Genomic DNA, 114663 nt, shown 5'->3' with positions numbered 1-114663 from the left:
GTCCCGATCACGGCTCGCGGCGTCGCCTGCACGGAGGCGCCGACGCGATCGACCAGGAGTGCCATCTCGTAACCGACCTGGCCGATGTCGCATCCAGAGGAGGTGAGCGCCGCGAGGTGGGAGCCGTCACCGACGCTCATCAGCAGCAGGTACCCGTGCTGCATCTCGACGACGGACTGAAGGACGCCGCCGCCCTCGAACAGTCGGGAGACCCCGGCCGACAGGCTCGCCAGCCCGGAGGTGACCGCCGCCAGCTGCTCGGCACGGTCCACCGGCAGCTGCGCACTTCCGGCCATGAGCAGGCCGTCCGCCGACACCAGCACGGCGTGCGAGACGCCAGGCACCTCACGGGCGAAGTTCGAAACCAACCAGTCGAGCGAGTAGCCGCCCGCGGATCCCTGATCCATGTTCATCTGTCTCCTTAGATGCTGTTGCGTTCGGCATGGCCGGCGGCGCGGCCGTCGCGGATGCCCTTTTGGTGGCGGCTGAGCTTCTCGCGGATGGCGTCCGGGTCGCGCAGCTTTGCAGTGGTGATCTTGTCAGCCCCGTCGACGCCACCGGGCACCAACTGGTGTCCCGGCTGACGCTGCGGGAGCCCGGAGTCGGTGTGGGACTCCACACGTGGCGCGCTGGCACGCTTCGCCGCATCCCAGCCCTCGTCCGCGGCCGAGGTCCAGCTCCGGTTGCCCTCCCCCGCCGTCGGTGCCGTCAACCAGTCAGAGACGATGCCGGTCGAGACCATGCCGCTGAAGATCGGCGTGGTCTCCTGCGGGTGCATGATCGGGCGCAGCGGCTCGACGTTCGCCCGCGGCTGGAAGAACGACGCGGTCTTCTGCGAGTTCACCCGGTAGCGGTGCTGCGTCGTGCTGGTCGGCTCGGCGTCGCCCTCCGGCCCGACGGCCGTCGATTCGGAGACCGGAACGGGTGCTGCGGTCGGGGCGCTCACCGGCGCCACGGGTGCGGGACCGGTCATGTCCTGGCTGGGCAACGGCAGCCCGCTTGTCGCACCGGGCGTGCGCTGCGGCAGCCCGCTGGTCGCACCGGGCGTGCGCTGCGGCAGACCGTTCGGCGCGACCGGAGCCGGATGCGGCGACCCGTTCGGCGCGACCGGGCCGCGCTGGGGCAGACCGGACGGCGCGATCGGGTTGCGCTGGGGCAGACCGTTCGGCGCGACCGGAGCCGGATGCGGCGACCCGTTCGGCGCGACCGGGCCGCGCTGCGGCAGACCGGACGGCGCGATCGGGTTGCGCTGGGGCAGACCGTTCGGCGCGACCGGAGCCGGATGCGGCGACCCGTTCGGCGCGACCGGGCCACGCTGCGGCAGACCGATCGGGCCGGTGGTCAGCGGACCGGGACCCACGGTGACGGTGACCGGGACGGCAGGCTCCGCGACGGCGACCTGTTCCCCGGTGACCGCGTTGCCCTCGGAATCGACCCGGGCCTGCGGGCCCGTCATCTCCATCGTCATCGGCGAGACGAGAGCGGTGTGCGGAATGTGCACGCTCACGGTCACGCCCTGGTTGCGGGCGGTGTCGAAGGTCGGCCGCATCCGCACGGTCAGCCCGTGCTGGTCCGCGAGCCGGCTGATCACGAACAGGCCCATGTGGCGGGCGGTCTCCGGGCTCACCTCGCCGCCGGAGGCGAGGCGGTCGTTGATGACCACCATCTCCGCGGCCGGGATGCCGATGCCGCGGTCGGTGATCTCGAGCAGGAGCCCACCGTCGACGGCACGCGAGAAGTTGAAGGTCACCTTGCTCTCCGGCGGCGACGCCCGAAGCGAGTTGTCCAGCAGCTCGGCCAGCAGGTGCACGATGTCCGTGGCGACGGCGCCACTGATGGCGCCCTGCGGCGTGGCCTTGATCTCGACCCGCTGGTAGTCCTCGACCTCGGACATCGCGGCACGCACGACGTCGCCGACCTGAACCGGCGCGGTGTGACCGCGGCGCGTCCTGGTACCCGACAGGATCAGCAGGTTCTCGCCGTTACGGCGCATGCGCGCGGCGAGGTGGTCGAGACGGAACAGGCTCTCCAGCCGCTTCGGGTCCTTCTCCTCGAACTCCAGGTTCTCGATCAGGCCGAGCTGCTGGTCGACCAGCGACTTGCTTCGTCGGGCCAGCGTCTCGAACATGTCGCCGATCCGCAGGCGCAGGTGCGCCTGCTCACCGGCGAGCCGCAGCGCCTGACCGTGAATATCGTCGACGGCGCGCGCGAGCTGACCGATCTCCTCGGTGGTCTGCACGGGAATCGGGTCGAACTCCATCACCCCGGAGTCGTCGCCGTCCTTGATCCGGTCGATGGCGTCGGGCAGATCCTGGTTCGCCACCTGGAGGGCGCCGCGGCGCAGCCGGCGGATCGGCTGGATCAGCGAACGCGCCACCAGCAGACCGAGCAGCGTCGCCGCGATCAGGGTGCCGAGGACGATGAGCGAGTCACGGATCGCGGCGCTGGTGGTTTCCTGTTCACGCGCGGCCACGGTCGACGCGATGGTCTGTGATGCCTCGTCGAGCATCGTGCCGTAGATCTCGACGCTCTCGAGCATCGAGGCTCGCAGGTCGAGCAGCGGCAGCGCGCCGCCGACAGACTCGTCGATGAGGGCGACCCGCGCGGTGTTGCGGTCGGTCAGTTCCTGGATCTTCGCGTCGGCCTGCGGGAACGACCGGGCGAGCGTGTCGATCATCGCCCGCTCCGCACCCGCCGCCGAGTACAGGGCGTTGAGCGAGGCATTCGGGTTCTTGAGCACCTCGAGTGCCGCGGTGACCTGATCGGCGAGCCGGCGCTGCGACGCCCACACGCCCACGAGGCGCGCGTGCGCGTTGAGCGCCTCCGGATCGTCGATCGGGAGGACCACATCGTCGATGACGCTGGTCATGTCCGCTCGGATGACGGCGGTCTTCGCGGGGAGCTCGGGGTCCGCGATGCCGTTGTTGGCGTCGTCGCGGATCTTCTCGATCCCGATCAGCGAGGTCCGCAGCTTCTCGGCGACCGCATCGGGGAAGGCCGGGTTATAGGTGGTGGCCCGGACCGCCACGATCGCCTTCTCCATCGCAACGATGTCCTCGTTGGTGACGGTCTTCGTCACGTATCCGGCGGACACGGTGCCGAAGACGGTGCCGAGGTCCACGATCTCGGGCACGTCGGCGACCTGCTTCGCCTGGTTGCGGAACTCGATGGCCTGGCTGACCTCGTTCTGCACCCGGAGCCCGCCGAGCACGACGGCAACGGTCAGCGGGACCGCGAGGACCGCGGCCACCTTCCACCGCAGGCCCCAGCCCTCGATGTTCCACAGTCGGCTCGACGGCGGTGTCTCAGTCTTCATCTTCCAAGCTCACTTTCCTCCCAGGTCCGGCACGACGGCCTGCATTCGTGCCGTACTCCCGATCGCGGAAAGCGAGTTCGCAGGGGTACGAGTCGAGACAGACGCCTAGGCGGTTCTGAAGTGTAGATGCCCGGGCGTTACACGTCGACGTTTGAATGTTTCCAAGCCGTGATCAAGTCGTGACCTTTCTACCGACCCCGCCCCCGAATAGGTGGAGTAGGTGACATCACGCGCAACATGCGCACCAGCAGACCCCTGACTAACCGCAGGGATCACGCCGAGTCGACCTGGTCGTGATTTGTATCACATTCGGCCGACCCGGCGCTAAACCGGTCAGACGTCCAGGAACCGGACGTCCTTCGCGTTGCGGGTGATGAAGCTGCGGCGCGCCTCGACGTCCTCGCCCATCAGGACGCTGAACAACTCGTCAGCCGCGGCGGCGTCGTCGAGCGTCACCAGCCGGAGCACCCGCACGCTGGGATCCATCGTGGTTTCCCACAGTTCCTTGGCGTTCATCTCTCCGAGGCCCTTGTACCGCTGGATGCCGTCGTCCTTGTTGATCTTCTTGCCCGACTTGAGGCCTGCGTCGAGCAGGCCGTCGCGCTCGCGGTCGGAATAGGCGAACTCCGGCTCGGACCGCTGCCACTTGAGCTTGTACAGCGGCGGCTGCGCGAGGTAGACGTGCCCGTGCTCGACCAGCGGCCGCATGAACCGGAACAGCAGCGTGAGCAGCAGCGTCGCGATGTGCTGGCCGTCGACGTCGGCGTCGGCCATCAGAACGATCTTGTGGTAGCGCAGCTTGGCGAGATCGAACTCGTCGTGGATGCCGGTGCCGAACGCGGTGATGATCGACTGGACCTCATTGTTCTTGAGGACGCGGTCGATCCGGGCCTTCTCGACGTTGATGATCTTGCCGCGCAGCGGGAGGATCGCCTGATACATCGAGTCGCGACCGGACTTCGCCGAGCCGCCTGCCGAGTCGCCCTCCACGATGTAGATCTCGGACTTGCTCGGGTCGTTGGACCGGCAGTCGGCCAGCTTGCCCGGCAGTCCGCCGAGGTCGGTCGCGCTCTTGCGCCGGACGAGCTCGCGGGCCTTGCGGGCCGCGACCCGCGCCTGCGCCGAGGAGACCGCCTTGTTGACGATCGTCTTGGCGTCGGCCGGGTTGGACTCGAACCAGTGCGAGAGGTGTTCGTTGCAGGCCTTCTGCACGAAGGACTTGACCTCGGTGTTGCCGAGCTTGGTCTTGGTCTGGCCCTCGAACTGGGGCTCGCCGACCTTGACGCTGACGATCGCGGCCAGGCCCTCGCGGATGTCGTCGCCGGTGAGGTTGCCGTCCTTGTCCTTGAGCAGCTTCTTGTCCTTGGCGTACTTGTTCACCACCGTGGTCAGGGCCGCACGGAAGCCCTCCTCGTGGGTGCCGCCCTCGTGGGTGTTGATGGTGTTGGCGAAGGTGTGCACGGACTCCGAGTAGCCGGAGTTCCACTGCATCGCGACCTCGAGCTCGTGGCCGGTGCCCTTCGCGGTGAACCCGACGACCGAGTTGTGGATCGCCTGCTTGGTCCGGTTGATGTGCCGGACGTAGTCCTCGAGGCCACCCGGGTAGTGGTACGTCCGGGTCCGGACGGACTGGACCTCGGGTGCCTTCGCCGCATCGGCGTCGTACTCGGCCTCGGCCGCGACCTCCGCGTCGGTGATCCGCTCGTCGGTGAGGGTGATGGTCAGGCCCTTGTTGAGGAACGCCATCTCCTGCAGCCGCCGCGCGACGGTTTCCGCGCTGTAGGTGGTGGTCTCGAAGATGTCCGGGTCCGCCCAGAACCGGACGGTGGTGCCGGTGCGCTTGGTCGCCTCGCCCTCCACCAGGGGCCCGGGCACGGCGAGGGTGTACGTCTGCGCCCACTGCTGGCCGTCGCGCGCGATCTCCAGCTCGACCTTGCTGGAGAGGGCGTTGACCACAGAGATGCCGACGCCGTGCAGGCCGCCGGACACCGCGTAGGAGTCCGAGTCGAACTTGCCGCCCGCGTGCAGCTGGGTCATGACGACCTCGACGGTCGGTACACCCGAGGCGTGCATGGCGACCGGGATGCCGCGGCCGTCGTCGACGACCTGGATGCCGCCGTCCGCCATCAGGGTGACGCCGACCGTGGAGGCGTAGCCCGCCATCGCCTCGTCGACCGAGTTGTCGACGACCTCCCAGATCAGGTGGTGCAGGCCCCGCTCACCGGTGGACCCGATGTACATGCCCGGGCGCTTGCGGACCGCCTCGAGACCCTCGAGGACGGTGATGGAGGAGGCGCCGTAGTCCTTGTTGGGAGTGCTCTTGTCTGATTTTTGGGCAGCCACGGGCGGGTTGCACTCCTTCTCATCTCCAGGCGGTCGCGGCCTGTCAGCGTCGACCGCGCGATACCCGGCCATCTTACTGTTACCGGCGTGGCCGGGGCCTCCAATGACACCCCTGAGCGCCCCGTGAGCGCATTTTCGGCCTCCGCGGTAGGTCGAAAGCTGGGCGATGTCCGTCAGGAGACGGCGGCGGAACCGTCCCCGCTGTCCCGGTCGAGAACGCTGTCGACGAATTCGGTGGTCAGCCGGGCGATGTCGGCCGCGTGCGAGATCGGCGACCAGTGGCCGGCCGGGATCTCGCGGCGCCGCAGGTCCGGCACCCACTGCTCGGTGTCCTCGTAGCCGACCGGGCGCACTGCGTGGTCGTGCTTGCTCAGGATCAGCTGGACCGGCACCGCGGTGCGGCGCTCCGCCGGGTGGAACAGCTTGGGCCGGATGTTGGCCCGGTACCGCTTGAGCCCGTTGATCATGTCCGAACGCAGGGTCGGCGCGGGGTGCACGAGCGCCGGGTCCATGCGGTCGAAGAACCGCAGGAAGGTCGGCCAGATCCGCGACATCCCGAGCCGGAAGGGCAGCGGTCCGAGCAGCGGCGTCTGGAACAGCACCGTGTAGGCCGACGCGACGGCCTGGGTCAGGCGCTTGTAGACCTTGCCGGGGGTGGGGTTGGTGAACCCCGCGCGCACCCAGGTTCCGAGGTGGTCGAGGTTCGGCCCCGACACCGAGGTGTACGACGCGACGCGGTTCTCGGCGCCCGGCTCGCACACCGCCTGCCAGCTCTCGACCGAGCCCCAGTCGTGCGCCAGCAGGTGCACGGGCTGATCGGGGCTGACGGCATCGAGCACCGCGAACAGGTCCTGCGCCAACAATTCCAGCCGATAGTCCTCGACCGCGCTCGGCACCGTGGACTGTCCGGAGCCGCGGGTGTCGTAGCTGATCACCCGGAACCGGTCCGTCAGGTGCGGCAGCACGTGCTCCCAGAGCTGGTGGGTGTCCGGCCAGCCGTGCACCAGCACCAGCGTCGGCCCGCTCGGGTTGCCCTGCTCGAACACCGCCAGGTCGACCGAACCGTTACGGACGGTACGGGCAACCACCGGAAGGATGGAACGGGAGTTGTTGGCACTGTTGGTCATTCGTAAGTCCTCCATCGTCAGAGATCGAGGACCAGGCGCTCGCGCCCGGTCGATCGGGACACACAGATCAGCATCGAGTCCTCGCGTTCCTCGTCGGTCAGACGGGTCTCGCGATGATCCGGTTCGCCCGAGAGGACCCGGACCTTGCAGGTTCCGCAGAAGCCCTGTTGGCACGAGTACCCGACGCCGGGCAGGCGCTCCTTGATCACGGTCAGGGCGGACTCGTCGGCGGGCACGGTGAGCACCTCGCCGGTGCTCGCCAACTGCACCTCGAACTCGCTACCGTCGAGAACCGGTGGGGCACCAAATCTCTCGTAATGCAGCGCGGTCGCCGGACTGTCGGCGAAGGCACGCCGCACGGTCTCGAGCATCGGGGTCGGGCCGCAGCAGTACACCGCACCGCCAGCGGCCGCGCGTCCGATCAGGTCGTCCGCGGTCGGGAGTCCGAACTCGTCGTCGGGACGAATGAAAACCCTTGATGGATCCCAGGACTCGATCTCGTCCAGGAAGGGCATCGACTCGCGTGATCGGCCCGAATAGACGAACTGCCAGTCCATCCCGGCCGCGCGGGCGGCCCGCACCATCGCCAGGATCGGGGTGATCCCGATGCCGCCCGCGACGAACAGGGCGCTGCCGTGCCCCACGAACGGAAATCCGTTTCGCGGGCCGCGGACGGTGACCGTGGTGCCCGGGGCCAGTCCGTGCATCTCGACCGATCCACCGCCGCCGTCCGGAATGGAGCGCACCGCGATCCGGTAGTGGGTCCGGTCGGCCGGGTCCCCACACAGCGAGTACTGCCGCCTGCGTCCCGAGGGCAGGTGGAAGTCGAGGTGGCAGCCGGGCTGCCAGGAAGGCAACTCGCCGCCGTCCAGGGCACCGAAGGTGAGCGCCGCGACGTTCTCATCTTGGGCCACGATGGTGCGTTCGGTCACCACGAGGGTCATCGCGGAGTCCGGGTTGTGACCCGCGTGCCCCGGGTCGTAGTCATGGCGGGCGACCGCGCCGACGTACCGGTCCGCGAACGCCTCGAGCGCTGTCATCACCCGGTCGCGGCGAGGACGGCCGCGCAGATCAGCGGGGACCGCGGGTCGGGACTCTTGCGATCGACGAATCATGGTTGGCAGCATCGATTTTCGTGTCCTGATGTGGGGGGTCAGCGGAGAGCGGCCTGTGCGGCGGGCGACGACGCGAGGTACGCCGCGGCCTGCGCGGTGGACCCCTCGCGGGAGGGGTGGTAGTCCCGGCGGAAGTACCGGCTCATCCGCCTGACCAGGTCGGTCGACGTCGGCAGCACGCCCCTACGGCCGGCGGCCCGGAAGTCCGACAAGCGCGGCCTGCGCCGGGCAGGCGCCCAGTGCGCGAGTTCGGGATCGTTGGCCATGAGAAAGCGGGTGCCCCGGATCCACAGGTACACCAGGACGGGGGTCGCCACCAGCTGGGTGCGCAGCCGGCGACTTTCCCGCTTGTCGAAGTACCGCATGACGTCGTAGGCCACCGAGCGGTGTTCGACCTCCTCGGAACCGTGCCAGCGGAGCAGGTCCAGCATCGTCGGGTGCACTCCGGCGGTGTCGAGTTGCCGGGCGTTGAGTACCCAGTCCCCGAGGAACGCCGTGACATGCTCGATCGCTGCGATCAGCGCGAGGCGTTCGACAAGGTAGTTTTCCCTGCGGCCTGCGGTGAGGGGGCGGGGCCCGAGCAGCGTGGTGAACAGCCAGTTCATCTGATCGGTGTACGGGGTGGTGTCCAGCCCCTTCGCCGCGAGGTGCCCGAGTACGCCGGAGTGCGCGTGCGAGTGCATCGCCTCCTGGCCGATGAAGCCCGCAACGTCGTCGCGCAGCTTCTCGTCCTCGATGAGGGGAAGAGCCTCCTTGAAGGTCTCGACGAACCAGTCCTCCCCCGCCGGCAGCAGGATGTGCATCACGTTGAAGACGTGGGTGGTGAACGGATCGCCCTCGACCCAGTGCATCGGCAGGTCGGACCAGTCGAATTCCACGTCGCGGGCCTGCAGCAGGATGTGGTCCGGCTCGGCGACGGCGGTGACGTGCGCGCTCTCGATGGACATGGAATCTCCTCCGGCACCCGATACCCGGGATGCCTGTGACACGGCTCATTCACTGTATGGCGAAGTAACCGTAACACGGAGTTATACGTACATCCAGGGGTCGGCTCAGCCGTAGGTGTCCCGCGGGCCGCGCCCCTTGATGTGCCGCTCGCCCTTGCGCCAGCTCGGCGCGGTGGGTCCGGTGATCCGCAGGCTCGTCACGATTCCGTCACCGACGGCCGCAGCGATTTTTGCCAGGATCTGGGACTGCAGCATCCGCAGCTGGGTGGCCCACGCCGTCGACTCGGCCGAAATGCTCAGCACGCCCTCGCGCAGCGCGATCGGTTCCGCGTGCGCGGAGATGTCCTCCCCGACGACCTGCTGCCAGCGGCCGAGGACCGTGCCCTCGGCGACCCGCGGCGACCAGCCCCGGCTCTTGGCGACCGCACCGGTCAACGCTCCGAAGGGTTGCGGATCCCGCCCGTCCGGACCGGCCCCGGACCAGCCCCGCCTCCCCGTACCCGGACGGAGCCGGGCCTTGGGCGACGAGCGTCCCTGTCCGACGGACTTGCCACTGGCCTTCGCGGCGGCCCGTGCCTCCTCCAGGGCCCGCCGGGCGAGATCGATTCCGCGCAGCTCCGCGACGGGCTCGGCGCCCGCTGCCGGGGTATCCCCGGATTCCGCGTCGCCGCCTCGTGCGGGGATCGTCTCGTCTGCCATCCGCGCTCCCTTCCGTGTGTCGTCGATGATAGGGGCGGGGCTCAGACGAGCCGGGAGATCCGGCCTGCCGCGGTGGTGACGGCCTCGATGCCGAACCTCGTCGCGTCCAGTTCCGCCGGCACATCCTCCGCGACAGCCGCGGTGATGAGCACCTGCTCCGCATCCGCAGCCACGGCGGCCAACGCGCTCCGCCGGGTGCGATCGAGCTCGGCGAACACGTCGTCGAGCATCAGCACCGGATCGGTACCGTCGGCGCGCAACAGCGCGAAGGCGGCGAGCCGCAGCGAAAGGGCGAACGACCAGGACTCGCCATGGCTGGCGAAACCCTTTGCCGGCTGGTCGCCGAGGTGCAGTTCCAGATCGTCGCGGTGCGGCCCGACCAGGCAGACACCGCGATCGATCTCACGCTGCCGGGACACGGCGAGCTCATTGAGGAAGCTCGCCTCCAGCAACTCCACGTCATCCCGAGTCCAGTGGTGATCCGGCTCGAGTAGTTCCGGGGGCATCGAGGCGCCGAGGCTGCTCCGGTACCTGATCGAGGCGGGCCGGGACTCGGGGGCGATGCCACGGTACGAGGTAGCGACGTGCGGGCCGACCTCGGCGACCAGCCGCAACCGACCGGCCAGGAGTTCCGCTCCGTGCGCGGCGAGATGTCCGTCCCAAACATCAAGGGTGGCAAGGGCACTCGTGCCATCTGTCGATCGACTGCCCCGTCGCAACGCGCTGCCCGCGGTCTTGAGCAGGGCCGATCGTTGCCGGAGCACCTTCTCGTAGTCCGCCTTGACCGCGGCCATCCGCGGGAGTCGGGAGCAGAGCAGTTCGTCGAGGTAGCGACGCCGGTCCCCAGGGTCGCCGCGAACCAGGGACAAATCCTCGGGAGCGAACAGGACGCTGTGCAAGACGCCCAGGATTTCGCGTGGTCGCCGCACCGGGGATCCGTTCATCCTCGCGCGGTTCGCCCGGCCGTCGTTGATCTCGAGGTCGATCGCCAGTTCGCGGCCGTCGTTGACGACCACCGCGCCGATCTGGGCCTGGCCCGCACCGGCCCGGATCAGCGGTGCGTCGGTCGAAACACGATGCGACGACAGGGCGGACAGGTAGCCGAGCGCCTCGAGCAGGTTCGTCTTGCCGTGCCCGTTGGGCCCGACGAACAGGGTGACCCCCGGCCCGGGTTCGAGGGTGATGCCGTCCCAGGATCGGAAATCCCTGAGCGTGAATTTACGAACGAACACCTATCCGGATTCCGACACCCGCTGTACCGCGTGACCACCGAACTGGTTGCGCAGCGCCGAGACGGCCTTCATCGCAGGCGAGTCGGACTGCCTGGAGGCGAACCGTGCGAACAGCGCGGCGGAGATCACGGGAGCGGGGACCGCATGGTTGATCGCTTCTTCGACCGTCCACCGACCCTCGCCGGAATCCTCCGTATAGCCCGAGATCTCGGCAAAATCGGGATCCTCGTCCAGGGCCTTGACCAGGAGGTCTAGCAACCAGGACCGGACGACGGTGCCCTTGGTCCAGGCCCGCAGCACCCCGTGCACGTCGGTGACCAGGTCCTCGGCCTCGAGCAATTCGAAGCCCTCGGCGTAGGCGTGCATCAGGCCGTATTCGATGCCGTTGTGGATCATCTTCGAGTAGTGCCCCGCACCGACCGGGCCCGCATGGACGAAACCGTCGGCGCGCTCACCCTCGGGACGGAGCGCGTCGAAGACCGGCAGCACGCGGGCCACGTCGGCATCCGAGCCGCCGACCATCAGGCCGTATCCGTTCTCCAGGCCCCAAATGCCGCCTGACACACCGCAATCAAGGAATCCGATGCCGTGTTCGGCGAGCTGCTCGGCGTGGATCTTGTCTTCGGTGAAGCGGGAGTTGCCGCCGTCGACGACCAGGTCGCCCTCGTCGAGCACCGTGGCGAGCGCCGTGATGGTCTCCCTGGTCACCGTGCCCGACGGGACCATCACCCACACCACTCGCGGCGCCTGGAGTGCGCCGGCGAGCGCGGCCAGCGACTCGACATCCGTCACCTCTGGGCGAGGGTCGTAGCCGACCACCTCGTGACCGTGTGCGCGGAGCCGATCGCGCATGTTGAAACCCATCTTGCCCAGACCGACCAGTCCCAGCTGCATTGTTCGGCTTCCCTTCACTCGCGGGTGGCGCTGTTACGGGGGCTTTCTCGGGTTCAGCCCGGCAGGCGGACGGGCATCAGCAGGTAGGTGTAGTCGGTTTCCGGCGCCGCGAAGGTGCCGGATTCACCGGGTACCGGCTCCTCCTCGGGGGCCGGTCGCAGGACCGCGGGCCTGCTCGGAGTGGTGAACCCGAAGGAGACACGTTCGGTGTGCAGCGAGCCGAGGCCGTCGATCAGGTATCCGGGGTTGAAGGCGATGGTGAGGGGCTCGCCCTGGAATTGCGCTTCGAGTGCCTCCTCGGCGCGGCCGGCGTCGTCCCCACCCGCGGCCAGCAACAGTCCATCCGCGGAGAACTGCATCCGGACCTGGGCGCCGCGGTCGGCGACGAGGGAAACACGCTTGATCGCCTCGACCAGCGGAGTGACCTCGACGGTGGCGATCGCGGTGTGTTCCGTCGGCAGCAACTGGCGGAACTTCGGGAACTCCGCATCGAGCAGGCGGGTGGTGGTGCGCCTACCCTCGCCGACGATACCGAGGAGTCCCTCGGATCCAACCGAGGAACCGGCGCCGAATGCCAGCTCGACCGGCGAACTTGACACTCCACCAAGAGTTTTCGCTGATTCAGACAGCGTCTTTGCGGGAATCAGCACGGCCGCGCTTGTGTCGGGATTCGTGGGAGTCCACTCGATCTGGCGGACTGCGAGGCGGAACCTGTCGGTCGCGGCGAGCACGACATTGGTGCCCTCGATCTCGACCCGGATACCGGTGAGCATCGGCAGCGTGTCGTCCTTGCCCGCCGCGATCGCGACCTGGCCGATGGCCTCGGCGAAGACGTCAACAGGGAGGGAGCCGGTCTGCTGCGGGAGTTCGGGGAGCTGGGGATAGTCCTCGACCGGCATCGTCGGGAGCGAGAACTTGGCACTGCCGCACGTGATCAGGACGCGGGTGCCGTCGACGGTCACGTCGACCGGCTTCGCGGGCAGCGACCGGGTGATGTCGGCGAGGAGTTTGCCGGAGACCAGGGATTTGCCTGGAACGGAGACCTCGCCGGAGATCCGGACCTGCGCGGAAACCTCGTAGTCGAAGCCGGAAATGGTCAGTCCCTGCTCGTCTGCCGAGATGAGGACACCACCGAGGACCGGTACGGGAGGCCTGGAGGGAAGGCTGCGGGCGACCCACGCGACGGAATCCGCGAAATCCTCCCGAGCGACACGAAACTTCATACTTCCAAGCTCCATCGCTCGGCTGATCCTCTCCGTAGGCATGGATATCTGCGGATGCCAGCAGTGTGACACGGCAGAAGCACACCGTATGCCCTTCGCGGCGAAGTTGAAAGCCGAAACCCACGCCGGAACCGGGCTTTGCCGGCCGGTTCGGTCGGGTGTGAGCAGTCGCGGTCCACAGGACCTGTTTTCAAAGATGGAATTACAGGTAGAGATCAGCAGTAGTAATAGGCACTGTGGATTCTGTGGACGAAGGTTGTAATCCGCTGGTCCGCCGGTGTGGCGCCGTGGGGATGGCCCGAGGTAGGAAACGTGTACAGATCGGACCCCGCTGTGGATGGGATTTTGTTGTTCACGAGTCGGGCCCGGTTCATCCACAGGTTCGCGGGGTTGTCCACATGTTTGTCCACAGGTGTGAGTAGTTTCGCGAAAATCACATAAGGTCGGCGAGTCGCGGGCCACTGCGGGGCTTGGAACCGTCACTTCCGCCGTCCGGGACCCTTCCGGTGGGGTGGGCGCGGCGATTGCGGCGACGGCACGGGAATGACCGGATGACACGAATGGCCCCGCCGGTGGCGGGGCCAAGGTGCGAACGGGCGTCAGCGCTTGGAACGCTGCTTGATCCGGGCGGTCAGCTCCTGGACCTGGTCGTATACCTTCCGTCGTTCGGTCATCTCCTTGCGGATCTTCTTGTCCGCGTACATCACCGTGGTGTGGTCGCGGCCGAAGGTCTGACCGATCTTCGGCAGCGAGAGATCGGTCAGCTCGCGGCACAGGTACATCGCGATCTGCCTGGCCTGTGCGAGCGGGCGGGCCTTACCCGGACCACAGAGGTCCTCGATGCTGGTGCTGAAGTACTCGGCGGTCACGGCCATGATCGTGGCCGCGTTGATCTCGAGGCTCGACGAGTCCGGCATCAGGTCGCGCAGGACCACCTCGGCCAGGGTCAGGTCGAGCGGCTGCCGGTTCAGCGAGGCGAACGCGGTGACGCGGATCAGCGCGCCCTCGAGTTCCCGGATGTTGCGTTCGATGCGGCTGGCGATCAGCTCGAGAACGTCGTGTGGAACGTCGAGGCGATCCATCCGCGCCTTCTTGCTGAGAATCGCGATTCGCGTCTCGAGTTCGGGCGGCTGGACGTCGGTGATCAGGCCCCACTCGAATCGGGTCCGGAGCCGGTCCTCCAGGGTCGCCAGCTGCTTCGGCGGGCGATCCGACGAGACGACGATCTGCTTGTTCGCGTTGTGGAGGGTGTTGAAGGTGTGGAAGAACTCCTCCTGGATGCCCTCCTTGCCCTCGATGAACTGGATGTCGTCGACGAGCAGCACGTCTGTCTCGCGGTACCGCCGCTTGAACGCGACTTTGCGGTCGTCGCGGAGGCTGTTGATGAAGTCGTTGGTGAATTCCTCGGTGGAGACATATTTCACCCGCATCCCGGGAAACAGCCGCTGCGCGTAGTGACCGGCGGCGTGCAGCAGGTGGGTCTTGCCAAGACCCGACGCGCCCCAGACGAACAGCGGGTTATAGGCGCGCGCGGGCGCCTCCGCGATGGCGACGGCGGCGGCGTGGGCAAACCGGTTGGAGGCGCCGATGACGAACGTGTCGAAGGTGTACTTGGCGTTGAGGCTGTTGCCGCCGGAGGCCGCGGGCGCGTCGGCGGGCGGCTTGGTGAAGTACGACGGCCACGATTCGTTCACGCTCGCGATGGCCTCGCGGTCCTCGTCGACCTCCTCGTAGTCCAGCGTCTCGGAATCGGATGGTTCGGATTCGACGGCGCTCAGGCGACGGCGACGGAAGGTCGGCACGCTGGGGGCGGAGGGCTCGCTCGACGCGTCCTCGACGGCAGGCGAGGCGGGTGCGGCGGGTACCGATGCAACCGGCTCGGCCGACGGCGGCGCGATCCGGACACCGAGGCCCTCGACGCCCGCGGCGATGTGCCGGTTGAGCGCCTGCAGGATCGGTTCGCGAAGGTCCCGCTCGATCGCCTCCTGAACGAAGGACGAGGGCACCGACAGCAACGCGAATCCCTGCGCCAAGGTCAGCGGCCGCACCAATGCCAGCATGGCCTTTTGCGCCTTGGTCAGCTGCGGACCGCCCTCGGGTGGTTCATCCGACGTCAACTCGGTGAGCACATCCACCCAGACCTGTTCCAGGGTGATTGCTTCCTCGGTCAAGTCGTCCCTCCCCAAAATCGATGTGGGAGGGAGTCGCACAGGACTCATCACGATGTTGGCCGATCACGTGATGGCTGATCACGTGTTGCCTGATCGCTGAGCTCTCCCACCCTGGGGATAACTTCCCCGCGCAGAGATACGAATATGCCACCTGATCTGTAATTCCACACAATTATCCACAGATGTGGATAAAGCACAGGGCTGTGAGTACAGCGCCCTCCTCGGCGGGGTGATCTTGATTCGCACAGAGCTCACCTGCGACGATGACATCGAGTGGCCGATCGGGCCGCCTCGCCGCGGGCCGGTGAGGGCGGAAACCGGGTGTTAGCTGGCTTACAGGTGGCGGCGGACCCGGGCGGCATCCGGTCGCGTGGGGCGGCGGCACACTCGACCGGTGAACACCAGCATTCCGGGGGGCGTGGCGTGTCCCTGGGAGTCCGAGTTTGACCTTGCGTCCGGCGCTGCGTACCCTCGTACAGTCACCCGAAGTCGAGGTGACGGTTGCTTGCTGGCCATCTCGGTCAACGCTGGTGCCGTCGAGATTTCGTCGCCGGGGACCACCAATTTTCAGTTACAGATGGCGTCGGACGACGCCGATGATCTATGAGGAGTGTTCACCGTGGCCAAGGGCAAGCGGACGTTCCAGCCGAACAACCGACGCCGCGCGCGTGTTCACGGCTTCCGTCTCCGTATGCGTACCCGTGCCGGGCGCGCCATCGTTTCTGCGCGTCGCCAAAAGGGCCGCGCTTCCCTCACCGCCTGATCCAGACTTCGGGAGCTCGGGGTGCTACCTGAGCCGCATCGGTTGCGTCGGAAGGCGGACTTCGCGTCCACCGTTCGACGAGGTCAGCGAGCGGCCCGGCGGGATGTGGTTGTTCACGCTCTCGCCGGGGTTAACGTTGACGCACTGGTGAGTGACCCGGGTCCGCGATTTGGGCTGGTGGTAAGCAAGGCTGTCGGGCCGGCGGTGATTCGACATCGAGTCGCACGCCGGCTTCGTCATATCTGTGTGGGCCTGGTCCACGAGTTGCCCGAGGGCGTCAACGTGGTGATCCGTGCGCTTCCCGGCGCCGCGACCGCGTCCTCCCAGGATCTGGACCGGCAGCTGAGGTCCGGTCTTCGTAAGCTCAATCTTCTTGTCAGCGTGGGTAATTCGGCATGACCGAGATTTCCGGTGGCCCCCCGTCCTGGTGGACGGCGATGCGGCGTGCCCCCGCGCGAATACTCATCTTCGTCATCGAGCTGTATCGCAGCTACGTCTCACCCCTGCGCCTGCCGACCTGTCGATTCACGCCCACCTGCAGCGAGTACGCCGTGGATGCCCTGCGTGAGCGCGGCGCCGTGGTGGGGCTCGGGCTGACCGTGGTGCGCCTGCTCAAGTGCGCGCCCTGGCACCCTGGAGGCTGGGATCCGGTTCCGCCGCGCAGGCCCCGCCGTGAAGAAGCCCTCACGGCCGTAGGAGCCGCGCGATCCGGTAGAGATACTGGCAAGCAACCCCACTGTCTGCTCGAAGTGGACGAACAGAGGAGTACATAGAGCCGTGCTCGACTTCATCTACTATCCGGTGTCCGGGATCCTGTGGGTCTGGCACAAGGTGTTCGGCGCGATCCCGTTCCTGGGACCGAACAGCGGCTTCACCTGGGCGCTGTCCGTCATGTTCCTCGTGTTCACGCTGCGTGCCATCCTGTACAAGCCCTTCGTCAAGCAGGTGCGCACCACCCGCCAGATGCAGGAACTCCAGCCGCAGATCAAGGCGCTGCAGAAGAAGTACTCCAAGGACCGCCAGCGGATGGCGTTGGAGATGCAGAAGCTGCAGAAGGAACACGGCTTCAACCCGATCATGGGTTGCCTGCCGGTGTTGCTGCAGGCGCCGGTGTTCATCGGCCTGTTCCACGTGCTGCGCTCCTTCAACCGCACCGGCGAAGGCTTCGGCCAGCTGGGCATGACGGCCGAAGAGAACGCCAACACCGCGAACTACTTCTTCAGCGCGGCGGACGTCCAGTCGTTCCTGAGCGCCCGTCTGTTCGGCGCGCCGATCTCGGTCGCCATCACGACGCCGAAGGCGCAGCTCGAGACGTACGGCCTCTACGGCAGCATCCCGACGATCGTGAACATCGCCGCCGTCGCGATCCCGCTGATGGTGATCGCGTCGATCGCCACGCACTTCAACTCGCGCGCCTCGGTGGCCCGGCAGAGCGAGGCCGCCGCCGCCAACCCGCAGTCCGCGATCATGAACAAGCTTGCGCTGTGGGTCTTCCCGCTCGGCGTGCTCGTCGGTGGTCCGTTCCTGATGATCGCCATCCTGCTGTACTGGGTGGCGAACAACATCTGGACCTATGCGCAGCAGCACCTCGTCTTCCGTCGAATCGACGCGGAGGAAGAAGAGAAGAAGCAGGCCGCGCTCGAGCGCCGCGCCGACAACGCACCGAAGCCCGGCGCACGACCGGACCAGGCAAAGAAGCGAAAGTCCGCGACCGCGGCCGAGCCCTCCCCCGCTGCCGACACGGCAGGCGAGTCGGATGGCACCGATCAGGGAGCGGCCCCCGGCCAAGCCCCGAAGCCGGGCGCGCGTCCCGCCGGCAATCGAGGGAAGACCACCAAGCCCAAGCGCAAGCGCTGATTCAAGAAAAGAGACGACGATGGCGAATGATCCGGAAATCGGACAGGACGGAGTTGACGAGGTCGTGTCGGACGTGGTGGTCGAGACCGAGCCCGAGGTCGTGGAATCCGATTCGGAGACAGTGGATTCCGAGGACGAGCTGATCGAGGAGGGCGAGATCGCGGGCGACTACCTCGAGCAGTTGCTCGACGTCCTCGACTTCGACGGCGACATCGATCTCGACGTCGAGGGTGACCGCGCGATGGTCAGCATCGACGGCGGCGACGACCTGTCGAAGCTGGTGGGGCGCAAGGGTGAGGTCCTCGACGCCCTCCAGGAACTGACCCGACTGGCTGTGCAGCAGGTCACCGGCGAGCGCAGCCGGTTGATGCTCGACATCGCGGGCTGGCGCGCCGGCCGTCGGACCGAGCTCAGCGAGATCGGTGTCGCGGCCGCGAAGAGGGTGCTGGCGTCGGGAGAGCCGGAGTCGTTGACGCCGATGACCCCGTTCGAGCGCAAGATCGTGCACGACGCGATCGCCAAGATCGACGGCGTCTCCAGCGAGAGCGAGGGCGCGGAGCCCTCGCGCCGCGTGGTCGTGCTCAAGGATTGATCGGTGCCGCATCCGCCAGGATGCGTCCAACGATGGGCTCCCGCCATTTGGTGGGGGCCCATCGCCGCTTCTCGGGCCTTCCAGGGCCCGTCCCGTGGCGACTCCTTGCGCGGTCCGAACGCCGGATCGCCTACGGCGCCACCGGATCATCGTCTGGGACCGCGGGCGGCATCCCGGCACCGTAGGGGTCGAGAATGGCCGCGACCTGTCGGCCCCACCGCTCGTGTGCCGACTGGCGGGTCACGCCCGCCGCCCGACCGATGATGGCCCACGTTGCCCCGAAACGCCGCAGGCTCATCACGGTCTCCACGGAGTCGATCCCGGCGGCCAGTTGGATGCGCAGACAGGCGAGCTGCCAGGCCAGCTGGCGTTGCGCCGGGCGATCGGTCCCCTCCTCGGCCTGCCACTCCGCGGAACCCGGGACCGGCCCTGTCCCCAGGATGAGGTCTGCTTGGTGGCCGGCCTCGATCACGCCCGTGGCGACCACCGCCGCCGACGCGTCACCGACGTTCGCCGCGAGCGCCCTCTCGATGAGGTCTCCCATCATTCCCACCCTTCTCCCAATCGCCTGTCAGGTAAATCCTGACATCTGCGCCATCGGCATGTCAAGGCGGGCCTGACGGCGTCTGGCTCTGTGCCACCGTCGGAGGCCGTTGATGATCGACCCGGGGCGCGCGACGGCGTTTCCTGCCGGCTTTGCAGGCGATTTCCCTGCCTGCCGACTGTCGCGGCCCTTTCGTCACACTGACGAATCAGGTCGGGGGCTCATTCGGGTCGGCTGCCCCGTCGGGTCGGTCGCAACCCGGGTTTCTTAGAAGGTAGGTCCACCCCATGGACCAACTTGTGATCGGCGGGTGCGGCCGGAAGGGGTGGGCGTTCGGGTTTCGTCGCCCGTGCTGCCCGCCGGTTGAGTCGAGGGTGATCCGGGGGTTGGGGTGGCCGCGGATGATGGGCTCCGAAGTTATCCACACTCGGTGGATCAATCTGTTGACGGATTGCGTTCCCCGTGGTCCGGGGCCTGCCCCGGAGGGCCACGATGTGAACAGGCTCGGTGAGGCGGGGTCAGTTGTCTGCGCGGCGGCTGACATTGACCGTGGGTCGACTCGCGTCGGTTTCACGTGAAACGCGAGGAGTCCTCAGGCTCGGGGCTCGACCCCTCCCCTCCCCCACCGGGATGCGGGCGGCGGTTCACAAGGTTCGGGTGCCTCGTGATCGGTTCGATCGAGTGACTCGAAGCGGGTGGGCGGAGTGCGGAGGATGACGTGAACCGGTTCGCCTGCTTCGCCCGATCGGGAGGCGTGGAGGTGGATCGTCGGGCGGGCCGAGGCGGCCATTCCGGGATCGATACGCCGGCACGGGCGCCGGCCGTCTTCTACGACGCGGTCGCGGTCGGCTGCGCATCGCCGACCACACCGGGCCGAGCCGGGTCTGGGCGGCGGCACGTCGACCCACGGATCCCTGACGGTGCGGCGCGGAGCGATTGGTGTTCGCGGAGCGGTCGGTGGTGGAGTGATCACCCTGCTGAGAACCGGCGCAGGTCCGTCGTCGTCATCGTCGAAGATCACGACCTCGTGGTCGCAGATGACGACGAGATTCTCAAGGGTGGTGGCGTGGTTCGACAGGTCGCGGTGGAGCGCGGCGAGTGGGTCGGGTGGGTCTAGGGCATGTCTCCCAATCCCCATTTCGGCGCACCTGACGTCCAATCGCCGCCCTGCGGCGTTGTCGTCGTCGCCGATACAACAGCGGTATTGGCTCCTCCTCCGCGCACGAGCGGAGCCCGCGGAGCGACTCCTAGGCTTGCCGGACGACGATTGTCTCGTCAGGTGCATCCGAGAGGGATTAGGAGACACGCCCTAGTTCGCGCGTCTAGACCTCAGGGCGATCCGCGCCGATCAATCGGCCGATGCATCGTGGGCCCGCCACTTGGTTCGCGCGGCGGAACCGCGGGGCTTCGCGACAGCGGATTCGGATTCACGTGAAACATTGTCACCGTGACGATTCGGTGTGCGCACGGTCATGCGTTCGGACTCGTGCAGGGCGGATCCTCGCGGCCGGGGGTGGGCCGTGTTCGGCCGCAATCGCGGCGACTTCCGGTGCCCGGCCGTGCCGTCCGTCGATGCTGCCGTGGTTCTCCGGCGTGCAACCCGAGCCGGCCTGTTCGCGACGCGGCCTGCGGCGGCGGCCGCCGTGCGCGATTGCCATGTCGACCACGAGGGTTCGACCCGGACCCAGCCGTGTGCGCAACGAATCTCGTTGGCCCCGCAGTCGCCCCCCTCGGCTGTGCGGGTGATCGTGACAGCGGCGTCGAGCGAACGACATTCCGGATGTCCACGACGGGCGCCTGGTCCCGGCCCCAGATTCGCCCGATCGCCCGGGTCGTCGACACTTGCCCGCGACGGACCGCGGCCACCGACTACCGCCCGGCCCCGCTTCCCGTGGTCCGCGGGATCTCCCGGATAGTCATCCCTTGTCCGTGATGGAGCACCGTCTCCGACTGCCGCCTCGCACCGGTGCGTCCAGACCCGCGTGGTTGCGCTGATCCATCCGGAGCCGGACCGATCGCCCGGAGGGAGCGGCGCCTTCCTCGAGGCTTGGTCTCCGTGTGGTTCGAGGCCAGCGCGGGCACCCGGATCGGACGGATTCACGTGAAACATCCGGCTCCCGCCGGTGCCGAGGTCCTTGCCTGCACCCGGGTCGATCCTGCGCCCGCTATCTCGTCCCAGGCCTACCGGACGTCGTCCGCTCAGGACGCCTTGCGTCCGCTCCGCGCGGAGCCTGCCCCGTTTCGATATCCGCCTGGGCTCCGGGCGAAGCCGCACGCTTGGAACGGCAAGGAATAAGCCCCGTCCACGAAGACCGCTGTCGACGCCAGATACGGGCGCATCGTCGAGCAGCGGATGGCCCACTGCGCCGATGCCGGCAGTCGGGTCGGGACGATGTTCATGCGACGACGCCGTTCCTGGTGTCGAATGAGGCACAGCAGACTTCGTCTCTGCGCTGTCATCCCAGCTGCATAGCCGCGCAACGAACGGCCTCGCCATCGTCAGCCGGGGCGGCAGCACGGACAGGGCGACGATCCTGGTGATTCCGCGGATCTCGGGAACCGGAGCCAAGCGCGCCCTTCGGACGGTTGCGCCGTCGTCGACGCAGGTTTCGTCGGGCACTCAGCGATGAAGTGTGCTCGGACTGCAGTCGCGCGCGGTGAAGTTGGGTTCCGATCCTGTGCGGCGTCGACGCCGGATCCGGCCCGGGGTCGCTTCTTGGGCGCACCGGGTGGGCGAGTCCGCCTCGCCACCCGGTCTCGTGCTCCGGCGGCGACAAGGCCGGTGCGGAGCGCGGGCCGGATGTTTCACGTGAATCCATCGCGGGTTTCCCGGAGCGCGGTGCTCGACGGCGACGAATGATCCACGCCCCACGGATCTCGGCGGGAGACGGATCCACCGATCTGCCGATCCCTCGACGTCTCCCGGTGCCCGGGAAAGGGGCGATCCGCGCGGGCGACCGCGACGCGGTCGTGCCGGAGCCTCGTCCATCGACGTTCGATACCGGATCAGGGCCTCGGTCCCAGGATGCCGCGACAACCGGGGAACCGCCCTTGGCGAGCGAACAGAACACCTCCCAGCGACGGCGCACCGGGACACGACACCGAGAGCGCCGGAGCCCCTCCCCTCCCCCACCAACTGTGGGATATGGCTCGGACGTCGTCGCCACCAACGAACGTCCCGGAATTCCCGGACCGCAAGCGTCTCCCGCGATCGACTTCGGGGTGCTTCGATCGCGCGCGGCGCGTAACCCGGGCGGCGTCGCCCATTGCGGTGCAGAATCACACCGTCAGGGTTTGGGGAATGGCGCGCGTCACGGGAGGATGTTTCACGTGGAACACATCGAGTCCGAGGACATGCCCGACGCCGCCCGCACCCTCTTCGGAGACCGCCTCGAACTCGCCGAAAAGTACCACCTTTCGCTCGCGACCGACGGCGTCGAACGCGGACTGATCGGGCCACGGGAGGTCCCCCGGCTCTGGGAACGGCACCTGCTCAACTGTGCGGTGATCGGAGAGCTGATCGGCGAGGGCGAGTCGGTGGTGGACGTCGGCAGCGGCGCCGGCCTCCCCGGCATCCCCCTCGCGATCGCGCGGCCCGACCTCCGGGTCACCCTCGTGGAGCCGCTGTTGCGACGGTCGGTCTATCTCGCGGAGTTCGCGGAATCGGTGGGGCTCGACATCCTCGTTGTGCGCGGTCGCGCCGAACAGCCGGGTGTGATCAAGGAGGTCGGCGGAGCCGATGTCGTCACCTCGCGTGCGGTCGCGCCGCTGGAGAAGCTTGCGCGATGGTCCATTCCGTTGATTCACGAGGGCGGTCGGATGCTCGCGATGAAGGGTTCCAGTGCGGCCGAGGAGATTTCCCGGGATCGCGCTTCCCTTACCCGTATGGGTGCTGGCAAGCTAGAGATCGTCGAGTGCGGTGTCGACCTTCTTCCCACTCCGACCATTGTGGTTCGGGCGGAGCGAGTCTCCCGGCGATCTCATCGCCGATGACTACGTCATCGTGCGCTCGTGTGCGAATGCGACGATCAAGCAGGCAAGTCCAGTGAAGGAGCAATCTATGTCGGGTGGACCCGAATCCACTGTTTCACGTGAAACAGCGCACGATGCCTCGAGTTCCACCACCGACAACGACGAGAACCCGTATCCGGCGCCCGCTGCGTATGCCGGGATCTCCCCTGTGGACACCCCGATCGGCGCCGCGGCGCAGCGCGCGAGCCAGGTCCTGCATCCGCATACGGTGACCATCCCCCGGCCGAAGACCAGGCGGATGCTCACCATTGCGAATCAGAAGGGCGGGGTCGGCAAGACCACCTCGGCGGTGAACCTCGCGTCGGCGCTGGCGGTCCAGGGACTCCGGGTTCTCGTCGTCGACCTCGACCCGCAGGGCAATGCCAGCACCGCGCTCGGCGTGCCGCACCACTCGGGCACCCCGTCGAGCTACGAGCTGCTGATCGGTGAGGTGTCTGCGGCCGAGGCCATCCAGCAGAGCCCGCACCACGACCGGCTCTTCTGCATTCCCGCAACGATCGACCTGGCCGGCGCGGAGATCGAACTGGTCTCCATGGTCGCGCGGGAGGGACGACTGAAGAACGCCCTCTCCGAGAAGGCGCTCGCCGCGATCGACGCGGACTTCATCCTGATCGACTGCCCGCCCTCGCTCGGGCTCCTCACCGTCAATGCCCTCGTAGCGGCGAACGAGGTCCTCATTCCCATCCAGTGCGAGTACTACGCGCTCGAGGGGGTCGGCCAGCTGCTCCGCAATATCGAGTTGGTGCAGTCTCACCTGAACCCCGACCTGCACGTCTCCACCGTGTTGCTGACCATGTACGACGGTCGCACCAAGCTGGCTGACCAGGTCGCCGAGGAGGTGCGCAAACACTTCGGCGACCGCGTCCTGCGCGCGGTGATCCCGCGCAGCGTGAAGGTGTCGGAGGCACCCGGGTTCGGAATGACCGTCCTCGACTACGACCCGGGTTCGCGGGGCGCAATGAGCTATCTCGATGCCGGGCGGGAACTCGCGGCCCGGACCGCAACGATCAACTCGCAGGAGCAGCAGTGAGCCAGAGAAGCAAAGGTGGTCTCGGGCGAGGCCTCGCCGCGCTGATTCCCACCGGCCCGGAGGGGGGACCCCGCCTCGGAAGCGCCGCCGCCGATGTCATCATCGGCAACGCGACCGCGCCCGTTCAGGTGAAGCCGACCCCGGCCGCCCCGACCCCGAACGACCAAGAAACGGCCGCCGAGGTTCCGGTTGCGCCTGCTCCGGTGAACGGCGCGGTCGTGACGATTGACGGCGCGGAGGTGACCGACGGCGTAGGGGTGGACCTCTCCCCCGTCGGGGCCGTGTACCGGGAGATCGCCGCGGCGCAGATCGAGCCGAACCCCAAGCAGCCCCGCCACGTGTTCGACGAGGAAGCCCTCGGCGAACTCGTGCACTCGATTCGCGAGTTCGGGCTGATGCAGCCCATCGTGGTTCGCCGGGTCGCCCCCGACCGCTACCAGCTCGTGATGGGCGAACGCCGGTGGCGGGCCAGCCAGGAGGCGGGGCTCGAGCGGATCCCCGCGATCGTGCGGGAGACGAACGACGGGTCGATGCTTCGCGACGCGCTGCTGGAGAACATCCATCGGGTGCAGTTGAACCCGCTCGAAGAGGCCGCTGCCTACCAGCAGCTGCTCGAAGAGTTCAACGTCACTCACGACGAACTGGCAACTCGGATCGGTCGCTCCCGTCCGGTGGTGACGAACATGATCCGTCTGCTCAAGCTGCCGATCCCCGTGCAGCGGCGGGTTGCGGCCGGGGTGCTCTCGGCCGGCCATGCCCGGGCCTTGCTGTCGCTCGAGGCTGGGCCGGAGGCGCAGGAACTGCTGGCCGCTCGGATCGTGGCGGAGGGGCTGTCGGTGCGTGCCACCGAAGAGGCCGTCACGCTCGCGAACCGGGAGGGCGAGCCGATGCCGGCCCCCGCCGCCAAGCGCAAGCCGATCCAGATGCCGGGCCTCCAGGACGTCGCGGAGCGGCTCTCCTCCTCCTTCGACACCCGCGTCACGGTGAGCCTCGGCAAGCGGAAGGGCAAGATCGTCGTCGAGTTCGGCTCCGTGGAGGACCTCCAGCGGATTGTCGAGATGATGGAGTCTCAGTCGCCCGGATAGGCCGGTTCTTCCGGGTCCAGACACCCGCGGACGATACGTCACTGTGACAGTTCTTCCGTTCGGTCGCGGGTGTCTGCCCTCAGATTCTGTGGAATCGCTTGTGCGCAAGTCGATTTCGAATCCCGTCCGGTGGCGGGGGCCCGACGGACGCGGATCGCCTATCCTGGATAACAGAGAACGTGTCACGCGGCGGCTCAGGGCCCCCGCAGTAGGTGTTTTGGAGGCGGAGTCAGGGTGTCGATGCGCATCAACCCGCTCACCCTCGACGGTTTCGATCAGCTCCCCCGTCACTCCCGGCGTTGCGTCTTCTGGGAGATGGACCCGGCCGCGGTTCGGAGCTCCCGCGACTTCTCCGATCCCGAGTTCGAGAAGGAAGCCTGGCTGTCGATGGTCATGCTGGAGTGGGGATCCTGCGGTCAGGTCGCGACCGTCGACGGCAGTCCCGCCGGCTGCGCCCTCTACTCCCCGCCCGGCGCGGTGCCGCGTGCCAAGCTGTTCCCCACCTCCCCCGTCAGCCCTGACGCGGTCCTGTTGACCACGATGAGGCTCGAGCCGGCCGCGCAGCTGGACGGGGTGGGTCCGAGCCTCATACAGGCCGTGGTGGGCGATCTGGTGCGCCGCGGCGTGCGTGCGCTGGAGGCGTTCGGTATCCGTGGTGCGCAGGACGATCCGGTCGGCGCACGGCGCGGCCAGGAATGCACGCCCGCCGACTGCATGATCGACGCCGAGTTCCTCACCGACATGGGATTCGAAGTGGTCGCGCCGCATCATCGGTACCCGAGGATGCGGCTGGAACTGGACCGGGATCACGGATGGAAGGCCGACGTCGAGTCGGCGCTGGAACGGCTGCTCGCGGTCGCGTCGCTGAGCGTCACCGATATCGAACAGAAATCGACCGTCGGGGTCCTCTGACCTGATCGGCCTTGCGGTCCGGAAGGATGTGAGAGCCGCGCCCTAGGCCTGATCGGCCTTGGCGAGCTCCTCGGCGAGCAGTTCGGCGAAGGTGAACGTGCCGGTCGGCTGATCGTCCTGGCCGAGCAGGTAGAGGCGCTTGACCGCGATCAGGATGGACTCGGCGATGATGTCTCGGGTCCGCGGATTGGCGAGCACACTGACGTCGGATTCGTTTGTGAGATAACCGATATCGATCTGCACGGTCGGCATGTTGGTCAGCCGCAACAGGTCCCAGGTGCGTCCGTGGGTGCGGCAGTCCTGCAGCTGTGTGCGGGCCACGATCTCACGCTGGATGAAGCTGGAGAGAACCTGTCCGATCCGAGAGGTCGCCCCGTGCGAATTCCCAAAGTGGAAGCTGGCAACACCATTTGCGTGTGGGCTGGTACTCGCGGAGCAGCGGAGCGAGATCATCAGGTCGGCCTCGAACGAGTTGGACGTCTCGGCTCGCTGCGCGGGTGACGGGTTCTGATCGTGTGCGCGCGACAGGAAGGTCTCCATGCCGGTCGCCGCCATCCGGCCCTCGAGGCGGCTGGCCAGATCCCAGAGAATGTCGGACTCGGTGAGCGGACCGAAGGCCGTGTCGAGCACGATGCCGGTCTCGCCGCCGCCGAGATCGGGGTCGATCACGATGCGCTTGCCGCTGAGCTGCGGGCCGGAGCGGCGGACGAGTTCCTCTTCGGTGATGGCGTGCGGCGAGCCGCCCGTGACCCGGGTGCCGAGCAGGTCGAGTGACCGCAAGGTCTGCGGTCCGCAGATGCCGTCGGAGGCGATACCGATCTCGCGCTGGAACGACGACAGGCCCTCGTGGGTCTGCGGGCCGAAGTGGCCGTCGACGCGGCCGGGGTAGAAGCCGAGGTCCTGCAGCTTGGTCTGCAATGCCGCCACGTCGTCGCCGTACAGCGGCGCGGACAGCTGGTAGATCAGCGTGCGAGCGCCCAGCCGGTACGAGGCCTCCTTGAGCGATCGGTACGTCGCGGTGCCGACCACCCCGTCGACCAACAGGCCGCGCTGCTGCTGGAAGGCACGGACCGCGCTGTCGAGGTGATGGTCGAAAACCGCGTCCGGCGCGATCCACTGCGAGCCGTTGATCGCTTCACGCGGGGTCGTGGAGACCCCGTTGTGCAGGAATCCGAGCGTGGAAAGGGTGCCTCGAACCTCAGCGACGGCGGGACCGTGGTCGCCGTGACGGAGTCGATGCATACTTTCCGGCCCTTTCGTCGGTTCCTGGCGGCGCACCAAGGCACCGCGCCTCGCGCGTGTTGATCGATTGTCGCAGAAGCCCCCGAGAAACAGTCAATCTCGGGGGCAGCGATGTGACTTACAGGACGTCGGACAGGTCCTTGAGAAGTGCGGCCTTGCCCTTGGCCCCGACGATCTGCTTCACCGGCTTGCCGCCCTGGAACAGGATCATCGTGGGGATCGACATGACCTGGAAATCGCGCGCGGCGGCCGGGTTCGCATCGATGTCGATCTTGGCGACGGTGAGCTTGTCGCCGTGCTCGCCCGCGATCTCCTCGAGGACGGGCGCGACCATCTTGCACGGGCCGCACCAGGTCGCCCAGAAGTCGACGAGGACCGGCTTCTCGGAGTCGAGGACGTCCTGCTTGAACGAGTCGTCGGTGATGGTGATCGTGTTCGACATGGCTGTCTCCTCGGGTGACGGGTCGGGATGCGCGGGCCGATCAGGCCTCACGGGAAACTCGAGATCAGGCCTCGACTGCGACCGGCTCGCCGGCCGCCTCGAGCGTGTTCGCGGTGATGTCGCCGCGCTCGGCGAGCCAGCGCTCGGCGTCGATCGCCGCTGAACAGCCGGTACCTGCCGCGGTGATGGCCTGACGGTAGGTGTGGTCGACCAGGTCGCCTGCCGCGAAGACGCCCTCGAGGGAAGTCGCGGTGGTCGGCGACTGGACCCGCACGTAGCCCTCGTCGTCGATGTCGACCTGGCCCTTGACCAGCTCGCTGCGAGGGTCATGCCCGATCGCGACGAACATGCCGGTGATCGGCAGGGTGGAGTTCTCGCCGGTGACGGTGTCGCGGACCACGAGGCCGGTGACGCTGTTCTCGCCGAGCACCTCGACCGGCTCGGCGTTGGTGACGAAGCGGATCTTGTCGTTGGCCTTGGCCCGCTCGAGCATGATGCGGGAGGCGCGGAACTCGTCGCGGCGGTGCACCAGGGTCACCGAGCGGGCGAAGCGGGTGAGGAAGGTGGCCTCCTCCATCGCGGAGTCGCCGCCGCCGACCACGGCGATGTCCTGGTCCTTGAAGAAGAACCCGTCGCAGGTCGCGCAGGCGCTGACGCCCCGGCCGAGCAGTCGCTCCTCGCCCGGGATGCCGAGGTAGCGGGCCGCGGCGCCCATCGCGAGGATGACGGCGCGCGCGTAGTAGGTCTCGCCGTTCGCGACGACCTTCTTGATCGGGCCGGAGAGCTCGAGCTCGTCGACGTCCTCTGTGCGGATGTCGGCTCCGAAGCGCTTGGCCTGCTCGCGCATCTCGTCCATCAGGTCCGGGCCCATGATGCCCTCGCGGAAGCCGGGGAAGTTCTCCACCTCGGTGGTGGTCATCAGGGCGCCGCCGAACTGGGTGCCCTCGAAGAGCAGGGGCTCGAGCTCCGCGCGGGCGGCGTAGACGCCTGCCGTGTACCCGGCGGGTCCGGAGCCGATGATGATGAGGTCACGGACCGAGGTCGGAGTAGTCATGCGGGCCTTCCGAGGGTAGTGGACGTATGTGCGTCAACAACAGCCTAAGGGGTGTTGTTCCCGCTGTATCCGGGTACGCCGTGGGTGGTCGAGGCGGCGCGGGCGACGTACGGCGCGAGTAGTTCCTCCGTGCGCCGGTGGACGGCCGCGACATCGGCGCCCTGCTCGAGCTGACGGGTCGCGGCGTGCACCACCGCGTTGATCAGGTCCGCGGTGGCGGTCGGATCCTGGGCGCCGAGCTCGTCGAGTGCGGCGGCCAGCGGGGCGATCAGCCGCCGGTGCATCGCGGCGCTGGACTCCGCGATCGCCTCCCTGGGCGCAATCGATGCGATCGAGGCGGCGATGGCGTGTTCCCCCTCCGCGACCAGGTCGAGATTCGCGCGCACGTAGGCGAGCACCCGTTGGTCCGGCGCGCCCGCCTCGGCCATCGCCGCCTCGACCCGCTCCGACCAACGCGGGAAGGCATCCTCGATCAGGGCCGCGAGCAGGTGCTGACGGGACCGGTAGTACTGATACATGCTCGAGCGGGCCAGCCCGGCCCTGGCCGCGACCTCTGCGAACGCGGGGATCTCGGTGGCTCCCTCGGCGAGCACCGCTCGGGCGGCGTCGAGCAGGGCGCGCTCCTGGGCCTCGCGGTGCTCGGCGACGGTGGGCGCGGTGATCCGTGGCAACGGGTCTCCCTTCGCCCTGTGCGTCCGCCACTGCGGGCGGCACCTCAGCCGGTCACGATCTTCGCCGGTCATGGTAGCCGTGCCCGTCCGGCGGCCCCCGCCGACCAGGGATCGGCCCCGTCGCCGAGGTCCCGGGACCAGTCCGTCGGCCCGGCCAGCGGCGATTTCCACCCTGTGGTGTCTGTACAGAAGGCCCGGTTCGGGCGCATTCTGATCGAGAAGCCCCGCTCGGAGGGGCAGTGGAGGTCCGTCATAATTCCTTCCTACGCCGCAGGTCGTGCCGTGCTCGTCGCCGTGGCAGCCCTCGCGATCGTCTTCACCGCCGCCGGCAGCGCCGGGGCGGAATCGGTGGTGCGCGGGTCCGGTACCGGCCAGGTGACGTCGACGCAGGCCCCCACCAGTCCCCCGTCCGACCCCGGGGCCGCGACCCGCTACGTGAGCGAACCCGCGGACAACCCCGGCGACCAGGCGTACTGCAATTTGCAGGCCGAACGGGCGAACCTCATGGCGGGCGGCACAGACCCGAAGGGCGCGGTCTGGGTCGTCGAGTCGGCCAACGCCAACGGGTGCAGGATCGTCGAGGCCTGACGGATCAGGTGCGGATCAGTTGCTGTGCCTCGCGCACGACACAGCGAGTGCCGGTGTAGATGGTCGGCATGCACTTGTTGCAATGGATGCAGCGGCCCTCGGCGGCGGCCTCGTCGCGAAACCTGTTGACCAGATCGGGTTCTCGCAGCAGGGCCCTCGCCATCGCAACGAACTCGAAGCCCTCGTCGAGGGCATTGACGATGGTGTCGACCCGGTTGATGCCGCCGAGCAGGATCAAGGGCATCGACAGGATCTCGCGGAACTGTCGGGCGAACGGGAGGAAGAAGGCCTCCTCGAACGGGTAGGTCGGGAACAGGTGCGGCCCGTACACCTTGAGTCCGAGTCCGACCAGTTTCGGTTGTGAGGCAACGAATTCCGCCATCGGAACCTCGCCGCGGAAGAAGTACATGCCGTTGAGCAGGGAGCTGCCGCCGGTGAGCTGCAGGGCGTCGAGGTGCCCGTCGGACTGGAGCAACTTCGCGATCTGCATGCTCTGGTCGAGCCACAGGCCCTTGGGCACCCCGTCGGACATGTTGAACTTCGCGGTCACCGCGACCTTGTCGCCCGCGGCCGCGCGGACCCGTTCGATCACCTCGCGTGGGAACCGGGCGCGGTTCGCGACGCTGCCGCCGTAGCCATCCCTGCGCTTGTTCAGGTTGGGGCTCATGAAGGAGCTGAGCAGGTAGTTGTGACCGAGGTGCACCTCGATGGCGTCGAAACCGGCCTCGACCGCGATCCGCGCCGACCGCTCGAAGTCCGCGGTCACCGCAGCCAGTTGGTCCCGGGTCGCACCGCGCACGAGACCCATTGCGGGAGCGCTGATCCGGGTGGAGGGAGCGAGTGTTGGGCGCTTGTTCGACAGCGTGTTCGCGACCAGGCCGGCGTGACCGATCTGGGCCGCCGCGAGTGCCCCCTCGGCGTGCACGGCCTCGGTCAGCCGGGTCAGGCCCGGCAGGCTCGACTCGTCGAGCACCAGGGTGTCACGGTGCACCCGGCCTGCCTCGGACACCGCGCAGTAGGCGACGGTGGTGAGCGCGGCCCCGCCGGCCGCCACCGCGCGGTGGAACTCGATCAGCTCGTCGGTGACGGCGCCGCGCGGCATGACGCCCTCGAAGGTGGCGGCCTTGATGATCCGGTTGCGCAGGGTCAGCGGGCCGAGCTGGGCGGGCTCGAAGACGCGCGCAGCTCGGGGCGTCTGGGTCGGGGAGGTCATGTCGAATCCTTGCGTTCGCCGGAATTACGATGCCACCGGCCTCGTAATAGGACACGGTATAGCCCCGAGGCCGCTTATGGAAGAGAATTCTGGGCAATGACTACCACCGGATCGGGTCGCCCGCGGGATCCCCACATCGATGCCGAGGTGCTCGCTGCCGCCCGCGAGTTGCTGGTCGACGTCGGATTCGACCAGCTCAGCATGCGCTCGATCGCGGCGCGGGCGGGGGTGAGCAGGGCGGCGATCGACCGTCGTTGGGACTCGAAGGCGCAACTCGTGCTCGACGCCGTGCTGGGCGTGACCCCGGACCTTGCCCCGTTCGAGGGGGCCGACCGGGAGGGGTGGATCAGGTGGGTCGTCACCGGGAGCTCGGAACTGTTCCGCAGGCCGGAGGTGCGGGAGGCGGTGCCCGGCCTGCTGACGACGCTGCGCGATCAGGAGGATCTGCGCAACACGCTGTGGCGGGGCTTCAGTGGTCCCAGTAGCGCGCTGTTCGCGCAGTCGGAGTCGCCGCCGGACGACCTGCTGGACGCGCGCGCCCTGCTGGTCCTCGGGGCCGGGGCGGCGCTGTTCCTGTCGTTGATCGCGGTCGAGGAGGACACCCCCGAGATGCGGGACAGGGTGCTGGAGATCCTGCTGCCCGTCGCACGACGCCGGCGGACCGAACCGGAGTAGCCGTCAGCCGATGTCGGCGCGCGCCAGCGTCTCCGCACGCGAGTCGGTGCACCCCGTGCCCACCACCAGCGCGGCGATCTGCGGCGGCCGCGGGCCGGCGAACAACATCAGGATGCCGCGGATCCCGCGGATCTGGACCGGGCCGGACCCGAGCAGCGGGGTGGCCGGGTCGACGCCGTTGGCGCGCAGGCAGCCGGCGAGCACGTTGGGGGCGGACAGCGGGCCGAGCGACGACCGGCCCATCATCGTGAGGGCGGCGCCTGGCGTCAGATCCGCACCGAGATCGGGGCCGTCGTCGCGGGGAATCAGCGGCTGGGCCTGCATCGGTGCGGCCGGTTCGGGTTCGTCGCCGAGGCCGCTGGTCCCGAGGACGATTCCCCCGGCCAGCAGGGCGATCCCGGCCGCCGCGACGACGGGGATCCATGCCCGGCGGCGGCGGGGGTGGTCGGCGAGTGCCGTCGCGGGTGCCGCTTCGCTCGCGGACCCGGCACCCTCACCGGCCAACGCGGCATGAATGCGATCCAGGACCTCCGGCGGCGCCGGGGGTGCGGGCGTGTCGTCCGCGCCGAGATCCGCGAGCCGGGCACTGACCGAGTCGAGGGCGGCGAGGGTGTGCCGGGCCTGTGGGTCCTTCTCCACCGCGGCGCCGAGGCGGGCCGCGAACGGGGGGCTGAACAGCCCCGCGTGCAGGTCGGCGATCAGTTCGGGGTCGAACGGGGGGTGCAGAAGCGCTTCATCACCCTGAGCGACCATTTCACCTCCCTGCTCAGTCTGCGGGCCCTATGGGCGCGTCACTATGATTAGACCCCTCAGGGATGGATTTGGTTCCGCTCATTCTGCAAATATTTCAACTGGTGGGCCAGCTTCAGCCGTGCCCGCGCGCACCGGCTCTTGACGGTGCCCTCCGGAATCCCGAGGAGCGCCGCCGCCTCCGAGACCGAGTACCCCTCCAGGTCGATCGCCACGACGGCGGCTCGCTGCTCGGGTGACAACGTGAACAGGGCGTCGTCGATGGCCATCGCGGTCTCGCAGTCGTCCATCGGATCGCGTGGCCGCGCCGGTTCCTGGTGGTCGTCCTCCAGCGGCACGGTCGGTCGTGCTCGGTTGCGGCGGATCCGATCAAGACACGCGTTCACCACGATTCGGTGCAGCCAACTGCGTACCGCGGCGTCCGCGCGGAACGTCGCGGCCGTCCGATGGGCGGACAGCAACGCCTCCTGGAGCGCGTCGGCCGCGTCCTCCTGCGTGTAGCTGGTCCGCTTCGCCGTCTGCCATAAATGATCTTGATGCCTGCTCAACAACTCCGCAAACGCGCGAGCGTCCCCCGACGCGTGCGCTGCCAGGAGCTCGGCATCAGACATGCCAGCCCCGGCGACCCCCCTGTAGATTCGCACGAGAAATGCTAACCGACCGGGAGGTCTTGAGTCACTCCGAGGGCTGAACCGGGGACTCAGGGAGCCTTGTTGAAGCCGATCTCAGCGAGCGCGGACTGGTTCTTGCCGCCTTCGCTCGCGAGCTTGGTGATCCACACCAGGACCTTGCCCGTGTTGCCGTCGGTGGTCACCGGAATCGTGGTGACGCCCTTCCCCAGGACCGCCGAACCGATCACCTGGGTCTGATCCAGGGTCGGGTTGGCCGTTGCGGCGGTACGGATCTCGACGGCTGTTCCCGCGCTCGGCGAGTTGATCGTGACCTCGCGCAGCGCGCTCGGTTCGGTCAGGTCGACCATCAGGCCGACACCGTTCTTGAAGGTGGGGAACTGGTCGAAGTAGCCGTCGGTGGTCCATGCGGTGGCCGGGTTGCCGTCGATCGCCTGGCGGGCGGTGGCCGGGTTGTCCGGGGAACCCTGCGGCGAATACACCGCGGCGCCTGCGGGCACCACCGGGGTCGCCGCGGCGGCGGGAGCGGGCTCGGCGGGCGAGGACGCCTCGGACGGGGCGGTGGTGAGGCCGAAGTTCTGGTCGGTGAGCGGTTCGCTGGTGCCGCCGCCCGCCAGCAAGTTGGCCAGCCACCAGCCGACGAGGGCCAACACGACGACGGTGAGGACGCCGAGCGCGGACAGCGCGATGATCATCTTGTTGTCCTTCGCCCGCTTCGCCTCGACCTCCTCGGGGTCGAGGAGGGCCCGGCTGGTCGAGCCGGCGGCCCGCTGGCCCAGTCGCAGCGCGGGCATGAGATCGGTCTTCTGGTCCACCACGGACGCCTGGTCCAGCACGTGCTGGACGGTCGCCGCCGTGCGGATGCCGCCACCCTGCTCGAGGGCGCGGACGGCGACGGCGGAGATCTCGAACGGGACCTCGGGACGGATCCGCCGCGGCTCCACCGGCTGACCGTCGTCGCCGCGATCCGCCAGCCTCATCCCGCCGACGGTGCCAGCCGCGTGCGGCGTCCGCGGATCCGTGCCCGCCGTCGGGGCTGGGGCGGGCGCACCGGATTCCGGCGCGGGGGCCGGCTCGCCGAGCGGCCACCGTGCGGTGATCAACGCGTACAGCATGGCCCCGAGGCCGCGCACGTCCGAGCTGGAATCGGCGTCGGAGAGGGTGGCCGGGAAGGCCAGCACCGCGTCGCCGCCTGCCGAGATCCGGATCCGGTCCGGGTGATCGATCGACAGTGACCCGCCGCCGCGGTGGGCGGCCTCCGCGGCGGATGCGAGTGCGCGAATGGCCCTGGCCGCGCCGATCGGAGAGGGTTCGGTCTCGGCCATTTCCCGCAGCGACCGGCCCGGCGTCCACTCGGCGACGACGATGCCGCCCGAGCTGCCGCGGACCACGTCGAGGACCCGGGCGAGACCGGGCGAGTTGATCCGGCCGAGCCGCAGGGTGCGGGACAGGACCGCCTGCGGACCCTCCGACTCGGGCGTTCCTGACCCCGCGCGCTGGTCGGCGTCGACGAACGTCAGCGCGACCTCGCGATCGAGCTTGATGTCATGGGCCTGCCAGAACTTGAGGCCGCGGGCGCCGCCGTGCGGGGCGAGAAGGCGGTAGCGCCCGCCCGCCACCGAGGCACCCGGGATCAGCTTGGGCCCGCGGGCGGGCTTCGCGGCCGCAGCGGAGTCGCCGACCCGCAGCGGGGGGAGCGTGGGCGAACCGATCGGGATCACACCGGTGTCGACGGTCAGGTCGCGCTCGGCGCGGTCCGGCACGGGCCTGTCGACCTTGGCGGGGGCCTTGGCTCCATCGCCGTCGGGGGTCGCCGCGGCGGGCCCGTTCTCCGTTGCCTCGATTTTCTGCGGGGCCGATTCGGGCACGGACGCCTTCACAGCGGACACGCCGGACTGGCCGTCGGCAACGTTCTCGTCGCTCACCCTCACTCCTTCGCCCATAAGTCCCGAAATCTCTCCTGTTGAGAACTGGTCCCCAGACCGCCGGGGACCAGCGTACGGGAGTGGAATCCCGCCGCTGAGGGGTATCTGAGCACCATCGATGACGGGGATCAACTCCGTATCCGCCTCATAGAGTGACACGACCGGCTTGGCGACCGTGGCGGACTCAGGCCGGGACCGACCGAGGAGTCTGTTCACCACGCGTCCGACGGCCACCGTGCCCGCCACCACCTCGGGCACCCGAGCGAGACGCAGCAGCAGGAAGGTGAGCCCGAGCATGATGACCGCGCCGATGCCGACCTGGACGAAGGCGCCCGGCCCGCCGAACCGCTCGGAGAGACGATCGAGGCGCAGCAGCTCCTCCGCCGTCAGCATCGTGATCGCGCCCGCAACCGAGGCGACGACGACCAGGAAGGCGGTCTTGCCGACGTTCGCCATCCGCAGGTTCCCGAGGCTCCGCCTGAGCAGGTAGGCGCCGATCAGCGCGCCCACCGTGAAACCGAGACCGTTCGCGACGCCGAGCAGGCTGACCACCTGATCGTCGCTCGAGGCCACCATCGGTGCGAGCACCGAGAGCGCGACCTTCACCCCGGTGATGCCGAGGATGATCCAGGTCGGCGTCCAGGCCTGCTCGCGTGCGTAGAACACGCGTAGGTGGATGAGCACGAGCGCGTACGGGATCAGGGTGAATGCGGACCAGCTCACGGCGTGCCCGAGGCGTTCCGCGTCGGCCTCGCCGAAGTTGCCGTAGCCGAACAGGGCCTGGCCGACCTGCGGACCGGCGAAGGTCAGGAACACCACGACCGGCACCAGCGACACCATGGTCAATCGGGTCGAGACGGACAGGTCGTCGACGACCGCAGGCGTGTCCTCGGCGGCCGCGTTGCGACTGAGCCGCGGCATGATCGCGGTGAGCACCGTGACGCCGAGGATGCCGTACGGCAACTGCAGCAGCAGCCAGGCCTGCTGGTAGATCACCGGGCCCGCGGCGTCCGCGGTGGCGGCGATCCGGGTGCCGATGCTGAACCCGACCTGACTGATCAGGACGTACAGCACGATCGCGACGCCCATCCCGGCGAACATCTTCAGCCGGGCGTCGATCCCCCACAGCGGCTTGAGGCTGATGCCCTCGCGCCGGATCGCGGGCAGGAGCGTGGCGGCCTGCGTCACCACGCCGAGCGTCACGCCCAGGCCGAGCAGCAGCACGCGACCGGTGGTCATCTCGTCCGAACCGCGCGTGATCAACCAGAAGAGTGCGAGCACCCCCAGCACCACGAGGTTGTTGAGCACCGGCGCCCACGCGCCGGGCTTGAAGACGCCCCTCGTGTTGAGCAACGCGGTCAGCAGGGCGGAGAGACCGTAGAAGAGGATCGCGGGCAGCAGCAGGTAGGCGAACGAGGTGGACAGTTCGGCGTCGACCTTGCCGTCCTCCGGGAGGAAGAGCCGGGTCAACAGCGGGGCGGCGGCGATCGCGACCGCCGCGGCGACCCCGAGGATCAGGCATGTGATCGTGAACAACCTGCGCACGAAGGCCGCACCGCCGTCGTCGTCTTCCTGCTCCGCGCGCACCAGCACCGGCACCACGATCGCGGTCAGCACCGCGCCGAGAACGAGCTCGGAGATCATGGTCGGCAGCTGGCTGGCGACGGTGAACGAGCTGGCGGTGGCCGCGCCGAGCACGGTCAGCAGCAGCACCTGCTTGAGGAAGCCGGTGATCCGGCTGACCAGGGTGGCAAAGGCGATCGAGCCGGTCGACGCGAGGAGGCGGGAGTTCGAGGACCGCTCCTGCGGCTCCTGCTCGGGCGCAGGCTCCGGATCCGGGGTGGGAGCGGCGGCCTGCCGGTGGGCCGGGACCGGGGTGGGCTGCGGTGGCTGCCCGGCGCGTTGATTCGGCGGCGGCAGGTAGCGCTGCGGGGCGGCCCGCTGCGGCGAGGGCTGCGGGCGGTACGTCTGGGGCTGGTCGGGGCGGAACGGGCGCGGTTGGTCCGGCGGGAACGGCGGCTGCGATCGGGGCTGTCCGGGTTGCGGCGGCGTCGGCCTCGCCTGGTTCGGCGGGGGCACGGGTTGCGGGCCGGCCGGTCCGTGCGGCGTCGGGTGGCCCCGTTCCCACGGGGCGGGCGGCACCGGACCGGGTTCGCGGGGTCCCGAATTCTGGGGTCGTCCGCCTGGCTCGGCTCCCGTGCCCGGCGGGCGACGCGTGCTCCCGGTCATCGAGCTTCGTACCCTTCATCCGCTGGGTCTGGCTGACCCCGGAATCGGTGCCATAGGCGCCGTCCCGCAAGCAACAACAGTAGTGCGCCCGCGCAGGCGGTGATGATCGCCAGCGCCTTGCCGTACGCGTTCGTCCGGATCGAGACCGAGGTCGGCTCGCCCAGCTCGCGGCCGTTGGTGGTGGTCAGCGCGACGTCCACCACCAGCTTGCCCGCGTTCTCGACCGTGGCGGGCACCTGCAGCGTCCGGCTGCCGCGCGGGGGCAGCTGTTGATCGCCGATGTCGGTGATCGTCATCTCGGGCGGAGCCGAGATCTGCAGTCGCACGTTGATGCCGACCGGCAGGTCGTTGCGGGCGACCAACAGCAGAGGACTCTGCTCCGAGGCCAACGTGTAGGCCCCGCCCGGCGGGACCACCGTCACCGAGTCGTAGATCTCGGTCAGTGCGGACTCCACCTCGGACACCCGGATGTCGGCGGCCACAGCGGCGGCGGCGCGGTTTCCGTCCCGGCGCCCGGAGGTGCTCAGCGCGCGCAGCAGATCCTCGCTGAGCGGGGCGGTGTACCGGAGCGGGGTCAGCGTCGACTGCGGATCGTTCACCAGTGTCTCGGTGAGCGCGTTGATCTCCGGGGCCACCGCGGTGGCCTCCGTCTGCAACGCGGCCGGGGCCCCGTCCTTGGCGGCCTGCGCCGGGTAGTCGAGATCGACCGGCGGGTGCGGGGCCGGTCGATCGAGCAGATCGGCGAGCGGCCGCGGATTGGCCAGCCCCGAACGCATCAGGGTCGACACGGTGGACAGGACGACGCGCGCCTCGTCGCCGTCCACGGACCAGTTCTGCGGCGGCACCACGAGCAGGCCGCGCGGGTTTGAGTTCGCCGCGGTGCTCGTCGCAGGCGTGAGCGCGGGCCAGGCGATCGCGCCGAGCGCGTCCTGGAGCCGGGCGGTCCTGGAGTCGTCGGACAGGTCGTATCGCACGTCGGCCGGGGTGTACGTGGGCGTCTGCGGGGTTGACCCGACGGCGGCGAGCGCGGTGGCGGCTGGCACGTCGAACAGCGCCGCGGACAGCGGCCGATCGACGGTCGTTCCCGCCAACGGGACCACCGACCGCGTCGTCTGCTCGGCCACCGCGTTGTCGGCCAGCAGGGCGGTCGGACCGAGACCCCGCAGGCCCGCGGCCTCGGGGCTGAGCACACCGGCATCTGGCCAGGTCAGACCGCGACGTGAGGTGATCCCCAACACGCTGTCGACGATCCCCGCGGGGTCGGACAATGCCCGCTCCACCAGTGTCGGGTTGTCGATCTTCTGCAGCGCCGCGAGATCGACCTGCGCGAACGGAACGGCGGTCGTGCACATCCTCGAGGTCAGCGAACGCAACCGGTCGAGCCATTCGGTTGCGGCGGCCTGGCCGGTCCCCTCGCGCGCCGCGCCGGTCGGCTGCGACGGGTCGTCGACCACCAGATATCCCCTGGTCATATTGCTCACCGTGATGATCAGGTCCGGGTCGACGGCCAGACACATGCTGTCGGCGAGCTTGTGGTCGCGGTCGACGCTGTCGCCGATGGCGAACTCGACGGCGCCGAGCAACTGCTCGAGCCGCCCACCGTCCGCCAGCGACTCGGCCAGCTCGTCGTCGACGAGTCGCACCTTGTCGTCCATGGACCCCGGAATCCCGGACGCCAGCCGAGGCTTGTCGGCGAACGGCCACATCACCGTGACGGCGACGGGGTCGGTGATGCTCGGCGGTATCGCAGCCGCCTCGGGTCGATCGTCGCCGCGGATGCTGGGGTCGCGCGGGAGGCCGAGCACCGGCAGCAGGAAGCGGGCGTCGTCGAGCCGGGCCTGCCCTCCGTACTCGGGGGTGCCGTTGACATTGACCAGCAGTGGGTACACCCCCGGCGCCTTGATGCCGAGCGAAATAGAGGTCGCCGACCGCAGCGGCATCGCCAGGGTGAACCGGCTGGACTGGCCCACCTGGAGTTTCTCCGTGACGGTGGTGAACTCCCCGACCGTGTCGTAGGCCTCCTGGTCGGCGGTGAGCACGGACCTGAGCTGCCCGGACTCCGCGACGGCTGGAGCGCCCTGGAGCCGAACCTTTACATCGTGCACGGCGCGGTCGCCGACATTGCTCACGGATCCGGTGACCGTGACGAACGGTTCGCTCGAGGTGGTGACCGCATTCGGGGTCACCTGATTGATCGTCAGGCTCACGAACTCGCGCTCGTCGGTGTTCGCACGCAGGCCCGTCGAGGCCGGGTCCGTGGTGGCGGAGTCGGCCTCGACGGGCTGCTGTGCGGCCGCCATGCCGACGGCCATCGGGGCGGCGGTCAGCACCAGGGCGGACAGGGTCGTCACGGCCAAGCGACGCAGGGTGGCCCTCATCCGTTCTCTCGGGTCGCTTCGCGGGGCGCGGAGGCCATCTGGTCGATCAGCTCGCCCGCGACTCCGGCGAGTCGCCGTTCGTCGGCATAGGCGAGCCGAGACTCCAGCTCGGCCAACGGAACCCACGCCACCTCGGTCACCTCGACGTCGGCGTCGGACAGCTCGCCGCCCTGGAATCGCAGCAGGTAGTGGTGCACCGTCTTGTGGACGCGTCGGCCCTCGGTGACGAACCAGTAGTCGATGCTGCCCAGCTCGGCGAGCACCGTGCCCTGGATGCCGGTCTCCTCGGCCACCTCACGCATCGCCGTCTGCTCGGCGGTCTCGCCCTGCTCGATGTGCCCTTTGGGCAGCGACCACAGCAGCCGGCCACGACGGTCGGTGCGGCCGATCAGGGCGGCGGACTGCTGGTCGCGGGGACCGTCGAGGCCGTCGACGACCAGTCCCCCGGCCGACGTTTCCCGGACCGTACGCATGCGCGTGTTTGCGCGGTCGCCGTGCCCGCTTCGTCGCCGCGGGTTGCGGCGACTGCGATTCGCACGTTCGGCAGCAGACACCCAATCAATACTAGTTGCCCGGCGGGACCCGCCCCGAATCCCACACCGGCCGAGCGGCAACCCGTCCCCTGCGCGTCGGTAAGCTGCGTAGTCGTGGTTTCCCCTACTCCCGACGCCGATCGACGCGCCCGACTGCTCACGGCCGCCTCCGCGACCTTGCGGGGTCTCTCGGATGTGCTGACCCCACTCGGCGGGCGGTTCGCCGCCGCCGGACACGAGCTGTATCTGGTGGGCGGCAGCGTGCGGGACGCGGTGCTGGGCAGGTTGGGCACCGATCTGGACTTCACCACCGACGCGAGGCCGGAGCAGGTGCAGGCCATCCTCAAGGGGTGGGCCGACAACCAGTGGGACACCGGCATCGCCTTCGGCACGATCAGCGCCGCCAAGGGCGACCAGCAGATCGAGATCACCACCTTCCGCACCGACGCCTACGACGGGGTGACCAGAAACCCGGAGGTCGTGTACGGCACCAGCCTCGAGGAGGACCTGGTCCGGCGCGACTTCACCGTGAACGCGATGGCCGTGCGCATCGGCGCGGACGGCGCACAGGAATTCACCGATCCGCTCGGCGGCATGGACGCCCTGCTCGACGGGGTGCTCGACACCCCAGCCGCGCCGGAGATCTCCTTCAACGACGACCCGCTCCGGATGCTGCGGGCCGCCCGGTTCGTCTCCCAGCTCGGCTTCTCCCTGGCGCCGCGGGTGCACCAGGCGATCGTGGAGATGGCCGGGCAGATCGACCGCATCACGGTCGAGCGCGTGCGCGCCGAGCTCGACAAGCTGATCCTCGGCGAGTTTCCGATCGACGGCATCAATGTGATGTGCGAGACCGGGCTGGCGGCCCGGGTCATCCCCGAGATCCCGAAGATGACGCTGGAGATCGACGAGCATCACCAGCACAAGGACGTCTACCAGCATTCGCTGACGGTGCTGCAGCAGGCGATCGACCTCGAGGACGGCGACCCGGACCTGGTGCTGCGCTGGGCTGCGCTGCTGCACGACATCGGCAAGCCGGACACCAAGCGCAACGAGCCGGCAGGCGGGGTCAGCTTCCACCACCACGAGGTGGTCGGCGCGAAGATGGTGCGCAAGCGGATGCGGGCGCTCAAGTACTCAAAGCAGATGATCGACGACGTCGGCCAGCTGGTGTTCCTGCACCTGCGGTTCCACGGCTACGGCGAGGGCCAGTGGACCGATTCCGCGGTCCGCCGCTACGTCACCGACGCCGGGGACCTGCTGCCGCGACTGCACAAGCTGGTCCGCGCGGACTGCACCACCCGGAACAAGCGCCGGGCGGCGAAGCTCCAGGCCACCTACGACGATCTCGAGCAGCGGATCGTGCGGATCGCCGAGCAGGAGGATCTGGGCCGGGTCCGGCCGGACCTCGACGGCAACGCGATCATGACGCTGCTCGGGATCCCGGCCGGGCCCGAGGTCGGCAAGGCATGGACGTTCCTCAAGGAACTGCGTCTGGACCGCGGGCCGCTGAGCCCCGAGGAGGCCGAAGCCGAGCTGCTCGCGTGGTGGGCGCAGCGGAACTAGTCTCTACGCGATCATCCTGAGTAGCTGCGTCAGGTCGAAAGAGCTACTCAGCGTGGGGATCTCGAGGGTGAAGCGGACAACGTGGCCCTCGCGCGTTGCGTGGACGTTGCGGGCGCCGTTGGGCAGCGGCGGCAACGGGATGACCGGGGCGGGCAGATAACGCCTGGGAACGGGGAGCCCCCTCCAACGGGCCCGGATCACCTCGATCCGCAGCACGTCCTCGACGATCGAGGCGTCGACGACCGCGGTCAGTCGGCGGTGGCGGTGCGCGGCGCGGATCAGGCCGGATTCCTCGGCCTGCAGCGTCCAGTCGAGGTCCCGGCCATTGACCTCCGTCACCAGGGCGGACAGCGCGACCCGGCCCTCGAGGTCGATCCGCGCGGTGTGGACTCGGGTCGGCACGCCCGGCACGAGCCGAACCCCGTTGGCGACCGCCGTCACCTCCTCCAGTTCATGCCCGCCCCAGACGATGCCCGTGAGCCGGGCCCGCGACTCGAAATGCGCGCCCTGACGCCGCACGCGAAGCGAACCCAACTGGGCGGTGACCGGTACCCCTTGCAGGGTGACGGCTACCTCCCGCCCGACGTATCGTCGCGCGATGCCGAGGCTGAGCGCGGTCATCACGGGGTCGGGGACCAGCGCGGTCATCGTGCCCGCGCCGAGGGTCGCCACCGGATCCACCCAGGACGCGGTGATCGACGCCAATGACCAGCCCGAGCCCATGACTGGCAACAATAGGCCTTGGGCATGCCTCCCAATCCCCATTTCGGCGCCCCCGGCGTCCAATCGCCGCCCCGCGGCGTTGTCGTCGTCGCCGATACAACAGCGGTATCGGCTCCTCCTCCGCCTTGCCGGACGACGATTGTCTCGCCAGGTGCATCCGAGAGGGATTAGGAGACATGCCCTAGCGCAGCTTGGCGCGCATCAGGTAGACGTTGTAGCTGTCCCACTCGGACATCGTGAAGTACAAGTCGTCGGCGGTGGACCACGGATGCAGGAACCCGCCGTACAGCTTCGGGTAGTCGGTGCTGCGCACCATCGGGATGCCCTCGGACCACGCACCCTGCGGGCTGTTCGCCTGGCGCAGCACGATGGTCCCGGCTGGCGAGTCCAGGTAGCTCATCTGCCACAGGTCGCGCGACTGGTCGTAGCGCACCGACACCTCCGCGGCCACACCCTTGAGGACGGGCGTGGGCGCATGCTCGCCGACCGGGGTCCACGACCCGTCGACCCAGTACTGGTACGCCGACTTGTTGAGCACCTGGTCCTTGGCCACCCGGGCGACGGAGATGGTGCCGAGCCGCCCGTTGGGGGTGCCGAACATGTAGACGTGGTCACCGGCGGGGACCATGCTCGCGACCTGGAACTGGTTGAGCCCGAAGATGTTCTCCCACTTCGCATACGGGTCCTTGACCCAGGTCTGCCCGTTGTCGTCCGAGTACGCGATGCCGCCGTGGTTCGTGTACCACATGCCGGGGATCATGCTCCAGCGTCGGACGGACATGTAGCTCATGTACTGCCGGTCGCCGATGGCGAAGCCGGAGGTGGGGATGGTGGTGGTCTCCCAGTTCTTGACCTTGCGGCTGCCGAGCAGCTCGGCGGCGTGGCACCGGCTGTCCTGCACCATGGAATCGATGGTCAGGCCGTCGGAGAGATCGCGGTCGGTGCTGTGCCCCAGCACATTCGAGCGCCAGTCCTGACCGTTCGCGCCCGGCGGGGTCCAGTCCTTGCCGAAGGTGTCGCCGAACGCGATCGCCACCTCGCCGGGCTTGCTCTCCCACATGATGCCGAGATCGGTGCCGTTGACCTGCCACCGCTTGTCGGTGCGGTTGATCGAGCCGGGGCCGGTGAGCTGGGCGACGAGTGTCACCTCGCCGACGTTCGGCGCCGCGGCGGCGGCGTCGACGGGTCCCGATTCGACGGGCGGGGCCTGCGGGTCCGGCGGCGGGGGCAGCGGCTGGTCGGGTCCCGGGATGGGGATCGGGATGGGTTCGGGGTCGGGGACGATGGAGAACCGGGGCAGCCCGGGACCGGACCCCGCCGAGGATCCGGAGGAGCCGATCGACGATCCGGAGCCGGAGTCAGACCAGGAGCCGGATCCCGAGTCAGAACCTGAGCCGGAGCCGGACTCGGCGGTCGGGACCGGATCGGTGATGTCCGGGCACGGATCGGCGCACGGGTCCGCCGGCAGCGGAGCCTGCGGGATGCGGGTCTGATCCTGCGGCGGGTCGGGCACCGGGACAGGAACGATCTGCGGCAAGGGGATCTTGATGTCGATGCCACCGGGGCCTGCCGACTCGTCGCCCGCGGAGGGATCGAAGCCCGACTCCCCGCACGCGTTGGTCGGTGCGGGAGCCGCCGTCGCGGGTGCCGCGCCGAATACCGAGCCCGCTGTCGCGACGGCTAGCGCCAGCAGTGGTGCGCTGATACGGCGGATCATGCAGCCCCCTATGGCATTCCCGGTCGCCCGTCACATTCGGGTGGGGCACCGCGATCGTTGAGGTGAACTTAGCAGAGGGCAACGACCTCCGGGCGCCGGTGAACTCGGGTCTCCGTCAGCTGACGTAGGCCGCGAGGTGCTCGCCGGTGAGGGTGGAGCGGTCGGCGACGAGGTCGGCGGGCGTGCCCTCGAAGACGATCCGGCCGCCGTCATGGCCCGCGCCGGGACCGAGGTCGATGATCCAGTCGGCGTGCGCCATCACCGCCTGGTGGTGCTCGATGACGATGACCGACTTGCCGGCGTCGACGAGGCGGTCCAGCAGCGCGAGCAGGTTCTCGACGTCGGCGAGATGCAGACCGGTCGTCGGCTCGTCGAGAACGTAGACGTCGCCCTTCTCCCCCATGTGGGTGGCGAGCTTGAGGCGCTGTCGCTCGCCGCCGGACAGCGTGGTGAGCGGCTGACCGATCTTCACGTACCCCAGCCCGACGTCGTGAAGCCGCACCAGGATCTTGTGCGCCGCAGGGAGCTTCGCATCGCCCGAGCCGAAGAACTCCTCGGCCTGCGCGACCGACATCGTGAGCACCTCGTTGATGTCCTTGCCGCCGAACGTGTAGTCCAGCACCTCGGCCTGGAATCGCTTGCCCTCGCACACCTCGCACGGGGTGGCGACGCCCGCCATCATCGCCAGGTCGGAGTAGATCACGCCTGCGCCGTTGCAATTCGGGCACGCGCCTTCGGAGTTGGCGCTGAACAGTCCGGGCTTCACGCCGTTGGCCTTCGCGAACGCCTTGCGGATCGGATCGAGCAGGCCGGTGTAGGTCGCGGGGTTGCTGCGCCGGGAGCCCTTGATCGCGCCCTGGTCGATCGAGACGACGCCGTCCCGCCGGGACACCGAGCCGTCGATCAGCGAGCTCTTGCCGGAACCGGCGACGCCGGTGACCACCACGAGCACGCCAAGCGGGATGTCCACGTCCACGCCCTGCAGGTTGTGGGAGTCGGCGCCCCGCACCTCCATGGCGCCGGACGGGGTACGCACCGAGCGCTTCACAGACGCCCGGTCGTCCAGGTGCTTGCCGGTGAGGGTGCCGCTCGATCGCAGCTCCTCCACGGTGCCCTCGAACACGATCTCACCGCCCTCGGTGCCCGCCCGCGGGCCGAGGTCGACGACGTGGTCGGCGATCGCGATCGCTTCCGGCTTGTGTTCGACGACCAGCACGGTGTTGCCCTTGTCGCGCAACTGCAGCAGTAGGTCGTTCATTCGTGCGATGTCGTGCGGGTGCAGGCCGATGGTCGGCTCGTCGAAGACGTAGGTGACATCGGTCAGCGAGGAACCGAGGTGACGGATCAGCTTGGTGCGCTGCGCTTCTCCGCCGGACAGCGTGCCCGCAGGCCGGTCGAGGCTGAGGTAGCCCAGCCCGATCTCGACGAACGAGTCGAGGGTCTCCCCCAGCGAGGTGAGCAGCGGGGCCACCGTTTCCACGGCAACCCGTCCTCCTTCCGCTCCTCGCTCCTTCGTCGCTGCGATGCTCGGTCGTCCTCCTGTCGCCGCCAGCCCCCGCACCCAGTCGGCGAGGTCACTGATCTGCATCGCGCAGACGTCGGCGATGCTGACGCCGTCGATCTTCGACGACCGTGCCTCGGCGCTGAGCCGCGTGCCCTCGCAGTCCGGGCAGGTCTGGAACGTGATCGCCCGGTCGACGAACGCTCGGATGTGCGGCTGCATCGCCTCGCGGTCCTTGGACAGGAGCGACTTCTGGATCTTCGGGATCAGGCCCTCGAAGGTCACGTTGACGCCGTCGACCTTGATCTTCGTCGGCTCCTTGTACAGCAGGTCGTTCAACTGCTTCTTCGTGAACTTCGAGATCGGCTTGTCGGGGTCGAAGAAGCCGCAGCCACGGTAGATGCGGCCGTACCAGCCGTCCATGCTGTAGCCGGGGATCGTCAGCGCGCCCTCGTTCAGCGACTTGCTGTCGTCGTACAGGGCGGTGAGGTCGAAGTCGGAGACGTTGCCGCGGCCCTCGCAGCGCAGGCACATGCCGCCGGTGATGCTGAAGCTGCGACGCTCCTTCACCTCCCGTCCGCCCTTCTCCATGGTGACCGCGCCTGCGCCGCTGACGGAGGCGACGTTGAAGGAGAACGCCTGGGACGAGCCGATGTGCGGCTTCCCGAGCCGGCTGAACAGGATCCGCAGCATCGCGTTCGCGTCGGTTGCGGTGCCCACCGTGGATCGCGGGTTGGCGCCCATCCGCTCCTGGTCGACGATGATCGCCGTCGTCAGCCCCTCGAGCACGTCGACATCCGGCCGGGCGAGCGTCGGCATGAAGCCCTGCACGAAGGTGCTGTAGGTCTCGTTGATCATCCGCTGCGACTCGGCGGCGATCGTGGCGAACACCAGGGAGCTCTTGCCCGAGCCCGAGACGCCGGTGAACACCGTCAGCCGCCGCTTGGGAAGTTCGACGCTGACGTTCTTGAGGTTGTTCTCCCGCGCACCGTGCACGCGGATCAGGTCGTGGCTGTCGGCCCGGTGCAGATCCGACTGCCCGCCCGTCCTCGTGGCCATGCTCATCGACGTCTCCCTCTGTTTCGCAGCGCGGCCGTCGCGGCTGCGGACTCCGTGTCTACCCGAACCCACCGTCACACGCCGCCGTCACGCGGACGCGGTCTCCCACGCGAACCCGTCGGGATCGGTGAACGATCCGGCGCTGCTGCCGATGACGATCCGGTGCGATCCGGTTCCCTCCGGGGGCACCCCGGCGTCCTTCGCGAGAGCGCGGCGCCCGTAGAGCGCCAACTTGACGTGCGTCGACGGGCTGGCGAACTCGACGTACTTGCGTCCGAAGCTCTTCGCCACCTCCAGTCCCTGGTCGACGTAGAACTGCTTGCTGGCCTTGACGTCCTCGACGCCGAGCAGCAGCACGAGGTCGTCGAACTCGCGGGTGGCAGGCCCGGTGTCCTTCTTCGATGATGTCGCAATCTTCCAGATCGCGCCGTCCGGAGCCTGAACGACGCCGCCGTACCCCCAGAAGCTCTTCTTGGCCGGCTTCACGGTGGTGGCACCGCCGTCGAGGGCGGCCTTGACGAAGGCATCGACGTTGCTCGGCTGGGACACCACCAGCGACAGCGTGTAGCCGCGGAACCCGGCCGTTGGTGTCCCGGCGGCGCGTACGGAGACATGGTCGCCGACACCGAAGGCGGCGTAGTAGGCCTCGGCGGCCGTGGGGTCGGGCACTTCGAGGGTCAGGGACTTGATGGTGGTCATCGACTCGGTCGTGGTCATCTCAGTTCACCTCGTTGATTCGGATCAGGTTGCCTGCGGGGTCGCGCACGGCGCAGTCGCGGATGCCGTACGGCTGCTCGATCGGCTCCTGGACGATGTCGGCGCCGCTGGCCTCGAGCTTCGCGAAGGTCGCGTCGAGGTCAGGGGTGGCCAGGGTGAGGATCGCGTACGTCCCCTTGGCCATCATCTCGGTGATCGTCCGGCGCTCGTCGTCGGTGACGCCCGGGTCGGCGGCAGGCGGGTGCAGGACGAGGGAGGTGCCGGGCTGGTCCGGGTGGCCGACCGTGATCCAGTACATCCCGTTGTAGCCGACCTCCTTTCGGACCTCGAAGCCGAGGAGGTCGCGGTAGAAGGCCAGCGCGGCGTCGCGGTCGTCGTGGGGGAGGAATGCCGAGTGAATGGTGAGGTTCATGTCGATCACGCTAGGCGCGGCTCGGGGCGGGCGCTTCTCGATTCCTGATCGGTCTCGTCACCTGTTTCGTGACGCATGACGGCATCTCCGCCTCGGGGCGGACCTGGTCCCGGTAGACGCTGGGCGGGACGCCGACCATTTCGGCGAAGCGGGTGCTGAAGGTGCCAAGCGACGAGCAGCCGACAGCGAAACAGACCTCGGTGACGCTGAGGTCGCCACGACGCAACAGCGCCATCGCACGCTCGATGCGCCGCGTCATCAGGTAGGAGTACGGCGGCTCCCCGTAGGCGAGCCGGAACTGGCGGCTGAGGTGCCCCGCCGACATGTGCGCGTCGCGGGCGAGAGCCTCGACGTCCAGCGGCTGCGCGTACTCCCGGTCGATCCGGTCGCGAACGCGGCGCAGCACCGCGAGGTCCCGCAGGCGCTCCGCCGAGGTGGGTCTGCTGGTCACCTCCCGGATCGTGCCACGTCGCACCGGAGTTGACCAGCACTCGCCGACGGCACGGACCCGGCGCGCCCCGGCACATAGCGAGGCCGTCGGAACCGGCCGCGACGATCCCGCGTCCAACACGTATGGGACTGGTGGAGTATTCGTTCGGGACCGGCGAGGGGGTGCCGAGGGACTGGGTGTCCGAGGCTGACCTCGATCTCGGCGGCACCGGAATGGCGGACGCGGTGTGCCTCGACTTCGACGGCGACGGCCTGCTCGACGACGCGATGTGGGACAGCGACGCGGACGGGCGCGCGGACCGTTCGGTCCTCGATGTCGGGGACGAGGTCCGCTACTTCACGGACGCGTCGGGGGCGGGCGTCTGGGATCACGAGGTATCCGCGGCGGCCGCAAGCGCCGAGAGCGAGCTGCGCTGGACGGACGCCGGGGGCGTGGCCCGGACCGCGCCGGGCGGCGACGGCACCCTCCCCGTGGAGGTCGACCTGGACCGTGACGGCGCCCCGGACATCGCGGTGATCGACACCGACGGTGATTCGCTGGTCGACGTCACCCTGGTCCGCGCGGTTCCCGGCGGCCCCTACGCGGCGATCGAGGTCGACGAGCGGTCCGACGGCGCGGCGGACGTGACGCTGTCGGACACGGACGGCGACGGCCGACTGGACACCCTCGCACGCGATTCCGGCTGATCCCAGGGGCGGAGTAGGTCAGTGCGGTGCCGGGCGCAGAGAGTTCGCCGCGACCGCGGCCAGGCCCAGCCCGTACGCGGCCGCCCCCGCGAAGACGAGTCCCGGCGAGCGGCCGTCGGGGGCGATCACCGTGGCCGCCGCGGCGAGCGCCGCGATGAAGGCGATGTTGAACACGGTGTCCTGCAAGGCGAACACCTGTCCGCGCCGGTGGTCGTCGATGTCAATCTGCATCGCCGCATCCCCGGTGAGCTTGATCGTCTGTCCGGCGAGGCCGAGCAGGAACGCACCGACCAGCAGCATCGACTGGGTGAGCGCGGAGATCACCCCCAGTTGTACGGCGGTGGCGAACACCAGTGCGCCCACGACCGTCGGGGATCGGCCGACGCGCGGGATGAGGAAGGGTGTGACGGCCGCGGCTAGCAGCATGCCGACCGCGGCGGCGCCGACCGCGACCCCGAACCCGGCGAACCCGCCCGGCAGCGGTCCGGCCGTCGAGGTGTCCCGGAGGATCAGCACCATGATCAACGTGTTGATCCCGAACACGATGCGGTGCACGCCGATTCCGATCATCGCGGTGGTGACGCCCGGCGCCCTCCACACGGCCGTCGCGCCGGTGCGCAGGCCGGCCAGCACCGCGCGGACCGCGCCGCGGCCCGTCGGTCCCGAGCGGCCGAGGTCGCCTGTCGGCCCGAGACGGTGGGCGGCGAAGCCCGCCGCGGCCAGCGCGCCGACCACGGATCCGGCCGAGGCGACGGCGACCGCGAGGCCGGAGCCCCTGTCCCCCTCGCCGAGCACCCCGATGATCGCCACCGCCGTCCCCGCCCCCGCGGCGGCCACCCCGGCGCCGACCGTGGCCAGCACGGAATTCGTTGACACCAACCAGGATTGACGCACCACGTTCGGCAGCGATGCCGAGACCCCGGCCAACACGAACCGGCTGACCCCGACCGCGGCCAGCGCGAGCAGCAGCAGCGGGGTCTGGGGCCCGCCGGTCAGGAGCACCGCCGCGGACGCCAGGATCAGGCAGCCGCGCAGCAGGTTCGCCCACATCAGGACGGCGCGTCGATCCCAGCGGTCGAGCAGAGCGCCCGCGAACGGGCCGACCAGCGAGTAGGGCAGCAGCAGCACCGCGAACCCGGCGGCGATCGCGATGGGGTCGGTCTCCCGCTCGGGATTGAACAGGATCGCGCCGCCGAGCGCGGCCTGGAAGAGGCCGTCGCCGAACTGACTCGCGAACCGGACGGTGGTCAGCCTGCCGAGTCCGGGTGAGCGTCGCAGCGCGGCGCGTAGGCCACCGTGCCCCTGCGTCGCGTCGGACGGGGTCGGATCGGGTGGCGTCGGATCGGGTGGCGTCGGCTCCCCCGGCGTCGCGTCTCCCGGCGTCGAGTTCACCACCCGGTAACCCTATCGCGGCGCAGGCGCGAGCTCCCGTGCGCGCCACCACGCGACGGTGGCCGCCGCCGCGTCGTCGAGCGGGGTCGGGGCCAGGCCCAACAGTCGCTCGCTGCGGCCGGAATCCAGCACGAACGGCCGCTCGAACTGGTACAGCGTCTCGGCCAGCTCGCGGCTGTCGCCGTGGACCAGTCCGGCGCCGCGGACCAGCCACGCGGGCAGTGTCCCCACCTTGGGGTCGGGCACCCCGGCCGCGGCGGCGAACGCGTGGATCATCGCCCGCTGGGTGACCGCGGGCCCGGTCGGCGCGTGCAGCAGGGTGTTCCAGAGCGCCGGGTCGGCCGCGGCGGCGATCATCGCCGCCGCCAGGTCCGACACGTAGGTGAACGAGTGTGGGGTGTCGAGATCGGCCATCACCCGAACGGTCTTGCCCGCCAGGATGCTCGGCACCATCCGCTCGCCTGCGTGCGCCATGAGGACCCGTGGGCCGAAGAAGTCCGAGGCGGCAACGCTGACGGTGGGTGTGGCCGACGCCTCGCGCCGGCGCAGCAGTTCGGCGCGGACGCCGAGCTTGCCCTCGCGGGCCTCGCGCGGGGTGTCCTCGGTCATCGGCCCGTCGACCGGACCGTAGGCGTACAGGCTCTCCGGGAACACCGCGACCGCCCCCGCCCGGCCTGCGGCGGCGAGCACCTCGCGCTCGGTGGAGGGCAGCTCGCGCCGCCAGGTCTGCGCCGAGTACGACGAACCGTGGGTGCAGTGGAACACCGCGGCTGCGCCGTCGAGCGCGGCGTCGAGCGCGCCTGGCACCGAGACGTCCACGCGGAGCCGCTCCACGTTGGGGTGCTCGGGCCCGGATCCGGACCTGGTCAGCACGCGGACCCGGTGTCCTCGGGCTGCCAGCTGGTCGGCCACGGTCCATCCGACGGGCCCGGCCCCGGTCACGACCTGCAAGTTCGACATCGCGATCCTCCTCCTGTGAGTTCGTTCGGTAATTGAGAGCACTGCTCTCGAAACAAACTGTGCGCCGTCCGGTCGGCAATGTCAAGAGCAGTGCTCTCTTTTGTTGACAGTGCTCACGCAGGCGGTGCAGGCTGGGGCGGTGACGGGAACCCCGCGCGAACGCGCACGAGAGCAGACCCTGGCCGACATCACCCGGATCGGCCGCGAGCACCTGGCCAGGGACGGGGCGGCCGCGCTGTCGCTGCGGGCGGTCGCACGGGACCTCGGGGTGGTGTCCTCGGCGGTGTACCGGTACGTCAAGAGCCGCGACGAGCTGCTCACCCTGCTCGTCGTGGAGGGCTACAACGAGCTCGGTGACGCGGTGGATGCGGCCGTCGCCGCGGTGCCCACGGGCGATCCGCGGGCGCGGCTGCACGGCCTCGGCCTCGCGGTGCGGGACTGGGCGTTGCGGGAACCGGCCTGTTACGGACTGCTCTTCGGTAGCCCGGTACCCGGTTACCGGGCGCCGGCGGACCGGACCACCGGTCCGGGAACCAGGGTCGTCGTCGCGATGGTGCGGATCCTCGACAGCGCTCACCGCGAGGGGAAACTCTCTGCTCCGCAACAGATTCCGATCGGAGATCCGCTGCGGGAAAACCTGAGGGGTATTCGCGAGGACATGGGGCTCGAACTCCCCGACGAGTTGATGGCGCGCGGCGTGCTGGCCTGGTCGTCGTTGTTCGGCGCGGTCAACTTCGAGGTGTTCGGTCAGTACGGGGCGGACACCTTCGCGGACCCGCTGGCGCTGTTCGAGCATCACCTGTCGGTGCTCGACGAGATGGTCGGGCTCGCCCCGCAGGCGTGAGTCGGCCCGACGGGAGCGCGTTAGGTGGCACGCGCCCGGATCGGCGGTGCGATGATTGTCCGGTGGATCACGCAGAAGAACCCGAGGACCGGATGGCGCCGACCGAACCGATCGTGCGCCCGGGCAGTCTGCTGATCTCCTCGACCGAGCTGACCGAGCCCGCCTTCCGGCGGACGGTCGTCTACGTCATCGAGCACAACGACGCGGGCAGCCTGGGCGTGGTGATCAACCGGCCGAGCGAGACCGCGGTGCAGGCCGTGCTGCCGCAATGGACCGAGCTGTGCGCCAATCCGCGGGCCCTGTTCGTCGGCGGACCGGTGAAGCGGGACTCGGCGCTGTGCCTGGCCACGCTGCGCACCGGGGCAAACATCGACGGCGTGTCCGGGGTGCGCCGGGTGGACGGCCGGGTGGTCATGGTCGACCTCGATTCCGATCCGGACACCGTCGGCCCGCTCATCGAGGGCATGCGGGTCTTTGCCGGGTACTCGGGCTGGACGATGGGTCAGCTGGACTCGGAACTGCAGCGCGACGACTGGACCGTGCTGTCCGCGCTGCCGTCCGACGTGATCGGCCCGCCGCGGGTAGACCTCTGGGCGCACGTGCTGCGCCGCCAGCCGCTGCCCCTGGCGCTGCTCGCGACGCATCCGATCGACGTCGACCGGAACTGATACGCCCACTCCCCCGTGACCTCCCCAATGTCACATTGATTCGACTGAGCCGAACCGATGTGACATTGGGGAGGTCGGGGCGGGGAGGTCACCGGCCCGACGCCGAGCCCTCCAGCTCCTGGTTCTGCCTGCGGTACCGCTGCGCCAGCGCCGCGCACACGATCAGCTGGATCTGGTGGAAGATCATCAGCGGCAACACGATCAGGCCGACCGGCTGCCCGGCGAACAGCACCGCCGCCATCGGCAGCCCCGTGGCCAGGGATTTCTTCGAACCGCAGAACACGATGACGATCCGATCCGCCATCGAGAAGCCCAGCGACCTGCCCGCGAACGCGGTCGCACCCATCACGATCGCGAGGATCAGGCAGCACACCGCGACCAGCGCGACGACGTTCCACGCCGTCAGCCCGTCCCACGCGTGCTCGACCATGCCCGCGCTGAACGCCGAGTACACCACCAGCAGGATCGAACCGCGGTCGACGAGCTTGGTCGGCTCGGCGTACCGCTTCAGGAAGCCCTTGACCCACGGCCGGATCAGCTGCCCGACGGCGAACGGGATCAGCAACTGCACCACGATGTCGACGATCGACGACGCGTCCACCTGCGCCTCGCCGGTGGTGTTCATCAGCAGGATCACCAGCAGCGGGGTGAGGAACACGCCGAGCAGGTTCGACGCGGACGCGCTGACGATGGCGCCCGCGACGTTGCCGCGGGCGATGGAGGTGAACGCGATCGACGACTGCACCGTCGACGGGACCAGGCACAGGTACAGCACGCCGGTGTACAGCTCGTCGGTGAGCACCGACGGCACCAGGATTCGCAACGCGAGTCCGACCAGGGGGAACAGCACGAACGTCGCCGCGAACACCACCGAGTGCAGCCGCCAGTGCTTGAGGCCGTCGAGCGCCTCGCGGGGGTGCAGGCGGGCGCCGTAGAGCAGGAACAGGAACGCGATCGCGATCTTCGTCGCCCAGCCCAGGACGGTGGCGCCGGTGCCGGACGCCGGGAAGATGCTGGCCACGACGGCCACCGCGATGATCGACAGGATGAACCCGTCGATGTAGAACCTGCTCAAGAACTTCACATCGGCAACGGTAATCCGCCCCTTCCCCGAATGGCCCATTCGGTCGGTTCGGATGGGCCATTCGGGAAGAAGGGGCGCGGGGGTCAGAAGCGGATGACCCCGCGCAGGTTCTTGCCCGCGTGCATGTCGTCGAAGCCCTGCGCCACCTCGTCGAGGGTGTATGTGCTGGTGACGAGGCCGTCGAGTTCGAGCTTGCCCGACGTGTACAGGTCGACCAGCCAGGGGATGTCGGCGCTGGGGGCCGAGGCGCCGAACAGCGAGCCCTGCAGCCGCTTCTGGTACAGCGTCAGCTCCATCGGGCTGATCGGGATGCCGACGTCGGTCATCTTGCCGAGGCCGGTGACCACGCATACGCCTGCCTTGCGGATGGCGGCGAAGGCCTGCGCGATGTGCTCGCCGGTGGTGACGCCGACGGTGACGATGGCCGCGTCGGCGCCCTGACCGTTGGTCAGCGAGCGGGCGACGTCGGTGGCCTCCTCCATCGCCGAGAAGGCATGGGTGGCACCGAATTTCAGGGCGCTGTCGCGTTTGAACGCGACCGGGTCGACGGCCAGGACGTGTGCGGCCCCGGCATGCGCGGCGCCCTGCACGGCGTTGATGCCGATGCCGCCGACGCCCATGACGATCACCGTCTGCCCGGGGTACACCTGGGCGGAGTTCACCGCGGCGCCCCAGCCGGTGCCGACGCCGCAGCCGAGCAGGCACAGCGTCTCGAGCGGCAGGCTCTTGTCGGCGACCTTGATCGCCGAATCCGTGCTGACGGTGGTGTATTCGCTGAACGTCGACAGCCCGCAGGTCTGCGCGACCGGGGCGCCGTCGAGGCTGAGCCGAAAGCTGGCCGGATCGTCCGGGCGGCTGCCGGTCATGATCGCCGCGCCGCGGTCGCACAGGTTCTGCAGGCCCTTCGCGCACCAGCGGCAGCGTCCGCAGCCGGCGACGAAGGAGAACAGCACGTGGTCGCCCTCGACGAATCCGGTGGTCTCCGGGCCGACCTCGACCACGACGCCCGCGCCCTCGTGGCCACCGCAGATCGGGTACACGCCGACGGCGTGGTCGCCGAGGGCGACGTGGTCGTCGGAGTGGCACAGCCCCGAGGCCACCATCTTGACGGTGATCTCTCCGCGTCGGGGTGCGTCGAGGTCCAGGTCGACGACCTCGTAGCGGCCGGGCGTGCTGCGGATGACGGCACCGCGTGTCTTCACAGGTGACTCCTAACGGGAAAGATGTTGCGGGACGGATTCTTACGGGGTGACCTGGGCGGCCATCATGGCGCGGAACTGTTCGGTGTACGGCGGCAGCATTCCCCAGTCGCCGCGCAGGTCCGGCCCGGCGGACTCGTAGACGGCGCGGGCGTGGCTGAACTCGAGGAAGCCCTCGCGGCCGTTGTAGTGCCCCATTCCGGACGCGCCGACGCCGCCGAACGGGGCGTCCTGCAGGCCGGGGTGCATCATCACCTCGTTGATGGTGACGCCGCCGGAGCGGGTGCGGTCGACGACCGCGGCCTGCTCGACGGGGTCCGTGCCGAAGTAGTACAGCGCCAATGGCTGTGGACCCGCGTTGATTTCGTCGATCACGTCGTCGATCGCGTCGTAGCCGAGCAGCACGACGGCGGGTCCGAAGATCTCCTCGTGCCGGATGGTGGCGTCGGCGGGCGGTTCGATCACCATCCGCAGCGGCCTACGCCGACCTGACTGCGGCAGCGGCACGTCCGGCGCGGACTCGACGCGGGCACCGCGGGCGGCGGCGTCGGCCACGTACCCGTCGATCCGGGCGGCGTGCCGGTCGTTGACGATCGCGACCGCGTCCGCGTTGTCCTCGATGGTCGGCAACAGCGCGGTGTATGCGTCGCGCAGCGCGGCGACGAAGCCGTCGAGCCGATCGCCTGGCACGTACACGGTGTCCGGGCTGACGCAGATCTGACCGCCGTTGGTGGACTTGCCGACCGCGATGCGGTGCGCGGCATCGGCGAGGTCGGCGCCGCGGCCGATCACCGTCGGCGACTTGCCACCCAGTTCGAGCGTCACCGGCACCAGATTCTGTGCGGCGTTGGCCATCACCAGCTTTCCGACGGCGGTGCTGCCGGTGAAGACCAGGTGGTCGAAGGGCAGCGAGGTCAGCGCGTCGGCGACGTCCGGGCCGCCGACCACGATCGCGACCTCATCGGGATCGAGCAGGGTGGACACCGCGTCGGCGAGCACGTCCGCGGTCCGCGGCACCAGCTCGGACGGCTTGAGTACCGCCCGGTTGCCTGCCGCGAGCACCCCGGCCAGCGGGCTCATCAGGGTGTACACCGGCGCGTTCCAGGTGCCGATGATGCCGACCGACCCCTTGGGCTGGTGCTGCACCCGTGCCGTCGCGCCGAGCTGGTCGTACGGGGCGAAGACGGGCCGCTCGTCGGGCGCCAGCCATGCTTCCAGGTTGTCGCGGGCGTGCTTGAGGGCCGTGATCGAGCCGACCACGTCGTTCATCAGCGAGTAGCCCTCGGGGCGCCCGCCGAAGTCGGCGTCGAGGGCCTTGGCGATGTCGTCGGCGCGGGCGACGAGCAGGTCGATCACCCGCTGGATCCGGGCCCGGCGCTCCTCCGCGGTCGCGGGCGCGGCCGCGACGCGGGCCCGGTGCTGACGGGCGAGGAGCCCTGAGATGCGTTCGTACGCTTCGGTATTGCGTTCCATCGAGCGGACGTTATGGGGTGGGCCAGGTCACGTCGGGTGCGGTCCCGGTCAGTGGGATGCGGCGCGACGGCCGGCCTCTTGGTTTCCTCAGCGGTGGCGTCTAGGCCCTGGACGCGTCGGCGAGCGTGTTGAGCGCGCCCGCCATCTCCTCGGCGCGCGGCGTGGTCACCGTCAGACGCTGCCCGTTCGCCGCGGAGAAGACCACCGCGGGGCCGGTCGTGGTGACCACCCCGTAGTTGCCGCGGCCCTTCAGGCGCAGCCCCCAGCCACCGAAGTCCCTGGACGGGCTCACCTCCTCGACGCTGGCCCCGATCAGTTCCTCTATCCCGTACCCGACCGCGACCATGCCCATGTTGCGGACCCACAGCCCCGTCTCGTCGAGGGTGACCCGGAACCGCAGCAGCCCGACCGCCAGCAGGCACACCGGAACGAAGACCGCCAGCGGCCACCACGACCCCGCCCGCGCGCACAGCCCGGCGGTGATCGCCGCGCCGACGCCGACCAGCACCGCGACGGTGACGGGTCCGAGCCCGAGCCGCAGGGTGATCGGCAGGTCCAGCGGCCCGCGCGGCAGTCGCGGGTCCGGCGCGATGGTCGCCGCGGTGCGTTCGCGGTGATCACGCAGCGACGCGGCCCCGACGAGGCCGACGCAGGCGCCCGCCACGATCCCGAGCCCGATCCACGTCATCGGCAGCTCCACATTCGCGGCCGACGGGAGGTCGAGCTGGGCGGCCAGCAACGCGATCCACAGGGTGAACAGCAGGCCGACGACGGTCAGGCCGACGAGCAGCATGGCGCGGCGCATCATCAGCAGCGCGCCCGCGAGGGCGGCGATCGCGCTGGCGCCGCACCCGACGAGGAGGATGACGATCACCATCGTCGCGGCCAGCGACCACGGCGTGCTGAAGCCGTCGGGGCCGCTCCCGGACCAGTGCGTGGCGACGGTGTCCGGCAGGCGTGGCGACCAGAGCGCGGTCAGCAGCAGTCCGACGGCGGCCGCGAGCACCGGCACGCAGACCCCGAACAGGACGCCTGGCGGATCGAAGGTCCGGGAATTGCTCATGGGCGCCGATTCAACCAGGCGGCAGCGGCGGGGCCGGGCGGGACTGCGGCGGGCGGGCGCGGCTCAGCTGGGCAGGCAGGCGCCGCTCAGCTGGGCAGGCAGGCGCCCTTGAGGGCGCAGGACCCGCAGGAATCCATGCCGCAGTCGGCGGCAGCAGCGGCGTCGGCGGGATCCTCGGCGGCGGGCTCGGCGGGGCTGCCGCAGCCGCAGTCGTGGCCGCAGCCCCCGGTCGGGGCGGCCGCGACGGCGGCGCGGACCCCCATGGATCCGCCGTATCCGGCGGTGGCCAGGGCCGCGACCACCGCGACGGCGACCGCGAGCAGTCCGCCAGCCGTGCCGAAGACGAGGGCGCCGACACCGCCGATGACCAGCAGCAATGCCGCCGCGGCCATGGTGGGACCGGCGATGCGGTTGGCGAGGCGGAAGGCGTCGTCGCTGGCGAGGGTCTCGGGGGTGGTGACCCCGGCCCAGCGGTTGCGCGGCAGCCGGCCGGCGATCCCGGCGACCGCCACCCCGCCGACGGCGAGGGCGACTACGAACAGCACGGTTGCGACGATGACCACGGGTCCAGGGTACGGCGGGTACCGATGACCGGGACTATTCGGGTGACGCTTTAGGCTGGTCGATGGTAATCCCTGCCCGAGAACCAGCCCTGAGACGCCAAGCTCAGCGCAGAGTAGATAGCGAATCACGTGACCGAGCCAGTGCAGCAGCCAGCGGACGACGCCACCCCCCAGCACCGATACACCGCGGAGCTCGCGGGTCGGATCGAGCGGCGGTGGCAGGAGCTGTGGAACGAGCGCGGCACCTTCCATGCGCCGAACCCGGTGGGCGAGCTGGCCGGGGAGTTGCCCGCGGACAAGCTGTTCGTGCTGGACATGTTCCCGTACCCGTCCGGCGCCGGGCTGCACGTGGGACACCCGCTCGGCTTCATCGCCACCGACGTCTACGCCCGCTTCCACCGGATGCAGGGGCACAACGTGCTGCACACGATGGGCTTCGATTCCTTCGGCCTGCCTGCCGAGCAGTACGCGGTGCAGACCGGCACCCACCCGCGGACCACCACGGCGACCAATATCGACCGCTACCTCGAGCAGATCCGCCGGCTGGGCCTCGGCCACGACGAGCGTCGCCGGGTGGCCACCACCGATGTGGACTTCTACCACTGGACCCAGTGGATCTTCCTGCAGATCTACGGTGCCTGGTTCGACACCGACCTGGGACGCGCCCGTCCGATCGCGGAGCTCGAGGCCGAGTTCGACTCCGGCGCCCGCACCGTCCCGGACGGCCGGGACTGGTCCGCGCTGACCGCGGACGAGCGGCGCGCGGTCATCGATTCGTATCGCCTTGTCTACCGATCGGATTCGATGGTCAACTGGTGCCCCGGGCTGGGCACCGTGCTGGCCAACGAGGAGGTCACCGCGGACGGCCGCAGCGATCGCGGCAACTTCCCGGTGTTCCGTAAGCACCTGCAGCAGTGGATGATGCGGATCACCGCGTACTCGGACCGCCTCGTCGACGACCTCGAGTTCCTGGACTGGCCGGACAAGGTCAAGACTATGCAGCGCAACTGGATCGGACGCTCGCACGGCGCTCAGGTCCGGTTCGGCGTCGACCCCGCGGTCGACGACGTGGCGATCGAGGTGTTCACCACCCGCCCCGACACGCTGTTCGGCGCCACCTACGTCACCCTCGCCCCCGAGCACGAGCTGGTCGACCGGCTGGCGACGGGCTCCTACGCCGCCGACGTGGACCCCCGTTGGACCGGCGGCGCCGCAACCCCGGCCGAGGCCGTCGCCGCCTACCGCGCCTCCATCGCCGCGAAGACGGACCTGGAGCGGCAGGAGAACAAGGAGAAGACCGGCGTCTTCCTCGGCGAGTACGCGGTGAATCCCGTTAACGGGCACCGGCTTCCGATCTTCATCGCCGACTACGTGCTCACCGGCTACGGCACCGGCGCGATCATGGCGGTGCCCGGTCACGACCACCGTGACTGGGAGTTCGCCACCACCTTCGGCCTCGATATCGTCGAGGTGATCGCGGGCGGCGACATCACCGAGGATGCCTATGTCGGTGACGGGCCACTGGTCAACAGCGACTACCTGAACGGGCTCGACATCGCGGCCGCGAAGAAGGCCGTCATCGAGCGGCTCGAGGCGGACGGCGACGGCAAGGGCACCATCCAGTACAAGCTCCGGGACTGGCTCTTCGCCCGCCAGCGGTACTGGGGCGAGCCCTTCCCGATCGTCTACGGCGCGGACGGCGTCGCCCACGCGCTGCCGGAATCGATGCTGCCGGTAGAGCTCCCAGAGGTCGAGGACTACGCGCCGGTTTCCTTCGACCCGAACGACGAGAACTCCGAGCCGTCCCCGCCGCTGGCGAAGGCCACCGACTGGGTGAACGTCGAGCTCGACCTCGGTGACGGGCTGCAGAGCTACCACCGCGACACCAACGTGATGCCGCAGTGGGCCGGCAGCTCCTGGTACCAGCTGCGCTACATCGACCCCACCAACCGGGACGCGTTCTGCGCCAAGGAGAACGAGCAGTACTGGATGGGTCCGCGGCCCGAGCTGCACGGCTCGAACGACCCGGGCGGCGTGGACCTGTACGTCGGTGGCGTCGAGCACGCGGTGCTGCACCTGCTGTACTCGCGGTTCTGGCACAAGGTGCTCTTCGACCTCGGCCACGTGAGCTCGAGCGAGCCGTACCGCCGGCTCTACAACCAGGGCTACATCCAGGCCTACGCCTACACCGACTCGCGCGGGGTCTACGTGCCCGCGGAGGAGGTGACCGAACGTGACGGTAAGTACTTCCACGGTGACGAGCCGGTCCACCGCGAGCACGGCAAGATGGGCAAGTCCCTGAAGAATTCCGTTGCGCCGGACGAGATCTGCGAGGAGTACGGCGCCGACACGCTGCGTGTGTACGAGATGTCGATGGGTCCGCTTGACACCTCGCGGCCGTGGGCGACCAAGGACGTCGTCGGGTCGCACCGGTTCCTGCAGCGGGTCTGGCGCACGGTGGTCAACGAGGAGACCGGTGAGCTCCGGGTCACCGACGAGACGCCGTCCGATGCCACACTGCGGGCGGTGAACAAGACGATCGACGGCGTCAACGCGGACTACGCGGCGCTGCGCGACAACACCGCGGCGGCCAAGCTGATCGAGCTGAACAACCACCTGACCAAGGAGTACCCGAACGGGGCGCCCCGGTCGGCGGTCGAGCCGCTGGTGTTGATGGTCGGCCCGCTGGCACCGCACCTGGCCGAGGAGCTGTGGTCGCGGCTCGGACACGAGGCCTCGCTCGCGCACGGCCCGTTCCCGGTCGCCGAGGACAAGTGGCTGGTCGACGACACCGTCGAGTACCCGATCCAGGTCAACGGCAAGCTGCGCAGCAAGATCACCGTGGCTGCGGACGCCGACCCGAAGTCCGTCGAGGTCGCCGCCCTGGCGGACGAGAAGATCGTCGCGATCCTGGAAGGCAACGCGCCCCGCAAGGTCATCGTGGTGCCGGGCAAGATGGTCAACATCGTCAAATAGGCGCTGACGCACCCGTGAGCGGTTAGCGGGTCTGCGGACCCGTCAACCGCGCACGGGCAGCGGAGCTGCCTAGCACTCGGTGGGTGCCGGTTCCCCGCGCAGCCGGGCGTCGACCCAGTCGAAGGCCCCTGGATTCCCGGTGAGATTGGCGAGGATGTGTTCGCCGGGTACCTGCCGGTACACCGCGCGCACGCCGTAACCGCATTGTTCGTCGTACAGGTTGCGCGCGCCGAGCGCCGGGATCCAGAACTCCTGCCCGCCGTTGTAGATGTACAGCGGGGTGCCGGACTTACGGTCCGCCATCTTCATCTTCGCGTAGATGTCATGGGCGACAGGTGAATCCAGTGCACGCTTGACGTTCGCGAGCGCCTCGGCCGGCACCCCGAGGACGCCGGCGAGGGCCAGGGTGTTCGCGCACTGATCCTTGATGGACGAGATGCTCAGCTGCTGCCCGAGAGTGTTGATCAGCGGGAGGATCTCGGTGTTCTCCCGCGCGATCCCGAACACCGCCGCGAGGAACAGTCCCCCGGCGAGATTGCCGTTCATGGTGCGTCCGAGCATCTCGAAGTCGGCGGGTACGCCGCCGAGCGAGGCGCCCACGATGTCGCCGGCCAGCTCGGGCGCATAGCTGTCGATCAGCTTGACCGCACCGTGCGTGGCGATCGCGCCGCCGGAATAGCCCATCATGGCGAGCTTGCTGCCGCCGAACTCGGCGGGGAACACGGCGCGCGTGCCGCGGATGGTGTCGAGGATCGCGTGCCCGGCGACGAAGGGTTCGGCGTACGCCATCCGGGGGCCCTCATGGTCGGGGATCAGTACCGCGTAGCCGCGTTCCTCGGCCTTCGTGGTGACGGGCCGAAGCATCTCGAGGAAGTTCTGCGTCGGCGTGATCCCGTTTCCGAGGGTGTGGCCAGGGGTACAGCTCCGCCCGAGCCCGTTGATCGGCACGTTGTTGACCAGGATCGGCCGCGGGCCGGGACCGGGCCAGGGCGTGGCGGGCACGACGAGCGTCGCGGTCGCGAACGACGGCGCGCCTGCCGAGTCGGTGCTCTTCACCTTGATCTGGCGCACCTCCCGCACCGGCCCGCGCAGGACCGCTCGGGCGGCAGGCGTCACATCACGGGTCTCGATGACCTGGCCGTTGGTCATTCCGGGCAGGCCGGGTGGGTACTCGTCGAAGAACGGGTCCCCGATCGGCTTGGGCAGCATCTCGGCGCGCAGCGTCTCGAGGGGCGGGGGATCCAGATCCGGCCCCGGGATCACCGAGCCGACCACGCCAGGAATCGCGGACCCCAGCGGTGACCCGGCGGCGGAGCCGGTGCCCAGCGAGCCGGTGACCAGCGTCGTTCCGTTGAAGAGGGTGCCGTCGGACCCGGTGCCGTCCGTCAGCGACCCGGTGCCGATCGACCCCTCACCTCCGGCGCTGCCCGAGGATTGGGCGAAGGCCGTGCCGACCGACGTGCCACCCCCGACCACGACGGTGACCGCCAACGCGGCCACACCCGTTCGTACCCAGAAGCCCCCGTGCTGGATCGGCATGCGCGGCACCGTAGCACCGGAAGCGTGCCGCGCGAACGTCTTTCGGAGACCGCGGTTATCACATCGTGCGCTGCGATCCGCCGAATCCGGACGAACCGGGCGCGGCGGGCGAGGCGGGCGCCGTCGGTGTCGGCTCCCGGTTCCATGGAATCCCGTCGGGATCGCCGGTACCCTTCGTTGCTAGAACAGGTTCTAGCAACGAAGGGGTACCGGCATGGCGGCATCACGCGAAGACATTCTGAACACCATCGAGAGCTACGTGAAGTCGGTGGCAGGCGGCACCGTCGACGACGTGCTCCGGCTGTACGCACCCGGCGCGACCGTCGAGGACCCGGTCGGCACCGACCCGCGCACCACCGAGGAATCCATCCGCGAGTTCTACGGCATCATCGAGCCGCTCGAGCAGACCGTCGAACTCGGCATCGTGAAGATCGCGGCGGGCACGGCCGCCTTCAACTTCACCCTCACCACCCACATGGGCGATCAGAAGTTCGAGATCTCCGTCATCGACGTGATGACCTTCGATGACGACGCGAAGATCACCACCATGAAGGCGATCTGGGGCCCGGAGGACATGGTCACCCGCTGACCCGTCGACGACTGCATGCAGGGCCGCAATCCGGATCACGGATTGCGGCCCTTGTCGTAGCGCCCGACCGTCGACTGTGCACCTATCGGGGCATCGCCCGAGTGGCGGGGACTGCAGGTGCGCTCTCGGCGACGTCCGCGCCCGGGATCCGCGCGGACGTCATACCCCCCGCAGGCTCAGCTGGCGCGCGCGAACGTCGCCCAGGCCTTGGCGGCGACCGCGCCGCCGGGCCGGGTCGCCGTGAGGACCACGTCCACCCGCGGCTCGCCGTCCTGGACGTACTCCTGCAGCACCTCGCCGGAGCAGTCCAGGTCCTCCCCCGCCGCGACCTGCTCGAGGAACCGAGTTCGGAACCGTCGCACCGACTCCGGGCCCAACCAGTCGGTGGCGTAATTGGCCAGCAGGCCCGAGGCGATCGCGTCGGTCGCCGAGCCGTGCGTCCAGGAGTCGGCGATCAGCCGGCCCTCGGCATCCCGGAACTCGGTCAGCTGCTCGGACTCGCTGCCGCGGGACTGCACGTTGAGCCGGTCGCCCGCCCGCGGCGGGGGGCCGAAGAATCGGCAGTCCTGCTCGGCGGGCAGAACCTGCTGATCCGGCCGCGACGATCCGGGCACGAAGCCCTCGAAGCAGAGGTAGGTCGGCGGCACCACCGGGCGCTCGGCGTCGCGGTACGCGGCGTGGGTGGAGCGGGTTGCCTCCGCGAACTCGAGGATCTTCCCGCGCTCCAGGTCGACGGTGACGCCGGTGAACGGCGCGCAGGCAGCGTTCGTTGCGGTTGTGGTGATCATCGATCCGCACCTCCTTTGATCAGTTCGGATACCGCGACGGTAGGTCCGCGCGAAGCCCGCCCGGTGCCCGCTTCCCGCTGATCGGGAGGGTCCCCACACGGGCTTACTGGGCGGGGGCGAAATCCTCCCGGTCAGCGGGAAGGCCCCATGAACTCGCACGCTGACGCCCCGAAGTATGAAACGCATCACATCAGTTGGGTGTCTCGGGCGCTTTGTCTCGAGCGTGAGAGAAGAGGTAGCGATGGCGCTGCAATCCAAGTCCGACGCCGACGAGGTCAGGATGATCGAGGCTGCGGCCGCCCCGACCCGGTTTGCCCGCGGTTGGCACTGCCTGGGCCTGCTGAAGACGTTCCAGGACGGCAAGCCGCACGAGATCAAGGCCTTCGGCACCTCGCTCGTGGTCTTCCAGTCCGAGTCCGACGGCAAGATCAACGTGCTCGACGGGTTCTGCCGGCACATGGGTGGCAACCTCGCGCAGGGCACGGTCAAGGGTGACTCCATCGCCTGCCCGTTCCACGACTGGCGCTGGGGCGGCAACGGCAAGTGCACCGGCATCCCCTACGCCCGCCGCGTGCCCCCCCTCGCGCGCACCCGGGGCTGGGCCACGCTCGAGCGGAACGGCCAGCTTTACGTCTGGCACGACCCGCAGGGCAGCAAGCCCACCGACGAGGTGACCATCCCGGAGATCGAGGGCTACGGCACCGACGAGTGGACCGACTGGAGCTGGAACTCCATGTTGATCGAGGGCTCGCACTGCCGCGAGATCATCGACAACGTGGTCGACATGGCGCATTTCTTCTACGTGCACTACTCGATGCCGACCTACTTCAAGAACGTCTTCGAGGGCCACGTCGCCACCCAGTTCATGGTCTCCAAGCCGCGGGCGGACATCGACAACGGCACCAACTACGACGACCCCAACTCGCACCTGAGTTCCGACGCGTCGTACCACGGGCCGTCGTACATGATCGACCGGATCCTGAACGAGGTGAACGGGATGACGATCGAGACAATCCTGATCAACTCCCACTACCCGGTCTCCGACGACTCGTTCCTGCTGCAGTACGGCGCGATGGTGCGGAAGGTGCCGGGCCTCTCCGACGAGGAGAACAACGGCATCGGGTCGCAGTTCATCTCCGGGCTGGAGATCGGGTTCGAGCAGGACATCGAGATCTGGAAGAACAAGGCGCCCATCGACAATCCGCTGCTGTCCGAAGAGGACGGCCCGGTGTACCAGCTGCGCCGTTGGTACAAGCAGTTCTACGTCGATGTCGAGGACGTCACCGAGGACATGACCACGCGGTTCGAGTTCGAGATCGACACCACCAGGGCCCTGGAGAACTGGGACCAGGAGATCGCCGAGAACATCGCCAACGGCGTCGTGCCGCTCCAGGCCGATGCCGACGCCAACGCCTGACCCGCGACCAGCTTCCGGACCCACCGCAACACAAGAAGGAACACCATCATGACCAACAAGGCCCTCGACAATCTCATCGAGATCGCGGATCAGATCCGCGACCAGGCAACCGAGGCCGAGCGGATCGGCCGCCTGCCCGACGACACCGCCAAGAAGCTCAAGGCGGCCGGCCCGATCAAGCTGCTCCAGCCGAAGCAGTACGGCGGATTCGAGGCGCACCCCCGCGCATTCGCGGAGACCGTGATGAAGGCGGCCTCGCTGGACCCGGCGACCGGCTGGGTGTGTGGCATCGTCGGCGTGCACCCGTGGCAGCTGGCCTTCGCGGACCCGAAGGTGCAGGAAGAGGTGTGGGGCCAGGACAACGACACCTGGGTCGCCTCGCCGTACGCGCCCACCGGGATCGCCAAGCCGGTCGACGGCGGCTACATCTTCAACGGTCGCTGGCAGTTCTCCTCCGGCACCGATCACTGTGACTGGATCTTCCTCGGCGCCATGGAAGGCGACAAGGACGGCAACATGGCGCTGCCGCCGCGGATGCTGCACATGATCCTGCCGCGCAAGGACTACGAGATCGTCGAGGACTCGTGGAACGTGGTGGGCCTCAAGGGAACCGGCTCCAAGGACATCATCGTCCGCGATGCCTTCGTCCCCTCCTACCGGGTGATGGACGGCGACGAGGTGATCAACGGCACCGCGCAGAAGAACGCCGGCATGACCGAGACGCTCTACAAGATGCCGTGGTCCACCATGTTCCCGCTCGGCATCTCCTCCGCCGTCGTCGGCATCGCCGAGGGCGCGCTGGCCGCGCACCTGGACTACCAGCGCGATCGCGTCGGTGCGCAGGGCACCGCGGTCAAGGACGACCCGTACGTGCTGTTCGCGATCGGCGAGGCCGCCGCGGACATCAACGCCGCGCGCCAGGAGCTGCTGGCCAACGTCGACAAGATGTGGGACATCGTCGAATCCGGCAAGGAGGTCTCGTTCGAAGATCGCGCCGCCGGCCGTCGCACCCAGGTCCGCGCCGCATGGCGGGCCGTCGGCGCCGTCGATCAGATCTTCGCGCGCTCGGGTGGCAACGCGATGCGGATGGACAAGCCGCTGCAGCGGTACTGGCGTGACGCGCACGTCGGTCTCGCGCACGCCATCCACGTGCCGAGCACCGTGTACCACGCGTCGGCGGTCAGCTCGCTCGGCCTCGACCCGGCGGACAACCTCAAGTCGATGATCTGATCCGCGTCCCGCACCAGCACCGAAAACCGAAGAAGGACAACACATGACTGACATACAGAGCAGCACCGACATACGGGGACTCGGCTACGTCAAGGTCCAGACCAACGAGATGGAGCGCTGGCGCAAGTTCGCGTTCGAGGTGCTCGGCTTCGCCGAGGGCTCGGGACCGGATGAGAACGCGCTGTACCTGCGGATGGACGAGCGCGCCGCCCGCATGGTGATCGTGCCCGGCGACTCCGACGAGGTCATCACCATCGGCTGGGAGGTCCGCGACCACGCGGCCCTGGTCCGCGTGCAGGAGGCCGTCGAGGCCGCGGGCATCGCGGTCAAGCCGCTTTCGGTGGAGGAGGCGGACGCCCGTCGCGTCGAGGAGGTCATCACCTTCCAGGATCCGACCGGCGCCACCCTCGAGATCTTCCACGGCGCGGTCCTCGACCACAGCCCGGTCGTCACCCCGTTCGGCGCCACGTTCGTCACCGGCGCGCAGGGCCTCGGCCACGTCGTGCTGCCGGCGATGGACATCAACGGTGCGTTCGCCTTCTACACCGAGGTCCTCGGCTTCCTCTCGCGCGGCGCCTTCCGCATCCCGGCCCCGCCGGAGTTCGGCCCGATGCGGGTGCGCTTCATGGGCGTGAACGAGCGGCACCACAGCCTGGCGCTGTGCCCCGCCCCGCACGGCGGCGCCCCCGGCCTGGTGCACATCATGGTCGAGGTCGACACCCTGGACGCGGTCGGTCAGGCGCTCGACCGGGTGGTCAAGGACGGGTTCTCCGTCTCCTCGACCCTGGGCAGGCACACCAACGACAAGATGGTCTCGTTCTACGTTCGCGCTCCCGGAGGCTGGGACATCGAGTTCGGAACCGAGGGCATGCGGGTAGACGAGAAGTACTACTCCGCGGAGGAGATCACCGCCGACAGCTACTGGGGCCACGACTGGTCCGGCAGCGAGCCGCTGGCGGCGATGTAGCCACCGGCCACTCACTTCGCGCGCGGTCCCACCGTTCGTGTGCATCACCAGCGCACAGCACCGGGTCCGCGCGCGAGGTGTATCCAGACCCTGATCGAGAGGACCGCAATGACCAGCAGCACCGGGACCGTCCATCCGAGGGCGGCCGCCGAGATCGAAGTGTGGGACCACGAGGCCGACGTCGTGGTGGCCGGGTACGGCGTCGCGGGCGCGGCGGCCGCGGTGGAGGCTGCGGAGGCGGGGGCGGACGTGCTCGTCCTGGAACGGACGGGCGGCTGGGGCGGCGCGGCGGCCATGGCCGGCGGGTTCGTCTATCTCGGCGGCGGCACGCCCATCCAAAAGGCTTGTGGATTCGAGGATTCCGTCGAGGACATGAAGGCGTTCCTCACGGTTGCGCTCGGTCCGGGCACCGACAAGGACAAGATCGACGAGTACTGCGAGGGCAGTCTCGCGCACTTCGACTGGCTGGTCGAGTGCGGCGTGCCGTTCAAGCCGACCTTCTGGGGCCAGCCGGGCTGGGAGCCGCCTGGCGATGACGGGCTGCAGTACACCGGCGGCGAGAACTCGGCGCCCTTCAACGCCGTCGCCAGGCCCGCCCCGCGTGGCCACGTGCCGCAGATGGAGAACAAGCAGACCGGCGAGAAGGGCGGCGGCTACATGCTGATGAAGCCGCTCACCGACAAGGCCACCGCGCTGGGCGTGCGGTCCGAGTACGACATGCGGGTGCAGACCCTCGTCGCCGACGAGTCGGGCCGCGTGGTGGGCGTGATCGCCAAGCGGTACGGCAAGGAGGTCGCGATCCGGGCCCGCCGCGGCGTGGTTCTGGCGACCGGCAGCTTCGCCTACAACGAGCAGATGGTGGCGTCGTACGCGCCGCGCCTGGTGGGCAGGCCCGCCGCGTCCATCGAGGAGCACGACGGGCGCTCGATCCAGATGGCGCAGGCCCTCGGCGCGGACCTGGCGCACATGGACGCCAGCGAGGTGGCGTTCTTCTGCGACCCGCAGCTGTTCATCCGCGGCATCCTGGTCAACGGTCGCGGGCAGCGTTACGTCCCGGAGGACACCTACCCCGGCCGCGTCGGGCAGCTCACCCTGCTGCAGAACGACAACCAGGCCTTCCTGGTCATCGACGAGGCCGCGTACGAGGAGGGTGTGGCCGCGCCGACGGCGACCGAGCAGCTGCGCCGCCCGCCGACCTGGGTCTGCGAGACGGTCGAGGAACTCGAGTCCGAGATGGGTCTGCCCGCAGGCGCCCTGCAGTCCACAGTGGACCTGTACAACCGGCACGCCGCCGAGGGCGCCGATCCCCTGCTGGGCAAGAAGCCCGAGTGGGTCAAGCCGATCGGGACCCCGGTCGCGGCGATCGACCTGCGCGGCGCGACCGGAGGGTTCACCCTCGGCGGGCTGCGCACCTCCGTCGAGTCGGAGGTGTTGCACGTGAGCGGGGACCCGATCCCCGGCCTGTATGCGGCGGGTCGCTGCACCGCCGGCCTGTCCGCGTGGGGCTATGCGAGCGGCATTTCGCTCGGCGACGGAAGCTTCTTCGGCCGCCGCGCGGGCAGGTCCGCCGCCAAGGGGTGATCCCGCTGAACGGGCAATAACCGCAGGTCAAACGTAAGGGCCCCGGGTCGAGTCACTCGATCCGGGGCCCTTCGTCGTCCCGCGACTCGAAACGAACCACCTGGTCGTGTGTGACAGTCGACACAAGGACGTGCTATCAATAGTCATATTCCTAATAGGAATACAGCGGCCCGGAAGCCCGCCGAACCGACGCATCGCCCCCGGAGGACCCCATGACAACTTTGGTCGACGCCAGTACCCCCAGCGCCGTACTCGATCGCGTCTCGCTCGTGCTGGACGCCTTCGACGGGCCCGGCCGGCTGACCCTCGCGCAGGTGGTTCGGCGCACCGGGCTGCCGCGCTCGTCGGCGCACCGGATGCTCGAGCGGCTCGTCCACCTCCGGTGGCTGCGCCGCCAGGGCCGCGACTACGAGCTCGGCATGCGGCTGGTGGAGCTCGGCTCGCTCGCGGTACACCAGGACCGGATGCATCGGGCCGCGCTGCCCTTCCTGCACGAGCTGCACCGGGTGACCGGCCACGTCGTGCACCTGGCGATCCTCGACGGACCCGACGTCGTGTACCTCGAGAAGATCGGCGGCCGGATGGCCGCCGCCATCCCGACCCGCGTCGGTGGCCGCTACCCCGCGCACTGCACCGGCGTCGGGAAGGCCATCCTCGGGTTCGCAGGCGAGGCGCAGCTCGCGGCGCTCGACGGCGACCTGCTCAGCCGCAAGACCAAGTACTCCATCTCGACGGGGGCCCAGCTGCGCGCCGAGCTGGCCAAGGTTCGGGATCAGGGCATCGCCTACGAGCGCGAGGAATCCCTGCCCGGGTTCGGCTGCGTGGCCGCCCCGATCGGGAACATCGGCGAGGCCGTCGCGGCCGTCTCGATCTGTGGGCCGGTGGCACAGATGAAGCTCGACCACCGGCTCGCCGCGCCCGTGCGGATGACCGCGTTGGGCATCTGGCGCAATATCGAGGGCGGCCCGGTCCGCGTGCAGCCGACCCTGCAGCAGCAGCCGCGGCCGCTTCTCGGCGGACCGTCGGCCGTCCGCCCCCGCCCCGCGGCGGCTCCGTCGGACCTGCAGTACGCATGAGGGTCGACGCCGAGGTGGCGGGCCTGCTCGACGCGCTGAACGACGGATTCCCGAAGGTCGAGACCATGACCGGCGCGCAGGCGCGCGCCGCGATCCGGGCCAGGCTGAGGCTGCCCGAGCGGCCGGAACCGGTCGCGGAGGTGTCCGAGCGCACGGTCCCGGGCCCCGGCTCGGATCTCACGGTTCGGATCTACCGGCCCGCAGTCACTTCCGAGGCCGCTGTGCCGATCGTCGTGTTCGCGCACGGTGGCGGCTTCGTGTTCTGCGACCTGGACACCCACGACGGCATCTGCCGCGCCATGGCGAACGGCGTCGGTGCGATCGTGGTGTCGGTCGACTACCGGCTGGCCCCCGAGTCGCCCTGGCCCGCGGCCGCCGAGGACGTCTACGCCGTGGTGGAGTGGGCGGCCGGGCACGCGGAGGAACTCGGTGGTGACGCCCGCAGGCTGGTGGTGGCCGGGGACAGCGCAGGCGGCAACCTGGCGGCGGTCGCCTCGCTGATCGGCCGGGACCGGAGCGGCCCCGCAATCGCGGCGCAACTGCTGATGTACCCCGTGATCGCGGCGGACTTCGAGACCGACTCCTACCGGGAGTTCGCGACCGGACACTTCAACACCCGCGCCGCGATGCGGTGGTACTGGGATCAGTACGCCGCGATCGCGGACCGGGACCACCCCTATGCCTCGCCCATCCGGGCGCGGCTGGCCGGTCTGCCGCCGGCCGTGGTGATCACCGGAGGCTGCGACCCGCTCTGCTCGGAGGGTGATGATTACGCGAATGCCCTTGCGGCTGAGGGTGTTCCGGTCAACCATCGCCGGTACGACGGGGCGATTCACGGGTTCATGACGATGGGCATGCTGGCGCTGGCCCGCACCGCCCAGAAGCAGGCGTGGGTGGATCTCCGGGAACTGCTCGGGCCGGCCGACGGCTAGGGCTCACGCCAGGTCGGGGTTCTCGGCCTCGGTGTCCTCCGCCACCTGGCGCCAGGCGCCGGGTGTTGGCTTCGGGAAGCCGGCGTCGTCGCCGTCCTTGACCTGGGCCAGGACGGCGTCCGCGTGGTCGATGTCGGCGATCAGCTGCTCGGCGAGCTCCCGCTCGGCGGCGTAGTAGCGCTCGGACCATCGCAGCACGATCTGCGAGTAGGCCCAGGCCGGTTCCCTGTCGGCCCCCGCCGCGTCGGCGGCCGCCCGCCGTTCCATCTTCTCCGCGTACTCGATGTGCTCGCGCAGTATCTCCTTGAGGCGCTCCGGCTTGTTCAGGTGGCCGAGCCAGATGCGAAGCATCACACCGTGTTTGAGGATGGGTGGGTCGATCGGCGCCTCGTTGGACCACCGTCGGACCGCGGCGGTGCCGGACTCGGTGATCTTGTAGAGTCGTCGGCCCCGCACGCCGTTGTCGTGTTGCACCCGGGACGTGACGAAGCCGTGCTTCTCGAGCTTCTTCAGTTCCGTGTAGACCTGACTGAACGACGGGCTCCAGTAGAAGAACTTGATGCTCCAGTCGGCCCACTTCTTGAGCTCGTAGCCGGAGAGTTCCTCCTCGAATGCGAGCATGCCGAGTACGGCCCAGCTGGTCGCGGGCAGATTGGGTAGTTCAGACTCGGAGGCCGATTCGGTCGATGCCACGCCGGAAGCCTAACAATCGGTCCGGCGGCGGCGGCAGGGCAAGCTACCACTGACCGGGAACGTGAATGGCGCCGCGCACGGGGCGCGGCGATCCTTGTTGTTGCCCGTTTCATCAGGAGGAACCGCAATGAGCGCAGAGAACATCGCCGTCGTCGAGCAGGACGCTCTCTCGGCGCCCGACGCCGCCACGCTGAGGAAGGTGATGGGTCACTTCTGTACCGGGGTCGCGGTCATCGCCGCACACGACGGCGAACGTCCCCTTGGTTTCGCCTGCCAGTCGGTGGTGTCGGTGTCGCTGGATCCGCCGTACATCTCGTTCTGCCCGGCGAAGACGTCCACCAGCTGGCCGCTGCTGCGGGAGGCGGGCGAGCTGTGCATCAACATCCTCGCGCACGATCAGAAGGACGTGTGCTCGACCTTCGCGGTGAGCGGCGGGGACAAGTTCGCCCAGGTCGACTGGAGTCCGGCGGGCAACGGTGCCCCGGCGCTCGGCGGCGCGCTCGCCAGGATCGAGGCCACGGTCGAACTCGAGCACGAGGCGGGCGATCACACCATCGTGCTGGCCCGCATCACGGACCTGACCGCGGACGCCGACGGCCGCCCGCTGCTGTTCTTCAAGGGCGGGTTCGGCGGCTTCGAGGGCTAGCCAGTTTCGCTGGCCCGCCTGCCACCGGCGCAGGCGAGTTCGCGGAGCACCCGCCGGGACGGTTTGCCGGAGGCGATCCGCGGCATCTCGCTGAGCAGGACCACCTCGGCGGGCACCTTGTAGCCCGCCAGCGCGGCGCGGCAGTGCTCGAGCAGCTGCGGCCCGGTCACCGTGTGGCCGGGCCGCGGGACCACGTACGCGATCCCGCGCTCCCCCAGTCGCTCGTCGGGTGCCCCCACCACCGCGACCTCGCCGACCGACGGATGCCTGCTGAGCACCTGCTCCACCTCCGACGGGTACACGTTGAAGCCGCCGACGATGAACATCTCGCCGATCCGGTCGATGATCCGTAGCTCGCCGTCCTCGAGCACCCCGACGTCGCCGGTGTGCAGCCAGCCGTCCTCGTCGAGGGCGTCGGCGGTGGCGGTCTCGTCCTCGAAATATCCTGACATCACGTTGAACCCACGCACCAGAATCTCACCAGCCGTCCCGTCCGGCACGGTGTTGCCCACAGCGTCGACCACCCGTAGTCCCACCCCGGGCAGTGGCGGCGCGGCGAGCGAAACAGTGTGTGGTTCAGGATATCTCGCCGTCACTGTGCCGCTGGCCTCGGTGAGACCGTAGCCGGTGACGATCAGCGGGATGCCCAGTGCCCGGCGGATCTGGTCGAGCAGTGGGGGCGCCACCGTCGCCGCGCCGGTGACCGCGAGACGCGGGGTGTGCCCGCGCACCTGGTGCCCCGCAGACGTTGCCGCGATGAGGTCCGTGAACATCGTTGGGGGGCCGGACAACACGCTGATTCGCTCGGCCGCGATCCGGGTGAGCGCGGCGGCGGGTTCGAACACGTCCACCGCGACGTAGCAGCCGCCCGCGGCCAGCGCCGCGAGCAGGCCGGCGTTGAGGCCGAACGAATGCGAGAGCGGGGTGACCCCCAGGATCCGGTCACCGCGGCCGATCCCCAGCCGCTCGGCCAGGGACCGGTACACCCGCACGAGCTGCCCGTGCCGGAGCAGCACGCCCTTGGCCCGACCGGTCGACCCCGACGTCGACATGATGTAGGCGATGTCGTCGGGGCCGGGCGGCGTCACCCGGTTGGGGGTGCGCAGGTCGACGGGGCGCGGTGTCGTCACGCACCCGAGGAACTGGGCCCAGCTCGTGATGTGCACGTCCGGTTCGCGGTGGAAGTCGATGATCTGTCGCAGCTCCGGCAGGCCGAGGACGGGACGGTCCGGTCCGGACTCGCCCGCGGCCGCGCGCAGCATCGCCGCGTAGCCGGTACCGAGAAAGCCGTCGTCCACGAAGAGCATCCCGCTCCGGGTCCTGCGCAGCTGGTCCGCGGCCTCGGCACCGCGGGAACGGGTGTTGATCGGCACCACCACCGCACCGATGGAGTGGGCGCCGAGCGCGACCACAGCCCACCGCGCGGAGTTCGGTGCCCACAGGGCGATGCGGTCACCGTGCCGGACCCCGGCGGCGGCCATCGCCATCCCCGACTGGAAGGCCGACGCCGCGAGCTGCTCGTAGGTCAGCCGCTCCCGGCCATCCACGATGGCCTCGCGGTCGCCGTGGCGCCGGGCGGACTCGGCCAGGACGGCCCACACGGTGTCGGGGGTGATGTCGCCGACGGTCATATTCGTGGGACCGTACCGGACATCGCGGCACCCCGACAGGCAGGTCACCGGCTTCCCGCTGGGCGGGAGAGTGGGGGGCCGCGGACGACCCGCTGTGGTTACCGTCACAGCTACATATCACTTTTCGACGTGCACCAGGGAGAACCAGATGGCTTCAGCAGACGACATTCGCGCGACGGTGTCGAAGTACCTCGACGCGGTCGGGGGCGGGACCTCCGCCGACGTCGCCGCGCTGTACGCGGACGACGCCACCCTCGAGGACCCGGTCGGCACCGAACCGAAGGTCGGCCGCGAGGCGATCGAGAAGTTCTACTCCGCCCTCGACGCCGTGCGGAACACCACCGAACTGCTCACGGTCAAGGTGTCGGGCAACAGTGCGGCGTTCCACTTCCGGGTGGTCACCGAGACCGGTACGCAGACCATCACCATCGAACCGATCGACGTCATGACCTTCGATGACCAGGCCCGCATCACCAGCATGCGCGCGTTCTGGTCGCCGTCGGACATGGTCGTCGCCTGATCCGGGAGCGCGAACATGTCTGCTAGCGAACAGTCCTGGGACCACGAGGTCGATTTCGTCGTCGTCGGCAGCGGCTGCGGCGGCCTGACCGGCGCCCTTGCCGCTGCCGACCGGGGCATGGACACCCTGATCATCGAGAAGGCCTCCGTCTACGGCGGCACCACCGCCCTGTCCGGCGGCAACATCTGGATCCCCAACAACCCGACCCTCAAGCGGGAGGGGCTCGAGGATTCGCGCGCCGACGTCCGCCGCTACCTCGATGCCGTCATCGGTGACCGGGCTCCGTCGGCGAACGTCGACGCCTTCATCGACAACGGCCCGGCCACCATGGAGTTCCTGGAGAACTCCAGCAGGCACATGCGCTTCCAGTGGTGCACCGGGTATTCGGACTATCACCCGGAGAAGCCGGGCGGACGCCCCGCGGGCCGCACCATCGAGCCGCTGCCGTTCGACCTCAAGGAGCTCGGCGACGACGAGAAGCTGCTGCGTCCCGGCGCCCTCGCCACCCCCGCGGGGCTGTACATCACTTCCAAGGAGTTCGCGAAGCTCAACATGGTGATGCGCACCTGGGCGGGCCGACGCGCGGCGCTCGGCACCGGCTGGCGGGCGATCAAGAGCATCGTCATGCGCAAGCACATGGACACCCTCGGCCAGGCGCTCATCGGCCGGTTGCGGCTGGCGGTCAAGGACGCGAACGTGCCGCTGTGGCTGAACACGCCGCTGCAGTCGCTGATCACCGACGACGCGGGCGCCGTCACCGGCGTGCTCGCCCAGCGTGGCGGCACGCAGATCAGGATCCGGGCCCGCAAGGGTGTGCTGTTGGCCAGCGGCGGGTTCGAGCAGGGCGAGCAGATGCGTAAGCAGTACCTGCGCGAGGGCGGGAAGGACAACTTCAGCGCCGGCTCGGTCGACAACACAGGTGACGGCATCATCGCGGGTGAAAAGGTCGGCGCCGCACTGGATCTGATGGACGACGCCTGGTGGATGCCCTCGTTCCGGCGGCCCGACGGCATCATGCACGTGCTGGTCTCCGAGCGCTCCATCCCGCGGTCGATCATCGTCGACCAGCAGGGCAAGCGCTTCACCAACGAGGCCGCGCCGTACGTGACCTTCGTGCACGAGCAGATCGCCGGCCGTCACGACCCGATCTGGTTCATCTTCGACGGCAAGGCCAAGAACCGTTACCAGTTCGGCGGCGTGATGCCCGGCCAGAAGTTCCCCAAGTCGTGGTTCGCCACCGGGCTCATGCACCAGGCCGACACCGTCCGGGAACTCGCAGCCGCGATCGGTCTGCCCGCCGGGCAGCTGGCCGAGACGGTGGCCCGGTTCAACGGCTTCGCCCGCAACGGCAAGGACGAGGATTTCGGACGCGGCGAGAGCGAGTACGACAAGTACTACGGCGACCCGACGCTGCCGGATCCCACCATGGACGAGCTGGACAAGGCGCCGTATTACGCGGTCCGCATGCAGGCGGGCGACCTGGGCACCAAGGGTGGCGTCGTCTACAACGAGAACGGTCAGGTGCTGCGCGCCGACGGCGGGGTGATCGGGGGGCTGTACGCCACCGGCAACGCCTCCGCCGCGGTGATGGGCAACGACTACGCGGGCGCGGGCGCCACCATCGGTCCCGCCATGGTGTTCGGCTGGATCGGCGCCCGGCACGCGGCCGGCGCGCACTAGGAGGCGAGGCGACCATGCAGGAACTGAGCTGCACCAGCTGCGGTAACCGGGTGCTGGTGGAGAAATACAGCCCCACCCACACCAGCATCCAGTGGCTGGCCGACGCGCAGGCGTCCTGTCCCGAATTCGCGAAGCAGGCCGCAATCGGCATGGAGAGCAAGTGGATTCCCACCTGCACGGCATTGCGCGACTCCATCGAGGAGGTGGCGATCAGGGGCGTGCTCGAGACAGACGCGCTCCGCAGCTATCCGGTTCCCGGACGCCTGGACTGACCCCGCCCTGACCCCACAGTTCGGCCCCACAGTTCGGCCCCACAGTTCCCCAATGTCACATTGGTTCACCTCGAGTGAATCAGTGTGACATTGGGGAACTTTCGTTTTGGGGTGTGCGGAGCCGACGGTCTTGTGGCGGCCGCCCGACATCGCTCCTCGCGCCGCCGCGAGCACTGTGCTACCCGTCCGATTTGCCTGTTTACCAAGCCTTTTCGTGGTTCTTGAGGGCCGGCGTGCCGGCTTCTCGTCGCCGACCTCCCGCTGGGCGGAACGATCCATGGCGCGACATGCCGTGTGGGAACTGTGATGTCGATTACACATTGAACCGGCAAGCGTCCGGTGAATGTGAACACCCACCACTCGCCCGGCTCGAAACCACGTCGACCTCCGACATCCGAGTCCCGTGCAGGTACCCGAAAGGACCCGATGATGGTTGCTCAACCCCTACCCGGCGGATCGCCCGCCGATACCGCCGCGCAAAGGTGGACGCCTCGCCTGATCTTCTCGCTCGCCTCGCTCGTGCTTCTCCTCGAGATGCTCGCGGTCAGCTACATGATGATCTCGATGGCCCTCCCGGCGATCGCGGGTCACTACCAGACCACCCAGGGCGCCTGGCTGCTGACGTCATTCCTGCTCGTCGGTGCGGTCACCGCCCCGCTGATCGGCAAGCTCGCCGACATGTACGGCAAGCGCAAGCTGCTGCTGGCGTGCGTGGCGATCGCCGCGTTGGGATCGCTGCTCTCCGCGCTGGCCGGCAGCTACGCGGTGCTGATCGCGGGTCGCGCCCTGTCCGGTCTGCTCGTGCCCTGCCTGTTCCTGAGCTACTCGCTGATCCGGGACGTCTTCCCGGCGAAGACGATCGCGCTCGCGGTGAGCATCGCCACCAGCGGCATGGGCCTGATCGCGATCCCCGCGCCGTTCCTCACCGGCTGGCTGATCGACAACCACGGCTTCCGCAGCATCTTCTGGTTCTTCGTGATCGGGCTCGTGATCCTCGCGGCCATGATCATCGTCTCCACCGACGAATCGCCCGTGCGGCTGCGGTCGAGCATCGACCTGCTCGGTGCGGTACTGCTGGGCGCGGGCATCGCGGGCGTGCTGATCGCCGTTAGCTTCGGTCCCACCTGGGGCTGGAAGAGCGGTTCGACCCTCGCCTACCTCTTCGGTGGCGTGGCGCTCCTGCTGGCGTGGCTCGCCACCGCCAAGTTCGTGCGTGAGCCGCTGATCGACCTGAACGTCCTCGGCAGGCGGCCCGTGCTGCTCACCGCCATCAGCGCCGGGTTCGTCTACGGCTCGAGCGGACTGTTCACGATCCTGCTGCCCATGATGGCCATGACCCCCGCGATCCTGGGCCTGGGCTACGGGTTCGGCGTCAGCGCCGAGGGCTTCGCGATCTTCCAGGCGCCGATCGGACTGATGGTCGTCATCGGCGGCGTCCTCGTCGGCATGCTCGTCGGCCGGAACGTCCGTCCGCGCCCGCTGCTGGTCATCGGACTGCTCGGAATGGCACTCGGATTCGCGCTGACCGCGATGATCCACGACAACAAGGCGCTGCTCATCGTGTTCGCGGGCGTGTTCGGCACCGGCATGGGCATGGCGTACGCGTCGATCCCCAACCTGCTGATCGAGGCCGTTCCGCCGCAGCTGCAGGCCAGCACCGCGAGCATCGTGGGGGTCTTCCAGAGCGTCTTCCCTGCGGTCCTGCCGGTGATCGCGTTCACCGTGATGAACAACTCGCACATCGCGCCGATCCCGCTGGAGATGACGCAGGGCGCGATCCTCTACACCGACAAGGGCTACCAGATCGCGTTCCTGATCGGTGCCGTCGCCGCGGCCCTTGGCGCCGTCGTCGCGCTGCTGCTGCCCCGCAAGATCGAGCAGGTGAAGATCCCGGCGAGCCAGATCGCGGACGAGCCGGCCATGGTCGCCGTCGACTGATCACCTGATTCGACCGATCACCCCGGGGTGAAGGGCGCCTTCGTTCGGTCTGACCGGATGACGGTGCCCTTCACCCTTTTTGGGGCGCCCGATGTGCCCACTGACCGGAACGGCATCTGGGAGGCCGGGCCGCGCGGTGGCAGCGTTGGAAGTGAACAGCGGTCGAACCACCGTCTGTGACATGGAGGTAGGCGATGACATCGGACCTGAGCTACGAGGGCACCCTGCGGGAGATCGCCACGGACGCGGGCGTCCTGCGCTATCACGAGGCAGGCGACGGTCCCCCGCTGCTGCTGCTGCACGGCTCGGGTCCCGGCGTGACCGGCTGGCGTAACTTCCGGGGCAACCTCGGTGTGTTCGCCGAGCACTTCCGCTGTCTCGTCCTCGAGTTCCCCGGCTTCGGGGTCAGCGACGACTTCGGCGGCCATCCGATGGTCACCGCCCTCGATTCGGTGGTGAGGTTCGTCGATGCGCTCGGCCTCGACAGCGTCGACATCATCGGCAACTCGATGGGCGGCGGTGTCGGGATCAACTACGCGATCAGCCATCCGGACAAGGTGCGCAGGCTGGTGACCATCGGCGGCATCGGCAAGAACATCTTCAGCCCCGGCCCGGGCGAGGGCATCAAGCTGCTGCAGGAGTTCACCGAGGAACCGACCCGTGAGCGTCTGATCCAGTGGCTGCACTCGATGGTCTACGACCCGGCGTTGGTGACCGAGGAGCTCATCGAGGAGCGGTGGACCCAGGCCACCGATCCCGAGACCCTCGACAGCGCGCGACGGATGTACGGCAAGGCCGCGTTCACTCAGATGGTGAAGGCGATGGAGGCCTCCGATGCGCCGCCGCCGCCGTGGGCGATGATGCACCGGGTGAAGGCGCCGACCCTGCTGACCTGGGGTCGCGACGACCGCGTCAGCCCGCTGGACATGTCGCTGATCCCGATGCGCACCATCCCCAACGCGGAGCTGCACGTGTTCCCGAACTGTGGGCACTGGGCGATGATCGAGCAGAAGGACGCGTTCGAGTCCGCCGTCCTGGCCTTCCTGCTGCGCAGGGGCTAGCGCAGAGGGGGTCAGCGCGCGGAGCCGGAGCCTGCCGATCCCGACCCCAGCCCGGGCGACTCACCCGTGAGAATCGGAACGAACGTGTCCGCCATCACCTGGTGCCCCGTCTTGTTGGCGTGGATGTCCTTGTAGGACGAGCACATCCACGTCCACAGGCAGATCTGCGCGACGTTCTTCGGTAGCGGCCCGAAACCGGGCACGTCGACGGTGTTGCCGAAGTCGTTGTTGGAGAACGCGGCCGCGATATCGGCGGTCTTCCAGCCGGCGGACGCGTTGGCGCCGGCGATGGTGGCGCTGAGCACGTTGTTGGCGGCCGCGGTCGCGTTCGCCATCAGCCTTCCCGTGCCGCCACCGAGCCAGCCGGCGAGCGCGGGGTTGTAGTAGGTCATACCGACAAAGCTGACGCCCTCGCCTGCCGCCCCGCTCAGCTGCTTGTTCATCGCGGCGATGTTCTTCCCGATCGTCGCCAGCGCGTCCGTGATGCAGCCGAGGTCGGGCAGTCCGGCCGATCCGGAACCACCGCTCAGGCAGCGGTTGACGTCGTTCCCCCCGATCCCCTCGCTGACGTACCGGACTTGTCCCCGGTGAGCGGAGAGGAACTTCGTGGCCGCGTCGAGCTGCGATGTCGCGTCGGGGTAGCTGCACCGACCGCCGTTCATCATCGTCTCCGTGGTTTCGCCCGGGCAGCCGAGGCGGATGTGTTGCAGCGTCGGCTCGGACGCACTGAGGGCGGCGAAGATCCGGTCGGTGTAGGCGAAGTTCTCGTTCGTCTTCGTGTCTGGTTGATAGCCGGTCGCGAGTGAATCGCCGAGCGAGACGTAGTAGGTGGGCTCGGCGGGCAGAGGGTCCGCGATCGCGGGCGCCCCTCCGAGTGCCAATGCGGTCGCGGCGGCCGCCGCGAGTGACAGGAGCCGTAAGCGCATGGGTGCCTCCAGAGGGGCGGGCGCGGGATCGAGATCCGTGGTGCCCTGGGTGAACGGACAGCGAATCGAAGAACCCCGTCCGGGGCCGTTCGACAGGCTAAATGTTCTCGTCCGCCCGCGTGGCGGATTCCGGCCAAATCGTTACCGCCCGGTAGCCGCCGTCCCGGCGGAGCGGTGCGGGCAGGCCCGGCCCCCGTATGTAGAGTGCACATTGCGCGCATGACGCATCGTGCGCAAGGACCGTTGCCCTTCGTGCCCGGTGTCGACTTCCCGCATCTAGTGAGGCCCCGTGACCGATTCGATCGCCAGCCAGCAGTTGTTGTACGTCCAGGACCAGATGTCCGACGACGAGATCGCGCGCCAGGCGGACCTGTACGGACCGCTGACCGACAGCGTCCGGGAACTGATCGAGATCGCCCTGCTGACCGAGGTCGAGGACCTGGGCGACGTCCGCGCCGCGCAGGAGCACCTCGAGGCGGCCAAGCGGATCCTGCGCACGCGCATGAACCCCGGACCGTACGGCGTGCGTTGGGGTGCCTCGGGCCAGAAGCGGGCCTGGGGCAACGCCGCGGCCGGGCTGCGCAACGCGGTCGCGCCGCCGCTGGACGTCCACTGCGACCCCGACGGGCGGGCGTGGGCCGACTTCCACCTCGGGGCTGCCTACGAGGGCCCCGCGGGCCTGACGCACGGGGGCGTGTCCGCGCTGGTGCTCGATCAGGTGCTCGGCTCGGCGGCCGAGGCGGGCGGGGCCCCCGGCATGACCGGGACGCTCACCCTGCGCTACCGCCGTCCCACCCCGCTCGGCGCACTGCATGCGGAGGCTCGTATCGATCGGGTCGAGGGGGTCAAGACCATCGTCACCGGGCACCTCGCCGGACCGGACGGGGTCTGCGTCGAGGCCGAGGGCATCTTCATCCTGCCCCGATGGGCGCGAGGTAAGGACAGCGCAACGGTGTCCGATCCGGCCTGACCGGTTCACCGGGAAGCCGGGGGTGGTAGCGGTTTCCCTCCTGGTGGGGATGTAGATCCGAGCGTCGGCGAACGAGACTGGTAGTCAGCAAGGCGGAGAGTCTCCCGAATCCCGGGAGAGCGTCGCTGGCACAACACCTTCCGTTCCGATGTCCGGGCGGCTCGGCCACCCCGAAAGAGCGTGATCTCAATGAACACTGCCCCACACATTCTCGGGCGTCGCCCCGTGCTCGACGAATCGACGATGCGGGTGCTGCCGGAGCCGCACGAGCGCCGACGCGGCCGCATCGCCGGCATCGCCGGCATCGCACAGTTCCTCGTCCTTCTCGCCCTGCTGGGGGCGTTCGCCTTGTGGGCTGGTCGGGTGGCCTCCGTCGAGGTGTCGGCACCCGCAGGCGGTTCCGGCGTCGAAACCGTCGCGCCCGGCAGCCTCGGATCACAACATCTCGATCCGGAAACCGGTGCACTGCAGCTGGACCTCACCCCCCATACCCCCGCCGAGCTGCCCGGCTTCGGGTCGCTCGAGGCGGGAGGCTTCGAGGTGCAGCACAGCTTCCCGAGTGCCGTCATATAGCCAGGACGCGAATGCATCCCGCGGAGCGGGAGATTTTGCCGCGCCCGCGTAGGCAGCGGGTCTAACCTCGGGCAACACCAACCCGAAGGGACGCGACGTGACCCACCCCGACGTCTTGGCACCGGCAAAGCTCGGACCGCTGACGCTCCGCAACCGGATCATCAAGTCCGCGACCTTCGAGGGCAAGACGCCCCAGGCACTCGTCACCGACGACCTGATCGAGTTCCATCGCCGCCCCAGCCGGGGCGGCGTGGGCATGTCGACGGTCGCCTACTGCGCGGTGGCACCCGAGGGTCGCACCGAGTTCGGCCAGATCTGGATGCGCGAGGAGGCCAAGCCGGGACTGCGTCGTCTGACCGACGCCATCCACGCCGAGGGGGCCGCCGCGTCCGCACAGCTCGGTCATGCCGGTCCGGTCGCCAACGGCAAATCCAACGGTCTCCCGGCGCTGGCGCCGTCGCCGTCGTTCAACCCCATGTCGATGCGGCGCATCCACACCGCGACCGTCGGCGACATCGAGCGAATCGTCGCCGCGCACGCCAACGCGGCCGTGATCGCCGCGGACTCCGGCTTCGACGCCGTCGAGATCCACTTCGGCCACAACTACTTCGCCAGCTCGTTCCTCAGCCCAAAGCTGAACCACCGCAAGGATTCCTACGGCGGATCGCTGGAGAACCGGGCCCGCGTCATGCTCGAGACGGCGCGCGCCGTCCGCGACGCGGTGGGCGATCGTGTCGCGATCCTGGCCAAGCTCAACATGGACGACGGGGTCCCGGGTGGCTTCCGGGTCGACGAGTCGATTCAGGTGGCGCGGTGGCTGGAGGCCGACGGCAGCCTCGACGCGCTGGAGCTGACGATGGGCAGCTCGCTGCTCAACCCGATGTACCTGTTCAGGGGCGACGCACCGGTCAAGGAGTTCGCCGCGGTGATGCCGCAGCCGGCCCGCCTCGGCGTCAAGCTGATCGGCAAGAAGTTCCTGCGCTCGTACCCGTACGAGCCCTTGTTCATGCTCGATCAGGCGCGGCAGGTTCGCGCCGCGGTGAAGATGCCGCTGGTCCTGCTCGGCGGCGTCACCGACCGCGCGGGCATGGACACCGCGATGGCGGAGGGCTTCGAGTTCGTCGCGATGGCGAGGGCCCTGCTGCGGGAGCCGGACCTCGTCAACAAGATTGCGGCCGACCCCGGCACGCGCTCGCTGTGCGACCACAACAACAGGTGCATGCCGACGATCTTCACCGGCGCGCGCTGCGTGCTCGTCGAACGCGGCTAGCAGGACCGGAGGGGGTGCGCTGGGTGAGGTGATTCCACCCCGGTGGGGATGGATCGGTGGGCGGGGATTCGTCAGTGTTGAGGGTGCCCAGGGCATCGCGGCGGATCGAGGTACCGCACCGGTCCCAACGACTCACCAGGAGTTCCCATGACCACGTCCTTCCGCTTCCGACTGCGGTCACTGATATTCGTAGTCGGGGCCGCCGCGACCGTCGCGGTCGGCGGCGTAGCGGCCGCCCAGGCCGACGAGCTGCCACCTCCCCCCGAGTGCATTCCGGGGCCGTCCTACAGTTCTGATGCCAACGGCTGCCTACTCCCCCCGAAGCATCACGGAGCGGTGTTCGCTCCCGAGCGCCTGCAGACCATCGTGCCGGATCGGGCGTTCGCGGCGCCGCCGAGGGAATTGCACGACCGGTCGATCTGGCCGCGGCCGGGCCAGCCGGTCCCGGGTTGCGGCGGGCCGCTGGTGTTCTGCCCATAGTCGCGACGCGGACCCGACCGCTGACTGGGACGATTCCGCGCTGCATGTCGGTGTCAATCCTCCCGGTTGCATTTACGCCCCAATGCGTGCAAAACCAGGCATAGTCGTGATTCATTAGCCGCCACGAGGCCGAAGTCCAGTCTATGCTTGCTAAACAAAGCATAGGAGCCAGGATGCCGGGACCCCGCAGGAGCAATCCCACCCGAGGCTCTTCTATGCCTGAGATTGAACGCATAGGAGAACTCTTTGCGCGTCGTCGCATCGAGCTCCGTCTCACCCAGCAAGTGCTCGCCGACCTCGCGGGTGTCTCCAGATCCAGCGTGCAGGCGCTCGAATACGGCACCGGGTCGGTCAAACTCGCCTCCGTCGTGGAGATCGCCGAGATACTCGGACTGCGCCTTGAACCGATGACGGCCGCCCACGCCGACGCTCAGCAATGACCATGCCGGAGCCCGTGGTTCTACGGGAGGTCACCGCCGCGGACGTCTACCTCGGCGACAGAGTGGTGGCCAGGCTTGCCCGCGCCGCTGACGGCGATGCCATCACTTTCGATTACACAGCGGCGCCGCCCACTGTCGGGCGGCCCGTCCGTCCTGTATCGGTGTCCTGGTCACTTCTCGCCGACGCCGACTATCCGTCGGTCACCACGGGCGGGGCGGTCCCGCCGTTCTTCGCCGGGCTGTTGCCCGAGGGAGTCCGCCTCGGGGCGGCGGTGTCGTCCACGAAGACCTCCGTCGACGATCACCTCACACTGCTGCTTGCCGTCGGCGCCGACACGATCGGCGACGTCCGTGTCGTGCCCGCCGACACGGTCCCGCCCGGCCGATCCCCGATGTTTTCTCCCCATACCGATACGGATTTCCGGCGCTTGTTTGCGCGCCTCGCCGGTTCCGTCGAGGCCGATCCGGTCGGGCTCGCCGGGGTCCAACCGAAGGTGAGTGCCGCCATGTGGTCGGTGCCGACGAGCACGTCCACAGGACCAGCGATCCTCAAGCTCACGCCGCCGACCGGCTTTCCGCGTCTGGCGGAGAATGAACACTTCTTCATGCGCATGGCCGGCGCGACGGGACTCAGAGTGCCCGAGACCCGGCTGCTGCACGACGCGGACGGCAGGAGCGCGCTGCTGGTCGCGCGCTTCGACCGCGATGGGGACACCCGAATCGCCCAGGAGGACGCCTGCCAGGTCGCTGGCCTATACCCTGCGTCGAAGTACCGATTGAAGGCGGAAGTCGCGGTCTCGACTCTCGCGAACGCCTGCGCCCGCGGGGGTGGATCGGCCGCCGTCGCGACGCTCGAGCTGCTGCGGACCGTCGCCTTCTCGTGGCTGATCGGCAACGGCGATCTGCACGGCAAGAACATCTCGATATACGCACCCGACGGTGTGTGGCAGCCGACCCCGGCCTACGACTTACTGACCACCCAGCCCTACACAGGCTGGAAGGATCCGATGGCGATGCACCTCTACGGTCGCAACAACCGTTTGAGCCGAAGGCATTTCGTGGAGGCCGGCGCCCGGCTCGGTCTTCGAGAGCGGGCGCTGACCCGCATGCTCGACACACTCGTCGCGGGGGCGCGGGACTGGCCGGACAGATGTGGCGAGATCGGGTTTGCCGACCGGGAGACCGCACTTCTGACGAATCTGCTGAGGGAGCGCATCGAGACGCTGGCCTGAGCGCCCGCTTCGGTCACCGCGCGATCGGCCGCAGCACGATCTCGGTCGGGTGTGCGTCGCGTGGCGTCTCGACGGCGCCCCGCACCGCGCCCGCGACCGTGGTGGCCTTGAGGAACTGGTCCGGGTCGTACTCGCCACCCTCGGTCGCGACGATGTCGCGCTGCATGTCGGTGTCGATCCGGCCGGGGTGGATCGAGGTCACCCGCAGCGCGGGCTCCTCCAGGCGCAGCGCGTCACCGAAGGCGCGCAGCGCGAACTTGCTCGCCGCGTAGGCTCCCCAGCCCGCGTTCGCCCGCAGCCCGGCACCGGAATTGATCAGCACCACATGCCCGTTCGCCGCCCGCAGCGCCGGCAGCAGCACCCGGGTCAGCTCCGCGACCGCCACCACGTTCGCCTCGAATGCCCGGCGCCACACCTCGGCGGGGGTCTCGGCGACCGTGCCCAGGTCGGCGACGCCGGCGTTGTGCACCAGCACGTCGAGCCGGTCGATGCCCGCCGCTGCGGCGGCGACCGCGTCGTGGTCGGTGAGGTCCGCGGGCCGGCCGACGGCACCGGGCAGTTCCGCGAGTATCGGCTTCAGTGATTCCGCGCTGCGCGCCCCGAGCAGCAGGTCGTGGCTGGGGGCCAGCTCGCGGGCGATGGCGGCGCCGAGGCCGCGGCTCGCCCCCGTGATCAGTGCAGTCCGACGCATGAGTTCGAGGCTAGCCGACCTACGCGTTCTCCTTGGCGAACGTCCGGGCCCCGATCAGCCCCAGCACCAGCGCCAGGCTGACGGTGACCAGGGTGCCGACGTAGACGTCGGAGGAACCGAAGTCGCCGCGGAACAGGGCGCGGGCGGCGTCGACGGTGTGCGAGAGCGGATTGAGCCGCGCCAGCGTCTGCAGCCACCCGGGGCCGAGGGTCATCGGCAACAGGATGCCCGAAAGCAGCAGCAGCGGAACCGAAACCATGTTCAGCACCGAGGCCAGTGAATCCTCGGAGCGGGTCGCCAGCGCCAGGGCGTAGGAGGCGGAGGACATCCCGGCCGCGATGACGGCAACCAGCAGCAGGGTCAGCACGAAGCCGAGCGGGTTGGGCCGCAGGTCGAACAGCAGCACCGCGACCAGGACCAGGATGGTGGCCTGCACCATGAGCACCACCATGTCCTTGAGCACCCGGCCGAGCAGCAGCGCGCCGCGGCTAGCCGGGGTGACCCGTTGCCGCTCGATGATGCCGGCCCGCAGCTCGTACACCATCGCGAAGCCGGCGAACATCGAGCCGAACAGGCCGATCTGCATGATCAGTCCGGGGGTGAACACCAGCCACGGGTCGGTGCCCGCGCCCACCGAGCCGCCGACGCCCTCGAGCAGCGGGCCGAACAGCACCAGGTAGAGGACCGGCTGGGTCAGCCCGATCAGCACCCACAGCGGATTGCGGAGGTTCGCCCGCAGGTGGGCCCAGAAGATCAGGCCGGTCTCGTTGAGAAAGCTCATCCTTGGTCTCCGTCCCGAAGCGAGCGACCGGTGACGGTCAGGAACACGTCGTCGAGGCTGGGGCGCTTCACGGTGAGCGAGCCCGGCACGATGCCCGCCCCCTGCAGCGCGTGCAGGAGCGGGATCACCGCGGCGTCGCCCTGCTCGACGGTCAGGTGCACGTGGTGGCCCTCGGTGAGCTGCGAGCGCAGGTCGAGGGCGTCGTCGGCCACCGCGATCGCGCGGGCCGCCAGCTCCGGCGCGATCTCGAGGCTGATCACGTCGCCGGAGATGCGGCGCTTGAGCTCGTCGGGCGTGCCCTCCGCGACGATCTCCCCGTGGTCCATCACGAGGATCCGGTCGCAGAGGGCGTCGGCCTCGTCGAGGTAGTGGGTGGTGAGCACGATGGTGGTGCCGCGGTCCCGCAGGGAGCGGATGTGGTCCCACAGGTTGGCGCGGCTCTGCGGGTCCAGCCCCGTGGTCGGCTCGTCGAGGTAGATCAGGTTCGGCTGGTGCACGAGGCCGAGCGCGATGTCGACCCGTCGGCGTTGACCGCCCGAGAGCTGCTTGCACTTGCGCCCGCCGAGGCCGTCCAGGTCGAGGGCGGCGAGCAAAGCCTCGGAATTCGCGGTGGCGGCCGCCTTGCTCAGCCCGAAGAGCCGGGCCTGCAGGATCAGCTCGTCGAGGACCAGCTCCTCCTCGTTGGTGGACCCGCCCTGCGCGACGTACCCGATCCGGGACCTGACTCCCCGCGGGTCCCGGCGCAGGTCGGCGCCGGACACCACGGCCTCGCCGGCGGTCGGGTTGATGAGGGTGCTGATCATGCGCAGGGTGGTGGTCTTGCCCGCACCGTTGGGGCCGAGCAGTCCGAGGATCTCGCCCTCGTACACCCGGAAGTCGATGCCCTTGACGGCCTCGACGGGTCCGGTCTTGGTCGAGAAGGTGCGCGCGAGTCCCGAGACGCTGATCATGGCTGGGATGCTCATGGACTCACGATAGGCAGACCCACCGACAATCGGCGACCGGGTTTCAGGGCGCCAGGGCGGGATGGAGCTCCAGCTCCTGCGTCTTGACGACGAAGTAGACGTGCTGGCCGGGCGCCAGGTCGAGGTCCGCGACCGCGGCGGCGGTGACATCGGCGGCAGGCCCGATGCTGCCGTCCGGGTGGTCCGTTCCCCTGATCCGGACGGTGGTCCCGTGCACGTCGAGGTCCGCGATCGTCACCGCTATCACGTTGCGGGGGCTGGCATGCTCCGGTGGTTCGAGGTGCACGGCCACCGCGCCCGGCCGGAACAGGGCGACCGCGTCGGATCCCACGGCGGTCTCGCCGATCCCGGACAGCGTTGTGCCCCAGTCGGTCAGGAGCAGGCCCGGCTCCGCGATCGTCCCCGACACCAGGTTGACGCCCGCCATTCGGGCGGCGAAGGCGCTGCGCGGGGAGGTCAGTACGTCGCGCACGCTCCCCCGCTCGACGATCCGCCCGGACTCGATGACGATCACGTGGTCGGCCAGCGCGAGCGCGTCGAGCACGTCGTGGGTGACGAGCACGGCGGTGCGCTGCTCCTCGCGCAGGATCCGGCGGAGCAGTCGGCGGACCGCGGGCGCCGAGCCGACGTCGAGCGCCGCCATCGGTTCGTCCAGCAGCAGCAGTCGCGGGTCGGCGGCGAGGGCGCGGGCGATCGCGACGCGCTGGGCCTGGCCGCCGGACAGCTGCGACGGTCGCCTGCCCGCGAGCGGTTCGGCATCGACCTCGCGCAGCCATCGGGAGGCGATCGCTCGTGCGGCGGAACGGGTTTCGCCTCGGCTGCGCGGCGCGAACGCGACGTTCTCCGCGACGCTCAGGTGCGGGAAGAGCAACGCCTGCTGCGACAGCATGGCCACGCCGCGCGCGTGCGCGGGCACGAGCTCCCCCGACCCCGTGTCGGTGAGCACCCGCCCGTGGAGTTCGACGCGGCCCCGGTCGGGCCGGACCAGCCCGGCGATCAGCGAGAGCAGCGTCGACTTGCCGGCCCCGTTCGGGCCGAGCACGGCGAGCACCCGGCCGGCGTCGAGGTCGAGGTCGAGGTCGACGCCGCGATGCTCGAGGCGGGCGTGGACCCGAAGCCCCGCCGCACTCACAGCACACCGCCGGCCCGACGCCTGCTGGTCCCGATCACGATCAGCGCGGCGACCAGGACGAGAAGCAGCGACAGCGCCACCGCCGCTTCGGGATCGGTCTCCCGCTGCAGGTAGATCTCCAGCGGCAGGGTCCGGGTGACGCCCTGTAGCGAGCCGGCGAACGTGAGGGTGGCGCCGAACTCGCCGAGCGAGCGCGCGAAGGCGAGCACGGCCCCGGAGACCAGGCCGGGCAGCACCAGCGGGAGGGTGACGCGACGCAGCACGGTGGTCGGCCGGGCGCCGAGGGTCGCGGCCACCGTCTCGTAGCGCCGACCCGCCGTGCGCAGCGCCCCCTCGAGGCTGACGACGAGGAACGGCAGCGCGACGAAGGCCTGCGCGAGGACCACCGCGGTGGTGGTGAAGGCGATCCGGATCCCGAACGCCTCGAGCTGCTGCCCGAGCAGGCCCTGCCTGCCGAAGGTGTAGAGCAACGCGATGCCGCCGACCACGGGCGGCAGCACGAGCGGCAGCAGTACCAGCGACCGCAGCACCGACTGACCGGGAAAGCTGGTGCGGGCCAGGACGAGCGCCATCGGAACACCGACGAGCACGCACAGCACCGTGCTCGCGGTGGCGGTCCGCAGGCTCAGCAGCAATGCGGCCCTGGATGATTCGGAGGTCACGAGCGGCACGAAGTGGGCCCAGTCGATCTCCAGCAGCATCGCCACCAGCGGCAGGATCACGAAGACCGCGCCGAGCAGGGCGGGCAGGTACACCCACCGGGGCAGCCCCACGGCGACCTCGCCCCCGGTGCCCCGGGGGCGCGTCACGGTGCGGAGCACCCCGATGGGGGTCACGGTGCGGCGAACCCCGCCCCGGCCAGCACCTGTCGACCGGTGGGCCCGACGACGAAGTCGACGAACTCGCCTGCGGTGGCGCTGTTCTCGGAGCTCTTCAGCCCGGCGATCGGATAGGTGTTCACCACGCCCGCGGACTCGGGGAACGGAACCGTGGCGACGGCGGCGCCCGCGCCCGCGGCGTCGGTGACGTAGACCAGCCCGGCGTCCGCCTGGCCGGAGGTGATCTTCCCGAGCACGTCGGTCACCGAGGACTCCTCGCTGACCGGGGTGATGTCGGTGCCGCTCGTTTCTTCGATCTTCTGGGTCGCCGCCCCGCACGGCACCTGCGGCGCGCACACGACCACCTGGGTGCCCGGGTTCGCGAGGTCGGCAAACGTCGCGATGTTCTTCGGGTTGCCGGGCGGGGTAACAATCGTGAGCGTATTGGTGGCGAAGTTCACCGGCGCATCGGCGGTGAGCCCGGCGTCGACGGCCTTGGTCATGTTCTTGGTGTCGGCCGAGGCGAACACGTCCGCGGGCGCGCCCTGGGTGAGCTGCGCGACCAGGTCGGACGAGCCGGCGAAGCTGAACTCGACGTTGGTGCCAGGGTGCTCGGCCTCGAACTTCTCACCGAGCTCGGTGAACGTCTTCTTCAGTGAGGCCGCGGCGAAGACGGTGATGTCGCCGCTGACCTGGGAGGCCGCCTCCGTCGTGGTGGCCTGCTCCGCTGTGTCGGAGTCCGAGCTCGAGCAGCCGGCGACCAGGGCGACGGCGGTCAGGGCGGCGAGTGCCGCTCCGAGTGTGCGGGTCAAGACATTCCTCCTGGGGTTTCGACGATGACGGTGGTCGCCTTGACCACCGCCACGGCGACCTTCCCGGGCTCGAGCCCGAGTTCGGCGGCCGACTCACTGCTCATCAGCGAGACGACGGTGAAGGGGCCGCACTGCATCTGCACCTCGGCCATCACCTTGTCGGCGGTCACCTTGGTGACCAGGCCGACGAGACGGTTGCGGGCGGAGCTGCCGACCCCGAGCGGGTCCGGCGGGGGCGTCGCGTGCTCGCGGGCGAAATCGGCGAGGGTCTTGCCGTCGATGACCTTGCGACCCGACTCGTCCTTCGATGCGGCGAGGCTGCCGCCGTCGATCCAGCGGCGGACGGTGTCATCGCTGACCCCGAGCAGCGCGGCTGCTTCCCTGATCCGAATCGGTGCCACTACCGTTCCTCCGGCGTTCGTCATTCTCCAGTAATCGCAAATGCGGTTCATCTACGACTCTAATTCAGCGAACGCGGATCAGCATCTCGAAAGTGACCGTATCTGCAGAGATATCCATCGATGCCGCGAGCGCCCGGCCGCGACCGGACTCGGGTTTCCGCAAAGGCTGTGGCGGTGCCGCGGTGTTCCTAGACTGGATGGCGCGGTGAGACGCCCGTCACATCGCGGCGGCACGACCGAGGTCGAGGAGCGCCCGTGGCCGGACGAACCGCGTCGGAGCAGCCTGGGTCGACGCAGGCTGGATTGAAACAAGACGTGTTCAACTACGTCATCGTCGGGGCGGGTAGCGCCGGGTGCGTGCTCGCGGCCCGGCTGACCGAGGACCCGAGTGTCTCGGTGCTGCTGCTGGAGGCGGGCGGCGAGGACGACGCCGACGAGATCAAGATCCCGGCGGCGTTCGCATCCCTGTTCAAGACCAAGTGGGACTGGAACTACGAGACCACCCCGCAAAAGCACATGGACGGCCGCCAGGCCTTCTGGCCGCGGATGAAGGCGCTCGGCGGATGCTCATCGATGAACGCGATGATCTACATCCGCGGCAACCGCGCCGACTACGACGGCTGGCGCGACGGGCACGGTGCCCAGGGTTGGGGCTATCACGAAGTGCTGCCGTATTTCATTCGGGCGGAACGCAATTCCCGGCTGGCCGGACCGGTCCACGGCACCGACGGCCCGCTGCACGTCGAGGACCGCCGGTACAACCACGAGCTCAGCGACGCATGGATGGCGGCGGCCGTCACGTCGGGACTGAAGCCCACCGACGATTTCAACGGGGGCGAGCAGGAGGGTGCGGGCCGCTACCAGGTGACCTGCCACAAGGGTCGGCGGTGGTCCACCGCCGACGCGTACCTGCGGCCGGCCCTCGACCGGCCGAACCTGACCGTTCGCACGCATGCCCAGGCGACCCGGGTGGTGTTGCGCGGCACCAGGGCGGTCGGGGTCCGGTACCTGCGCGACGGCGTCGAGTCGACGGCACACGCCTCGGTCGAGGTGATCCTGTCGGGCGGTGCGATCAACAGTCCGCAGCTGCTCCTGCTCTCGGGGATCGGTCCCGCCGAGCACCTGCGGGAGCAGGGCATCGACGTCGCGGTCGACCTGCAGGGGGTGGGCGAGAACCTGCACGACCACCCGGCCGCCGGGGTGCTCTGGCACACCCGGGGCACCACCGACCTGTCGGACTTCCAGACCCCGGCCCGGCTCGCCCAGTGGCAGCTCACCCACCGCGGCCCGTTGAGCTCCAACCTGGCCGAGGTGGGTGCGTTCTTCGCCAGCGGCGACGACCTGGCCGCGCCGGACGTGCAGCTGCACGTCGCCCCCGTCGGGTTCTACGACAACGGCCTGCGCGAAACCCCGGGGCGAATGTTCACCGTCGGGGTGACGGTGGTCGACGTGGCCAGCCGCGGCCGGTTGCGACTGCGTTCACGGGACCCGTTGTGGCGCCCGGAGATCGACCCGCGGTACTACGAGGACCCGGCGGACATGGCGGCGATGGTGACGGGTTTCCGGCGCGCCGTGGACATCGCGCGCGAGGCGCCGATCGCCCGGTTCCTCGACCGACCGTTCCTGCCCGCGCGCATCGACAACCTGTCCGACGGGGAGGTGGCCGACCACGTCCGGGCCTGGACCCAGACGCTCTACCACCCGGTCGGCACCTGCGCGATGGGGACGGGTGAGTCGGCGGTCGTGGACCCGCAGTTGCGTGTCCTCGGGGTGGAGGGGCTCCGGGTGGTGGACGCGTCGGTGATGCCCACCGTCACCCGTGGAAACACCAACGCCCCCACGATCATGATCGCCGAGAAGGCCGCGGACCTGATCCTCGGCAAACCCGCGATCGGCGGCATACCGAGACCGCGATGACCACCGCTCCGACAACCAGATTCGAGGACGCGCCATGACCACTCTCGAGACCGGCCCTACGACCAATGCGGGCGCCACCTTCGACTCCCTGGATCCGGGGACGGGTGAGGTCGTCGGTTCTTACCCCGTGCAGGGCGCGGAAGCGGTGGCGGAAACGGTCGAGCGCGCGCGGGCCGCGGCGAAGTGGTGGTCCGGGCTGAGCTTCGCCGAGCGCCGGACGCATCTGGACGCGTGGGCGGGCGTGATCACCCGCCGGATCGGCCAGCTGGCCGAGGTGATGCACGCGGAGACCGGCAAGCCGCACACCGACGCCCAGCTGGAGATCGTGCTGGCGCTCGACCACCTGGCGTGGGCAGCCAAGCATGCGTCGAAGGTGCTGGGCCGCAAGCGGGTTCCGTCCGGCATCAGCATGGTCGACCACGCCGCCACGGTGGAATACTTGCCGCGGGGGGTGATCGGGGTGATCGGGCCGTGGAACTACCCGGTGTTCACCCCGATGGGCTCGATCGCGTACGCGCTGGCGGCGGGCAACGCCGTCGTGTTCAAGCCGAGCGAGTTCACCCCCGGCGTCGGGGCGTGGCTCGTCGATGCCTTCGCGCAGGTGGTGCCGGAACATCCTGTGCTGCAATTGGTCACGGGGTTCGGGCTCACCGGCGAGGCGCTGTGTCGCGCGGGTGTCGACAAGCTCGCCTTCACCGGATCGACCGCCACCGCCAAGTTGGTGATGGCCGCCTGCGCGGACACCCTCACCCCCGTGCTCATCGAGGCGGGCGGCAAGGACGCCTTGCTGGTGGACGCGGACGCCGACCTCGACGCGGCCGCGGACGCGGCGTTGTGGGGCGGGATGGCGAACGCGGGCCAGACCTGCATCGGCACCGAGCGGGTGTACGTGCACGAGCGGGTGTTCGACCAGTTCCTGGCCAAGCTCACCGCGCTGGCCGGTACGGTCCGGGCCGGGACCGACCCCGGCGCCCAGATCGGCCCGATGACGATGCCCACCCAGTCCGCCGTGGTGCGCACGCATGTCCTCGACGCCATCGAGCGCGGCGGACGCGCCGTCGTCGGCGGTCCGGATGTGGTGGGAGACAGGCTGGTTCAGCCCACCATTCTGGTGGATGTGCCGGAGGACTCGCTCGCGGTCACCGAGGAGACGTTCGGCCCGACGCTGACCGTAGCCCGGGTGCGGGACATGGACGAGGCCGTCGAGCTGACCAACGCCTCCCGCTACGGCCTGGGCTCCGCGGTGTTCAGCAAGCGGCGCGGCGTCGAGCTCGCCCGCCGGATCCGGTCGGGGATGACGGCGGTGAACTCGGTGATCGCGTTCGCGGCGATCCCGTCGCTGCCGTTCGGCGGGGTGGGCGAGTCAGGGTTCGGCCGCATCCACGGCCAGGACGGGCTCAAGGAGTTCGCCAACGCGAAGGCCGTCGCCCGCAGGCGGATGCCCGCGTTGATGGCGCTGACCAGCTTCAGCCGCACCGCCAAGACCGACAAGATCATGGCGACGATCGCGACGCTGCGCCACGGCCGGGGGTGAAACGAACCGCCGTTCGTTTCACCCCTGCGGCTACCCCGTCAGGCCCGCTGAGCCGGTACGTCCACAGGCGCGGTGTCCGTGTGGTCTACCGGGTCGGTGGCCTGGTCCACCGCGTCCGCCGGCTTGCGGACGAAGAGGCATGCCGCGATCAGCACGAACGACAAGAGGCCTGCGACGAGGAAAACCATCCGCACACCCTCGACGATGGCCTCGGGTGAATCGGCTGGGGCGCCGGATCGCGAGGCAACAACCGTCATCACCGTGACGAACAACGCCGTACCGGCGGCACCGGCGACCTGCTGGAACGTGCCCACCACCGCGGAACCGTGCGCATAGAGATGCGGGGCAACCGATCCCAATCCCGATGTCATCAGCGGCGTGAAGGTCGCCGACAGACCGAGACAAAGCGCCATGTTCGACAGCAGCAGCCACCACAGCGAGGTCGAGGTGCTCACCGCCGTCAGCATCCACACACCGATGCTGACGAGGATCGATCCGGGGATGACCAGCACGAGCGGTCCCCGCCGGTCGTAGACGCGGCCCACGATCGGTCCGGCGAGACCCATGAGAAGGCCGCCGGGGAGGGTGATGAGACCCGTCTCGAACGGGTCGAGGTGAATCACCGACTGCGCGAAGTACGGGACGATGATGAAGGTGCCCATCATCGTGGCCATGCCGACCAGCATCGCGACCACGGCGATGGTGAACTGGCGGGAGCCGAACACGCGCAGATCCAGCAGGGCGCGATCCTCGCGCTGCAGCCTGGACTGTCGGGCGATGAAGCCGGCCATCGCGGCCGCGCCGATGAGGAACGGCACCCACACCGGGATCGTCGAGGATCCCTGCGCCGATTCGCCGATGCCGACCAGGCCGTACACGAGTCCACCGAATCCGAGAACCGCGAGTGGGACCGACACGAGGTCGATGCGGGCCGTCGTCGTCTTGGACACCGAAACGAGGAATCGAGCGCCGACGACCAGCGTCACCAACGCGAACGGGGCCACGAATCCGAAGATCCACCGCCACCCGAAGTGGTCGAGAATGAAACCCGAGACGGTGGGACCGAGGGCAGGCGCCACCGCGATCACGATCGAGATGTTGCCCATCATCGCTCCCCGGCGAGCGACCGGTACCAGCGTCATGATCGTCGTCATCAACAGCGGCAGCATGATGGCCGTCCCCGATGCCTGCACGATGCGGGCGATCAGCAGCACGCCGAAGCCGGGTGCGGCGAACGCGATGAGGGTTCCCGCCGTGAACAGCGACATGGCGAGCGTGAACAGGGTGCGGGTGGGGATGCGCTGGATGAGATAGCCGGTGAGCGGGATGATCACCGCCATCGTCAGCATGAACGCGGTCGTGAGCCACTGCCCCACGCTCGGAGGCACGCCCAATTCGACCTGTAGGACCGGGATGGCGATGGTCATCACCGTCTCGTTGAGGATCACAACGAAGGTGGCTACCAGCAGGACACCGATCACCTGGAGGTGGCGCCGTTCGATGCGGTCGCCGGCGACGACCCCATCGGTCTCGAGGCGGGTGGACTCGGTCACGGTGGACCTTTCGGATGGTGGGAACAGGGGTCACGTCGGCGACCGACGGACAGAGCGGGGGGGGTGGGACCGAACCTACTGGTCCTTCACATTGCCTGCCACTCAATTTCGGTGCCTGGTGAGACAGGAGGCGAGGCATCTGCGCACCGTCGAGCGCCACCCGGAGCGAGGACCGGTCGAGCGAATGTCACCCCGACGGGCGCTATCGGTGCCGTCGACGCAAACTAGGACGATGGCCGCCGATCCCGGATTCATCCCGACACAGCTCGCGGCCCGCGCCGCGTACCTGCTGCGCGGCAACGACCTGGGCACCATGACCAGCGCGGCGCCGCGGCTGTACCCGCACATGTGGAGCTGGGACGCCGCGTTCGTCGCGGTGGGGCTCGCGCCGCTCAGCGTCGAACGGGCGGTCGTCGAGCTGGACACGCTGCTGTCCGCGCAGTGGGGCAACGGGATGATCCCGCACATCGTGTTCGCGAACGGGGTGGACGGGTACTTTCCCGGCCCGGCCCGGTGGGCGTGCGGGGAGCTGGCGGCGACGGCGCCCGTGGCCCCGCAGACCTCCGGCATCACCCAGCCGCCGGTGCACGCGATCGCGGTGCAGCGCATCCTCGATCACTCCCGCAGGCACGGCCGTAGTACGAGGGCGGTCGCCGAGGAGTTCCTCGACCGGCGCTGGGGCGACCTGATGCGCTGGCACCGGTGGCTCGCGACCGCCCGCGACCCCAAGGACAACGGGCGGATCAGCCTCTATCACGGCTGGGAATCCGGCATGGACAACTCGCCCCGCTGGGACGCGGCCTACGCGAACGTCGTCCCGGGTTCGGTGCCGCCGTACCTGCGGGAGGACACCGCGGTCATCTCCGACCCCACGCAGCGGCCCACCAACGCCGAGTACGACCGCTACCTGTGGTTGGTCGAGGAGATGAAGCTGGCCCGGTACGACGACGCCGAGCTGGTGTCCACCATGAGCTTCGCCGTCGAGGACGTGTTCGTCAGCGCCGTGTTCTCCCTCGCCTGTGATGTGCTCGCCACCATCGGGGAGGAGCATGCGGCGCCGAAGGCGGACGTCCGGGACCTGCGGTACTGGGCCGACAAGTTCCAGCAGGGGGTCATCGCGACCACCGATCCGCGCTCGGGCGCCGCCCGGGACTTCGACCTGCGGTCGGGGCGATGGATCCCCACCGAGACGATCGCGATGTTCGCCCCGCTGCTGTGCGGCGGGCTGGGCCGCGACGCCGAACGCGCGCTGCTGCGGACCTTCGAGGGCCCGCGGTTCTGCGGGCACCCCGACCTTCGGTACGCCGTGCCGCCGTCGACCTCGCCGGTGTCAGGGGACTTCCGGTCGCGCGAATACTGGCGCGGGCCGGTGTGGCCGGTGATGACCTGGCTGTTCTCCTGGGCGTTCGCCCGCCGCGGATGGGCCGAGCGGTCGCGGCACCTGCGCGCGGAGGGCCTGCGGCAGGCTAGCGACGGCAGCTTCGCCGAGTACTACGAGCCGTTCACCGGCGAGCCGCTGGGCAGCATGCAGCAGTCCTGGACCGCCGCCTCGGTGCTGGACTGGCTCGGTTGAGCGCTCCACAGTTGCGGCGGCCGCGGTGGAAGTTCACCCGCAGTTTCATCGCCATGACTCGCATATCGGTTTAGTCTCGGGCGATGACGTCGCGCCGACACCGTGTCCGAAGCGTCACCCGACTCGCCTCGATCCTCTTTGCCGGGACCGTGGCCTTCGCGGCACCGGGAGTCGCGAGCGCGGAGCCGGTGAATGGCCCCGACGTCGCCTCCTGGCAGCATCCCGGCGGGTCGGGCATCGACTGGTTCGCGGTCCGCGCGTCCGGCCACGAGTTCGCGATGGTGAAGGCGACCGAGGGACTCTGGTACGTCAACCCGTTCTTCGTGCAGGACGGCATCGGCATGCGCGCGGCCGGGGTGGCCCGCGGCGCCTACCACTACGCCGATGTCCGGCAGTCGCCCGAGGCGCAGGCCGCGTACTTCGCGTCGACGGCCTTCCCGGTCATCGGATTCGGCGGACTCCCACCGGTGCTCGACATCGAGGACGCCAAGGGCCTGCCGCCCGCCGCGGTGATCGACTGGACGCGCCGCTACCTCAACTCCGTGCAGGCGCTCACCGGCAAGCAGCCGATCATCTACACGTACCCGAACTTCTGGCGCACAGCGATGGCGAACACCACGGAGTTCTCGAACTATCCGCTGTGGATCGCCGACTACAACGGCAGGGACCAGCCCGGCCCGCTGCCCGGCGGCTGGCGGAACTGGACGTTCTGGCAGTACACCAGCACCGGCCGGATCGCAGGCGTGAACGGCAACGTCGACCTCAACGTGTACGGCGGCGGCCTCGGAGACTTCGGCAGCTATTCCAACCCGTTCGGTTCCTGACGTCCCGGATCAACACCCGGCGAAATTGATGTCCGGGCGTACGATTCGAGGGTGCGCAGGCGCGAGGCAGCCTGGGAGTATCTACGCGGCGCGCTGTGGGTGCTACCCGCCATCGCCGTGGTGCTGGCGCTGGCCCTCGGCTCGATCCTGTCGAGCCTGAACACGCGCCCCGGCACGTGGATGCATCGGCTCGCATTCCAGGGCACCCCGGACGACGCCCGCACGCTGCTGATCGGCACCGCAGGCACGATGATCACCGTCATCGCGCTCACCCTGGGGCTCACCGTTGTGGCGCTGCAACTTTCGTCCACCCAGTTCTCGCCGCGGATCCTGCGCAACTTCCTGCGTGACCGCCCGAACCAGGTGGTGCTCAGCGTCTTCGTCGCCACCTTCGCGTACAGCATCGCCGGGCTCTACACCGTGGGCGTGTCGGCGGGCAGTCGCACCGAGGACTATCCGCGGCTCGCCGTGAGTTGGGCGATGGTGCTGTTGTTCCTCAGCCTCGGCGCGCTCGTCTACGAGATCCATCACCTGACCCATTCGCTGCAGGTCGACGAGATCATGCGCAAGGTGGAACGCAACACCCGCGAGGTGGTGCGGCACGGCCTGCTCCCGGTCTCGGCGCTGCCGCTGCCGCCGGTGCCGGATTCGGCCGCGACAGTGGTGTCCGCCCACACCGGCTATGTGCAGACCGTGCACCCCGAGCGGCTCGTCGACTGCGGGGTCACCGTCCGGATCGCGCCATGCGTGGGTGATCACATCGCGGCGGGCACCACCCCGCTTGCCTGGGTGTGGAGCGGCACCGGCCGCCCGTTCGACGTGCCCGACGTGGGCCGCGAGGTCGAGCAGGCCGTGCGGATCGGCTTCGAGCGGACCTTCGAGCAGGACGCGGCGTTCGGGCTGCGTCAACTCGTCGACGTCGCCTCAAAGGCGTTGTCCGCGGCGATCAACGACCCGTACACCGCGGTGCAGGCGATCGACCACCTCACCGCGATCATGGCGTCGCTGACCCGGCGCGAGCTCGGACCGTTGGTGCTGCCGGCGGGTCCGGCCGACAGCGTCGCGGTGCCCGCCTTCACCTACGACGACTACCTCGACCTGGTGTGCGCGCAGATTCGGCGCTTCGGGGCCCGCGAACCGTCCGTGGTGCTGGCGCTCATCCGGCTGCTGCGCGATTGCGCCGCCGCGACTCGCGACGAGGATCGGCGTGCCGCGATCGGGTTGCAGCTCCGGCTGCTGGAGGAGGACGCAACCCGCTCGATCGCTCAGCCGGCGGACCTGACCGCCGTCGCGGAAGCGTCGGCCGCCCTTCGGGTTCGGCTGACGGGCGCCCGCTGACCGACCTTCTGCTCGACGCCAATCGCGTGGGTGTGCGGTACGCAGTCGGCCGGAAACGGTTGAACCGTTCGGGCATTCGCCCCTGGTGAGCGGCAGATGTCACGTAACCTGCTACCTGCGCACTGGCGCTGGGCCGACAACGTGGAACTTAATCCAAGGGAGTCCAGATATGCAGAACGTGCTCAGTCGAACCGCAAAATCCGGAGTGCTCCTCGCAGCACTCGGTACGAGCATCATCGCCGGGCCCGCGGCAGCGGCGCCACCCACCGAACACAGCTGTCCCAGCAACCTGTTTCCCGGTTCCGACCTGAACGAACGCTACGGCGTCAGCGAACGGATCATCGGCCCGCCGGGTTGCCGAGAGGCCCTCGCGGGTGACCGGTGGGTCCGGGCGGTGCCGCCCTGGATCGCTGCGACATCAGCCGAAATCGATGCCTTCAAACAGAATTTCGTCTCGGCTCGATGGGTTACCGACGCCGGAACGCCGAAGGAGTTCGCGGTGACCGCAGGACCGGAGTCGCTGCGCGGCCCCTTCAACGCACCCGCTGGGGCACCGTTCTTTGGGCGACCGTTCATCGCGCCGGTCTCACCGGCCATCCGTCCGCTCAGCATCGGCGAACACACGAACGTCGTCTTTGTCACCATGAGTGCGGAAACCTGCAACGGGCTCGGCGTCTGCCTGCCTGCCGGTGAGTCGCAGTATGACTCGAGCCTGTCGCCCGTCCACCCGGCACCGCCGGCCGATTTCACGTTTGCCCCACCCAAGAAGTAGACCTCCGGCCCTCGGCAGCAGTGCGACGCGGACCGGAAACGTACGTCAATGCTGTGCTGACGTACGTTTCCGGGACCCTAGGCCGATCCGGTTACGTGCCGACCCGCCCGCCGCCCGACTTCCACGCCGCGACCACCGACGGCCGGGGCTGGCTGGCGCCGCCGTCCGGCCAGTGCGAGGCCGGCTGATCGGCGCTGGCACCGTCGATCTCGCCCGGGTGTTGCACACAGACGACCACGCGGGACTCGTCGATGATCGGCCCGCAGGTCTCGCCGCCCTTCGGCACGGTGAGGAACTGCTTGGTCTCGCCGCGGCGGTCGCCGTCGAGGACGACGCTGAACAGGCCGTCGTTGGACTTGAGCGCGTTGCCGTCGGTGGAGATCCACAGGTTGCCGTGCGGGTCGAACGCCAGGTTGTCGGGGCAGGAGATCGGGCTGACCTGTGCCTTGTCGAACCCACCGAAGTAGGTGTCGGCGGCGGTCGGGTCGCCGCAGACCAGCAGCAGGTTCCACGTGAAACCGGTCCCGGCGTGCTCGTCCTCGAGCTCGAGCACCTGCCCGTTCTTGTTGTTGTTGCGGGGGTTGGGCTCGTCGGCCGCGGCCTTGCCGTCCTCGCCGCGCTTGGAGTTGTTGGTCAGCGCGACGTACACCTTCCCGGTCTTCGGGTTCGGCTCGAAGTCCTCGGGACGGTCCATCTTGGTGGCGCCCACCTTGTCGCCCGCCTCTCGGGTGAACACGGCGACCTCCTCCGCGCTCATCCCGTCGACGAGGGACTCGGCCTTGCCGTCCTCGCCGGTGCGGAGCAGCGGGATCCACTCCCCCTTGCCCGCGAACCGTCCGGACGACGGCAGCGTGCCGGAGCCGTCGATCTGGTCCGGCTCGTCGCCGGTGAGCTTCGCGACGTACAGGGTGCCCGCGTCGAGAATGGTCAGGTTGTGCCGCATGCTGGCCTGGCCGTTGCCGGGCATCATCTTTCGCGCGGAGACGAACTTGTACATGTAGTCGAACCGCTCGTCGTCACCGCTGTAGGAGACCACCGTGCCGTCGTCGGTGACGTAGATGGTCGCGGCCTCGTGCTTGAACCGTCCCATCGCGGTGTGCTTGATCGGGGTGGACGCCGGATCCCACGGGTTCACCTCGACGACGTAACCGAAGCGGTTTGCCTCGTTCGGTTCCTGGGCGAGGTCGAAGCGGGAATCGAAGCGCTCCCACTTGCGCTCGCTCGCGCCACCCTCGATGCCGTACCGCTTCAGCCGGGCCGCGACGGTCGGGTCGGTCACCTGATCGGCGTTCGCGAAGTACTGGTTGAAATTCTCCTCGCCGGAAAGCACAGTGCCCCACGGTGTTACACCGCCCGCGCAGTTGTTGAGGGTGCCGACCACCCGGGTCCCGGTGGGGTCGGCGGTGGTCTTGAGGAGGTCGCTGCCCGCGGCGGGCCCGGTCACCAGGAACTCGGAGTTCGCGGTGATGCGGCGGTTGCTCGGGCCGAATTCCGGTGTGAGCCGACCTGTTCCGGCCTCGCCCTTGACCTGGACAACGGACAGACCGTGCGCGGTCACCGCGATCTGGAACTGTTCGAGGGTCGGGTTCTCGGGGTCGTAGCCGGAGAACATGAACGGCTCGGTGCTGTACTCGTGGTTGACCACCAGCAGGTAGGTGTTGGGCTTCCCCTCCACCGGTAGCAGGCCCGCGAAGTCGTTGTTGAAGCCGAACTGCATCTCCTGCGCCTGCGGGGTCTGGTTGCCGAAGTCGAACGCAGGCGCGCCGGGCAGGACCGGGTCGCCCCACCGGATCACGACGGCCTGCTCGTAGCCCTCAGGGACCACGACGGCGTCCTCGGTGTTCGGCGCGACCGCGGTGAATGCGGTGCCCGCCGGGGGCTCGCCGCCCGCAGTCGCCGTTGGGCCGCCGGTCGAGCCGGAGTCGTCGGAGCACGCCACCAGCGCGCCGCCCGCGCCGACCGCCAGCACCGCGACCGCCCCGGACTTCAGCATTCCGCGCCGCGACATCGCGGTGCGCACGATGTCGCCGAAATACTCGCCGCCGGAGGTGTTGGGCACCTCGTGCGAGCAGGCGTTGCCGCACTTGTACTGGCAGGTGATCGAGGCCCGCGATGACTTGCCGTCATGGTTGACGAACAGCGCGAGGGGCTTGAGCTTCACGTGGGTACTCCCGGTCGAAGGTGTCGAACTGGGGGCACCGTAGAAGTCGTAAGCGAGGGCAAGGGAACGGCCAAGTGAACGACCGGACAACGAGGGTGGCCTAACGTGCCGGAGGCGCTACAACACTTGGGAGAGGAAGGCCTGGAGGCGTTCGGTCTGCGGATCGTCGAACAGCGCCTCGGGCTTGCCGGTCTCCACCACCACCCCGCGGTCCATGAACAGCACGGTGTCGGAAACCGAACGGGCGAAACCCATCTCGTGGGTGACGACCACCATCGACATACCGGCCGACGCGAGGTCCGCCATCAGCGCGAGCACGCCCTTGACCAGCTCCGGGTCCAGCGCGGAGGTGGCCTCGTCGAAGAACATGATCTCGGGCTTCATCGCCAGCGCCCGGGCGATCGCGACCCGCTGCTGCTGGCCGCCGGACAGGTTGCCGGGACGCGACTGCGCCTTCTCCGCCAGGCCGACGAGTTCGAGCTGCTCGAGGGCGACGGTCCGCGCCTGATCCTTGGACAGCCCACGCAGCTTGCGGGGCCCGAGGGCGATGTTGTCGAGCACGGTGCGGTGCGGGAACAGGTTGAAGTGCTGGAACACCATCCCGATTCGCTGCCGCAGCAGGTCCGGGTTGTCGCCGAGCACCGACCGGCCGTCGAGCAGGATGTCGCCCCGCTCGGGCTCGTGCAGCCGGTTGAGCACCCGCAGCAGGGTCGACTTGCCGGAGCCGGACGGGCCGATCACGGAGGTCGTCTTGCCGGCGTCGACGTGGATGTCGACGCCGCGCAGCACCCGGTTGGCGCCGAAGGACAGGTGCAGGTCGGTGCCGGTCAGCGAGACCGAGGCGGTCGCGGTGGTCACGGTTATCCCCTCTCCACGACGATGGCTTGCTCGAGCGGGTCCAGGGTGCCGGAGGTGTCGGCCCGCCCGGTCCGCAGCCGCCGGTCGATGTAGTTGACCAGGTGGGTGAGCGGGATCGTCAGCGCCAGGTAGAACAGCCCGGCGGCCACCAGCGGCGACAGGTTCCCGGTCTGCGCGTTGAGGTCGCGCCCGACGGCGAACAGTTCCCGCTGGGTCGCCAGCAGCCCGAGGAAGTAGATCAGCGAGGAGTCCTTGATCAGCGAGATGAACTGGTTCATCAGCGCGGGCAGCACCCGGCGGATGCCCTGCGGGATCACCACCAGGGTCATCGCCCGGCGGTAGCTGAAGCCGATCGCGCGGGCCGCCTCCAGCTGTCCCGGCTCCACGCTCTGGATGCCGGAGCGGAAGATCTCGCCGATATAGGCGGCGGCGAGCAGGGCCAGCGCGGCGGCGCCGAGCCAGTAGGGGTTGTTGCCGGTCAGGCCCTTGACCACCGGTCCGACGCCGAGCCCGATGATCAGGATGATGACGACGGCGGGCAGCCCGCGGAAGACGTCGGTGTAGACCCGCGCCGGCCAGCGCAGCCAGCGGGTGCGCGAGATGCCTGCGACCGCGAGCAGCATGCCTGCGGCGGTGCCGATCACCCCCGAGGTGAGGGCGAGGATCACCGTGTTGGGCAGGCCGGTCTTGAGCAGGTCCGGGATGGCCTGCCTGTACAGGTCCCAGTCGAAGAAGGTGGCGCCCAGCTGGGCCAGCGTCGACTTCTGGACGGCCTGCGACGGCTCGGATCCCGGTGCCTCCGGCGCGGCGAGCGCGGCGAAGTCCGGCAATTCAGGGGCGGGGGCCGCCTTGCTGCCCGGTTTCCAGCCCTCGGGCAGTTCGCGGGGTACCCAGTCGGAGTACAGCGACGACCAGGTGCCGTCGGCGATGACCGCGTCCAACCCGGAGTTCAGCGCGTCGATCAGAGGCTGGTTGTCCTTGTTGACGGCCCAGCCCACAAAGTTGTTGAGGCTGAAGGTGTTCTGCACGATCGACGTCGGGTCGCCGGGCTTGATCGCGCCCTCCGCCTGCTGGGACGGGGCCACCCATGCGTCGATCTGCCCGGTCTTGAGGTTCGCGTAGGCGGTGTTGTAGTCGGGGAACTTCACCGGGTCGAGCTTCAGCGTGTTCACGACGTAGTCGTCCTGGACGGTGCCCTGCACGACGCCGATCCTGGTGCCCGCGTTCAGGTCCGAGAACCCGCGGATGGCGCTGCCGTTCGGCACCACCAGCGAGAAGTAGCCGAAGTCGTAGCCGTTGGTGAAGCCGACCGTCCGGCGCCGCTCGTCGGTGGTGGTGATCGAGGACGACCCGACGTCGAACCGGTTGGTCGCCACCTGGGAGAGCAGTCCCGCGAATTCCGTTCCTGCGAACTCGATCTGCAGCCCGAGCTTGGCGGCGACGGCCTTGAGCAGCTCGTTGTCGTATCCGGTGAAGGTGCCCGAGGAATCAACGCAGATGCTCGGCGGGGCGTCGGACAGGGTGCCGACGCTGAGCTTGCCGGGGGTGGCCAGGCCGAGCGCGCTCGTGTCGATCTGGTCCAGCGGTGTGGTGTCCGGGGTGGTGTAGCGATCCTCGGCCGCCGCGGCTGCGGCCGCGTCCAGGTTGGTCGGGGCGGCCGCGGAGCTGCCGACGCCCGGCGGGGCGCACAGGTCGGTGGCCGAGGGGGCCTCGCCGCCGCTACCGCATCCGGCCAGCGCCAGCACCAGCATCAGCACCGCCAGCAGAGCGACGGGCACCCGAGTCTTCACGCGTTGCGAGCGGACCATGCAGGGAGCCTAGCCGCGTCGGGGGCCGGGCACCGGGAACCTTTCGGTCCGGTGAGCGCCGGTCAGGCCAGGCCCTCGATCGGCTCGGGCATCAGGTCCGCGCGCCAGCGCAGCGCCTCGTGGACGGTGGACAGGTCGTAGTCGGGTCCGCCGACCCCGACCGTGAAGAGGGTGACGCCCGCGTCCAGGAAGTCCTGCGCGGACCCCGGACCGGGCCAGGCCACCGACCGCTCGATCCGCGCGGGTTCGCGGCCGACGGCCGCGCAGTGGTCGGCCAGCACCCGCGACTTGTGCTGCAGCGCGTCGAGGTCGGCGAAGCTGTGCCACACGTCGGCGTACTCGGCCACCAGGCGCAGCGTCTTGCGTTCGCCGCCGCCCCCGATCAGGATCGGGATGTGCCGGGTCGGGGCCGGGTTCAGCTTGCCCAGGCGCGCCGAGATCCGGGCCAGGTTCTCGCCGAGTAGCGCCAAACGCTTTCCTGCGGTGCCGAACTCGTAGCCGTACTCGTCGTAGTCCTTCTCGAACCAGCCGGCCCCGATGCCGAGGATGAGCCGGCCGCCGCTGATGTGGTCGACGGTGCGGGCCATGTCCGCGAGCAGGTCCGGGTTCCGGTAACCACCGCCGCTGACCAGCGCGCCGATCTGCACCCGCTCGGTCTGCTCGGCCCAGGCGCCGAGCATCGTCCAGCACTCGAAATGGGCGCCGTCGGGGTCGCCGTACAGCGGGAAGAAGTGGTCCCAGTTGAAGACGATGTCGACTCCCGCGTCCTCGGCCCGCAGCACCGCGTCACGGATCAGGCCGTAGTCGGGTGCGAGTTGCGGCTGGAGCTGAACACCGATGCGAAATCCGTGGGTCATCTGCACTCCTTGACTCGTCGAGGAAGGCCGGATCCCACCGTAGTCCGTGAGGGGCCGACCCCGCAGTTCTCCGCGAGGGTCGGGAGATCAGCGCCCTCTGACCGCACAGAGTGTGTACGACGCGGGGAGCCGCTCGGGGTTCTCGGCGAGCCGCCACTCCCCGCGCTCGTCACACACCATCGCGTCGGGCAGGGCATTCCAGGGAACGCTGTCGTGCTCGGTGAGCGCGGTGATCTCCATGCCTGCCCGGAGAAGTGCGGTCACGATCTCGCCGAGGCCGTGGTTCCACTCGTGCGTCGTGCTGGCCTGGAGCCGGATCTCCGTCTCGACGTACGTCTCCTCGTCCGTCCACACCAGCGGTTCGACCTGCTCGAAGTAGGGGTACCGCAGGGCGAGCACATCCGAGCGGGCGTCGTCGAGCGCCCACAGCACGGGATGGGCCTCGCGCAGGAACAGCCGGCCGCCCGGTCGGAGGAGCCCCGCAACCGTCTCGGCCCACCGCTCGATGCTCGGCAGCCAGCACAGCGCCCCGATTCCGGTGAACACGAGATCCTGCGACGCCGGACCGAGGATCGTCACGGCGTCGTATACGTCCGCCTCCACGAAATCGACCGGGTCCGCGGTGCGGTCGACCAGTTTGCGGGCCTCCGCCAGCGAGGCCCCGGAGAAGTCCAGCCCGGTCATCCGCGCTCCGAGCCGGGCCAGCGACACCGTGTCGGTGCCGATGTGGCACTGCAGATGCACGCCCGTCAGCCCCGAGATGTCGCCGAGCATCGGACGGTCGAACTCGACTACCGCGCTGACGAATTCGGGATCACTGACGAATCGCTCCATCGCATAGTCCGACGAGACGGCGTGCGCGGGTGCGCGTTCGTCCCAGTTCGCCTTGTTGATCTCTCGGTACTTTTCGCCCACGAGCAACACCCTAGGCGCCGCATCAGCGCCGCGTCTCGCGCCGCACGATCCGTGGCAGGCGAAGCAGCGGGAGCGGCCGGTGGGTGGTGACGATCCAGGCCTCGTATCCGTTCAGGGCGAGCAGGACCGCGAGGACGAGCGCGGCGGTGGCGAGGGCGGGCAGCAGCGGAGCCGCCACCGCGATCGCGCAGCAGGCCAGCGCGGCGGCGATCCTCTGTACGGTCGCCGACCCGAACATGCGCCACCGCGCGTAGCAGAACCCGAACAGGTACAGCGCCACGCCAGGGGCGAGCAGCAGTTCGGGCAGCGAGTGCGGCACGGACAGGGGGTAGGCGAGCAGCTTCTTCAGGCCGACGGCGATGGCGATGATCGCGGTGACGTAGATGAGGTGGGCGTAGCTGAAGACGTCCGTGACGATGCGAGCCTGCTCGGGACTGTGCTCGAGGCTGTGGCGGGCGGCGGGAGCGCCGTAGTGGAAATAGGTCCACCACAGCGCGACGATGATGACGAACGCGAGCGTGAAGGCGGCGAACGTGGGCCCGTCGAGATCCATCCCGGCGGCCTGGCCGCCGACCGCGACCACCGTCTCGCCCAACGCGATGATCAGGAACAGCCCGAACCGCTCCGGCAGGTGCGCGGTCTCGATTCGGACATGGTTCAGGCCCGCTGGCAGCACTCGCGGAGCGATCAGCTCGATCACCGCGGCCGCGGTCCACGCGGCGATCCGCCACGGCCCCTCGAGGAAGGCGCCGAGCAGGAACAGCGGCGCGGCGACGAACGCCGACACGGCGAAGGGCTCCAGCCGGACCCGAGCGGACCCGCCGGGAAGTCGGCAGGACGCGATCCACAACAGCAGGCGGAGCACGACGTATCCGGTGGCGAAGAGCAGGGCGCGCCCGTCGAACGCCCCTCCCACGGCCACCGACATCAGCAGCCCACAGCCGGCGACGCTGAAGAGCGCCACCCTGCCGAGCGCCTGATCCACAAGGCTGCCCGCCCGGTTGGCCAGCAGCGTGGTGCCGACCCACCCCCACCACAACGGCACGAACAGCAGCATCGTGCGGGCCGCCTCGCCGACGTCGTGAGCGCCCGCCAGCGCCGTGGCGATCTGCGTGACCGCGAAGACCCAGATCAGGTCGAAGAACAGCTCGGCCCATGCGACCCGCTGCTCGGGTGGGGATGCGATCGGAGCGTCGGCCACCGAATCGGCGCCGTCGAGTGCAGGTTGGTCCACGTGGTCTCCCCCATCGCCGACTGGTACGGCGACGAAGTTTAGGGCCACACATCATGGGCGGCAACGGCACTCCGGTCCGGCGAGAATATTCGGACATCGGGAAGAGTGCGCGTTCCGCCGGGGTTGGCATGGGCGATGATCGTCAGCGCGCCCGATGCTCGTGCGGGATCGGACGTGGGTCATTCAGCACGGCGCCGACCAGGCGGCCGGCGAGTGCGGGGAGGTCACGATGGACATCGAGCGTGTCGAGTTTCGGGCGGAGGACGGCACCGGCCTGGTGGGGGTCATGCGCATCCCGGCAGGCGCAACGAGGGCGGTGACCTTCACCGGCCCATTCACCGGGGTGAAGGAGCAGGTTGTCGGCACCTATGCGGAGGGGCTCGCCCGTGCCGGATTCGCCACGCTGGCCTTCGACCATCGAAATCATGGCGAATCGGGTGGCGCGATCCGCCGGCACGAGGATGCCGCCGGCAAGCTGGCCGACCTGCGCGCGGCCGTCGGCTACCTGGGCGCACGGGGATTCGGACGAATCGGGCTGACGGGCGTGTGCCTGGGCGGAGGCTACGCACTCAAGGCAGCAGCCCAGGATTCTCGGGTGGCCGCGCTGGCCTGCGTGGCCGGCGCGTACCCCGGCGCGCCGGGCAGCTTCGCGCAACGCGGCGGCGCCTACCGAGAAGCGTTGCGGGACATCTGGGACAGCGCCTGGACCGAGGACGGCCTGCCGGTGTATCAGAAGGCGGTCACCGACGACGGCGGGCAGGCGGCGATGATGGGCGCGGAGCCGTTCGAGTACTACGGCACGAAACGCTCCTACAGCCCCCACTGGGAGAACAGCGTCACCGTCGCGTCGGGTTTCAGACGATGACGATCGACACCCTCGCCGCCGCCGACCTGATCTCGCCGACGCCGCTGCTCGTGGTGCACGGCGTCACCGACGAGTTCTGCAGTCCCGAGGGCGCCCAGGCCGTGTACGACAGGGCCGGTGAGCCGAAGAAGCTCGTCTGGCTGCCCACCTCGAACCACATCGACCTGTACGACGTCCCCGAATTCGTGCAACCGGCGTTCGGCGAGCTCACCGCCTTCTTCGATGAACACTTGTGACCGGGGCAAGAAGTGTGTGCAGCGGCCCCGGGCCGGGGCTGAGGCCAGCGCCTCACCAGGTCGGCCTGCAGGGCGGCGAGTCCCGCGTGGTCGTGCCCCTATTCTGTGATCGGGTCCGGGGTGTCAGGAACTGCCCGCGTCCCCCACCGCGTCGAAGTCGGGGAACGAGTGGTGCTCGTGGGTGACCACCCAGTTGCCGTTCTCGCGGCGCAGGCCCACCGTCAGGCGCAGCCGGTTCTCGGGACGCGCGGCGAGCTCCGGCGGCAACCCGCACCGCAGCAGCGCGTGGGCGAACGCGACGTCCTCGCCCGCGGTGACGTCGAGGGAGACGATCTCGAAAGCTGCTCCCCTGGACTGCCATTCGAAGAACTGCGGCCACGTCTCCCGATAGGCGGGCAGCCCGCGGACGCCCTCGCACGGCGGTGGCACGTCGAACATCACGATGTCCTCGCTGTGGTCGGCGAGGACCCCGTGCAGATCGCCTTCGTGCACCGCGGTGGCCCACCGTTCGATCAGGCCCCGGATCTGTTCGGTGTCGGTGGTCATGACGGATCCTTTCGGATGAATCGCTGTGCCTGTTCGCCCTGCAGCCGACCCGGCGGCAGCTTCCGTCCGCAGACCGCGAGGAGAATGTCCTGCGCGAGCCCGGTGACCGGCGTGCCCGACCCGAGCACGAAATCCAGGTCGGTGGCGCGGATCTCGACACCGCGGAGGTCGGTGCCGAAGTACTTCAGGTGCTTGGGTGTCACGCCGCCCAGCACGACCCGCAGCCGGTCGGCGGGCACCCGGCGGTCGATCCCGAGCCCGGTGGTGATGTCGAGGCCGTGGATCACGTCGTGCGACAACGCCCCCTCGTAGCCGCCGCCCGGCGGCTTCCACGGATGACTCACGTTGTCGCGGAGCAACGCCGTGAGTTGCGCGGAGGTCAACTCGGCCGCGTCCTTCCTGGCCGCGCGGTCGGCCATCCGGTTGAAGCTGCCGCCCGCCCTGGCGATCCCGCCCAGCACCCGCAGCATCGAGTAGCGGTATGCCATGGTCAGGTGGGACACCACCTCGCGGACCCGCCAGCCCTCGCAGAGCGTCGACGAGTCCCAGGCCTGCTCCGGAAGGCCTGCAAGCAGGTCCGCCAGCTCCGTCCGCTCCGCCGCGATCAGCCGCCGGACCTGCGTCTGAGTCGGCTCGCCGCCGGTCGAGTCACCGCTCGTCATCGCAACCTCCGCATTCCCCCGGTGTCGGGTCGATGTAGGGGTAGACTCGGTCCGGGTCCGAAATTCATCGGTGCGCCCGCGCGCGGTCCAGGTCCGGTCGACCAGTCGGGGTTCAGTGCACCAGGTTCAGGCCCCGCGACAGGCGCACGCCACCGCCGCGATCGCGGCGGCGAGAGCCCTGCGTGCGAGGTTCACGGCACCCAGATCTGGGCCGGGGGCGGCGGCAGGTGCGGCCGGTCCGTGCGAACGGTGACCACCACTCGTCCGGATCCCGTTGCCAGGTCGCGGAATTCGGACGGCGGCGGCTGGTTCCAAGTCGCGTTGTCGGTGATCGGCACGGTGACGGATCCGGCGGCCCCGGTGTCGAGGTTTCGCCAGTTCACGCGCACGGTGGTCGAGCACGGGTGCCCGAAAGTCGGCGTCCACCTGGCGAAGCTGACCCCGAACTGGGGATTGCCCGGGCGATGGTGCCCGGTCGCGATCCCGATCCGGGCCTGTCCGTAGCAGACGTCGCCGAGGGTGTGTACCGGTCCGAGGTCGGTGGACTCGGGATGGTCGGCGGCCGCCACTGCGGCGGAACCGAGCATTCCCCCGATCAGCAGGGGCGCGGCGAGGACTGCGCGGACGAGCCAGACTCTGCCGGTCATGTGGCTTCCCTTCGTCGACGTGATGCGTCCGGGGGGTGTACCGGGTATTTCGTGTGCGACCGCTCGTGACGTTACGAAACGATCGGGTCGGACGCGGCTGGGTGGGTCCTGCGATACTGTGCCGCGCACCACCCTCAACTCGGATCGTCCGGCACGTTCCTGCCGGTGAAGGGATCGATCGACACCCATGGCGACAGTCACCTACGACTCCACCAGCTGCGTGTTCCCCGGCACCACCACGCCGGCCGTGGACAAGCTGAACCTGCACATCGAGGACGGCGAGTTCCTCGTCCTGGTCGGCCCGTCCGGCTGCGGCAAGTCCACCTCGCTGCGCATGCTCGCGGGGCTGGAGGAGGTCGACTCCGGCCGCATCCTGATCGGCAACAAGGACGTCACCGGCGCCGAGCCGAAGGATCGGGACATCGCGATGGTGTTCCAGAACTACGCGCTCTACCCGCACATGTCGGTCGCGGAGAACATGGGCTTCGCGCTGAAGCTGGCGGGCACCCCGAAGGCGGAGATCCGCCAGCGGGTGGAGGAGACCGCGAAGCTGCTCGACCTGTCGCAGTACCTCGACCGCAAGCCGAAGGCGCTCTCCGGCGGCCAGCGTCAGCGCGTCGCGATGGGCCGCGCCATCGTGCGCCAGCCGCAGGTGTTCCTGATGGACGAGCCGCTGTCCAACCTGGACGCGAAGCTGCGCGTGCAGACCCGCACCCAGATCGCGCAGCTGCAGCGTCGACTCGGCACCACCACCGTCTACGTCACGCACGACCAGGTCGAGGCGATGACGATGGGCGACCGGGTGGCGGTGCTCAAGGACGGGCTGCTGCAACAGTGCGCGTCGCCGCGTGAGCTGTACTCCCGGCCCGCCAACATGTTCGTGGCCGGCTTCATGGGCTCGCCGTCGATGAACCTGTTCACCCTCCCCATCGCCGACGGCGGCGTGCTGTTCGGCGACACCGTGATCCCGGTGCCGCGCGACGCCCTCGCCCAGGCGAACGAGCGTGAGGTGGTGCTCGGCATCCGGCCCGAGCACCTGGAGCTGTCCGGCCGGGGCATCCCGATGGAGGTGGACGTTGTCGAGGAGCTCGGCTCGGATGCCTACATCTACGGCCGCACCACCCTGGCTGGCGCCCCGCACGAGGTCGTCGCCCGGGCCGACTGGCGCAACCCGCCGCAGAAGGGCCAGCAGGTCCGGCTGCACGTCGACCCGGCCGAGCTGCACCTGTTCTCCGCTGCGGACGGCCGCAGGCTCGGCTAAGGGCGTGTCTCCCAATCCCCATTTCGGCGCCCCTGGCGTCCAATCGCCGCCCAGCGGCGTTGTCGTCGTCGCCGATACAACAGCGGTATCGGCTCCTCCTCCGCCTTGCCGGACGACGATTGTCTTGCCAGGTGCATCCGAGAGGGATTAAGAGACACGCCCTAGTTCCTGAACGATTCAGGTTCGACGTAATGTCACGTTTCGGCGGTGTTCCGTGCCACAGTAGGCAACGACACGGGCACCGGCGTCGCGCGTTTCGTGCTGCGACGGATTGACCGATCCGATCCACCGACTACCGGGGAGATACTCCATGGTTCTGAATACGAAGGCGGTCCGCCGTGCGGCGGTCGCGGCAACCGCCGCATCGCTGCTCGCGATCACCGGTTGTTCGAGCGACAGCGGCTCCGGCGACGCCTCGGGTGAGAACACCGGCGGCCGTGGCCCGATCTCGTTCGCGATGGGCAAGAACGACACCGACAAGCTGACCCCGGTCATCGCGAGCTGGAACGCCGCGCACCCGGACGAGAAGGTCGAGCTCAAGGAGCTCCCCGGCGAGGCCGACGACCAGCGCGACAAGCTGGTCCAGTCGCTGCAGGCAGGCAACTCCGACTACGACGTGATGGCGCTCGACGTCACCTGGACCGCCGAGTTCGCCGCCAACGGCTGGCTGCAGCCGCTCGAGGGTGACCTGGCGATCGAGACCTCCGGCCTGCTGCCCGCGACCGTCGCCAGCGCGACCTACCACGACAAGCTGTACGCGGCCCCGCAGAACACCAACGCGCAGCTGCTCTACTACCGCACCGACCTGGCGCCGACGGCCCCCGCGAACTGGCAGGCGCTGACCGACAGCTGCGCGGCCGCCACCGCGAAGTCGGTGGACTGCCTGGTCACCCAGCTCAAGCAGTACGAAGGTCTGACCGTCAACACCACCCAGGCGATCAACTCCTGGGGCGGCGCGGTCGTCGGCGCCGACGGCCAGACCCCCGAGGTCGAGTCGCCCGAGGCGAAGGCCGGCCTGAAGTCGCTCGTCGACGCCTACGAGAAGGGCCAGATCGCGAAGCGTTCCACCGGCTTCACCGAGGAGGAGACCAACCTCGCGTTCGTCGGTGGCGAGTCCATGTACGCCTACAACTGGCCGTACATGTACACCAACGCCGAGAAGGACAGCTCCAAGGTGAAGGGCAACGTCGCGGTCGCGCCGATCGTCGGCCCCGCCGGCCCCGGCGCGTCCACCCTGGGCGGCTACAACAACGGCATCAACGTGAACTCGAAGAGCAAGCAGACCGCTCGCGACTTCGTCGAGTTCGTGCAGAACCCGGAGAACCAGCAGGCCTTCGCGGACGCCTCGTTCCCGCCGGTCCTCGCGTCCGTGTACGACGACGCCGCGCTGATCGCCAAGTACCCGTACCTGCCTGCGCTCAAGGCCGCTCTGGAGAACGCGGTGCCGCGTCCGGTCACGCCGTTCTACAACGCCGTCACCAAGGCGATCCAGGACAACGCGTACGCCGCGATCACCGGTAAGAAGAGCGTCGACCAGGCGACCGCGGACATGTCCGCGGCGATCACGGCCGCGTCCAAGTAACGGCCGCGTCCGAGTAAGACCAGAAGGCCCGGACCCGGCTCGGGCCCTGGCAGATCGAATCACGAAGAGAACCAGGTACACCAACGATGGCTGACTCTGCTGAGCCACGGCAGGCAGACGAGGCCCGCGTCGGGGGGGGGGGGGGGCCCGCCGCCCGCCGCCGGCGCGGCGCGCCCGCGGGGGGGGGGAAAGACGCGGGGGGGGGGC

General features: G+C 69.2%; 102 protein-coding genes (1 of these 102 only partly in view). 45 read left to right on the top strand and 57 right to left on the bottom strand.

What is annotated here, in order from left to right; all coding sequences use genetic code 11:
• From ACFXMV_RS02395 to dnaA, 11 genes are all read right to left on the bottom strand, one after another.
• Positions 1 to 413: the 5' portion of a roadblock/LC7 domain-containing protein gene (locus ACFXMV_RS02395; protein ID WP_378499887.1), read on the bottom strand. 4 nt of this gene lie to the left of the window's left edge; only the first 413 of its 417 coding nucleotides appear in the window; its start codon is at positions 411 to 413; its stop codon lies beyond the left edge, outside the window.
• A gap of 8 nt (positions 414 to 421) precedes the next feature.
• Positions 422 to 3316, bottom strand: coding sequence for an ATP-binding protein (locus ACFXMV_RS02390; RefSeq protein WP_378502620.1), 2895 nt, complete (start codon positions 3314 to 3316; stop codon positions 422 to 424).
• A 333-nt stretch (positions 3317 to 3649) separates the two neighbouring features.
• Positions 3650 to 5659, bottom strand: coding sequence for a DNA topoisomerase (ATP-hydrolyzing) subunit B (gene gyrB / locus ACFXMV_RS02385; RefSeq protein ID WP_378499889.1), 2010 nt, complete (start codon positions 5657 to 5659; stop codon positions 3650 to 3652).
• A gap of 173 nt (positions 5660 to 5832) precedes the next feature.
• Positions 5833 to 6786, bottom strand: coding sequence for an alpha/beta fold hydrolase (locus ACFXMV_RS02380; RefSeq protein ID WP_378502621.1), 954 nt, complete (start codon positions 6784 to 6786; stop codon positions 5833 to 5835).
• Between the two features lie 17 nt (positions 6787 to 6803).
• Positions 6804 to 7901, bottom strand: a complete 1098-nt coding sequence (locus ACFXMV_RS02375) for a PDR/VanB family oxidoreductase (protein ID WP_378500922.1) — start codon at positions 7899 to 7901, stop codon at positions 6804 to 6806.
• 38 nt (positions 7902 to 7939) lie between these two features.
• A complete protein-coding gene (locus tag ACFXMV_RS02370; protein ID WP_378500921.1) occupies positions 7940 to 8848 on the bottom strand; it encodes a metal-dependent hydrolase in 909 nt (302 codons plus the stop codon).
• A gap of 105 nt (positions 8849 to 8953) precedes the next feature.
• On the bottom strand, positions 8954 to 9547 hold the full coding sequence (locus ACFXMV_RS02365) for a DUF721 family protein (protein WP_378500920.1): 594 nt from the start codon (positions 9545 to 9547) through the stop codon (positions 8954 to 8956).
• Positions 9548 to 9588: 41 nt separating this feature from the next.
• Positions 9589 to 10779 carry a DNA replication/repair protein RecF gene (gene recF / locus ACFXMV_RS02360; RefSeq protein ID WP_378500919.1) on the bottom strand — a complete coding sequence of 397 codons (1191 nt, stop codon included), beginning with the start codon at positions 10777 to 10779 and terminating at the stop codon, positions 9589 to 9591.
• Positions 10780 to 11691 carry a phosphogluconate dehydrogenase (NAD(+)-dependent, decarboxylating) gene (gene gnd, locus ACFXMV_RS02355; RefSeq protein WP_378500918.1) on the bottom strand — a complete coding sequence of 304 codons (912 nt, stop codon included), beginning with the start codon at positions 11689 to 11691 and terminating at the stop codon, positions 10780 to 10782. It lies immediately after the preceding gene.
• A 35-nt stretch (positions 11692 to 11726) separates the two neighbouring features.
• A complete protein-coding gene (dnaN, locus tag ACFXMV_RS02350; RefSeq protein WP_378502622.1) occupies positions 11727 to 12911 on the bottom strand; it encodes a DNA polymerase III subunit beta in 1185 nt (394 codons plus the stop codon).
• A 584-nt stretch (positions 12912 to 13495) separates the two neighbouring features.
• Complete coding sequence (gene dnaA / locus ACFXMV_RS02345) at positions 13496 to 15067, bottom strand: chromosomal replication initiator protein DnaA (RefSeq protein ID WP_378502623.1); 1572 nt, start codon at positions 15065 to 15067, stop codon at positions 13496 to 13498.
• A 619-nt stretch (positions 15068 to 15686) separates the two neighbouring features.
• Here dnaA and rpmH point away from each other — a divergent pair.
• From rpmH to ACFXMV_RS02320, 5 genes are read left to right on the top strand one after another with little or no spacing between them, the layout of a single operon-like run.
• Entirely contained in the window at positions 15687 to 15830 is a 144-nt protein-coding gene (rpmH, locus tag ACFXMV_RS02340; RefSeq protein WP_072754329.1) for a 50S ribosomal protein L34, read from the top strand.
• A 21-nt stretch (positions 15831 to 15851) separates the two neighbouring features.
• The gene (rnpA, locus tag ACFXMV_RS02335) at positions 15852 to 16229 is read left to right on the top strand and encodes a ribonuclease P protein component (RefSeq protein ID WP_378502127.1); all 378 of its coding nucleotides are present in this window, start codon (positions 15852 to 15854) and stop codon (positions 16227 to 16229) included.
• Positions 16226 to 16603 carry a membrane protein insertion efficiency factor YidD gene (gene yidD, locus ACFXMV_RS02330; protein ID WP_378502128.1) on the top strand — a complete coding sequence of 126 codons (378 nt, stop codon included), beginning with the start codon at positions 16226 to 16228 and terminating at the stop codon, positions 16601 to 16603. Before rnpA ends, yidD begins: the two co-directional genes overlap by 4 nt.
• 4 nt (positions 16604 to 16607) lie before the next feature.
• Positions 16608 to 17687 (top strand): membrane protein insertase YidC, encoded by a 1080-nt coding sequence (gene yidC, locus ACFXMV_RS02325; protein ID WP_378502624.1) that lies wholly within the window; start codon positions 16608 to 16610, stop codon positions 17685 to 17687.
• A gap of 19 nt (positions 17688 to 17706) precedes the next feature.
• Positions 17707 to 18279: a protein jag gene (locus ACFXMV_RS02320; protein WP_378502625.1), complete on the top strand. Its 573-nt coding sequence runs from the start codon at positions 17707 to 17709 to the stop codon at positions 18277 to 18279.
• 130 nt (positions 18280 to 18409) lie between these two features.
• On the opposite strand, the gene ACFXMV_RS02315 is transcribed toward ACFXMV_RS02320, so the two are convergent.
• On the bottom strand, positions 18410 to 18823 hold the full coding sequence (locus ACFXMV_RS02315) for a hypothetical protein (protein WP_378502373.1): 414 nt from the start codon (positions 18821 to 18823) through the stop codon (positions 18410 to 18412).
• A 3321-nt stretch (positions 18824 to 22144) separates the two neighbouring features.
• Between ACFXMV_RS02315 and rsmG the strand changes: the two genes are divergently transcribed.
• The 4 genes from rsmG to ACFXMV_RS02295 all read left to right on the top strand — a co-directional run bounded on the left by rsmG (position 22145) and on the right by ACFXMV_RS02295 (position 25882).
• The gene (gene rsmG / locus ACFXMV_RS02310; RefSeq protein WP_378501089.1) at positions 22145 to 22816 is read left to right on the top strand and encodes a 16S rRNA (guanine(527)-N(7))-methyltransferase RsmG; all 672 of its coding nucleotides are present in this window, start codon (positions 22145 to 22147) and stop codon (positions 22814 to 22816) included.
• 67 nt (positions 22817 to 22883) lie between these two features.
• A complete protein-coding gene (locus ACFXMV_RS02305; RefSeq protein WP_378502626.1) occupies positions 22884 to 23885 on the top strand; it encodes an AAA family ATPase in 1002 nt (333 codons plus the stop codon).
• The gene (locus ACFXMV_RS02300) at positions 23882 to 24970 is read left to right on the top strand and encodes a ParB/RepB/Spo0J family partition protein (protein ID WP_378501091.1); all 1089 of its coding nucleotides are present in this window, start codon (positions 23882 to 23884) and stop codon (positions 24968 to 24970) included. Before ACFXMV_RS02305 ends, ACFXMV_RS02300 begins: the two co-directional genes overlap by 4 nt.
• Before the next feature lie 234 nt (positions 24971 to 25204).
• Positions 25205 to 25882 carry a GNAT family N-acetyltransferase gene (locus ACFXMV_RS02295; RefSeq protein WP_378502627.1) on the top strand — a complete coding sequence of 226 codons (678 nt, stop codon included), beginning with the start codon at positions 25205 to 25207 and terminating at the stop codon, positions 25880 to 25882.
• A gap of 42 nt (positions 25883 to 25924) precedes the next feature.
• On the opposite strand, the gene ACFXMV_RS02290 is transcribed toward ACFXMV_RS02295, so the two are convergent.
• The 4 genes from ACFXMV_RS02290 to ACFXMV_RS02275 all read right to left on the bottom strand — a co-directional run bounded on the left by ACFXMV_RS02290 (position 25925) and on the right by ACFXMV_RS02275 (position 29291).
• Complete coding sequence (locus tag ACFXMV_RS02290; protein ID WP_378501866.1) at positions 25925 to 27124, bottom strand: N-acetylmuramoyl-L-alanine amidase; 1200 nt, start codon at positions 27122 to 27124, stop codon at positions 25925 to 25927.
• Positions 27125 to 27242: 118 nt separating this feature from the next.
• Complete coding sequence (gene trxA / locus ACFXMV_RS02285; protein WP_378501867.1) at positions 27243 to 27566, bottom strand: thioredoxin; 324 nt, start codon at positions 27564 to 27566, stop codon at positions 27243 to 27245.
• Between the two features lie 64 nt (positions 27567 to 27630).
• The gene (trxB, locus tag ACFXMV_RS02280) at positions 27631 to 28620 is read right to left on the bottom strand and encodes a thioredoxin-disulfide reductase (RefSeq protein WP_378501868.1); all 990 of its coding nucleotides are present in this window, start codon (positions 28618 to 28620) and stop codon (positions 27631 to 27633) included.
• A gap of 44 nt (positions 28621 to 28664) precedes the next feature.
• A complete protein-coding gene (locus ACFXMV_RS02275) occupies positions 28665 to 29291 on the bottom strand; it encodes a TetR/AcrR family transcriptional regulator (protein ID WP_378502628.1) in 627 nt (208 codons plus the stop codon).
• A gap of 282 nt (positions 29292 to 29573) precedes the next feature.
• On the opposite strand from ACFXMV_RS02275, the gene ACFXMV_RS02270 reads away from it, so the two are divergent.
• Positions 29574 to 29879: a hypothetical protein gene (locus tag ACFXMV_RS02270; protein WP_378501831.1), complete on the top strand. Its 306-nt coding sequence runs from the start codon at positions 29574 to 29576 to the stop codon at positions 29877 to 29879.
• Positions 29880 to 29883: 4 nt separating this feature from the next.
• On the opposite strand, the gene nox is transcribed toward ACFXMV_RS02270, so the two are convergent.
• A complete protein-coding gene (gene nox / locus ACFXMV_RS02265; RefSeq protein WP_378502629.1) occupies positions 29884 to 31092 on the bottom strand; it encodes a 4,4'-dithiodibutanoate disulfide reductase in 1209 nt (402 codons plus the stop codon).
• A gap of 96 nt (positions 31093 to 31188) precedes the next feature.
• Between nox and ACFXMV_RS02260 the strand changes: the two genes are divergently transcribed.
• Positions 31189 to 31767, top strand: coding sequence for a helix-turn-helix domain-containing protein (locus tag ACFXMV_RS02260; RefSeq protein WP_378501829.1), 579 nt, complete (start codon positions 31189 to 31191; stop codon positions 31765 to 31767).
• 3 nt (positions 31768 to 31770) lie between these two features.
• On the opposite strand, the gene ACFXMV_RS02255 is transcribed toward ACFXMV_RS02260, so the two are convergent.
• The 5 genes from ACFXMV_RS02255 to ACFXMV_RS02235 form a co-directional block, all read right to left on the bottom strand.
• Positions 31771 to 32520 (bottom strand): hypothetical protein, encoded by a 750-nt coding sequence (locus ACFXMV_RS02255; protein ID WP_378502630.1) that lies wholly within the window; start codon positions 32518 to 32520, stop codon positions 31771 to 31773.
• A gap of 56 nt (positions 32521 to 32576) precedes the next feature.
• On the bottom strand, positions 32577 to 33161 hold the full coding sequence (sigM, locus tag ACFXMV_RS02250; protein ID WP_378499880.1) for an RNA polymerase sigma factor SigM: 585 nt from the start codon (positions 33159 to 33161) through the stop codon (positions 32577 to 32579).
• Between the two features lie 56 nt (positions 33162 to 33217).
• Positions 33218 to 36991 carry a murein biosynthesis integral membrane protein MurJ gene (gene murJ / locus ACFXMV_RS02245; protein WP_378502744.1) on the bottom strand — a complete coding sequence of 1258 codons (3774 nt, stop codon included), beginning with the start codon at positions 36989 to 36991 and terminating at the stop codon, positions 33218 to 33220.
• 305 nt (positions 36992 to 37296) lie between these two features.
• On the bottom strand, positions 37297 to 39678 hold the full coding sequence (locus ACFXMV_RS02240) for a DUF6049 family protein (protein WP_378502631.1): 2382 nt from the start codon (positions 39676 to 39678) through the stop codon (positions 37297 to 37299).
• Positions 39675 to 40232: an NUDIX hydrolase gene (locus ACFXMV_RS02235; protein WP_378499881.1), complete on the bottom strand. Its 558-nt coding sequence runs from the start codon at positions 40230 to 40232 to the stop codon at positions 39675 to 39677. The genes ACFXMV_RS02240 and ACFXMV_RS02235 overlap by 4 nt, the downstream gene beginning before the upstream one ends.
• A gap of 93 nt (positions 40233 to 40325) precedes the next feature.
• On the opposite strand from ACFXMV_RS02235, the gene ACFXMV_RS02230 reads away from it, so the two are divergent.
• Positions 40326 to 41774: a CCA tRNA nucleotidyltransferase gene (locus ACFXMV_RS02230; protein ID WP_378499882.1), complete on the top strand. Its 1449-nt coding sequence runs from the start codon at positions 40326 to 40328 to the stop codon at positions 41772 to 41774.
• Positions 41775 to 41777: 3 nt separating this feature from the next.
• On the opposite strand, the gene ACFXMV_RS02225 is transcribed toward ACFXMV_RS02230, so the two are convergent.
• The 6 genes from ACFXMV_RS02225 to ACFXMV_RS02200 form a co-directional block, all read right to left on the bottom strand.
• The gene (locus ACFXMV_RS02225) at positions 41778 to 42497 is read right to left on the bottom strand and encodes a hypothetical protein (RefSeq protein ID WP_378499883.1); all 720 of its coding nucleotides are present in this window, start codon (positions 42495 to 42497) and stop codon (positions 41778 to 41780) included.
• A 181-nt stretch (positions 42498 to 42678) separates the two neighbouring features.
• Positions 42679 to 44214 (bottom strand): DUF4185 domain-containing protein, encoded by a 1536-nt coding sequence (locus ACFXMV_RS02220; protein WP_378499086.1) that lies wholly within the window; start codon positions 44212 to 44214, stop codon positions 42679 to 42681.
• 115 nt (positions 44215 to 44329) lie between these two features.
• The gene (locus ACFXMV_RS02215) at positions 44330 to 46780 is read right to left on the bottom strand and encodes an ATP-binding cassette domain-containing protein (RefSeq protein ID WP_378499085.1); all 2451 of its coding nucleotides are present in this window, start codon (positions 46778 to 46780) and stop codon (positions 44330 to 44332) included.
• A gap of 81 nt (positions 46781 to 46861) precedes the next feature.
• The gene (locus ACFXMV_RS02210) at positions 46862 to 47473 is read right to left on the bottom strand and encodes a glyoxalase (protein WP_378502745.1); all 612 of its coding nucleotides are present in this window, start codon (positions 47471 to 47473) and stop codon (positions 46862 to 46864) included.
• 19 nt (positions 47474 to 47492) lie between these two features.
• A complete protein-coding gene (locus ACFXMV_RS02205) occupies positions 47493 to 47903 on the bottom strand; it encodes a VOC family protein (protein ID WP_378500879.1) in 411 nt (136 codons plus the stop codon).
• A 10-nt stretch (positions 47904 to 47913) separates the two neighbouring features.
• The gene (locus ACFXMV_RS02200; RefSeq protein WP_378500880.1) at positions 47914 to 48354 is read right to left on the bottom strand and encodes a helix-turn-helix transcriptional regulator; all 441 of its coding nucleotides are present in this window, start codon (positions 48352 to 48354) and stop codon (positions 47914 to 47916) included.
• 122 nt (positions 48355 to 48476) lie between these two features.
• Between ACFXMV_RS02200 and ACFXMV_RS02195 the strand changes: the two genes are divergently transcribed.
• Complete coding sequence (locus ACFXMV_RS02195; protein WP_378500881.1) at positions 48477 to 49040, top strand: hypothetical protein; 564 nt, start codon at positions 48477 to 48479, stop codon at positions 49038 to 49040.
• Between the two features lie 18 nt (positions 49041 to 49058).
• Here ACFXMV_RS02195 and ACFXMV_RS02190 read toward each other — a convergent pair whose 3' ends face one another.
• A complete protein-coding gene (locus ACFXMV_RS02190; RefSeq protein ID WP_378500886.1) occupies positions 49059 to 50318 on the bottom strand; it encodes a hypothetical protein in 1260 nt (419 codons plus the stop codon).
• 126 nt (positions 50319 to 50444) lie between these two features.
• Entirely contained in the window at positions 50445 to 51392 is a 948-nt protein-coding gene (locus ACFXMV_RS02185) for an NAD-dependent epimerase/dehydratase family protein (protein WP_378500882.1), read from the bottom strand.
• 139 nt (positions 51393 to 51531) lie between these two features.
• On the opposite strand from ACFXMV_RS02185, the gene ACFXMV_RS02180 reads away from it, so the two are divergent.
• Positions 51532 to 52236 (top strand): TetR/AcrR family transcriptional regulator, encoded by a 705-nt coding sequence (locus ACFXMV_RS02180; protein WP_378500883.1) that lies wholly within the window; start codon positions 51532 to 51534, stop codon positions 52234 to 52236.
• A 62-nt stretch (positions 52237 to 52298) separates the two neighbouring features.
• Positions 52299 to 52904, top strand: coding sequence for a YqgE/AlgH family protein (locus ACFXMV_RS02175; protein ID WP_378500884.1), 606 nt, complete (start codon positions 52299 to 52301; stop codon positions 52902 to 52904).
• 88 nt (positions 52905 to 52992) lie between these two features.
• Here the strand turns inward: ACFXMV_RS02175 and ACFXMV_RS02170 are convergent, their stop codons facing one another.
• The 5 genes from ACFXMV_RS02170 to ACFXMV_RS02150 form a co-directional block, all read right to left on the bottom strand.
• The gene (locus ACFXMV_RS02170; RefSeq protein ID WP_378502632.1) at positions 52993 to 53988 is read right to left on the bottom strand and encodes a bile acid:sodium symporter family protein; all 996 of its coding nucleotides are present in this window, start codon (positions 53986 to 53988) and stop codon (positions 52993 to 52995) included.
• Positions 53989 to 54071: 83 nt separating this feature from the next.
• A complete protein-coding gene (locus ACFXMV_RS02165; protein WP_378501947.1) occupies positions 54072 to 55190 on the bottom strand; it encodes an NDMA-dependent alcohol dehydrogenase in 1119 nt (372 codons plus the stop codon).
• Between the two features lie 39 nt (positions 55191 to 55229).
• Positions 55230 to 56660 carry an aldehyde dehydrogenase family protein gene (locus tag ACFXMV_RS02160; protein WP_378501948.1) on the bottom strand — a complete coding sequence of 477 codons (1431 nt, stop codon included), beginning with the start codon at positions 56658 to 56660 and terminating at the stop codon, positions 55230 to 55232.
• Positions 56661 to 56760: 100 nt separating this feature from the next.
• Positions 56761 to 57723 carry a DUF1648 domain-containing protein gene (locus ACFXMV_RS02155; RefSeq protein ID WP_378502633.1) on the bottom strand — a complete coding sequence of 321 codons (963 nt, stop codon included), beginning with the start codon at positions 57721 to 57723 and terminating at the stop codon, positions 56761 to 56763.
• An 86-nt stretch (positions 57724 to 57809) separates the two neighbouring features.
• Complete coding sequence (locus ACFXMV_RS02150; RefSeq protein ID WP_378501589.1) at positions 57810 to 58286, bottom strand: SdpI family protein; 477 nt, start codon at positions 58284 to 58286, stop codon at positions 57810 to 57812.
• A gap of 129 nt (positions 58287 to 58415) precedes the next feature.
• Here ACFXMV_RS02150 and leuS point away from each other — a divergent pair, with 129 nt between their 5' ends.
• The gene (leuS, locus tag ACFXMV_RS02145; RefSeq protein ID WP_378502634.1) at positions 58416 to 61262 is read left to right on the top strand and encodes a leucine--tRNA ligase; all 2847 of its coding nucleotides are present in this window, start codon (positions 58416 to 58418) and stop codon (positions 61260 to 61262) included.
• 69 nt (positions 61263 to 61331) lie between these two features.
• Here leuS and ACFXMV_RS02140 read toward each other — a convergent pair whose 3' ends face one another.
• On the bottom strand, positions 61332 to 62801 hold the full coding sequence (locus ACFXMV_RS02140; protein ID WP_378502141.1) for a lipase family protein: 1470 nt from the start codon (positions 62799 to 62801) through the stop codon (positions 61332 to 61334).
• A gap of 214 nt (positions 62802 to 63015) precedes the next feature.
• On the opposite strand from ACFXMV_RS02140, the gene ACFXMV_RS02135 reads away from it, so the two are divergent.
• Positions 63016 to 63390 carry a nuclear transport factor 2 family protein gene (locus tag ACFXMV_RS02135; RefSeq protein ID WP_378502635.1) on the top strand — a complete coding sequence of 125 codons (375 nt, stop codon included), beginning with the start codon at positions 63016 to 63018 and terminating at the stop codon, positions 63388 to 63390.
• Positions 63391 to 63566: 176 nt separating this feature from the next.
• Here the strand turns inward: ACFXMV_RS02135 and ACFXMV_RS02130 are convergent, their stop codons facing one another.
• Entirely contained in the window at positions 63567 to 64178 is a 612-nt protein-coding gene (locus ACFXMV_RS02130; protein ID WP_378502496.1) for a MaoC family dehydratase N-terminal domain-containing protein, read from the bottom strand.
• Between the two features lie 241 nt (positions 64179 to 64419).
• On the opposite strand from ACFXMV_RS02130, the gene ACFXMV_RS02125 reads away from it, so the two are divergent.
• From ACFXMV_RS02125 to ACFXMV_RS02100, 6 genes are all read left to right on the top strand, one after another.
• On the top strand, positions 64420 to 65595 hold the full coding sequence (locus tag ACFXMV_RS02125; RefSeq protein WP_378502636.1) for a Rieske 2Fe-2S domain-containing protein: 1176 nt from the start codon (positions 64420 to 64422) through the stop codon (positions 65593 to 65595).
• A gap of 48 nt (positions 65596 to 65643) precedes the next feature.
• Positions 65644 to 66825 (top strand): acyl-CoA dehydrogenase family protein, encoded by a 1182-nt coding sequence (locus ACFXMV_RS02120; RefSeq protein ID WP_378502136.1) that lies wholly within the window; start codon positions 65644 to 65646, stop codon positions 66823 to 66825.
• 43 nt (positions 66826 to 66868) lie between these two features.
• The gene (gene bphC / locus ACFXMV_RS02115) at positions 66869 to 67792 is read left to right on the top strand and encodes a biphenyl-2,3-diol 1,2-dioxygenase (RefSeq protein ID WP_378502637.1); all 924 of its coding nucleotides are present in this window, start codon (positions 66869 to 66871) and stop codon (positions 67790 to 67792) included.
• A gap of 108 nt (positions 67793 to 67900) precedes the next feature.
• Positions 67901 to 69373 carry an FAD-dependent oxidoreductase gene (locus ACFXMV_RS02110; protein WP_378500426.1) on the top strand — a complete coding sequence of 491 codons (1473 nt, stop codon included), beginning with the start codon at positions 67901 to 67903 and terminating at the stop codon, positions 69371 to 69373.
• A 212-nt stretch (positions 69374 to 69585) separates the two neighbouring features.
• Complete coding sequence (locus ACFXMV_RS02105) at positions 69586 to 70449, top strand: IclR family transcriptional regulator (protein ID WP_378502638.1); 864 nt, start codon at positions 69586 to 69588, stop codon at positions 70447 to 70449.
• Entirely contained in the window at positions 70446 to 71381 is a 936-nt protein-coding gene (locus ACFXMV_RS02100; protein WP_378500428.1) for an alpha/beta hydrolase, read from the top strand. The genes ACFXMV_RS02105 and ACFXMV_RS02100 overlap by 4 nt, the downstream gene beginning before the upstream one ends.
• Positions 71382 to 71384: 3 nt before the next feature.
• On the opposite strand, the gene ACFXMV_RS02095 is transcribed toward ACFXMV_RS02100, so the two are convergent.
• Complete coding sequence (locus tag ACFXMV_RS02095; protein ID WP_378500429.1) at positions 71385 to 72074, bottom strand: PadR family transcriptional regulator; 690 nt, start codon at positions 72072 to 72074, stop codon at positions 71385 to 71387.
• A gap of 127 nt (positions 72075 to 72201) precedes the next feature.
• Here ACFXMV_RS02095 and ACFXMV_RS02090 point away from each other — a divergent pair, with 127 nt between their 5' ends.
• The gene (locus tag ACFXMV_RS02090; RefSeq protein ID WP_378500430.1) at positions 72202 to 72720 is read left to right on the top strand and encodes a flavin reductase family protein; all 519 of its coding nucleotides are present in this window, start codon (positions 72202 to 72204) and stop codon (positions 72718 to 72720) included.
• Here the strand turns inward: ACFXMV_RS02090 and ACFXMV_RS02085 are convergent.
• Positions 72717 to 74351 carry an AMP-binding protein gene (locus ACFXMV_RS02085; RefSeq protein ID WP_378500431.1) on the bottom strand — a complete coding sequence of 545 codons (1635 nt, stop codon included), beginning with the start codon at positions 74349 to 74351 and terminating at the stop codon, positions 72717 to 72719. The two genes, ACFXMV_RS02090 and ACFXMV_RS02085, sit on opposite strands and share 4 nt — an antisense overlap.
• Positions 74352 to 74499: 148 nt before the next feature.
• Here ACFXMV_RS02085 and ACFXMV_RS02080 point away from each other — a divergent pair, with 148 nt between their 5' ends.
• From ACFXMV_RS02080 to ACFXMV_RS02060, 5 genes are all read left to right on the top strand, one after another.
• The gene (locus ACFXMV_RS02080) at positions 74500 to 74871 is read left to right on the top strand and encodes a nuclear transport factor 2 family protein (protein ID WP_378500432.1); all 372 of its coding nucleotides are present in this window, start codon (positions 74500 to 74502) and stop codon (positions 74869 to 74871) included.
• Between the two features lie 15 nt (positions 74872 to 74886).
• On the top strand, positions 74887 to 76551 hold the full coding sequence (locus tag ACFXMV_RS02075) for an FAD-binding protein (RefSeq protein WP_378502639.1): 1665 nt from the start codon (positions 74887 to 74889) through the stop codon (positions 76549 to 76551).
• 14 nt (positions 76552 to 76565) lie between these two features.
• On the top strand, positions 76566 to 76823 hold the full coding sequence (locus ACFXMV_RS02070) for a hypothetical protein (protein WP_378498444.1): 258 nt from the start codon (positions 76566 to 76568) through the stop codon (positions 76821 to 76823).
• Positions 76824 to 77252: 429 nt separating this feature from the next.
• Positions 77253 to 78761, top strand: coding sequence for an MFS transporter (locus ACFXMV_RS02065; protein WP_378498445.1), 1509 nt, complete (start codon positions 77253 to 77255; stop codon positions 78759 to 78761).
• 194 nt (positions 78762 to 78955) lie between these two features.
• Positions 78956 to 79822, top strand: coding sequence for an alpha/beta fold hydrolase (locus tag ACFXMV_RS02060; protein WP_378498446.1), 867 nt, complete (start codon positions 78956 to 78958; stop codon positions 79820 to 79822).
• Between the two features lie 11 nt (positions 79823 to 79833).
• Here ACFXMV_RS02060 and ACFXMV_RS02055 read toward each other — a convergent pair whose 3' ends face one another.
• The gene (locus ACFXMV_RS02055; protein WP_378498447.1) at positions 79834 to 80748 is read right to left on the bottom strand and encodes a GDSL-type esterase/lipase family protein; all 915 of its coding nucleotides are present in this window, start codon (positions 80746 to 80748) and stop codon (positions 79834 to 79836) included.
• Positions 80749 to 81037: 289 nt separating this feature from the next.
• Between ACFXMV_RS02055 and ACFXMV_RS02050 the strand changes: the two genes are divergently transcribed.
• From ACFXMV_RS02050 to ACFXMV_RS02025, 6 genes are all read left to right on the top strand, one after another.
• The gene (locus tag ACFXMV_RS02050) at positions 81038 to 81718 is read left to right on the top strand and encodes a PaaI family thioesterase (RefSeq protein WP_378498448.1); all 681 of its coding nucleotides are present in this window, start codon (positions 81038 to 81040) and stop codon (positions 81716 to 81718) included.
• A 189-nt stretch (positions 81719 to 81907) separates the two neighbouring features.
• The gene (locus ACFXMV_RS02045) at positions 81908 to 82291 is read left to right on the top strand and encodes a hypothetical protein (RefSeq protein WP_378502640.1); all 384 of its coding nucleotides are present in this window, start codon (positions 81908 to 81910) and stop codon (positions 82289 to 82291) included.
• Positions 82292 to 82388: 97 nt separating this feature from the next.
• Positions 82389 to 83561, top strand: a complete 1173-nt coding sequence (locus tag ACFXMV_RS02040) for an NADH:flavin oxidoreductase (RefSeq protein ID WP_378498450.1) — start codon at positions 82389 to 82391, stop codon at positions 83559 to 83561.
• Between the two features lie 147 nt (positions 83562 to 83708).
• The gene (locus ACFXMV_RS02035; RefSeq protein ID WP_378498451.1) at positions 83709 to 84041 is read left to right on the top strand and encodes a hypothetical protein; all 333 of its coding nucleotides are present in this window, start codon (positions 83709 to 83711) and stop codon (positions 84039 to 84041) included.
• Positions 84042 to 84256: 215 nt separating this feature from the next.
• Positions 84257 to 84481 carry a helix-turn-helix domain-containing protein gene (locus tag ACFXMV_RS02030; protein WP_378498452.1) on the top strand — a complete coding sequence of 75 codons (225 nt, stop codon included), beginning with the start codon at positions 84257 to 84259 and terminating at the stop codon, positions 84479 to 84481.
• The gene (locus tag ACFXMV_RS02025) at positions 84478 to 85713 is read left to right on the top strand and encodes a type II toxin-antitoxin system HipA family toxin (protein WP_378498453.1); all 1236 of its coding nucleotides are present in this window, start codon (positions 84478 to 84480) and stop codon (positions 85711 to 85713) included. Before ACFXMV_RS02030 ends, ACFXMV_RS02025 begins: the two co-directional genes overlap by 4 nt.
• Before the next feature lie 13 nt (positions 85714 to 85726).
• Here the strand turns inward: ACFXMV_RS02025 and ACFXMV_RS02020 are convergent, their stop codons facing one another.
• The 7 genes from ACFXMV_RS02020 to ACFXMV_RS01990 are packed head-to-tail and all read right to left on the bottom strand — an operon-like array spanning position 85727 to position 91313.
• Positions 85727 to 86404, bottom strand: coding sequence for an SDR family oxidoreductase (locus tag ACFXMV_RS02020; RefSeq protein ID WP_378498454.1), 678 nt, complete (start codon positions 86402 to 86404; stop codon positions 85727 to 85729).
• 19 nt (positions 86405 to 86423) lie between these two features.
• A complete protein-coding gene (locus ACFXMV_RS02015; RefSeq protein WP_378498455.1) occupies positions 86424 to 87185 on the bottom strand; it encodes an ABC transporter permease in 762 nt (253 codons plus the stop codon).
• A complete protein-coding gene (locus tag ACFXMV_RS02010) occupies positions 87182 to 88150 on the bottom strand; it encodes an ATP-binding cassette domain-containing protein (protein WP_378498456.1) in 969 nt (322 codons plus the stop codon). The genes ACFXMV_RS02015 and ACFXMV_RS02010 overlap by 4 nt, the downstream gene beginning before the upstream one ends.
• Positions 88151 to 88193: 43 nt before the next feature.
• Positions 88194 to 89282 carry a sulfate/molybdate ABC transporter ATP-binding protein gene (locus ACFXMV_RS02005; RefSeq protein WP_378498457.1) on the bottom strand — a complete coding sequence of 363 codons (1089 nt, stop codon included), beginning with the start codon at positions 89280 to 89282 and terminating at the stop codon, positions 88194 to 88196.
• Positions 89279 to 90091, bottom strand: a complete 813-nt coding sequence (locus ACFXMV_RS02000; RefSeq protein WP_378498458.1) for an ABC transporter permease — start codon at positions 90089 to 90091, stop codon at positions 89279 to 89281. Before ACFXMV_RS02000 ends, ACFXMV_RS02005 begins: the two co-directional genes overlap by 4 nt.
• A 23-nt stretch (positions 90092 to 90114) precedes the next feature.
• Positions 90115 to 90912 carry a molybdate ABC transporter substrate-binding protein gene (gene modA / locus ACFXMV_RS01995; RefSeq protein ID WP_378498459.1) on the bottom strand — a complete coding sequence of 266 codons (798 nt, stop codon included), beginning with the start codon at positions 90910 to 90912 and terminating at the stop codon, positions 90115 to 90117.
• Complete coding sequence (locus ACFXMV_RS01990; RefSeq protein ID WP_378498460.1) at positions 90909 to 91313, bottom strand: molybdopterin-binding protein; 405 nt, start codon at positions 91311 to 91313, stop codon at positions 90909 to 90911. The genes modA and ACFXMV_RS01990 overlap by 4 nt, the downstream gene beginning before the upstream one ends.
• Positions 91314 to 91568: 255 nt before the next feature.
• Here ACFXMV_RS01990 and ACFXMV_RS01985 point away from each other — a divergent pair, with 255 nt between their 5' ends.
• The gene (locus ACFXMV_RS01985) at positions 91569 to 93230 is read left to right on the top strand and encodes a GMC family oxidoreductase (protein ID WP_378502641.1); all 1662 of its coding nucleotides are present in this window, start codon (positions 91569 to 91571) and stop codon (positions 93228 to 93230) included.
• A gap of 34 nt (positions 93231 to 93264) precedes the next feature.
• Positions 93265 to 94764, top strand: coding sequence for an aldehyde dehydrogenase family protein (locus ACFXMV_RS01980; RefSeq protein ID WP_378502642.1), 1500 nt, complete (start codon positions 93265 to 93267; stop codon positions 94762 to 94764).
• A 38-nt stretch (positions 94765 to 94802) separates the two neighbouring features.
• Here ACFXMV_RS01980 and ACFXMV_RS01975 read toward each other — a convergent pair whose 3' ends face one another.
• Positions 94803 to 96317 carry an MDR family MFS transporter gene (locus ACFXMV_RS01975; RefSeq protein ID WP_378502643.1) on the bottom strand — a complete coding sequence of 505 codons (1515 nt, stop codon included), beginning with the start codon at positions 96315 to 96317 and terminating at the stop codon, positions 94803 to 94805.
• Between the two features lie 232 nt (positions 96318 to 96549).
• On the opposite strand from ACFXMV_RS01975, the gene ACFXMV_RS01970 reads away from it, so the two are divergent.
• The 4 genes from ACFXMV_RS01970 to ACFXMV_RS01955 all read left to right on the top strand — a co-directional run bounded on the left by ACFXMV_RS01970 (position 96550) and on the right by ACFXMV_RS01955 (position 100824).
• Positions 96550 to 97890, top strand: a complete 1341-nt coding sequence (locus ACFXMV_RS01970; protein WP_378499785.1) for a glycogen debranching protein — start codon at positions 96550 to 96552, stop codon at positions 97888 to 97890.
• 83 nt (positions 97891 to 97973) lie between these two features.
• Positions 97974 to 98714 (top strand): glycoside hydrolase family 25 protein, encoded by a 741-nt coding sequence (locus ACFXMV_RS01965; protein WP_378499786.1) that lies wholly within the window; start codon positions 97974 to 97976, stop codon positions 98712 to 98714.
• Positions 98715 to 98765: 51 nt separating this feature from the next.
• A complete protein-coding gene (locus tag ACFXMV_RS01960; RefSeq protein WP_378502644.1) occupies positions 98766 to 100052 on the top strand; it encodes a DUF2254 domain-containing protein in 1287 nt (428 codons plus the stop codon).
• A gap of 169 nt (positions 100053 to 100221) precedes the next feature.
• Complete coding sequence (locus tag ACFXMV_RS01955) at positions 100222 to 100824, top strand: hypothetical protein (RefSeq protein ID WP_378499788.1); 603 nt, start codon at positions 100222 to 100224, stop codon at positions 100822 to 100824.
• Between the two features lie 91 nt (positions 100825 to 100915).
• On the opposite strand, the gene ACFXMV_RS01950 is transcribed toward ACFXMV_RS01955, so the two are convergent.
• The 6 genes from ACFXMV_RS01950 to ACFXMV_RS01925 form a co-directional block, all read right to left on the bottom strand.
• The gene (locus ACFXMV_RS01950; protein ID WP_378500067.1) at positions 100916 to 102985 is read right to left on the bottom strand and encodes a PhoX family protein; all 2070 of its coding nucleotides are present in this window, start codon (positions 102983 to 102985) and stop codon (positions 100916 to 100918) included.
• 117 nt (positions 102986 to 103102) lie between these two features.
• On the bottom strand, positions 103103 to 103843 hold the full coding sequence (locus ACFXMV_RS01945) for an amino acid ABC transporter ATP-binding protein (protein WP_378500068.1): 741 nt from the start codon (positions 103841 to 103843) through the stop codon (positions 103103 to 103105).
• A 2-nt stretch (positions 103844 to 103845) separates the two neighbouring features.
• Positions 103846 to 105651: an ABC transporter substrate-binding protein/permease gene (locus ACFXMV_RS01940; RefSeq protein WP_378500069.1), complete on the bottom strand. Its 1806-nt coding sequence runs from the start codon at positions 105649 to 105651 to the stop codon at positions 103846 to 103848.
• Positions 105652 to 105713: 62 nt separating this feature from the next.
• On the bottom strand, positions 105714 to 106508 hold the full coding sequence (locus ACFXMV_RS01935; RefSeq protein ID WP_378500070.1) for an LLM class F420-dependent oxidoreductase: 795 nt from the start codon (positions 106506 to 106508) through the stop codon (positions 105714 to 105716).
• Between the two features lie 87 nt (positions 106509 to 106595).
• A complete protein-coding gene (locus tag ACFXMV_RS01930; RefSeq protein ID WP_378500071.1) occupies positions 106596 to 107423 on the bottom strand; it encodes a class I SAM-dependent methyltransferase in 828 nt (275 codons plus the stop codon).
• Positions 107424 to 107445: 22 nt separating this feature from the next.
• Positions 107446 to 108657: a low temperature requirement protein A gene (locus ACFXMV_RS01925; protein WP_378500072.1), complete on the bottom strand. Its 1212-nt coding sequence runs from the start codon at positions 108655 to 108657 to the stop codon at positions 107446 to 107448.
• 229 nt (positions 108658 to 108886) lie between these two features.
• Here ACFXMV_RS01925 and ACFXMV_RS01920 point away from each other — a divergent pair, with 229 nt between their 5' ends.
• Positions 108887 to 109522: an alpha/beta hydrolase gene (locus ACFXMV_RS01920; protein ID WP_378500073.1), complete on the top strand. Its 636-nt coding sequence runs from the start codon at positions 108887 to 108889 to the stop codon at positions 109520 to 109522.
• Positions 109519 to 109758, top strand: coding sequence for an alpha/beta hydrolase (locus ACFXMV_RS01915; protein WP_378500074.1), 240 nt, complete (start codon positions 109519 to 109521; stop codon positions 109756 to 109758). The genes ACFXMV_RS01920 and ACFXMV_RS01915 overlap by 4 nt, the downstream gene beginning before the upstream one ends.
• A gap of 123 nt (positions 109759 to 109881) precedes the next feature.
• Here ACFXMV_RS01915 and ACFXMV_RS01910 read toward each other — a convergent pair whose 3' ends face one another.
• The 3 genes from ACFXMV_RS01910 to ACFXMV_RS01900 form a co-directional block, all read right to left on the bottom strand.
• Positions 109882 to 110304 (bottom strand): YybH family protein, encoded by a 423-nt coding sequence (locus ACFXMV_RS01910; RefSeq protein ID WP_378502645.1) that lies wholly within the window; start codon positions 110302 to 110304, stop codon positions 109882 to 109884.
• Positions 110301 to 110966 carry a maleylpyruvate isomerase family mycothiol-dependent enzyme gene (locus tag ACFXMV_RS01905; protein WP_378502130.1) on the bottom strand — a complete coding sequence of 222 codons (666 nt, stop codon included), beginning with the start codon at positions 110964 to 110966 and terminating at the stop codon, positions 110301 to 110303. The genes ACFXMV_RS01910 and ACFXMV_RS01905 overlap by 4 nt, the downstream gene beginning before the upstream one ends.
• 191 nt (positions 110967 to 111157) lie before the next feature.
• Positions 111158 to 111613 (bottom strand): hypothetical protein, encoded by a 456-nt coding sequence (locus tag ACFXMV_RS01900; protein WP_378502131.1) that lies wholly within the window; start codon positions 111611 to 111613, stop codon positions 111158 to 111160.
• A gap of 187 nt (positions 111614 to 111800) precedes the next feature.
• Between ACFXMV_RS01900 and ACFXMV_RS01895 the strand changes: the two genes are divergently transcribed.
• Together ACFXMV_RS01895 and ACFXMV_RS01890 are read left to right on the top strand one after the other, a co-directional pair.
• Positions 111801 to 112874, top strand: coding sequence for an ABC transporter ATP-binding protein (locus tag ACFXMV_RS01895; protein ID WP_378502132.1), 1074 nt, complete (start codon positions 111801 to 111803; stop codon positions 112872 to 112874).
• Positions 112875 to 113184: 310 nt separating this feature from the next.
• Positions 113185 to 114456, top strand: a complete 1272-nt coding sequence (locus ACFXMV_RS01890) for an ABC transporter substrate-binding protein (protein ID WP_378502646.1) — start codon at positions 113185 to 113187, stop codon at positions 114454 to 114456.
• Positions 114457 to 114663 lie beyond the last annotated feature (207 nt).

It is taken from the genome of Rhodococcus sp. NPDC059179 (assembly GCF_042754885.1).
Taxonomy (GTDB): Bacteria; Actinomycetota; Actinomycetes; order Mycobacteriales; family Mycobacteriaceae; genus Rhodococcus_G.
This window is presented reverse-complemented; position numbering and strand designations above follow the sequence as displayed.

Bases quoted from the DNA above. Each gene is read 5' to 3' on its own strand.
- ACFXMV_RS02390 (WP_378502620.1), bottom strand. From the start codon at position 3,316: ATGAAGACTGAGACACCGCCGTCGAGCCGACTGTGGAACATCGAGGGC.
- ACFXMV_RS02380 (WP_378502621.1), bottom strand. From the start codon at position 6,786: ATGACCAACAGTGCCAACAACTCCCGTTCCATCCTTCCGGTGGTTGCC.
- ACFXMV_RS02375 (WP_378500922.1), bottom strand. From the start codon at position 7,901: ATGATTCGTCGATCGCAAGAGTCCCGACCCGCGGTCCCCGCTGATCTG.
- ACFXMV_RS02370 (WP_378500921.1), bottom strand. From the start codon at position 8,848: ATGTCCATCGAGAGCGCGCACGTCACCGCCGTCGCCGAGCCGGACCAC.
- ACFXMV_RS02365 (WP_378500920.1), bottom strand. From the start codon at position 9,547: ATGGCAGACGAGACGATCCCCGCACGAGGCGGCGACGCGGAATCCGGG.
- dnaN (WP_378502622.1), bottom strand. From the start codon at position 12,911: ATGGAGCTTGGAAGTATGAAGTTTCGTGTCGCTCGGGAGGATTTCGCG.
- yidD (WP_378502128.1), top strand. From the start codon at position 16,226: ATGACCGAGATTTCCGGTGGCCCCCCGTCCTGGTGGACGGCGATGCGG.
- ACFXMV_RS02320 (WP_378502625.1), top strand. From the start codon at position 17,707: ATGGCGAATGATCCGGAAATCGGACAGGACGGAGTTGACGAGGTCGTG.
- ACFXMV_RS02315 (WP_378502373.1), bottom strand. From the start codon at position 18,823: ATGGGAGACCTCATCGAGAGGGCGCTCGCGGCGAACGTCGGTGACGCG.
- rsmG (WP_378501089.1), top strand. From the start codon at position 22,145: ATGTTTCACGTGGAACACATCGAGTCCGAGGACATGCCCGACGCCGCC.
- ACFXMV_RS02305 (WP_378502626.1), top strand. From the start codon at position 22,884: ATGTCGGGTGGACCCGAATCCACTGTTTCACGTGAAACAGCGCACGAT.
- ACFXMV_RS02290 (WP_378501866.1), bottom strand. From the start codon at position 27,124: ATGCATCGACTCCGTCACGGCGACCACGGTCCCGCCGTCGCTGAGGTT.
- trxA (WP_378501867.1), bottom strand. From the start codon at position 27,566: ATGTCGAACACGATCACCATCACCGACGACTCGTTCAAGCAGGACGTC.
- trxB (WP_378501868.1), bottom strand. From the start codon at position 28,620: ATGACTACTCCGACCTCGGTCCGTGACCTCATCATCATCGGCTCCGGA.
- nox (WP_378502629.1), bottom strand. From the start codon at position 31,092: ATGACCTCCCCGACCCAGACGCCCCGAGCTGCGCGCGTCTTCGAGCCC.
- ACFXMV_RS02260 (WP_378501829.1), top strand. From the start codon at position 31,189: ATGACTACCACCGGATCGGGTCGCCCGCGGGATCCCCACATCGATGCC.
- ACFXMV_RS02255 (WP_378502630.1), bottom strand. From the start codon at position 32,520: ATGGTCGCTCAGGGTGATGAAGCGCTTCTGCACCCCCCGTTCGACCCC.
- ACFXMV_RS02240 (WP_378502631.1), bottom strand. From the start codon at position 39,678: ATGAGGGCCACCCTGCGTCGCTTGGCCGTGACGACCCTGTCCGCCCTG.
- ACFXMV_RS02225 (WP_378499883.1), bottom strand. From the start codon at position 42,497: ATGGGCTCGGGCTGGTCATTGGCGTCGATCACCGCGTCCTGGGTGGAT.
- ACFXMV_RS02220 (WP_378499086.1), bottom strand. From the start codon at position 44,214: ATGATCCGCCGTATCAGCGCACCACTGCTGGCGCTAGCCGTCGCGACA.
- ACFXMV_RS02215 (WP_378499085.1), bottom strand. From the start codon at position 46,780: ATGAGCATGGCCACGAGGACGGGCGGGCAGTCGGATCTGCACCGGGCC.
- ACFXMV_RS02210 (WP_378502745.1), bottom strand. From the start codon at position 47,473: ATGACCACCATCAAGTCCCTGACCCTCGAAGTGCCCGACCCCACGGCC.
- ACFXMV_RS02205 (WP_378500879.1), bottom strand. From the start codon at position 47,903: ATGAACCTCACCATTCACTCGGCATTCCTCCCCCACGACGACCGCGAC.
- ACFXMV_RS02195 (WP_378500881.1), top strand. From the start codon at position 48,477: ATGGGACTGGTGGAGTATTCGTTCGGGACCGGCGAGGGGGTGCCGAGG.
- ACFXMV_RS02185 (WP_378500882.1), bottom strand. From the start codon at position 51,392: ATGTCGAACTTGCAGGTCGTGACCGGGGCCGGGCCCGTCGGATGGACC.
- ACFXMV_RS02160 (WP_378501948.1), bottom strand. From the start codon at position 56,660: ATGGAACGCAATACCGAAGCGTACGAACGCATCTCAGGGCTCCTCGCC.
- ACFXMV_RS02155 (WP_378502633.1), bottom strand. From the start codon at position 57,723: ATGAGCAATTCCCGGACCTTCGATCCGCCAGGCGTCCTGTTCGGGGTC.
- ACFXMV_RS02140 (WP_378502141.1), bottom strand. From the start codon at position 62,801: ATGCCGATCCAGCACGGGGGCTTCTGGGTACGAACGGGTGTGGCCGCG.
- ACFXMV_RS02135 (WP_378502635.1), top strand. From the start codon at position 63,016: ATGGCGGCATCACGCGAAGACATTCTGAACACCATCGAGAGCTACGTG.
- ACFXMV_RS02130 (WP_378502496.1), bottom strand. From the start codon at position 64,178: ATGATCACCACAACCGCAACGAACGCTGCCTGCGCGCCGTTCACCGGC.
- ACFXMV_RS02125 (WP_378502636.1), top strand. From the start codon at position 64,420: ATGGCGCTGCAATCCAAGTCCGACGCCGACGAGGTCAGGATGATCGAG.
- ACFXMV_RS02120 (WP_378502136.1), top strand. From the start codon at position 65,644: ATGACCAACAAGGCCCTCGACAATCTCATCGAGATCGCGGATCAGATC.
- bphC (WP_378502637.1), top strand. From the start codon at position 66,869: ATGACTGACATACAGAGCAGCACCGACATACGGGGACTCGGCTACGTC.
- ACFXMV_RS02110 (WP_378500426.1), top strand. From the start codon at position 67,901: ATGACCAGCAGCACCGGGACCGTCCATCCGAGGGCGGCCGCCGAGATC.
- ACFXMV_RS02105 (WP_378502638.1), top strand. From the start codon at position 69,586: ATGACAACTTTGGTCGACGCCAGTACCCCCAGCGCCGTACTCGATCGC.
- ACFXMV_RS02100 (WP_378500428.1), top strand. From the start codon at position 70,446: ATGAGGGTCGACGCCGAGGTGGCGGGCCTGCTCGACGCGCTGAACGAC.
- ACFXMV_RS02090 (WP_378500430.1), top strand. From the start codon at position 72,202: ATGAGCGCAGAGAACATCGCCGTCGTCGAGCAGGACGCTCTCTCGGCG.
- ACFXMV_RS02085 (WP_378500431.1), bottom strand. From the start codon at position 74,351: ATGACCGTCGGCGACATCACCCCCGACACCGTGTGGGCCGTCCTGGCC.
- ACFXMV_RS02080 (WP_378500432.1), top strand. From the start codon at position 74,500: ATGGCTTCAGCAGACGACATTCGCGCGACGGTGTCGAAGTACCTCGAC.
- ACFXMV_RS02075 (WP_378502639.1), top strand. From the start codon at position 74,887: ATGTCTGCTAGCGAACAGTCCTGGGACCACGAGGTCGATTTCGTCGTC.
- ACFXMV_RS02070 (WP_378498444.1), top strand. From the start codon at position 76,566: ATGCAGGAACTGAGCTGCACCAGCTGCGGTAACCGGGTGCTGGTGGAG.
- ACFXMV_RS02065 (WP_378498445.1), top strand. From the start codon at position 77,253: ATGGTTGCTCAACCCCTACCCGGCGGATCGCCCGCCGATACCGCCGCG.
- ACFXMV_RS02060 (WP_378498446.1), top strand. From the start codon at position 78,956: ATGACATCGGACCTGAGCTACGAGGGCACCCTGCGGGAGATCGCCACG.
- ACFXMV_RS02055 (WP_378498447.1), bottom strand. From the start codon at position 80,748: ATGCGCTTACGGCTCCTGTCACTCGCGGCGGCCGCCGCGACCGCATTG.
- ACFXMV_RS02045 (WP_378502640.1), top strand. From the start codon at position 81,908: ATGAACACTGCCCCACACATTCTCGGGCGTCGCCCCGTGCTCGACGAA.
- ACFXMV_RS02035 (WP_378498451.1), top strand. From the start codon at position 83,709: ATGACCACGTCCTTCCGCTTCCGACTGCGGTCACTGATATTCGTAGTC.
- ACFXMV_RS02030 (WP_378498452.1), top strand. From the start codon at position 84,257: ATGCCTGAGATTGAACGCATAGGAGAACTCTTTGCGCGTCGTCGCATC.
- ACFXMV_RS02025 (WP_378498453.1), top strand. From the start codon at position 84,478: ATGACCATGCCGGAGCCCGTGGTTCTACGGGAGGTCACCGCCGCGGAC.
- ACFXMV_RS02020 (WP_378498454.1), bottom strand. From the start codon at position 86,404: ATGCGTCGGACTGCACTGATCACGGGGGCGAGCCGCGGCCTCGGCGCC.
- ACFXMV_RS02015 (WP_378498455.1), bottom strand. From the start codon at position 87,185: ATGAGCTTTCTCAACGAGACCGGCCTGATCTTCTGGGCCCACCTGCGG.
- ACFXMV_RS02010 (WP_378498456.1), bottom strand. From the start codon at position 88,150: ATGAGCATCCCAGCCATGATCAGCGTCTCGGGACTCGCGCGCACCTTC.
- ACFXMV_RS01980 (WP_378502642.1), top strand. From the start codon at position 93,265: ATGACCACTCTCGAGACCGGCCCTACGACCAATGCGGGCGCCACCTTC.
- ACFXMV_RS01970 (WP_378499785.1), top strand. From the start codon at position 96,550: ATGGCCGCCGATCCCGGATTCATCCCGACACAGCTCGCGGCCCGCGCC.
- ACFXMV_RS01965 (WP_378499786.1), top strand. From the start codon at position 97,974: ATGACGTCGCGCCGACACCGTGTCCGAAGCGTCACCCGACTCGCCTCG.
- ACFXMV_RS01955 (WP_378499788.1), top strand. From the start codon at position 100,222: ATGCAGAACGTGCTCAGTCGAACCGCAAAATCCGGAGTGCTCCTCGCA.
- ACFXMV_RS01940 (WP_378500069.1), bottom strand. From the start codon at position 105,651: ATGGTCCGCTCGCAACGCGTGAAGACTCGGGTGCCCGTCGCTCTGCTG.
- ACFXMV_RS01935 (WP_378500070.1), bottom strand. From the start codon at position 106,508: ATGACCCACGGATTTCGCATCGGTGTTCAGCTCCAGCCGCAACTCGCA.
- ACFXMV_RS01920 (WP_378500073.1), top strand. From the start codon at position 108,887: ATGGACATCGAGCGTGTCGAGTTTCGGGCGGAGGACGGCACCGGCCTG.
- ACFXMV_RS01915 (WP_378500074.1), top strand. From the start codon at position 109,519: ATGACGATCGACACCCTCGCCGCCGCCGACCTGATCTCGCCGACGCCG.
- ACFXMV_RS01910 (WP_378502645.1), bottom strand. From the start codon at position 110,304: ATGACCACCGACACCGAACAGATCCGGGGCCTGATCGAACGGTGGGCC.
- ACFXMV_RS01905 (WP_378502130.1), bottom strand. From the start codon at position 110,966: ATGACGAGCGGTGACTCGACCGGCGGCGAGCCGACTCAGACGCAGGTC.
- ACFXMV_RS01900 (WP_378502131.1), bottom strand. From the start codon at position 111,613: ATGACCGGCAGAGTCTGGCTCGTCCGCGCAGTCCTCGCCGCGCCCCTG.
- ACFXMV_RS01895 (WP_378502132.1), top strand. From the start codon at position 111,801: ATGGCGACAGTCACCTACGACTCCACCAGCTGCGTGTTCCCCGGCACC.
- ACFXMV_RS01890 (WP_378502646.1), top strand. From the start codon at position 113,185: ATGGTTCTGAATACGAAGGCGGTCCGCCGTGCGGCGGTCGCGGCAACC.